This window comes from Planococcus chinensis (assembly GCF_042681545.1).
Classification (GTDB): domain Bacteria; phylum Bacillota; class Bacilli; order Bacillales_A; family Planococcaceae; genus Planococcus; species Planococcus chinensis.
In genome coordinates, this window is sequence record NZ_JBHUFW010000005.1 from 1 (window position 1) to 112,279 (window position 112,279).

The following is a 112,279-nucleotide window of genomic DNA, read 5'->3' on the forward strand; positions in this document are numbered from 1 at the left end:
GCGACCCTCGCAGAAATTTGTTTCGGCGTCGGAACGCCTCAACAATTTTTGTTGACGTTTTGCTGTTCAGTTTTCAAGGTTCAATTGCTCGCCGTTTTCACAGCAACTTTATTACTTTACCTCATATCGTTTTCGATGTCAACATTTTGTTTCAATGTTTATCTAGTCGCTTAGAGGACGCTTATAAATATACCAAGGCTGCAATAGAAAGTCAACACTTTGTGTGAATAAAATAAATTAATATTATAAGTGTCTGCTTTTTTATTATAACTGAATGTTCAAAAAAATCAACCCTAAATAATATTACATTTTTGAAAGCAAGTTTTTTCTTTACATGACATGCACTGGTTATTGATAATGCCCCCGCCTCCCGCTCCAGTTTCTTCTATATAAAATATTCTGTTGCTCCCACTTTAAAACTGCTATTTTTTATCCCAGGTTTTTCACAGTGAAGTAAGGAATCATTCGAAGCCTTTTTGTCCGAATCCCTCCGTTGAAAAAAACCTGATTTTCTTTCGGCACGTTTGCAATCCGTGCTCATCCTCCAACAATCTCTTTCAACTTTCCCACCGCCGTCCCTGAAATTAAAATTAAAAAAACTCCGCCAGTTTCCGGCGGAGTTTCTTCTCTTAAACTAGGAATATGAAATACAAAACGAAAATTACAAACAGACCGTACATGATCGGATGCACTTGCTTGCCTTTGCCGGCAGCAATCATGGTAATCGGATAGAAGATGAATCCGATCGCGATACCTGTTGCGATGCTGTACCCGAGCGGCATTGCAATCATGGTGAGAAATGCCGGTACCGCTATTTCGAATTTCGTCCAATCGATTTTGCCCAGAGCCGATACCATCAAGACACCAACAATGATTAAAGCTGGAGCCGTAACTGCACTCGTGATGACTTCGAGCAACGGATAAAACAAAATCGAAACCAGGAACAATACACCCGTGACCACTGACGCAAATCCGGAACGTGCTCCTGCTGCAACTCCTGATGTCGATTCAATGTAAGAAGTTGTAGTCGATGTTCCGAAGATTGCGCCTGCCACTGTAGCAACTGCATCGGCAAGCAATGCTTTGCCTGCACGCGGCAATTTGTTTTCTTTGATCAAGCCGGCTTGGTTTGCTACCGCAACCAGCGTTCCGGCTGTATCGAAAAAGTCGACGAACAGGAAAGTCAGGACGACAACCAAAAACTGAATTGTCATTAGTGAACCCGGATCGTTGAAGATCGGCTCTAGAGCGACGCCGAATGTCGGGGCCATGCTCGGCACACTTCCGATGATCGCGCTTGGAAGTTCAACGATGCTGAAAATCATCCCGACAACTGCGGCGATGAGCATACCGAAAAAGATGCCGCCCTTCACTCCGCGGACCATGAAAATCACGGTGATGACCAAACCGAAGATCGCAAGGAGCGTCGAGGGATTGGTCAAGTCGCCCAATCCGACCATTGTATCCGGATCTCCGATAATGATGCCCGCGTTCTGGAAGCCGATGAACGTGATGTACAAACCGATCCCTGCTCCAACTGCCATTTTCAAATCTGCAGGTATGGCATTGATGATCCGCTCACGCAGACCTGATAACGAAAGAATGATGAAAATGAGCCCGGAGAACAATACACCAGTCAAAGCCGTCTGCCAAGGGATGCCATATGTCAGGATGACTGTGTAAGCAAAGAATGCATTCAGTCCCATTCCGGGAGCTAGTGCAATCGGATACTTCGCGACAACCCCCATCATCAAACTTCCCACCGCTGCAGCCAGCGCTGTCGCCATGAACACCGCTCCATAATCCATCCGAAGTGCATCCGGCAGATCCGTAACTGAACTTAATGTCAACGTCAGAGGATTGACCACCAGGATATACGCCATAGCTAAAAATGTGGTTAAGCCACCGATAAATTCCTGCCGGTAACTTGTCCCCAGTTCTTCAAACTGAAAATACTTCTTCATTATTATTTCCTCCGCGTGTCGCCGCGATAATGCTGAAAAACAGAAAAACGCATACAGCCCCTTGCCGTATGCGTTCGATTTATCTCCATAAAAACCTATAAGGAGGCCCGCTTTTAACTTAAAGGGGCAAAATCGTAGTCGAGTCATTTACGGTAACTCGGTAGAAACTTTCGGGCCACATTCCCGACATTATACGACAACGTTATTTAATTTCTATAGTAGAATAACACAACTTATATCATAATACAACATAAAACACGAACATTATCCTTTTAAAATCAATTATAGTTCGTGAAAATTCAAAAAAACTGGAGCACCGTTTTCGGTGCTCCAGCTTTTCTTATTCCCACTCGATTGTTGCAGGCGGCTTGCTCGTAATGTCGTAAAGCACACGGTTGATGTGCGACACTTCATTTACAAGACGGACGCTGATTTTCTCCAGAACATCCCATGGGATTCGTGCCCAGTCTGAAGTCATGCCGTCAATTGAGGTTACTGCACGGATGCCGATTGCGTAATCGTACGTCCGGGCATCGCCCATGACACCAACGCTGCGGATATCCGGCAGGACCGTAAAGTACTGCCAGATGTCACGGTCAAGGCCGGCTTTGCTGATTTCATCGCGCAAAATCCAGTCGGATTCACGTACAATTTCCAGCTTTTCTTCCGTGACCGCACCCATTATGCGGATCCCTAAGCCTGGGCCAGGGAATGGCTGCCGCCAAACGATTTCATCCGGCATGCCGAGCTCGGTGCCCAGTACACGGACTTCATCTTTGAACAACGTATTCAAAGGCTCGATCAATTTGAACTGCATGTCTTCCGGAAGACCGCCGACGTTATGATGCGATTTGATGGTTTGTGCAGTTGTTGTTCCGCTTTCGATAATATCGGTATAAAGAGTTCCTTGTGCCAGGAAGTCCATGCCTTCCAATTGGGAGGCTTCATCATCAAAGACATAGATGAATTCATTGCCGATGATTTTCCGTTTTTGTTCCGGATCTGAAACGCCTTCCAATTTCTTCATGAACCGCTCGCGCGCATCAATTTTGATGACATTCATATTGAAGCCGTCAGCAAAAGTTTTCATGACACTTTCCGCTTCGCCTTTGCGCAGCAGGCCATGGTCAACGAACATGCATGTCAGCTGATCGCCGATCGCTTTGTGGATCAATACCGCTACCACTGATGAATCGACCCCGCCGCTTAGTGCACAAAGCACTTTTTTGTCGCCGACTTCTTCACGGATTTTCTGGATTTCCAGCTCGATGAAGTTCTCCATCGACCATTCATTTTCCATGCCGCAAACATCAAAGACAAATTGGCGCAGCAATTCATTGCCGTAAATCGAGTGGCGTACTTCCGGGTGGAACTGGACGCCGTAAAACCCGCGGGATTCGTCAGCCATTGAAGCGATCGGGCAGCCTGCGCTTGTTCCGACGACGTCAAAACCTGGCGGCACTGCTGTCACCAAATCTCCATGGCTCATCCAGACGATTTGTTCTTCCGGAAGGCCTTTGAAGATTTTGCTTTCTTTTACCAATTGGAGTTCCGCTTTGCCGTACTCTCGGTTTTTCGCCTTTTCCACATTGCCTTTCAAATGAAGCGCCATGAGCTGCATGCCGTAGCAGATCCCCAGAATTGGGAGGCCCATTTCAAATATCGCATCGTCTACTGAAAAAGCGTTCTCGTCATATACGGAATTCGGTCCGCCGGAGAAAATGATGCCGGTCGCATTCATGTCGCGGATTTCATCAGCAGTAATCGTATGCGGATGCAGTTCACTGTAAACACCGATTTCACGAATACGCCGTGTAATCAATTGGTTGTACTGGCTTCCAAAATCCAAAACCACAATTTTCTTTTGTTCTTTTAACATCGGACTTGCTGGCACACTCTTCACCTCTTCTATTCAATTGGAGCCTCAAAATAACAAAAGAACGCGAAAATGGACTCCTCGCGTTCTTCTGCTCTACATCAAAAAGGCGAATGCACATATCTGAAGGCATGCGTCATCCACCTTCATAGTCAAGTCATTTCCGGGGACTTGGTAGAGACATCTGGTCCATATTACCAGACATATATGAGGGCACCTGTACTTTTAATTTTCTCAATTGTACAAGGTAGCCCCGCCAAAATCAACCGGTTGTCTGTTTGATTAAATTTTCCCAACTTTCTTTCAGGTCATGCCAACGAATGGTTTCGGCTTTCCCTCCATATACAGAGCGTTCATAAGCCTGGGTCAGCTTGGTCATATCGTGCGAGCCGAAAAAGGAATCGATGTAAGCTGCATAGGACTTTAAGGTCTGCCCTTCCTTCCGCTTGATGCCGTAAAGATCCAGCTGCATCAACAAACGCAAATATGCTTTTTCGAACGTTGCCGCATTGTCGCCGCGGAAACGGTAGTACGGGATCAGCAATTTCGGAAGCCATTTCTGCCGCATTTTATACATAATGGCAATAAATAATCCCAAACCAGCAAGCCCCAAAAGGATTTTCCCAATGTTTTCTTCCAAGAAGAAGCCGATTCGGTTCATCTGGGTCGGTTCTTCATCTGCTGGATCAATCGTTGCCTCATCTTCTATTTCCGGAATGGGATTCGGCCGCTCCGGCGCTTCAACCGCTTCATCTTCCGGCTGGTCGGCTTCCACGTCGAAGTCGATCGACGCCGCCCCGGTAAAGCCGATCGTCGGTTCAAAAAGCATCCAGCCGACTCCCGGCATGTATGCTTCAACCCACGAATGGGCATTGTTATTGGTGATTTGATACGTTTCCGTTCCATCTTCCACCGCTATCAGTTCGCCTTCATTGAACCCTTTGACCCAACGTGCCGGAATATCGAGCGAACGGAGCAGCACCACCATTGAAGTGGAGTAATTATCGCAATAGCCTTTTTTCGTTTCAAATAAAAACTGGTCCACATAATCCTGGTCCTCTTCCGGCACCGGGATATCGACCTGGCTGTATTCGAACCCCGCGGTGCTGAAATAACTTTCAATTGCGCGCGCTTTGTCATAGATATTGGCAGAATCCGCTGTGATTTCGGCCGCCAAATCCCTCACCCGCTGCGGCAATTCCGCCGGAAGCTGCTTGTATCGATCGAATTCGGCCGGCAAGGCGGCCAGGTCTTCTTCTGATGTACTCCGCAAAGCAGTCAAACTGTACAACGGCTCACTATAGTCGATTTCATATGCTTCTGTTTCAATCGGCTGTCCTTGGGAAAAGGTTTCAATCCGCTGGTCCGCAGAATGGTATTCAAAATCGATTCCACCGCCCGCCAATACGGATTTCATGCCATATGGATAAAGCACAAAAGGGAATTCCTGCGCCATATCAATGCTCGCCTCGTCCTCTTCTGCTTCTTCTCCCGGCACGAAATCGGTCAGCAGAAGATCGCCGCTGCCGAAGACGCGGGATTCGCCGACATTCTCCGTCAGTTCCCATCCTTTTGTCGTATAGATATCCTTCGATTCCACTTTCCAATATTGCCCGTCTGCCACTTCGGCCCTGAATACCGGAGTATTGTCACCAATGAAAGAGCCACCGAGCTGAGAGTCGTCCACACCATAGCCGATCCTTCCGACCGTCCCTCCCGGCCCGCTTCCCGCTTGTTCGGAGAACGAAGTGATATATGGAACGGGATCGGGCCAGATCGGACCGGATTTCGGCAGATACAACGCCAGAGCAGTTGCCGCCGCAATCGCCAGGAACAGCGGAATGACGTATGCCGCAATCTTATTGCCCGGCAGTTCAATGCGATGCCGCTCCGCCCAGCGCGCAAGATGCAGGAGACCGGCAAGCAGCAGCCCGATGACCATGATCCGGACGATGGCGACATTCCCGGTGTAGGGGCTGAACGTATCCAGCACTGCGACAAAAACGACTGTCAGCAAATAAAACAGGAAGATGCTCAGCCGGTAGCTGACCCAGTAATGGATCAGGTAAACCGCCATCCACAATAGCGCAAAAAACAGCACGGTCCTGAAAATATCGGTGGTTTCCGCCCAATTCTGCGAAAAGACCGCTTGCATATCAAGCGAGAAATTGCTCCATAGGAAACGGATGGCTTCTCCGGTAAAAAAAGCGTCATCGGTATAGACATAAATGATGAACCAGACAATAAAGAGAATTTTGAAAGGCCCTGAAATCCACCAGGGGGTTTTCAGCAGCGCCATCAGCAGTGCAGCTGCAATGAAGAACAGGAACAATGGCTTATGGCCTGTGTTGGTCAAGACGATTACCGGCGTCAGCCATTCGGCGAGCAAGAAAAAGACCAGTACATACAGCACTGCCATAAATCCTTTATTTTTTCGGATGGATGTCATTTCCCGCTCACCTCCGTGAACACTGATGCATAATTTCCAGGGCTGATCCGCTTGACGATAAACCCTTTCGAACGTGCGAATTGAAAAGCCCTTTCGTCTTCTGGCGAGGGCTTTTCCCCTTTTTTCATTACGACCAGACACATGCAGGCGTTCAGGTTCCGGACGTTGCGCTGGATCGCCTTGACCATGTCCATGGTCAGATTGGCAGTCACATAGAGCATACTGGATGCCTGGATTTCATTCAAATCGCGGTGGATCGCTTCTTCTACAGGCCCCTTCAGATCCGGCTGCACTTTCGCAAGATGGTACATGATGCGCTGCAGGTGTTCTTCCGACTGGATGCTCGGGAAATAATTGCGGGTCTCGCCGATCGACATATAAGCGACGCTCGAATTGGCCCGAACAATTGACTGCAGGATCGAAGCGACCAGTTCGACCTGCATTTCGAATTTATGAGACGGGGCACGGTCATCAAGCAGGAACATATCCTGGGACTGGCGGTCCTCAAACTCTTTGGTCCGCATTGTCTGCGTGCGGGCAAACGATTTCCAGTGGATCCAGGAAACCCGGTCCCCCGGACGGTAATCCCGGACGCCGGTTGCCATCGTTGTATCTTTGACAAGTGTGAACGGTGCCGCAATCGATCCGTGGTCATATTTCGATTCAATCGGCCGGTAGGCGATTTCGAACGTATTCGGATACACCAGCACTTTTTGCTGAAGCGGGATCAGTTTAGCTTTGCGCACCCATCCAAAGAAATCAGCAATTTCGATATTGACGCCTTCGAGGATATGCTCGCCGCGCGGCATATCGGAAATTTGATAAGTCCAAGTATAGGATTTGCGGAAACCGGGGACGAGCATTTTCTGCCTTCCGCCTTCCGTCCTGCTGCGCAGCGCCGGCGAAGTCGTCTGCTCCGTCAGCACCGTATACAGCAGCGGGAACCGCCAATCCCTGTCAATCCGGACCGTCGCTGAAAAGTCGGCGCCTTTTCGGATCTGAGGGGTGTGGATTTCCCGGCTGAGGCGAATGTCCTTCAGCGGATAAAAGGCCAGAAGGAGCGAATACAGGACAAATGGCAATGCCATATAGAAAATGAACCAGCTGACAAAGCCCCCTTGGAACATGGCGTAAGTGAAGGTGAACAGCAAGATGAACAGCACAAAGAAAAGCCTGCCACCCAAGTTCACGATGGGCGCTGTTTTGATCATTGGCCAACTAGCCTCTGGACAGGGACGCGTGTCTTCGCCAGGATGCGTTCTGTGATTTCGTCCGTTGTAATGCCGTCATAACGGGCTTCGGAGCGCAGCATGACCCGGTGTCCGAACACGAACTTCGCCAAATACTGGACATCGTCCGGCGTCACATAATCGCGCCCTTTCAGCATGGCATAGGCTTGCGACGCTTTCATGAGGGCAATCGACCCGCGGGGGCTGACGCCCAGATAGACATACGGGTCGATCCTGGTCTGGCGCGCCAAATCGACGATATAGCTGCGGATCGTTTCATCCACCTTTATTGTTTTGGCTTCTTCCTGAAGCGCAAGAACTTCCTCCAGCGTGATGACCGATTGGAGATCTTCGATCGGCGTCGACAATTGGGCCCGGTTCAGCACTTCCATCTCTTCTTTCGGAGACGGGTAGCCCATTTTGACACGCAATAAAAACCGGTCAAGCTGGGCTTCCGGCAGCGGGTAGGTTCCTTCGTATTCAATTGGGTTCTGGGTAGCCATAACGAAAAAGGGCTTTGGAATGGGCATGGTAACGCCGTCGATAGTCACGGAAGCTTCTTCCATCGCTTCAAGAAGTGAGGATTGAGTCTTTGGGGACGTCCGGTTGATCTCGTCAGCAAGGATGATATTGCCCATGATCGGTCCAGGGCGGAAATGGAATTCCATGTCTTTTGGATTATAAATGGAAACGCCGATAACATCCGAAGGGAGGAGGTCAGGAGTGAATTGGATGCGCTTGAAATCGGCGCCGACCGATTTGGCCAACGCTCTCACAAGCATCGTCTTTCCGACGCCCGGAACGTCTTCGAGCAGGACATGGCCATGGGACAGCAGGGCGACAATGCTCAGTTCTGCGATATCCCTTTTGCCGATAATCACTTTTTCAATATTATCAATAACGGCGTTCAGCCTGTCTTTAGCATTCATCTATATTCCTCCAATAGTGTGAAAGTGAATTTTTCAAATTGTCTAAAACTTATTACAAGCATAACGAATTTAGCTGAAATTCTCAACTCTCCAAAACTTTAAGAGGGACTTTTTTCGCAAATAAAAAACAGAACCCTGTTACGGGCCCTGTTTTGTAAAACCTATTTCCAAAAATCGTCGTAGATCGTGATCGGCAGATGGCGCTTGTGCTGCGAACGGAGATAATAATTCTCCAGCTTTTCCTGGGCATCCGCCGGAATCTTTTTGCCTTCCAGGTAATCGTCGATCATATCGTACGTGATGCCCAGCGCCACTTCATCCGGAATGGCCGGACGGTCCTCTTCAAGGTCAGCAGTCGGGATCTTCATATAGAGATGCTCAGGGCTTCCGAGCTCCTTCAGCATCGCGCGGCCTTGGCGTTTGTTAAGCCGGAACAGCGGCGTCACATCAGCGGCGCCGTCGCCGTACTTCGTATAGAAGCCGGTAATCGCTTCTGCTGCATGGTCAGTGCCCAGCACCACCGCGTTTTTGGATGCAGCGATTGCATACTGCACTTTCATCCGCTCACGCGCTTTATCATTCCCTTTGATAAAGTCGGTCAAGTCGATTCCCGCCTCTTCCAGCGCATTGTCGCCAGCATCGACGGCTTCCTTGATATTGACCGTATATAATTTGGACGGATTGATAAAATCCAGTGCGTCTTGTGCATCATGCTCATCAAATTGCTTGCCATACGGAAGGCGTACTGCGTGGAAGGCATACTTCTCTCCGCCGGTTTCCTCGTTCAGTTCATCGACCGCCATCTGGGCCAAGCGGCCAGCCAGCGTCGAATCTTGACCGCCGGAAATCCCTAGTACATAGCCTTCAAGAAACGGATGTTTCGTCAAATATTCTTTCAGGAAATCAATCGTCTTGCGGATTTCTTCCTTCGGATCGATCACCGGCTGCACTTTCAATTCTTCGATAATCTGCTGCTGCAAGTTAGACATGGATTTTCCCCCTTATTTCTTTCCAGCCATCTGCTGAATGGCATCTTTCACTTCCTGGATATTCCGCATTTTATTGTCCCAGCACTTCTGGCTGAGGTCCACCGGATATTCTTCCGGATTCAGCGACCGCTTGTATTCGTCCCACAATAGGTCGAGCGTCCCTTTTGAATATGCCTGGATATCGGCGAGCGGCGGCATTTCATAAACCACTTCCCCGCTCCGGATGACCTGCTGGTGGATATTCACCGCATCGAAATTCGAAACGAACTTCGAGACGTACGTATGGACCGGGTGGAACATCTTCAAATGATCTTCCTGTGCCGGATCCTCATCGTACATGGTGATATAATCGCCTTCTGATTTTCCATTTTCCCTATCTATTATCCGATAAACTTTTTTCCGTCCCGGCGTCGTGACTTTTTCGGTATTGCCGGAAATTTTGATGGTGTCTTCCATCTCACCTTCGTCGTTTTCGATCGCCACTATTTTGTAGACTGCGCCAAGTGCCGGCTGGTCATACGCCGTGATCAGCTTGGTGCCGATTCCCCACGAATCCACGCGGGCACCCTGGGCTTTCAGGTTCAGGATGGTGTACTCGTCGAGGTCATTCGATACGACGATTTCCGTATCCGGGAACCCTGCTTCGTCCAGCATTTTTCGCGCTTCTTTTGATAAAAACGCGATATCGCCGCTGTCCAGCCGGATGCCTTGGAAATGGATGCTGTCGCCCAGTTCTTTGGCTACACGGATCGCTGTCGGTACGCCGGATTTCAGTGTGTCGTAGGTGTCAACGAGGAATACACAGTTTTTATGGCGCCGTGCATAAGCATGAAAAGCTTCATATTCATCCTTATACGCCTGGACCATGGAATGCGCATGAGTGCCGGCTACGGGAATGCCGAATTTCTTTCCGGCGCGCACGTTGCTTGTCGCCTCCAAGCCGCCGATATAGGCTGCCCGCGTCCCCCATACTGCCGCATCCATTTCCTGTGCGCGCCTTGTACCGAATTCCATCACGCGTTCGTCTTTGACGATCTGCTTGATCCGGCTCGCTTTGGTCGCAATCAGCGTCTGGTAATTGACAATGTTTAAGAGCGCCGTCTCAACCAGCTGCGCTTCCACCAGCGGCGCTTCGATGCGGATCAGCGGCTCGTTTTGGAAGACGAGCTCCCCTTCGACGACTGAATAGACATCTCCCGTGAACCGGACGCCTTTCAAATAATCAAGGAAGTCATCTTTATAGCCGACTTCTTCTTTCAAATAGGCAAGGTCGCTGTCGCTGAACCGAAAGTTCTTGAGGTAATCAAGCACACGTTCCAGCCCTGCAAAAACTGCGTATCCATTGCCAAACGGCAATTTTCTGAAAAACAGCTCGAACACCGCTTTGCGTTCGTGCATGCCGTCAGCCCAATAAGCTTCCGACATATTGATCTGGTATAGATCGGTATGTAATGCCAAACTGTCATCTGAGTAAGTCTTCACCATTCCTATCTCCTTCTTCCGCTATCTTTGATAAATTTAATTATACCCTAAGTGGGATATTTCAAAAACGAAATGTCCGCGAAGAAAAGAAAGGTTGACAGTCCGGAAAAAATATGCGATACTAATTTAGTTAACAAAAAGGTAACTGGTAAATTTTGATAATCTGGCATTCTACGAGAATGTTTTTGAATATACTTATTCACACTGGCGCGATTAGAGGATCGCAAGGACGTAAAAGAAGGTAGGGTTTACGTTGCTTAAGTTAGAAAGCCTCAGTGGAACTATGACCGCGGCACAGAAAGTTAATCCTTTCAATGGAAATGATTCCCCGATAAAACGGGTTGAAAAATTGAGTCAAAACTTTATAGATGTTACCTGAAAAAACAAAGGGCAGCCCTCACATCGAGGGCTGCCCTTTTCCAATTCTTCGTTATTGCTTCACTGGAGCATGTGCTTCCGTCTGCTCTCTGTTCAAATAATCGGTTACCGCCCCTTTTGAAGAGCAAGTGACGTTGTGCGCATACTTCCCGAGAACGCCTTTCTTATGGAGCGGCGGTGCCACCCATGCTCTGCGGCGCGCTTCAAGCTCTTCTTCTGGCACATCCATCGTGATTTCCTGCGTATCCGAATCGATCGTAACGATATCCCCTTCTTTTAGAAGAGCAATCGGTCCGCCGACTTGCGCTTCCGGTGCAATATGTCCGACAACCAACCCATGAGTTCCGCCGGAGAAACGGCCATCTGTCAGCAAAGCGACTTTCTCGTCCATGCCTTTGCCGACGAGAATGCCTGAAATCGACAGCATTTCCGGCATTCCCGGCCCGCCTTTCGGCCCCACGTAGCGGATCACCAACACATCGCCGTCATTGATCTGGTCTGCCATCACAGCAGCTGTCGCTTCCGGCTCGTTGTCGAAAACGCGTGCGGGCCCAGAATGGCGTTTCACTTTGACGCCGGACATTTTCGCAACAGCGCCACGCGGCGACAGATTCCCTTTCAAGACGATCAGCGGGCCGTCTTTCCGCTTCGGATTGTCGAACGGCATGATGACTTGCTGCCCTTCCAGAAGATCCGGCGCCTCTTTCAAGTTCTCCGCCAGGGTTTTCCCGGTGACCGTCATACAGTCGCCGTGCAGGTAGCCTGCTTCAAGCAGCATTTTCATCACGGCTTGGACGCCGCCAACACGGTGCAAGTCCTGCATCACGTATTTGCCGCTCGGCTTGAGGTCAGCAATGTGCGGCACCGCTTTTTGGAGGCGGTCAAAATCATCGATCGTCAAATCCACTTCTGCGGCATGGGCGATTGCCAATAGGTGCAGAATGGCATTGGTTGAGCCGCCGAGCGCCATCACTACCGTAATGGCATTTTCAAACGCTTCTTTGGTCATGATGTCTTTCGGGTAAATCCCTTGTTCCAGCAAATTGTATACGGCGGCACCGGCCGCTTCGCAGTCTGCCAGCTTGCCGCTCGTCTCTGCCGGATTGGAAGAACTGCCCGGCAAACTCATGCCCATCGCTTCTGCAGCCGATGCCATCGTGTTCGCCGTATACATGCCGCCGCAAGAACCGGCGCCCGGACAAGCCGCACACTCGATTTTCCGGAGCGCCCCGTCATCGATCGTACCGGCGTTATGCTGGCCAACACCTTCGAAAACCGACACGATGTCAATGTCCTGTCCGTTGTTTTTTCCTGGCGCAATCGTTCCGCCGTAGACGAAAACAGCAGGAACTTCCGAGTTCGCAATGGCAATCAAACAGCCCGGAATGTTTTTGTCGCAGCCGCCGATGGCAACCAAGCCATCCAGACTTTCCGCACCTACTACAGTTTCAATCGAATCGGCAATCACATCACGGCTTGAAAGCGAATATTTCATCCCTTCCGTCCCCATTGAAATGCCGTCTGAAACGGTAATGGTGTTAAAAATCATAGGCTTTCCGCCTGCTTCGGCTGCGCCTTTTTTCGCACTCACTGCCAAATCATGGATATGTATATTGCAAGGAGTGACTTCGCTCCAAGTACTTGCTATTCCAATCTGCGGTTTGGTGAAATCCTGGTCATCGAATCCTACTGCTCGCAGCATCGCCCGGTTCGGCGCTTTCATCGATCCGTCGAACACTTTACTATTGATTCGCAAGTCTTTTTTCATTTGGCATCTTTCCTTTCTTTTTTATCATTATAGAGAAATATTTACGCAATTCAATGAATTTCGAGTTTTATTTAAAATTATATTCAAATACTTCAAAAATCGTACACATGTAAGCCTTTTCATGCCATTAAATGGTTCAAGTGAAGTTTTTGTCGTATCTTTTTTAACATTGGAATATTTCTTCCTTTATTTCTTATTCCAATAAAACTTTTCCAAATGCATGGTGCAACGGGTTTGTAGAAAGCCAAAAAAAGACAGGCAAAGAAAATGCCCTTTTCTTCGCCGTCCTGAATCGCCATTTATCAGCATGGTTATTTTCAATCGTTAAGAAACGGATTTCGCCATTCCATCAGAAGCGCGAAATTCCGGGAGTCCTCATCTTCAAGGTAATCTGCTGCAAGGCCAACCGGTGTCCGGCCGCAACGGAGCAAAAATGAGATAACCGGGTCTTTCAGGTCGCCGGCCATTACGCGCTCCACGTATTCCTGCGGGCCCATATCAGCGGCAAGCGCCCCGTATCCCGGCATACGCGCACCGCCGAGCACCCGCAGTAGCCTGTCATGCACCACGCGCTCATAGACCGCCTCCATCAATAGTTTGCCGAGGTCGAGTTTGCGGAATGAAGGCTTGATGCAAATATCTGCAATGTACAGCGTTTTCGCTTCATCCCGGTGGTTGGTGAGGTAGCCGTCCCCTGTAATTTCACTCCAGGTATGCTGGGGGTGCTGCGGATCGAAATCGACGAGGAGGCTGGTCAGCGAGCCCGCTATCTCCCCTCCGATTTCAACGCAGAGCGCCCCTTCCGGATAGGCAGCGAGATGGCTTTCCAGCTGGTCTTCGCTCCACCATAGATCTTCCGGAAAAGGAGGCGGAAAACTTTCCCGCTGCACATCGATCAATGCACCGAAATCTCCCTTCTTATAATTGCGGATAACCGCTGATACAGGTTTTCCCGCCTTGAAAATGAACTGCTCTTTACGATACATCCTTTTCCCGCCTTTCCTGACATCGCCTTCTTCTTTTAATATAAACGAAAATCCCCCAGCCGAAACAGCTGGGGGAACGATTTGTGGATTAGGATCACAGCGGCGGCACGATGACCGGCACTGATGACAATGGTTTTGCTTCTTCCTGCTGAACAGCAGCCGCTTGCACTTCCGTTTCTGCCTGAAGCTGCATTGCTCCTGTAAGCGCAACTGCCAAGGCTGCAGCGATTGCCATCTTTTTGCTGAATATCATAATAATTCCCCTCCATTACGATTATGATAAGAGCGGTAGAAATTCGCTTTTTCCCACTCTTTTTGCTGCTGGTAGTATTCCACCAAATCCGCAGCGATTTTTTTGCTTTCTTTTATATAACCATTTTTTCTGAAAAATGGAAACATTTTCTCTTCAGAATAGGACATAAGGTCTGGTTGGGAAAAATTTCGCTTTTCGAAGTAGTTCACGTAGATTTCAAAATGTTCATCTTCCGGTTTCCGGATCAGCTTCCGCACTTCTTCGATCAAATGAGCGGGATCAATCCCCGCTTCGATAGCCGCTTCGATTTTGCTGAGCAGCACCGCTTTATAGAAATCCGTCTCTTTCGGGATGCTTTGGCGGATGTCCTGAAGCATTTCATACGCTTGTAAGGCTTCCCCTTTTTCCATAAGCAGTTCGACGTAATTATAAACTGTCTTATGATAAAGCTCGGTCTGCCCGGTCAGCTGGGCATTGCGTGTGAGAACGGTATAGATGCCGCTGGCCTGGACAAGCAGGTTTCGCCTCGTGTAATTCATGGCCAGGAGCAATTGCGCATGCAGGAGCCGGATGTAATTGTAATGGAGCTGATAGAACTGGACGGCCAGCTCCGCGTAATAGGCGGATACTTCAAAGCGGTCAAGGAGAATCAATAACCGGGCTTTCTGGTAATAATACTCCCCTTCGAATTTCTGGGGGATGCTCTGGATGCCCTGGTCGAGCAAATCCAGAAAACCGAGCGCTTTGCCGTTTTTATTGAGCATGCTGTAATAGATCGCCTGGAAGAACTGATACAGCCATTTTTCCGGCGCAGTGAAAGAGCCCTGCAGCCGCTCGAGCAGCTTTTTCTGCGCTTCTGCCTGCACCTGGTCCGCTTCAAGGACATAAAAGCGGAATTTATACAGTTCAAACTGGTTGACCAAGTCCGTGGACTGAAGGTAATCGTTTTCTTGTTCCAGCTGCTTGAACAGCCTCCGCGTGTTTTCCAGATCGTAATGGAGCAGGCAATCGATAAAATCGCTCAACTGGCGCTGCAGCCGGTTATGCTTGTCGATCTCCTTGGACCAGTGGACGCCCATCTTGGCAAGCAGCGCTTCAATGGTCGACTCGTGCGGCGTATATGTATTGGATTCGATTTTGCTCAAATGCGAAATCGAACAAATCCCGTCAGCTAATTGCAATTGCGTCATGTTGTTTTTGGTGCGGTAATATTTGATGACAGAACCGATGTTCATGAGCTCACCCTTTATGTCTGAATAATTAAATTTTACCATAAAAAAACAATCCCGGCGCATGGCCGGGATTGTTTTTTCCGCTCCTTAACGCAAGCGGGCAAATCCGAATCCTGAAGCATAATCGTCGCCGTATCCAGCGCCCGATCCTGAAAGGATATCGTAGTTGTAAGCACGGTTCTGCAAATCATTGCGGATCGTCGTGTGGCTGACCGTCGGGTTTGCTGCCCATACTTTTGCCGCAAGTCCTGCAATGTGCGGTGAAGCCATTGACGTACCGCTGATTGTCGAGTAGCCGCCAGTGTACCAAGTTGAGTAGATGGCCGCACCAGGTGCTGATACTTCTACATCACCTTTGTCGATATAGTAGTCGCCATCTGTATAGCTATAGCCGCGTGAAGAGAAATCCGCAACGCGGTATGTGCCGTTTTGGATGACGTTCTCAAGAGCTGCAACCGCTACTGCATTCTGCAATGCACCCGGGTAGCCGATCGAACCTTGGTAAGGGCCCGAGTTGCCTGCTGCCGCAATGATCAGAACACCTTTGCTGTAAGCGTAGTTGACAGCATTCGTGATCAAACTGCTTTCAGAAGAAGAACCGAGCGACATGTTGATGACCACTTTCGTGTTCAGCGCCGTTGCCTGATCGGCCACGTGGCGGATTGCGTTTGCGATGTCATCCGAGTAACCTGAACCATCATCACCCAATACTTTGTATGCCCACAAATCTGCAGCTGGAGCTACACCGTATACGCCTGAACCTGAACCGCCGTCAGCGAGTGCCGTTCCGGCAACGTGTGTCCCGTGCCCTTGGCGGTCAACGCATGAACCGTTGACGATGCTCGTTCCGACAGTGAAATCTTTACATTGTTCAACATTGTTCACTAGATCTGCGTGGGTTTTATTGACGCCTGTATCAAGCACGGCGATGTTGACGCCCGCTCCGCCTGAAGTCTTTGTCAATGCGCTGTCGTTATAGATGGCTTTGATGCCCCATGGCGTTGACTGCGAAGCTGCCATCGTTGTATACGCTGCTTCCGGTTTTGAAGAAGTAGAGTCAATCGAATACTCAGGAACTTTTTCAACCGTCAGGTTTTTATTTTTTTGAAGCGCTTCGAATTGCTGCGCATTCATATCAGTCGTAAAGCCTTCGCCTTCAAAATCCCAATGGACGCCGTAGCGATCTTTGGCATTCTTCAGTTCCTTCTGGTTCGCTGAATCAACCAATACACGGAATTTCTCGTTGCTGTTTTGTGCTGAGGAGTCCCCATTTGCGCTGACACCCATTGCCGGTACGAGCAATGTTGCCGTAAGCATGACTGATGTTACAAATTTCGCCGATCTTTTCATCGTTCAATCCCCTTTTCCATTAAAAGTGTTTGGCAGATAAGCAATCCCGGCGTCCCGGCATCCACTTTCAGGCGCTCCGCTTTGGAGAACCCGGCCTCACAACTAACGTTAGCAGAGAAGTCCCTTTTGCGTAATTGGGAAAATAACGGCTCCTTTAAGACAATAAATGCTAAGAAGTCAGGAATAACCACGACTTAATACCTAAATTACCTTTATTTTCTTTAGATCTGCTCATTTCGCTTAAAACGCATCAAAATTTCGCATGTCTTATCATAAAAACACTTGCATAAAGGAAGTATGCAACTTGGATTTATTCCGTTTCCCTAAAAATGAAGCATGCCCTTTCTCTATTGATGGAATTTTCGATTAAATTAACCATTCGGACCGGATTTTATATATACTTTAGGAAAGAGCGCTCAAGCAAGGAGGGATTCAATGGTAAGCGATTGGCTGAAAAGCGCACAACATGCCGTCATATTTACAGGTGCAGGCATGTCGACTGAAAGCGGGCTGCCGGATTTCCGCTCAGCGAACCAGGGTTTGTGGGGGAAAAGGAATCCAAGCGAAGTGGCAAGTGTGCAAGCGATGAATTCAAATGCCGAAGCGTTCACTGCGTTTTACCGGGAACGCATCACAAAAGCCGATGCCTTTTCTCCGCATGAGGGGCACCGGATTCTGGCAGACTGGGAAGCCAGCGGTTTGATCCGGTCGATCATCACGCAAAACGTCGACGGGTTCCATCAGCTGGCCGGAAGCCGCGCAGTCGCTGAACTCCATGGATCGCTCCGCAAGGTTTTTTGCCAGTCCTGCGGCGCTTCCTACAGCAGCAGCTTCTACAAGGAACAAGATTACCGCTGCCCTGCATGCGGAGGCCTGCTCCGCCCTGCCGTGGTGCTGTTCGGGGAAATGCTGCCGGAAGAACCGTTCGCTATGGCTTTCGAAGAAGCCAGCAAGTCTGACTTGTTCATCGTTCTCGGCTCTTCTCTCAGTGTCTCTCCTGCCAATCAATTCCCGCTCATTGCCAAGGAACATGGTGCACGATTGGTAATCGTCAACGAAGAAACAACTGACTTCGACCACCATGCCGACCTTGTGATCCATGGCCGGAAAATCGGCGCGGTGCTCGCAGAATGGAATGAAGGACTCGATTGATCATAAGAATGGAGGGTGGCCATGAAAACGCTACGTTATTCACTTATTGATGTCTTTACGGAGAAGCCGTTCGGCGGCAACCAATTGGCGGTCTTTCACGGGGAGGAGAAACTTTCTTCCTCCACGATGCAGCAGATCGCGCGGGAATTGAATTTATCCGAAACCGTCTTTGTCTGCCCGCCGGAAAATGCGAAGAACCATAAATGCTTGCGCATCTTTACGCCCAAAGTGGAATTGCCGCTTGCCGGACACCCCACAATCGGGGCAGCGTTCAGTTTAGCCGAACAAGGAATGATCCAGACCGCTGAAGGGACGAATGAGTGGATTTTGGAAGAAGGGTTCGGCGATATTCCGGTGACCGTCCATAAACATGGCGGGCAGATCGTGAAAGTGGAAATGACACAGCCTCTGCCGGAATTCAGGGCCAACTATCAGAAGACCGGTCTGGTCGCTGATTTGCTGTCGCTTACGCCGAAAGACCTCGACGTCCGTTACCCGTTCCAGACGGTTTCATCAGGCCTCCCCTTTTTGTTCATCCCTGTCCGTTCCTTGAATGCCATCCGCAACATCCAATTCCGCACAGACATCTGGGAACGGCATTTCAGCCGGGACCCCGATACCCAGCATATTTTCGCGTTCACGACTGAAACAGAAGAAAAGCGTTCAACCGTCCATAGCCGCATGTTCGCGCCAGCCATGGGCATTGCCGAAGACCCGGCAACCGGTGCAGCAAGCGGCCCGCTCGGCGCTTATTTGGTGGAGCACGGGGTCATCCCCCAAACAACGAACGGAACCTATCATATCCGCAACGAACAAGGATTCGAAATCAAGCGCCCCAGCTATATCGATGTCACCATCGCGAAATCCGGCAACCGGTTCTCGCTCGTGAAAATCGGCGGCACTTCGGTGACAATGGGGCAAGGCGAAATCTATTTGGCAGATTAGTTTAGTTAACAAAAAAAACAACCGCTGCAGCCTTCGCTGCAGCGGTTGTTTTAGGGTTATCTTCTCTGGATGGATTTCCACTGGTCTTCAAGCCATTGGTCAAAATCGTCGCCTTTATCGCCTTTGTACGTATCGTAGATGTCAACGCGCGTTTTTTGCAATTTCACTTTGAAATCTTCGTACGTATGGTCTTTCGGCAAGCTCTTTTTCAAGCGGACCAACACTTTCGAAGTGTCTTTGATCAAATCGAATTTTTTGCGTTTCGGCAATTCGACTTCTTCTCCGAGGCCCTGCAATTTTTCAAAAGCGGCTTCCTGCACCTGATAGACCGGGTCGTTGTTCATGCGGTGAAGCAGAACGTCGATAGTTTTCTGGTGTTTGTAATTGCCCAATTCCTCTACTGCCGCAAGGCGTTCTTTCCAGTTGGCTGTACGGTTGGCTGCTCGTTTCAATTCGTCGTAGTTCGACGGAAGTTCAGTGCTGTATTGTTGACTCAAAAATTTCAATCTCCTTTGATCATTTCCCTTTCCGGAAAATGTGCTGCTCCATTCCATTTCGGAAATAGCTTGTCCCCGTATTGTACCATCAAGTGAGCGAAAGGACAAAAAAGCTGGATTTCCTTTCTGATGCCCGAACATTAACAGCGCAAAAGAAAATGATTTTTCGGCGATTAATAAAAGATATGCCATTTTCAAAATTTTGGGTATAATGTAAATGGTTTTATAAAATACTTTTAACCAAAGGGGATTCCAATGAGAAAAACTGTATTGGCCGGGTCAATGTGTTTGATGGTGTTTACAGGCGCTTCAGGCGCATATGCCGAAACAACCGATAAAGATTGTGCGGATTTTTCATCCCGCCAGGAAATGATGCAATTTTGGTATTCGAACGGCTATAGTGCAATCAATGATCCCCACCGCTTGGATGGAGACGGCGACGGCTTGGCGTGTGAAGTATCCAAAAGCGAATATGATGCGTTTGTAGCCGCACAAGCCGGCGATGCGAATGGCGGCACAGCACCGGCAACAGAAGCTGCTGAAGGTGAAAAATTGCCGGCAACCGCTTCAAGAAACCCGTTGATTATGCTGATGGGCGCCGGAGCGGCAGCAGCCGGCTCGCTTCTATTATTCCGCCGGAAACGGCAAGAAGCGTAAAAGCGAATCCGGAGGCAGGCATGCCTTCAACTCTTGAGGTGATTTTTTATGAGGCGCTGGATCGGGTTGTTCCTGCTTGTTGCCGGCCTTTCGGCTGCTATTTACGGCTTTTTGGGTTGGCAGGATACAAGGAGCTCCGCTGAAGACCTGACGGCATCCGAACAGAAAGAAATTGAAGAAAAGGCTTTTGCGGCACATCCGGCTACTTCGCCCGCTCCTTCTGACAAGCCGCTCGAACCGCTCCTTACCACTTCGGCCCGGCATGCACTTGGCGAAGAAACCGCTTCGCTGATCATTCCGAAGCTTGAAAAGAAGTATTCGGTGTTTTGGGGTGCAGATGAAGAAACGCTGAAGCAGGGTGTCGGGATGTTCATCAGCTCCTTGACGACGGTCCCTGGCGGCAACGGCCACACGGTATTGAGCGGCCACCGCGATACCGTCTTTACAGGGCTGGGTGAGCTTGAAGAAAGCGATGTGCTGATGATTGAATACGATAGCGGGGTCTATGTGTATGAAATTACGGGTACCTGGATCACCCATGAAGACGACCGGTCGGTCATCGTCGCGAAAGACGAGTCCACGCTAACCTTGACGACCTGCTATCCGTTCGATTACATCGGATATGCCGCGGACCGGTATATCGTCCAGGCGAAACTTGTATCAGCTTCATCAGAATAAAAAAAGGGCAAAACTGCAGCTGCAGTTTTGCCCTTTAGCGTTTTTTACAAAGCTGCAACCGCCGCGATGAGACGGTCAACTTCTTCTTCGGTATTGTAAGGTGCCAATCCGGCGCGGATCCAGCCGCCGGTTTTATTGATATCGAGCCGGTCTGCCAGTGTGGAAGCGTAGAAATGGCCGGCCGCGATGAAGATGCTGTGCTCCTCTGCCATGATTTTGCAAACCTCGGCAGGGTCCTGCCCTTCGATCTGGAAGGCGATGGTCGGTGTTTTCGGCATGTCTGCCGCCGCTTCGAATAACGTCACTCCCTCAATTGCGCGCAATCCCTCGCGGAGGCGCTTGGCGAGCCGGTTTTCATAGGCTTCGATCGTCTCAAGCCCCGACAGGATGCGCTCCCTTCTCGTTTTGCCTTCGCCGAACGAGGCAAAAAAGTCGATGGCGGGTTCGATGCCGGCAATGCCTTCATGGTTCTGCGTGCCGGTTTCCAGTTTGTCCGGATAGTAGCTTGGTGCCGGAACCAGTTTATACGGCTCAAGGTCCTTGAAGATGCTTTCGCGGATCGCTGCAATCCCGATATGCGGGCCGAAGAATTTATAGGCTGAACAAAGCAGGATATCGATCCCCTGCTTTTCGCGGTCAAGCGGAACATGCGGCGCTGCATGCACAGCGTCCGCTGCGAAAATCGCGCCGACTTCCTTGGCGCGTTTGACAATCGGTTCGATGTCGACGATGGTGCCGACTGCATTCGAAGCCAATCCGACCGCCACAATCTTGGTCTTTTCGTTGATGACTTCATGGAGGTCGCTTAGGTCAAGAACCAACGAATCGGTATCGACCTTGATCCACCGGACGTTCAAGCCCCGGTCTTTCGCCATGAGAAGCCACGGATCGACGTTTGCCCGGTGATCCATCTCAGTCACGACAATTTCGTCGCCTTCGTTGAACTGTTTGCCGAGTGCATTGGCGATGGCAATCGTCAAGGTGGTCATATTCGCACCGAATGCCACTTCGTTCACTCCGACATTGAGAAAGTCGGCGACCGCTCCCTTCGCATTTGCGATAATCTCCTCTGTCTCCCAGCTGGTTGGGAACGATCCGTGCAGGTTCGCCCCGCCTCTTTCCATATAGCCTGCAATCGCCTGGATGGCGGTTTTGACGACCTGCGAGCCGCCTGGACCGTCAAAATAGGCGACGTTCTTGCCGTGATAGGTCCGCTGCAATGCCGGGAATTGCTCCCGGACCGCTTCGATTGGAAAAGCCGCTTCAGTTGTTTTCATGTACATAGCCCCTTTGCAATGACGTTCTCTTTAAATAAAACACGTTATCGGAGCCGGTGTCTAATAGAAAGCGGCTGATTTCTGAAAATTTATTTTTATTCCGGCAAATGCCGCTTACTATTAACCGCAGGCAAATAAGGGTATACATTTTATAGAATCTTGAAACCTGAAAGGAAGAACCACCATGCCTCATTTCAAATCCAGAGATATCACATTGTTCTATGAAGATGTCGGCGAAGGAACGCCGTTATTGCTTTTGCATGGATTGACAAGCAACCATGCCATGTTCTACCGGGAAATGGATTTCTTCAAAAAGAAATACCGCGTCCTTGCCCTGGATTCCCGGGGCCATGGACGGTCCGACAAGCCGGAATCATATACCCTCGACGACCATATCAAAGATGCAGTCGCCCTCATCAACCACCTGGAACTTGAAACGCTGTATGTCCTAGGCGTGTCAATGGGCAGCTATATTGCACAAGGCGTAGCAATCGCGCTTCCGGACCGGGTGAAAAAACTTGTCCTTGTCGCCACCAAGCCCAGCGGGGAACAATCGTCGATGGCGGAGCTCTTTGACCGCCACGAAGATGCTTTCCGCGGATTAAGCCTTGTCGGCAAGCTGGATAAGTCTTCCGAATTCATGTTCTACAACCAGGAAAAAGTCGATGAATGGCTGCGGAAAACCGCAGAGAAGAGCGATGGCCTTACAGGGCGCGAGCAGGTAGCTGCTTCTGCTGCTTTGAAAGATTTCGATTTCCGCAGCGAGCTCGGAAAAATCCGCGCGGAGACATTGGTAATCAGCGGCACGCACGACGGATTGAATCCTCCCGACAAAGGCAGGGAAACAGCCCTTCATATTCCGGATGCGACGTATATGGAATTCAAGCGATCCGGCCACGCCCCGAACGTCGAACAGGACAGGCTGTTCCTCGGCATCACCGATAATTTTCTTGATTGACGGAATGAAAAAAACGCTCTGCGCGATTCGCAGAGCGTTTTTTCGGGTTCTGTTATTGTGCCGTATAGCCGCCGTCAAGGACGACCGCCTGGCCGGTGACGCCTGACGCTTTGTCGCTTGCCAGGAACATGGTGTAATCCGAAATTTCCTGTACAGACAGCAGGCGCTTTTGCGGCACCAAGGGATAAATGACTTCTTCAAGCACTTTGTCCAAAGAAACGTTGCGCGTTTTCGCCAAATCGCCCATCTGATTTCGCACAAGCGGTGTATCGACATAGCCCGGGCACATGGCATTGACTGTGATGCCATGCTCCGCCCCTTCGAGCGCAGCGACTTTCGTCAAACCGATGACGCCATGCTTCGCGCTGTTATACGCCGCTTTGCCGGCGAAACCGACGAGGCCATTGATGGAAGCCATATTGATGATACGGCCTTTGCCCTGCTTCTTCATGATCGGAAACGCATGTTTTGTTGCCACAAAAGGCGCAACCAACATGATTTTCACAAGCAGTTCGAATTTTTCGGTCGGGAACTCTTCAATCGGAGAAACAAATTGCATGCCCGCGTTGTTGATCAGGACATCAAGCGAGCCGAACGTTTCCACCGCTTGATGGATCGCTCCTTCCAGCTCTGCTTCATTCGTTACGTCCACCTTAAGGCCGATCGCTTCGAACCCTTGGTCCTTAAGGGATTGGGCAGCTTTCACAACCGCTTCTTCATTGATATCCGTCAAAACGATTTTAGCCCCTTCTTTTGCGAAGTCGGCACTGATTTCATAACCGATGCCGCTCGCGGCGCCGGTGATGAATACTACTTTATTTTCAACCATTCGAATTCCCTCCACTAATTTTTAGATGCCTAACCCTAGTGAAAACAAGACGATTGCAATCGCTAAGCCAAGCAGCGGAACAATGACCGTTACCGCACCCACTGCCCCGTATGCAGCTTTATGTGTCTCACCGCAGATTCCCTGGATGGTCGTAACCACGTAGCCGTTATGCGGCAAGGAATCCAGCGCTCCCGAAGAAATTGCGACTGTCCGGTGAAGCGCTTCTGTATTGACGCCCAAATCGATGTAATGCGGCGCCAACAAAGGCAAAGCGATAACTTGGCCGCCGGATGCTGAACCGGTAATACCGGCGATGACGCTTACCGCGATGGCGCCGCCGATTAGCGGGCTTCCCGGAATGTTTGTCATCGCATCTACCGCTGTTTGGAATGCCGGTACTGCTTTCGCAACACCGCCAAAGCCGACAACGGCTGCTGTATTGCCAATTGCAATCAGTGCACCGATTGTGCCATCCGTCAATGCTTTCCCAAGATCTTGGAAATGTGTTCTGTTCAGAAAATACGTTGCAAGAACTCCGCCCAGCAAGGCAATAACCAATGCGGATGTTTTCAATGAATCATGGAAAATGAAAGAAACGACTAGAACCACCAGCAGTGGAATCAAGCCCATGATCGGATTCGGCAGATTGCGCTCTGGCACCACAGGATCTGTTTTGCGCGACTCGAAACGTTCGCCTTTGTTTACTGCTTTCGTGATCATGCGCTTCAGCCACCAGTAGCCGAATAGCGCCATGAAGATGGCGACAATGATACTGACTTCCCAGCCGGCATACGGGCTGGTGTTCAAATACTCGATCGGAATCCAGTTCTGGATTTCCGGAGAACCTGCTGAAGTCATCGTGAATGTAACAGATCCAAGCGCCAATGCCGCCGGGATGAAACGGCGCGGAAGATCCGCCTGTTTGAACAGGCTGAGCGCCATCGGATAAACCGAGAATGCTACGACGAACAAACTTACGCCGCCATACGTCAATACCGCACAGGCGATAACAACTGCAAGCACCGCCCGCTTGATGCCGAATTTTCCAACGAGCCAGCGGGAAACACTGTCTGCTGCTCCGCTGTCTTCCATTAATTTACCAAAAATTGCTCCAAGCAGGAACATTGGGAACCATGCTGTGATGAATCCGGAAAACCCGGTCATGTAATTCCCTAAAAAGTTCACTTCTCCTTCCGCAACCATCTGCGGGAACAATGGCAGGCTGCTGAACAGCGCCACCACTAGCGCACTCAACGGACCTGCAATCAGCAAGTTCGTCCCTCTCATCGTCAAGTAGATGAGCAGCGCCAAACCGCCAATCAAACCGATCATACTAAACATGTTATTTCCCCCTTTGAAATGTTTTACACGCTGCCGACAGAATCATGCCCCTTTTGCATCCATCCAGATACCGGCGTTCTTGTAAGCGCTTACGAGTCCGATATAAAAAAATTCATGAATTTGTCAAAATATTTAGACCCGCTCGGCTTTTAATAGTGTACCTTTCCTTTTCAGATAGGTAAAATGAATAAAAAGTATACATCATATAACTTTATGTTATAGAAAAGAGGCATAACATGGATATCCGGCAATTGAATTATTTCATAGAAGTGGCGAAGCACCAGAGCTTCACCAAAGCTTCGCAGGCGCTGCACGTCACCCAGCCGACACTCAGCAAGATGGTAAAAAACCTGGAAGATGAACTCGATGTTACGCTTTTCGACCGTTCGGCCCGGCAGATCGCTTTGACCGACGCCGGCGAAGTGGTGCTTGCCCAAGCCCAAAAAATCGTTAACAGCCTGGAAGATTTATCGGAATCGCTATATGACGTGATGCATCTGAAAAAAGGGAAAATCAAAGTCGGGCTCCCTCCTGTAATCAGTACGCTGTTCTTTCCGACCATCATCGCTGAATTCCAACGGTCCTATCCCGATGTCACCATCATGATTGACGAATACGGCGCAAAGAAAGTCGAGCAAAAAGTGCTCGAAGGCGCAGTCGACCTCGGCTTTGTCATGCTGCCGGTGGACGAAGAGAAATTCGATGTGGTCCCGTTTGTCGAACAGGATATCAAGCTGCTGGTGCACCAGTCGCATCCCCTTGCCCATCTGGACACAGTGGACCTCATTGATTTCAAAGACGATCCTTTTTTGCTGCTGAGCAAAGAATTCACCCTGAACAGCCGGACAATCCAATTCTGCCTTAGCGAAGGGTTCACGCCGAAAATTGCGTATGAAAGTTCCCAGTGGGACTTTATCGTCGGCATGGTGGAAAAGAACCTGGGCGTCACTTTAATGCCATCGCTGATTTGCGACCGGATGAAAGGCGGCCCGTTTAAAACAATCTCCCTCACCCGCACATTCCCTTGGCGGCTGGGCATCATCCTGGCTAAAAACCGCTACGTCCCTTATGTATCTCGTTCGTTCATTTCGCTAGTCAATGAACTGCCAAAAGTTTGACAGAAAAGAAATTAAAACAAGAATTATGAAATGTACCATGCATATGACATTGAAGAGCAAGTTGAGCATGATTTGAAAAAAGCGGACACCGCTTTAGCGCTTGCCAAGAATAAATAGTCATTGTTTTGAGAAGCCGAACCGCCCTTTCGCCCCGCAAAGGCAGTTCGGCTTCTTTTCGGCATAGCCGGCAAAATGATTAATATGTTGCCAAAGAGGGAAATTAATAATAGATACTAATCAGCGTTTAAAAATGGAGGGATAGCAGTGGACAAAAGAACAAAGCAGAATCTTTTGTATGCATGTGCTGCAGGCGCTTGCGCATTCGTTGTTGCAAGATTGTTCAAGAAAAAAGGGAAGCAATACTGGGTTTATCCGGATCATGACCTCCACAACAGCAAAACGGCCGACGTCCGGGAAAGCCCGAATGCGGCTGAGGACCACGCCGAAATCGGGCTGACGGAGCTAGACTCCGCTTACCGTTCTGAGTGGGTCTCGATGGGATATCCACAAACCTACCATGAATTGGATTATGACGGCGAAAAATGGAAAAAGTGATGAAAAAAGCAGGAAAGGCATAGTGCCTTCCCTGCTTTTATTTTTGGTTGAGGTCATGGTTTTGCCGTCATTTCAATGACTCCCGCAATATCGATGCCATTGAGGGCCTGCGTAGCCAATTGGTCCGCTTCAGCATTTTCCCGGCGCGGCACCAGCTCGTATTCGGGCTGGATACCCAGCTTCTCGAGCTTTTGGTCGATGCGGTCAGCCCACCGGGCGAGATCCGCTTCCATGGCGGGCCAATCGCCCCCCATCTGATTGATGACAACTTTGGAATCCCCAATGAACCGAATTGGCAAATGATGGACGCCGAGAAGTTCCAACTCTTGCAGGCTCAAGTAGAGCGCAGCATATTCCGCTTCGTTATTGGATGCCAATTCTGCAGACGGAGCATTGCGCCGCAGCCGATAGGACTTGCCGCTCTGTTCATAATAAATGACACAGCCAAGGCCGGAGTTGCTGGTCGCCGGGCTGAACCCGCCGTCGAAATAGACGGTGATATTGTGCGGCTCCGTTTCGATTCCTTTAAGGTAGCCTTTCATTTCCTTGACGGTCCATGTGCTGTCGAACCTGTCGACGAATACCAGTTTTTTTGTCCGGCCCGTCCGCTCCAGATCTTCTGCGAGCAGCACCGCTTTGGCTGCCGGCATTTCTTCCGAATGGAAAATCGCCTCAGTCCCTTTCGGAGTTTTGTATACCCATTCTATCCGGACGTTCATTGCCCTGCCCCCTTCTCAGCTGCCCTTTATTTATCAGTATATAGAAAAACGCTTCTGTATATAGCTCAAAAAGGAGTTGCCAATCGAACCTATAGTTCTTTTATTTCCTTTTCGGCATAATCTAAACGTTCTTTCACGGGACAGAAAAAGGCGGTATGCCGGCCCTGTAAAAGGAGCGGCATACCGCCGAAATCTGTTATTCTACAAGACTTGCATATACGACAAGCCGCTCTTCCCGGGTCCCCCTGGAAAAATCGTAGGTGCCGGAGCAAGTGATCAAAACAAGTTCCGGGGAGGAAGCATAGCCGAAGATGCCAGGAATGTCCGCCATTTCAAGCGGAACGGATTCCATTGTATGCACCCGGTACACCAGTTCCTTCCCTTCGCCTTTCACCCGGATCTCATCGCCGCTTTCCAGCTTGACGAGATCCCAGAAAACTGCCGGCCCATCGACTCCATCTACATGACCTGCGATGACCGCACGGCCGTTCTCACCTGGTTCGTATCCCGGCGAGAACCAGCTGACATCCGCTTCATTGTCCGGTACGGCCATTTCCCCGCTTTCGGTAACGCCAAGGGACTGGATGTCCGCTTTGACGCCGATCGCCGGTATTTCTATCAGCACCGGTTCGATGCCTTGCCTCTTCAATGAATTGATCGGGTTTTCCGTTATTTTTGCTGCTTCTACGCCAACAGGTTCTACGGTTGCAGGTTCCACAGTTTCAGAATCCACGATTAAAGGTTCATGCCTTTCAGCGGCAAAGCCGACGCTTTCGCTGCGGACGCTCACCTCATCCTCCACTTCCTGGCACCCTGCAAGAAAAACCAGCAGCAAGATGGCTAAAAATTTAGTTTTGAAATCTTCTTCTCCATACCAGACCGCCTGCTGCAAAGAGCATAACTGTTCCAGCGATCAAAATCCATGGAGTCTGTGAGCTTTCCGGTGTTCCAAGGCCGGTTGTCGGCATGCCGTCCGGTGAAGCTGCCGCTTCGTAGTCGACAAGCGCGAGCACTTCAAGTGCGTCTGCAGTGTTGACTGCAAATACACTATAAACCGTGCCTGCCGCCAATTCAGTTCCTTCTAGCGGCAATACTTGCGTGCCATCCGGCAAACGGATTTCCAGATCATACGTGCCTGCATCTAATTCCACATAATCAGTGATGCCCGGGAATTCTGCTCCGCTGAAGACGGCATCCCCACCGATCAATCCGACATCAACTGCTGGTGCGTCCGGAGACAAATGGCCGACGCGGATCTTGGCTTTGCCTTCAGCCACTTCCATGGAATCTTCAGCGACTACAAATTCCAAAGCGTCTACTGTATTGGCAGCTGCAACTGTATAAGCTTTTCCTGCTTCAACGGCCAAGTCTGCACGCAGGACGCCAGTGCCTTCCGCATATTCAGTTCCGGTAGCGAATACTTCAACGTCGTGTGTGCCAGCCGGCACTTCCAAGTAACCTGAGTCTGCTTTGAACGGGACATTTTCCAAAGTCAGTTCGCCATTGACGTATACATCTACCGCTGGTGCATCAGGTGAAGCATGGACGACCCGGACCTTTGCGGTGTGGGAGTCTGCTAAAACCCCGGCACCAAATGTCATGGCAAGCAGCAAAGCGAGTGAAAGCAAAGCGAAGATCTTCTTCATTTTTTCCTCTCCTTTTTCTGTGCTTTATTTTGTATAACTATTGTACAACTTATTTATAATACATCTACAAAGATTATGCAAGCATTATATTCTGAATTTTCGTATAAAATCTTTTTCAGTGTAATTGAGTACTTATTTGCTGTCAAAACTATATTTTCCAAAAAAAAAAGAAACAGCCCCGAAGGACTGTTTCAGCTTTCATTATGAAGTGACTGTTTCTCCAGAAGCCGCCGCTGCATCTTCCAGCTCTTGCTTCGCTTCTTTCCGTTCCAGTTCTGCAATTTCCTGGTCGCTCATATATTCAATCTTGATGCCCAGGAAAGCCATGGCGATCGAAATGAGCGGCACGGTGTAATTCAGAATGGCGTAAGGCGCGTATGCGAACGGATGCACTGCAAGCGTCGCCAGGATAAAGACCCCGCATGTGTTCCAAGGGACAAGCGGCGATGTGATCGTGCCGCCGTCTTCCAAGGCGCGCGATAGATTTTTCGAATGCAGCTTTTTGTCGCGATAGGCTTTTGCATACATCCGGCCCGGAAGCAGGATAGAAATATATTGCTCTGAAGCTGTTGCGTTGGTGAAAAATGCGGAAGCGACAGTCGCGGCAATCAGGCTGCCGGCAGAACGCGCCACTTTCAGGATTTGATTGACGATGGCCTGCAGCATGCCCACCTGCTCCATAATGCCGCCGAAGACCATGGCGACGATCGTCAAGGAAACGGTGAACATCATCGACGAAATGCCGCCGCGGTTGAACAAGTCGTCCACCATCGCATTGCCGGTCGTAATGGCGTAGCCGTCGTGCAATGTATTGACAGCGTCCCCGATATTGCCGCCCTGGATCAGGACGTGGCACACCCAGCCGAGAAACACGCCGATGGCCAAAGCCGGCATCGCCGGCACTTTCTTAGCGACCATGACGATAACCGCGAGCGGCACCAGCAAAAGCCAAGGCGAGATGACAAAATTGCTCTCAAGCGTGCTTAGGATGGCATTGATCTCTCCCGTGTCCACGGAAGCGCCGCCGAATTGGCGGCCCAGGAAAAAGTAAGCAACCAAAGCGATGGCAAGTCCGGGAATCGTTGTATAGACCATGTGCTTGATATGCTCGAACAAGTCGGTGCCGGTGATGCCTGCAGCCAGGTTTGTTGTATCCGACAGCGGAGACATCTTGTCTCCGAAATAAGAACCGGAGATGACGGCGCCGGCAACCATGGCAGCCGGAATGCCCATGCTGATTCCGATGCCCATGCCGGCTACGCCGATTGTCCCCATTGTCGACCAGGAGCTGCCGATGGCCAATGTCACGATAGCGCAGATAATGCAGATCGTTAACAGGAACAGCGACGGCGTAATGAGTTTCAGGCCGTAGAAAATCATCGTAGCGACAATTCCGCCGCCGAGCCAAGAACCGATAATCATGCCGACAAGGATGATGATCAGTATGGCAGGAAGCGCCAGACGGATGCCTTTATAAGCGCCTTCCTCGATATCTTCCCAGCGGTAGCCGAGGCGGGAACCGATAAACGCGGCAACCGCCGTCCCGATCAAAAGCGGGACGTGCGGGCTGCCTTCAAATTTAATGATGGTGACTGCCATTGCAGCAATCATGACCATCAAAGGAATAATGGCCAATAGAAAAGGCATATGTATGTCTTGGTGATTTTTCATGTTTCCTCTCCTTTTAATCGTTTATTGAAAACCCTTTCATCCATATTGCCACCTCCAGAAAAGTAAAGCAATCGCTAATTTTCTGCATCTTTTCCGGCGCTGGAATTTCTCGTTATCAGGAATTGTGGTACTTTAGTAAATATATAAGAGATGGTTGCTTCCTCTTGGATAATCTGGAATCTCCTTGTTTCTTAAGAACCGTCTCTTTGCACTGAAGAGGGCCTTCAATTTTTTTCGACCCGCAAAACTTGATCAGAGGAGGGGTGGCCATGCCACGGAATATTTTAGTGATCGGGGCCGGCATCGGCGGATTGACAGCAGCTGCTTTGCTCGCAAAAAGCGGCGAGCATGTTACGCTCCTTGAAGCATCTTCGGAACTCGGCGGATGCGCCGGGAAATTCAAGCGGCATAAATTCCTTTTCCCTGCCGGTGCCACACTCGGCATGGGACTTGAAAAAGGCGGCATCCACGAGCGTGTCTTCCGTTTCCTTGGCAAGCCGCTGCCGCTTGAACCGCTGGATAATGTAATGGAAATGATTCATCCGGATCATACTTTCGTTTTTCTGAAAGAACGCGAGAAGCACGTCGACAACATCGTCCGCCACTTCCCTGAAGCGGAAACAAACATCCGGTCCTTTTACCGGGAAATATACAGCACTGCATCAACGGTCCGGACATTGATGGGACCGCTTCCTGCCCTTCCGCCGGCTACAGCGAAAGAATGGGCCGCTTTGGCTGCTGCCATCCGGCCTGTCCATGCCAAGCTTTTGCCGCATTTCAACAAGACGCTTGGCGATTGTCTTGGTCGGCATGGACTCGGCGGGCTCAAGGCGTTCCGGCATATGCTGGATGGGCTGCTGATCGACAGCATGCAGACCGGCAGCGAAGAGGTTTCCTACCTTTTGGCTGCCGTGGCGCTCGACATTTACCATGAAGGCGCTTATTACGTGCCTGGCGGCTTGTACCGCTTTGCCGAAATAATGGGCGAAAGCCTGAAAGAAAATGGCGGCGCGCTGAAAAAGCGCCGGACAGTTGTCAAGCTGGCGCGCAGCGAAGGATCATGGATTGCCATCGACCACCGCGGCAATAGCTACGAAGCCGATGCAGTAATCTTCAACGCACCGATCCACCTGCTGCCCGGCATGCTGTCGAAGGATCTTGCCAACCTATTGAAAAAACCGCTTCTGCAGGGAGCTTCTACCGAAACGTGGACGACCCTCACCTTGTATATCGCGGTCGATTCCAGCAAATTATCCGCTCAGCTGCCGCCCTTCCGGCAAATCTCGACGGGAAGCGGCATGGCAGAAGGCGGCCACTTTTTCATGTCCGCTTCACGCCCCGGCGACTTGCTGCGGGCGCCTGCCGGCTTTCAGACAATAACCGTCTCAACGCACTCCAAAGCTCATCACTGGGATTCCGCCGAAAAGTATAAAGCGGCCAGGCGGGCATTAAGCGCGCGGATGCTCGACGCAATCGAACAGCATGTACCGGGTTTCCGTGATGCAATCGTCCATCTGGAGAAAGGGGCGCCAAAAGCGTGGGAGCGGTTCACCGGCCGGCCGAACGGTTATGTCGGCGGATTCCCCCAAACTTTGGATTCAGCGCTGTTCAATTCGATTTCGCACCGCTCCGGCATTTCCGGGCTCTATGTCTGTGGCGACCATATCTTCCCGGGCGGCGGCACGATCGGTGCCGCTGCGAGCGGCATCCACGCCGCAAGGTCTGCCGTTTCCAAGCGGCTGGTTTGATCGCCTTAGTCTTATCGTCCAATGCGGTTTATAATGCCCATTTCGGCTGAAAATAAAGCTTCTTTGGGAATTTCCTTTCGTCTCACTCCATTTTATAATTAAAAGGAATTTCATCACTTCAAAGGGGAAAAGACAATGACGCAGCCGCCAGTTCCACAAAAACCGATCTGGGCATGGTTTGTCCTGATTTTCGGCACCGTTTTCTTAACATTGACTGCTCCCGCCGGCATCGTTTTGCTGTTGGTCCCATTTTTCAAACCCGACGAAATCAGTTTCATGTCGAGTTTGTTGACTGCCTTCATGCTGATCTTGCCGGCAGCAGCTCTCTGGGCGGTGATCCGCTCATTTAAAACGATAAAAGCGTATCAGCTTCACCAAAGAGAACATGCACTTTTGCAGCCGAAAGAGGAGCCCTTGCACGGTGAAACTCCCGTTCCGGCAAAAACGAAAAAGCCGCTTTGGCCTTGGGTGGTGATAGCGCCCGGTGCGGCTCTCTTAATCAGTTCCGGACCAGGCGCCCTCATGTTCCCCATCATGCCTCTTTTTCTAGCAGGCATGTCCACCGACTCACCCGATACGCCGGGTTATGTGCCGGCATTGCTGTTTTTCGGCGGCTACGGTTTGATGATCGGCTACGGTTTGCTCGTTTGGCGGGCCATTCGGGCGCTTCGCACACCCTGATCCAAATGAAACAGCCCGGCGGAATCCAAAAAGATTCCTGCTGGGCTGTTTTTTGTTCTTTATTCCGCTTTTATGAATTGCGCAATCCCTTTTGCCAGCCCCTCTGCCAATGGCAGATCCGGATCGGAATAGACGGCCATATTCCCTTGCACGTCGGCCGGCGCCGGTTTCAGCACATGGTTCATCCCATCGATAATGAGCAGTTCCGCTTCGGGCTTTGCTGCATGGAGCGCCTCAGCATCCGCCACAGGAACCTGGATATCGTGCGTCCCAGCTACGATGAGTGCAGGTACATCCAAATCCCGGATTTCCTGCTGCGGATCAAGAGCCATCCAGGATGCCAAGTACGGCTGGACAGACGGCCGGAAGATGCTTTGCAGGGCAGGGCTGACCTCTTTCACCTCTTCTCCCTCCTTCAAAGCAGCAATAACGGTTTCTGATTCTTCCAGCAAATCAGCAGGCAACTGTGGTGTCAGCTGTTCCAAAAGAACTTCATCAATCGGCCTGCCGGCTCCTGCAATGGAGATAAAGCGGTCTGCGCCTCCTTTTTTTGCCGCAACGAGACCGATCAATGCCCCTTCACTGTGGCCAATGACCGCCGTTTCTGCAAATCGTCCGTCCGTTTCCAGGTATTCCCCCCAAACGGCAGCATCCGCGATAAAATCGCCGAAGCGCATGTCCGCCTCGTTCCTGCCAAGCGCTGTGTTCATGCCGATGCCGCGCTTATCATAGCGGATGCTGGCAATGCCTTCCGCTGCCAGCCCTTCCGCCAGCATTTTCAAGCTGTTATTGGTGCCGCCTGCCGGCGAATTTCCGTTATGGTCGGTGGGGCCGGAACCTGCAATGATCACAACCGCTGGAAATGGTCCTTCGCCTTCCGGCAATTCAAGCACCGCTTTCATCTTCCCGCCGGCCGCATCGGCCTCGACAATGTTTTCTTCATTCACTGGTTTTTCACTGATGCCTTTTTTCAGCTTGAACGGAAGTTCCTGTCCAGTCTGCGTGAATGTACCGGTTATTTCTTCGCCCTTGCGCTTGCCGTCAAACGAAATGATCTGCCCTTGAATTTCAACGTCAAATGAGATGTCCGGATCGATAAACTCGATCCGGGAAATCTGCAATTCGTTCACACCTTGCGACGGTATGCCGAAATAACTTGTCTCTTTGCCAAACTCCACCTGAATGGTTAGCGGCTGATTCGGCACCTCAATCGCCCCTTCCCAACTTCCTTCAAGAACTGCCATGCCATTTCCCTCTCTCTCCTCTACTTCTTTATCGCCTCCGCAGCCTGCAGTCATTCCGGCAAGCGCGAGCAGCGCAAGCATCCGCCAAACGTTTTTCACTTCCAGCCCTCCTTTTTTCTCATGGTAATTATTCTACGGAAGCGATGCTCCTGGGTTTCATCATCCAAGCTGTCCTGTTTGGTGGGCATTTCTTTTTGTATTACAATGAAACTAATCCAGAATCCTGAAAGGTTGTTTGCTCTAATGAAACCCTATAACAGTATTACAGACCTGATCGGCGATACGCCGGTCGTTAAATTGAACAGACTTGTGCCGGAAGGTGCTGCAGATGTCTATGTAAAACTCGAAATGTTCAATCCGACAAAAAGCGTCAAAGACCGGGCCGCCTACAATATGATCAAGACCGCTGAAGAACAGGGCATCCTTGAGCCGGGCGCAACAATCATTGAGCCGACGAGCGGCAATACCGGCATCGGTCTCGCCATGGTGGCTGCTGCAAAAGGTTACCGCGCCATTTTGGTCTTGCCGGACAACGCCACCAAAGAACGCATCAACTTACTGAAAGCTTATGGTGCAGAAGTGGAGCTGACACCGGCCGATGATAAAATGCCCGGTGCCATCAAAAGAGCGCTCCAATTGAAAGAAGGCATTGCCGGCAGCTTCATTCCGCAGCAATTCGAGAATGCGGCAAATCCCGATGCCCACCGGCACACAACAGCAACTGAAATTCTCGAGCAGATGGACGGCAAGCTAGATGCCTTCGTCGCTTCTGCCGGCACCGGCGGCACCATTACCGGAACGGGCGAATCGCTGAAAACCCATTTGCCCGATTTGCACATTGTCGTCGTTGAGCCGAAAGGATCGCCAGTCCTATCCGGCGGCAAACCCGGCAAACACAAACTGGTCGGCACTAGCCCCGGCTTTGTCCCGGATATCTTGAACACGGGCATCTATGATGAAATCATGCAAATCGAAGATGAAGATGCCATCGACTCCTTTAAGAAGATGGCGCGTGAAGAAGGGATCTTCGTCGGTCCATCAGCGGGCGCAACTGTTTTTGCTGCCATTGAAACTGCGAAGCGCCTAGGCGCCGGCAAAAAAGTGCTGTGCATTGCACCGGATACAGGTGAACGGTATTTGAGCATGAACTTGTTCAACGAATAAATCAACGCAAGAAAAGAGCCCGGAAGTTTTTTCCGCGCTCTTTTCTTTTGGCATCAAAACAAGCGGATCGCTTTGCTTTCCAGGTCCTGCAGCCATTGGCGCATCACCCGGCGCGCCCTTTTTTCCCGCGGCAGTACCTGATAGGCTCTTTCCAGCAGATGCAGCCGTTGTTCTTCAGGTGCGGCATCCTCCTGCCAGCAGTGTTCATCGAGGAAATAGCGGGTCAACCGGATCGCTTCGAGGCACCCCTCCAGGTTCGCCGGCAGAAGAAGGGCAATGTCGAGCATCAGGATTGCCGCGTCATCATCTTCTTCCATATCTTCTCTTTGCGGACCGTAGGTTAAACAGAATGCTTTCATTTCACTGTGAAGCGCCTGCAATTCTTCCAAAACCAAAGCAGCAGCATGGTCATGGTTCGGACTGATCAACATTCCCCTTCCCCCTTTATCGAATTCGGCATGTGTAACTCGGATAGGCATTTCGAACTTTGTCCATACAAAACCTAAGCTCTTTTGCCTAAGGTTAATAAATAAATTCGCTAAAATCTTTAAAACTCCTTTTATATTTATTACTCCTTTCGAATATTTATTATTTATTTTTCTCTTTTTAAAAATCGTTGGATAAACAGGCATAACGGAAAAAAAGACGCAAGGAAGCTCTCCTTCGCGCCTTTTCCACCTGCCTTCTATTTTGTCACAGGTTTTATTTCATGCTCCAATTCTTTTCCGGCCAGCAGCCTTTCGATATTCAGGACCGATAAATCGCTGATCCGCTCAACCGCGTCAAAAGTAGCACCTGCAATATGCGGAGTGGCAACCACGCTTTCCATTGTTGGCAGCCTGTTTACAGGAGGTTCGCTTTCAAAGACATCCAGCGCCGCTCCTTGGATTTTGCCTTGATCAAGTGCAGCCATCAAATCTTCTTCATTCACCAGCCCGCCCCTTGCAGTATTGATAAGAAAAGCGCTTGGTTTCATCATTCCGAGCGTCTCCTTATTGATCATATGCCGGTTTTCCGGCGTCAATGACGTTGCCACTATGATAAAATCGGCTTCTTTGAATAATTGCTCCTGTTCGACAAATTGTGCCTGAAGCTGTTGGGCAGCAGCATGATCTTTGTGATGGCCGAAAACCAGTGTCCGCATACTGAATCCTGTCGCCCGCTTCGCGAGTTCTTTGCCGATTGCACCAAAACCGATAATCCCTAAAGTCTTGTTTGACACTTCAACGCCCATTGCGGTCGTCCAACGGCCGGCTTTCAAGTCATTGTCTCTGGCAGGGATGTTCCTTGCAGCCGCCAGCATCAAGGCAAACGCATGATCCGCTACTGCAGGTGCATTGAGCCCAGGCGCGCTGGTGACGCGGATGCCTTTTTCATGGGCATAGGAAATGTCGATGTTATCGACTCCTGCGCCGTATTTGACGATGAGCTTCAAATTCGGAGCTGCATCCAGCACTTCCCGGTCGAGTTTCACGATATTGACTACGATAATATCGGCGTTTGCCACTTCCGCCTTTAGCTGCTCTTTTTCAATGCCTTGGTCTGTATGGAGGACGGACACTTTGCCGAACTCCTTCAATTTAGCAATCAGATGCGGGTCCGCTTCATAGAACGCTTCCTTCAGCATCAGTACGATATTCATAAAATCCCTCCACCCATTTGCCTTCTCCCTTTTAAGATACTACACTTTTTAGAATATTATCAAAAAAACCGAAAAGGCGTTTGCATTTTTGCAGAATAAAAACCTGCCTTTCAGAGAGAACCGGTTTTCGTCAGAATTAATATCGACTGCTGGCATCCCACTTATCCAATCGCTCTTAATTCATTCCAACAATTGCCATTCATTCTGATAATAGAGGGGGTTATGTAAAACAACTCCTGATGGCATCGCTCGGATACACGACAAAGTTCATTGAACACGTCTTCATTGATGTAATAGATTCTGCAGCAATTGGGCATTGCCCTTAATTTTGGAGAGGCATCTGCCCAAGCGACTTCCTGCAACTCCACCCATACACTTTGTGTTCCAGATAAACGTTCTATGGCTAAACGGCCAAACAGCGTAATATACTGATGCCCATTGTCCCAATGCCTATCTTTCACTCTTGTAAAACGGTAAAGGACTTCTTCACGCTCCCCTTCTTTTTCCAAGTCATTCCCCCCTTTCCGTTTTAATCCGATTAATATACAAAAAAAAGCCGAAAAGAATCAGCAGATTCTTTTCGGCTTTGTTGGCAGCACTAATGTCTTCAACATTTTACCGATGTATCAAATTGGCATAACCAATGTATCCAGTTCGTTCATTTTATCTTAATAGAGTTTGTCCAGAACGTAAAGGGAAGCTGACAAACTTGCTATACCACTTTAAGCCCTCACTCAACGGTCTACGAATTTTCTATGTTCCCCTTTTACCAGCTGGGCAAACTGCATTTGCGCCTCCGGCAATTTTAAGAGCAGGGAAATGTTTTCGTCATCCGACAGGTATTTCTCCACTTTTCCATTGTTCCATATGATATAGCCATACCGATAGTCCGCTTCCAGTTCGTTAAACCAATGTTCCCCTTGGAGTTTTCCGATTTGCCGTTCCAACTTCTTTTTGGGATCGTAAGAGTCTTCCAAAACACTGCTCAGCTTCTCCTCAAAAAATGATCCAAGGAGCCACATTGCCAGCCTTGAGAGAATGCCGAAAACAAACATCGCCGCCTGGTAAAGCAATCCGAAAATCGTCTCTGCCATCCCTTGCACCTCTTCTTTCTTGCTTGCAAATCCTGCTGTTTCTACTATATCCATAAGCTGGGAATAGTTTCAACTTCAGAAAGTCCGAGACTGCACGGCAAAGCGAAAAAAGCCATCGATGCTATGTACAGCCTCGATGGCTTTCTCCATATTGCGGATTTACTGAAGTTCGATCCGTTTAACTTTTTCCGTTTTCTCTTCATTCGCTTTCGGCACCTGCAGCATCAGCATGCCGTCCTTGAAAGAACCTGAAATACTGTTTTCATCAATATCCCCGACATAGAAACTGCGCTTGAACGATCCGTAAGAGCGCTCTTTGCGGATGTAATGGCCATCCTCTTCCTTCGTTTCCTTCTTTTCTTCGTGCTTGCCTTCCACTTCCAAATAGCCGTCCCGGTACTCGACTTTCACGTCTTCCTTCGAGAATCCGGGAACATCCATATCCAATTCATACCGGTCGCCCATGTCTTTGATGTCGACTTTCGGATAGTTGTTTTCTTTGAAAAAGCGGTCAAACAGATCCGTTTCAAAACCGCTTCCGAATAGGTTCGGGAAAAAATCATCACGACCGCTCGGCAACATTTTCTTCATTTTGAATACTCCTCCTCTTTGAATTTTGGCATTCACACCGGCAGGCAACAGGAACGGCAAGACAAAAAAGCGCTTGTAAGGTTCCGCCTCCTTCCATTGCAAGAACCTGAAAGCAAGTATGATAAAATAAACTGAATACTTGCTTAATTCAATAAAATTATAATCCTGGTCTCCTCTTTTGTCAATAAACCACTTTCTCTGTCATCTTTATGATTCTCTTGGCCATTCTTATCGCCTTCCGTCTGCATCGCTTTGCCAACGCAGATTTCCGGATTTTTTAAAAAAAACCGCCATCTACCCCCCTGGCATGCTTTATGTAAATTAAGAATAGGGTATACAAAATTACTCGCTACAGTGGGAACATACAAAAGGAGTGGTTCCATGTTCATCGCCAGCCTGCTCGTCATCATCGGTTTCATGTTCGTCCACATTTTCACCGATACGATTAAATACCTGCATGAAAAGCTGACCAATCGGTTGATGTCCCTGGTTTCGGGCGGTTCCATCGCTTATGTCTTCCTGCATCTTGTCCCTGAGTTGACCCATTACCAGGAAGTGGCGGAAAAAGAATTGCTGGCCACATGGCTTGAGAATATCGATTACGTTACGTACATCTCTGCATTGCTTGGCATCGCTGTGTTTTACGACATCAACCAGCTGAGCGAGAAATCTGAAAGGGAAAACAGGAGACGGGAAAATCTTACACGGCCTTCCAAGCCCATCTTCGTGCTGGAAATCAGTGCCTTTGCTATGTACAATGTGTTGATCGGCTACCTCCTGCAAGAATTGAGCGGCGACAATATCGGGGCTTATATCGTTTATTTCATCGTTTTTTCTTTCCATTTCATCGCCAACAACCGGATTCTCCACCTGACGCACGAAGATTTGTATACGCGGGCGGGCAGATGGATCTTGGCGATTTCGGTCCTGGTCGGCTGGATTTTATACGAGACCACCCATGCCAGCGAATTGACGCTTGCCTTCCTTTCTTCGTTCCTGACAGGCGGCGTTGTCCTCAATATCCTTAATGATGAATTGCCGGAAGAAAAAAAGAGCAGCTTCCCATTTTTCTTGATCGGCATGGCATTCATCGCCATCTTGCTGCAAATCATTACGCCATAGAAAAAAGGACCTCAAAGGTCCTTCAGACTGTAGACAAAGTCTAATTTAAATGAATAGAGATGCATAAGCTCGACCGGGCTGGCCACTTCGCTTTCCGTGGGCTCGGCTTCAGCCGCTTCCCTTGCTCCTGCGATTACTCGTCGCAAATTGAAAAAACATTCGCTACGCTCAGTCCAGGGTCTTCAGCTCGAGTCGCTCAGTCGCTTCGCTCCTTCACTGCTCCCACAGGAGTCTCGTGGCCAGCCCGGTCGGGAGCGTCATCTGTATCTGATAGAGGAGATAAGAATACTAACCCTGCTTTGGCCTGCTGAGAACAAGCCGCTGGCTTCAGTATCCGCAACGGAAGGCGGCGACTCCTGCGGGATAGCGAAGTGCCGAAATCCACTCGGACGCTAGTCCGAGTTAGTTCGGCGCGAGCCCGCGGAAAGCGTCCGCCTGAAGTGGAGGATCCTACACAGCTTCTATTAGTTTTATTCATCGAATTGAAAAATTATTCTTTTGTCTACAAGCTCAAGGACCTCAAAGGTCCTTTTTAAGTGGTTATTTTTCTAGAGCACCGGTAATTTTTCCGAGCATGTTTTCGACATCCGATATCCGCCCGTTGCCGTCTTTGAACAGGATATGCTTGCGCTCAAGTTTCGTCGGTGAATCGACGCCTGCTGCCGCAGCGATGTTGAAGAGGCCGGCGCGCAGCGACGTGACGTAATTGGTCGTCCGGTACATTTTCTCTTCCACTACTAGGCCGCTCTGCAGGTCCGGATCCGTTGTCGCTACTCCGGCCGGGCAAGTATTCGTATGGCAGACTTCAGCCATGATGCAGCCGACGCTGATCATGAAGCCGCGCGCAATCTGCACCAGGTCCGCGCCCATAGCAAGCGCAATCGCCGCTTTGTCCGGTGTGATGAGCTTCCCTGAAGCAATCAGCTTGACTTGGTCACGGACGCCGTATTCACGGAGCACTTCATCGACAATCGGGAGGGCCGTCATGATGGGAAGGCCGACCGAGTCGGCAAGTTCCTGATATGTAGCACCTGTTCCGCCTTCCCCACCATCGATGGAGATAAAATCCGGTCCGCTCATCGGGCCGCGTTCTTTCAAGATCTGGGCCATTTCACGCAATCCTTCGATATCGCCGACCACAATTTTCATGCCGACCGGCTTGCCGCCTACTTCGCGCAGCTCGTCAATGAAATCGAATAGTTTCGGAAACGTATCGTATTCCACAAAACGGTTCGGGCTGTTGACCGTCTTGCCGGGTTCGATCAGACGGATGCGTGCAATCTCTTCTGTCACTTTCTTTCCTTCCAAATGCCCGCCTCGGGTCTTCGCCCCTTGGGCAAGCTTCACTTCAAACGCTTTCACTTGATCAATCGCCGCTTTTTCCTTGAATGCGTCAATCGAAAACTCGCCAGCCGGCGTCCGCACGCCGAAGAGCCCCGGGCCGATCTGCATGATGATGTCGGCGCCGCCTTCGAGATGGTAATCCGACAATCCGCCTTCACCTGTGTTCATCCACGTGCCGCCTGCCAGCGCCAAGCCTTTCGACAAGGCGGAAATCGCATGGTCGCCAAGCGCTCCATAGCTCATGCCGGCTTGGCCGACAAGGCCTTTCAGGCGAAACGGCTGGCGCACACGCCCCTCGCCAAGGACCACAGCATCTTCATCACGGAGGTAGTACGGATCAATCTGCACTTCCTCGCGGTGCTCTTTGCGCGTCATCAGCCCTTCTTTGTCGATGACATATTTATACGTATTGACTTTCTTCGAGTTGTCGACGCGGAGTTCGGTATCCAGCCGCGGAAACAGGCTGTTGCGGATATAAAAGCCTTCTTCTTCAAAATCCCGGTTCGAGCCGAAGCCGATCAGGCGCTGATTGTATTTTGAAGCGCGCGTCACATCTTCGAACTGCATGCGCGAAAACGGCTTACCTTCATTGTCATCCGAAAACAGGTACTGCCGCAGTTCCGGCCCGACCGCTTCGGTCATGTACCGCACCCGGCCCAATAGCGGGAAATTCCGAAGAATCGCATGCTGTTTCTGGCGGTCATCCTTCTGGTACAGGTATGCTATATACGCCAGCGGCGCGGCAATCATGGAGCCTGTCAGTGCCGTCGGCAAGTATTTTGAAATTTTCCCCATAAATAAACCACCTCTTTAAAATTTGTCTTCCTTTTTTCTACTGCAGCGAACGGAATGCTTCCTTGATCGGTGTCTCCCCGGCTGCAATCCCGAACGATTGGTTGAATGCCTCCTGGCTCTCGAGGGCTTCCACCACCACAGCCGCAACGTCTTCATAGGGGATTTCGTCATCAATGCCGCTGTCGGCAGGCGAAATGGCAATGTTCCCTTTGCCCGGTTTGCTGACAGAGTTTGAAGGCCGAATCACGGTATAGATGAATCCGGATCGTTTCACCAGTTCTTCCGGCTGTTCTTTTCCGCCGGTTTCCTTCGATTCATCCGATTCATCCGGATGGACCGGACTCACGTAAATGAACCGTCGAATGTTTTCCTGTTGGGCAGCTTCCACAGACCGGATGACCGCTTGATGATCGACCAGTATGTTTTTGTTCTCTCCCGCAATCGGATTGGCTCCGGCAATATAAACGATGGCTTCGCACCCTTTCAATACGCCGGAAAATTCCTTTTCCTTCGTGACAACGACTTCTGAAGCGCCGAGCATCCGGAGCTCTTCTGCCCGGTTCTGCGTTTCTGCCATCGTAACGGACTCATGCCCGCGTTCAGCAAGCTGCCTCAATACATGCTCCCCGACGTCTCCGCCGCCCCCAAAAACAAATACTCTCATCCAACCCCTCCTCGGAATTTCTTCGTCATTCCTTGTTTCCCCTCTCCTAGGCGAATAAAACAACTTGGCGGAGGTCACTGCAATTGCGCCCGCCGGTAGCCGCCGTAATGCGCTTCCAGCCATTCGCCCAGGCTGAATAAAGCGGCTTCGTTGCCATTCTTGCTGATCAGTTGGACACCGACCGGCATGCCGTTCTCATCCTCGCCGATCGGGACCGTCAAAGCCGGCAGCCCCCAGACATTTGCATACGCTGTATAGGGCATGAAGACCTGATAGGTTTTCTTGATTGAAAAGATTTCACTGTACATCATCCCGTGCTTTGGAGCCCCGGTATGGTAGACAGGCATCACCAGGATATGCTGGTGCAAATAGCCATCGAGGATATGGTCGCCGTGCCGGATGGCTTTATGGATTTTCTTCAGCCTCCTTGGGGTCGGCTTGAACAAGCCGGCGCCGACAAGCGCCCAGGATAAATACTTATGGATATCCGCTTTGCCTGTCAGCCGCTCTTTGACATAAGCCTGCATCGGAAGTCCGGAAGGTCCGCCGAACGCTTCCTGCCGGGGCCCTTCCGCTCCGCCGATCGACATGATTTCCTGCCATATCTGTGCCGACTCCTCGAAATAAGGCGGCACCTCCCTCTCCGCATCAAACTCCTGCAGCAAATCCGCATAGATGGAGTCGAGCAGATGGGCAGTAGCCGGCGACAAAGGATACGCGGTCTTCGGCAGAACATTGAATGTGAATTTGCCGAGCTGTTTTTCCGGTGCCGGCTTTTTCGCCACAATATTGTAAAGGAGGCGGGCATCCCGCACCGATTTCACGATCGGCCCGATGCCGAGCATACGTGATTGAAGTTCATGTTCTACCTTTGGATAGCTGCCTTTTGCCGAAACTTGGCCGTTTCCTGATTTAAAGCCGACCACCCCATTGAAATGGCTCGGGAACCGGATGGAACCGCCAATGTCCGATCCAAGCCCAGCCGCAGCAGCCCCTGCTGCGATCATTGCTGCTTCTCCGCCACTCGATCCTCCTGCCGTACGGGTCAAGTCATACGGATTGTTTGTCCGGCCGTAGAGTTTATTGTCAGTCTCCTGGCAAAAGCACAATTCTGGGGTATTGGTTTTCCCGAGGACGATAGCCCCTTCCGCTTTCAACCGGCGCACTGCTTCCGCATCCCTATGCTGCACAAACCCTTTTCGCCTTAAGAGACCACCTGTCGTTTGCATCCCTGTGACATCGAACGCTTCTTTGATGGTAATCGGCACTCCCAGCAATCGGCCGGCCGCTTCGTTCTGCGCAATTTTTCGGTCCGCCTCTTCCGCCTCTTCCAATGCAGCCGCAAAGCGATTCTCCACCAAACCGTTCACCAAAGGATTGATCCGTTTAATATGGGCAATGTATTGCTCCACAGCTTCCCGTGAAGTCATTTTACGAGCCGCTATCAGCTCTGCGATTTGTGTCGCATCCATATCCAAAATGCTCGTTGCAGTCTGTCCATAAGTTACCAAAGTATTTCCCCCTTAAAATTATCTTTCTATTCAGATTATATAATACTTGAAAAGAAAGGGGGGGTTATTTCTCCATGCAAAAAACCGTGGTCGATGAAGTACATCGGACACGGTTCAATGGATAAAGTGAATCCTTGTGATACTCATTCGTTTATGGACGCACCGCCGTTGCGAAGAGAAGGATGCGCCTGTCAGCTTTTCGGAGGAAACCCGCAAAGCCTGCATTCATTTGATCAACCGGCGGACTTCCCGGTTGCGGTAGATCGGCGTCAGGAAATAAAGTTCCTGGTGCCGCTTTTTGGAAAGCAGAACCAATTCCTCAAAAACCGGCTTCGACACGGTGAATCTGCGCATAGCATCCGGCATCTTCTTCATTTTTTCCGGAGCCCCGCTCCAGTTCACTTCTTCAAGCTCAACCCATGCGGTTTTGGTTTCGGCATTGCAATCAACCGAAAGCCGCGCGAAAAGCGTGATGAATTTGCGCCCTTCTTCTTCATGGGTATCTTTCACCCGGGTGAAGTAATATTTCGCTTCTTCTGCACTTAAAGGATGATCCGATTGCACGAACTTCATCTCCTTCGCGTATCTCGCCTATTCTAAAGACCTCTTGCTTATACGTTTGTTTGCATGAAAAAGTTTCGGTTGAATTCGAATTTCAGCTTGTTTGACGGCGAGTGGGGATTCTCCCCGCTTGTCGCCTGTACTGTTCTTGTTCAATGACCATCCATCCGCGCAGCCGTTCTCAAACTATCGTTTTTTTCTCTTGAGGGCCCTCTTGGATCAAGTTTATATACCGGCTGCCTTCAGCCCCTGCCAAAATCCGGTTGCTTGTGAGACCTAGAAACTCCAACGCTTCCTGGCGGTTCGCTTCTGTGTCGCTGCTGAAGATGTGCTTGGAGATCCCAGCGATGCCGCTCCGTTTTGCCAAGCGGTCCAATTGATTTTTCATGAAAGTCGAATTGCACAATACGGCCACTTTTCTTAAGTACGGCAAAAGCCACAGCTGCAGGTCTTCCCAAACATCGTAGACTTCTGGGGTAAACACGAACGGCTGCCCATCGACAACCATCGCTTCGTTGTCGATCAATAATTTAATTTCTCCCCGTTTCAGTAGCAGCGCCAGGCTTTTGATATTCTGGGCAATCTTCTGCACATCGTTTTCATTGAGGGGCCCTGCAATCCTCCATGAAATCACCTGATCGATCAGGTTGATGTCATAGATGAACCGTTCCTCAAGCGGTTTCTTGAGCTCACGTTTGAAAAAAGCGGAACGCGGAGCAAAACTTTCGTGCTCAAACAAGTACGAAAGATCCACATCCAGCGCATTGGCCAGTTTTTCAATATTGAGGAGCGATAAATTCTTCTCGCCTCGTTCGATGGCGCCTACATAGGAGCGGTCCAATTCAGCCCGGATTGCCAGTGACTCCTGTGTAATGCCAGCCTTCAAGCGCAGCTCTTTCACGCGCTTTCCGAAATCGGTTAATACCACCATAGAAACACCCCTTCCCTGATTGTTCTAGTCTGTTTAAAAATGAAAAACGCCGTACAATCGGCTCCTCTCCACTCGGGTTTGCCAGTAACACCCGGCTTTTGGTGCTCCTGCTGAAACAGCAGGCCGCATCCGCAGCCGGGTTCCCTAGGAATAGGCTAACGGCTTTTTCTTCCCTGGATTCCGCCGGAACCCCTGCCGGATCCCCTTCAGTTTCCGCCAACCCTTATGCCCGAATGTCTCCTGTTCCGCCTTTTGGAACTTCCAGACAATGCGGGCATTGAATTCTACTTCTTCTTTTTGTGCCTTGGCGATCATTTCCAATTCTTTCATCATTTCAACTACCTCCGTCCGTCTCCTCTAAATTCGGCGCAATGCCTGAAGGAGTCCACCACCTCAACCATTATAGAAAGTGGCTTTACGAAACGCTACGGACGATAAATCTCTTTTATCGGATTTTATTAATAATTTATGATTTTCTTTCGATACACTAACGCTTTATTGGCCAAAAGGTCCACTCCTGGCCAATTCCCATTCATTCAATGATCATATATCGCTTTAGCCAGCAGCTTCTTTTTACGATGCCGATCAGGATTCCGCGTCGTTTTGCGGTGGCCATGAACCGATCAGGCTGCGGACGGTTACGACTTGCCCGGCATGATAGCTATTATGGTTGACGAGCACCATCAGCAAATCGGCGCGTGTCCGTCCGGATTTCCCGTATCCCGGCTCCGAAAGATCTTTGGCGGCCTCTTCTTCACCGGCCTTCAATCCTTGTAAAAAGCGCTCGACCCCGGATTCCCACATTTCGCGGGTTTGCGGCGCCGGATCGGCCGGCCATGATTCTTCAGGATGCACGGGATCTTTCACAGTTTTGTTTTTCAAGTAGACCAGCATAAAATCCTGCCAGTAATTCATATGGAAAAGCAGTTCCCAAACAGAATGGGGGCAATTGTCGGGTTTCTTGCCCGCTGCCTGCCAATCCAACCCCTCAAAAATGCTTGCGGTGTCTACATGCGCCGAAGCCCCATGCAATCCACGGTGGAAAAAAATTTCCGTCATTGTAATTCCTCCCGCCAGTCTGCAGCTTGGTATAAGCTGCGTTATCCTTTTTAAATTCCACATCGAATTCCATAATCCTTTTTCTGCCCAATGTTTAGCATTCTGCAGAACGGGTTGATATAGTATTGGAGACAATAAGAATTTAAGGAGTGTTTTCATGCAAAACTTAACAGGCAAAACCGCCATTATCACAGGCGCCGGCCGGGGCATCGGGCGCGCAGCCGCCATCGCTTTCGCCAAAGAAGGCATCAACGTCGGGCTCATTGGCAGAACCGGTGCGCATCTTGAAGAAGTTCTGAAGGAACTCGAGCAATACGGAGCCAAAGCTGCCATGGCCGCTGCAGATGTTTCCGACAGCGAGGCTGTAGCCGCGGCTGTCGAACATATCCGCTCGGAACTCGGTCCCATCGATATCCTGATCAACAATGCGGGCATCGGAAAATTCGGCAAGTTCCTTGAATTGTCGCCAGAAGAATTCCGCAGCATCATCGATGTCAACTTGATGGGCGTCTATAACGTGACACGGGCCGTCCTTCCTGAAATGATCGATCGCCAAAGCGGCGATATCATCAACATCTCTTCCACTTCCGGCCAAAAAGGAGCGCCGGTCACAAGTGCCTACAGCGCTTCGAAATTTGGTGTGCTTGGTTTGACCGAATCGCTGATGCTTGAAGTCCGCAAGCACAACATCCGGGTCAGCGCGTTGATGCCAAGCACTGTGGTCACCGACTTGGCGTACTCGGAGAATTTGATCCAAGGCGACCCGGAAAATGTCATGCATCCCGAAGACTTGGCAGAAGTCATGGTGGCACAATTGAAACTGCATCCGCGGATCCTGCTGAAATCCGCTGCACTTTGGTCGACCAATCCATAATATCGATGCAACCGCCCTTCATGTTCATGCATGAAGGGTTTTACTTGTTCCCGGCATTTCTTTAAACCGCACAATCAGGTATACTGAAATCAACAAAAGACTGAATTTTTAGATAAAAGGAGGAATTCCATTGAAGAAATATCTGCAAGCGGCTGCTGCAGTGGCCGCTGTAACAGTTCCGCTCCTCTATGTTTCGGATATGCGGCGCGCTTATAAGCGGCTTGAAGAATACGGCGTGGCGCGTTTCAAATCCGAATTTGGCCAGATGACCTACATTGAAGAAGGCGCCGGTGAAGCGATCCTCATCAGCCATGGCATATTCGGCGGCTACGACCAGGGCATCACTTCCCTCAAGGCCATTGTCGGCGAAAACTGCCGGAAAATCGTCCCTTCCCGTTTTGGTTATCCCGGCTCCAAGCTGCCGGCCCATCCGACGCCTCAAAATCAGGCCCGGGTGTTTGCGGAATTGCTCGACGAGCTGAAGATTGAAAAAACTTTCGTCTTGGCCACTTCTGCCGGCGGCGCAGCCGCGCTGTCATTTGCGCTTGCTTACCCCGAACGGACAAAAGGGCTGATTCTTGTGTCTTCCGGTGTTCCGTCCTGCAAAATGACACCGGAACAACTAAAGCCGGCCGGCCCCCCGATTCCGTTGTTGAGCGAATTTCCGATGTGGCTGACAACCAAATCAATGGGGCCGATTTTCGGCGTGCTGTTCGGTTCGGATGTCGACAAGGACTTTCTCAAGACAATGCTTCCGGTGAAGCCGCGCCGCAAAGGCATTGAGACGGACGCAAACATTACCAATCTCGACATGGACTTGAATTACGAAGAGTACCCCGTCGAGGAAATCAAAGCACCGATTCTTGTCATACACGCCAAGGACGATCCGATGGCATTGTTCGACAACACCGAAAAGTTCATTGCCCGGACCCATCCGGAAACGGTGCTTTTTGAAAGCGGCGGACACCTTTTATCCGGCCATGAAAAAGAAGGCAGCACCGCCGTACAGGAATTCATCCGCCGGCATGCATGAAGAAGAACAGTTCACAGCCAGTTTAGGAACTTCTGATTGTTTCCAATTCATGCACGTATATCTTTATTCCCCGTCCTTTTAAAACAAGCTAGTTATTTGCTCACGAAAACAGTACAATGTTTAAAAAGTTATTATCGCTCTTGGCTTGTTTAATAAATTTTTATTCTATAGGTTATTTGATCGGGGGATCAACCAAATTGAAATCACGTTGCAGAATGTTCATCACCGCTTTTCTGGCCGCCGGGTTGGCACTGGCCGGCTGTGCGCCGGAACCGGCCGCCGTCTTAGAAGCCAGCTCCCGTAATTTCGGCGCCCGCTTGGCACCGTCAAGCGAAGTTCCTACCGAATTCAGCCGCACCCGCAGCGCTTCAATTTCAGCAATCGGGGATGTGCTTATTCACGGCACTGTTTATCAGGACGCCAAAACCGCAGATGGCTATGATTTCAATCCGATGTTCAAAGGAGTCGCCCCGTTCCTCTCCCAGTCCGACATCACCATTGCAAATTCGGAAAGCCTCATCGGCGGCAGTGGAATCGGTGTGTCGACCTACCCTTCTTTCAATAGTCCTTTTGAGGTGGGCGACGCCATGAAAAATGCCGGCGTTGATATTGTGTCGATGGCCAATAACCACACACTCGACCGCGGCGAAACGGCCATCCGGAATGCACTCGGCCACTGGCGGTCGTTGGGCATTTTGACAACAGGCGCCTTTTTGTCCCAAAAGGACAAGGACCACGGTGTGTCCCTTTCCAAAAATGGCATCATGTTTTCTTTCTTGTCCTATACGTATGGCACAAATGGAGTAGAAACCCCTCGGGGAAAAGAATACCTCGTCCAACGGATCGACAAGGAAAGGATCAGACAGGACCTGGCGATAGCCCGTGCCGAATCTGATATCGTCGTGCTCAGCTTGCACTTCGGGGTCGAATATGAAACCATGCCGAATGCCGAACAGATCGAGCTCGCGCATTTTTCAGCAGAACACGGAGCCGACGTCATTCTTGGACACCATCCACACGTGCTCCAGCCCGCCCAGTGGATCCAGGCATCCGACGGGCGAAAAGTATTTGCCGTGTATTCACTGGGCAATTTTCTGTCCGGGCAAGACGTGCTCGAGCGGAAGATCGGCGGCATCGTCCACATCACAGCTATAAAGACAGAAAAGGCCGGATCTGAATCGGTCATGCTGGCAGACCCGGCTTTCACGCCGACATTTGTCGAAAACACCGATTTGAAGGATTTCCAAGTCAAACTATTGAAAACCGTCGATCCAAAGCTTAACGAAGCAACAAAACGGCATATAGCGAGATGGATGCCGGAAATGGAATTTCAAGAATAAACCCTTGCTTATAATCAAACAGCCCCTTCCTTGCCAGTATGCTGGCCAAGGAAGGGGCTGTTTGGTTCATCTAATTTGTTTTCACTTTTCTTTTTTCTCCAGAAACCGTTTCGGTTTTTCCAGAAGCCGGATCAGTTCATCAAGGAATTTGGCAGCCGGAGCGCCGTCAATGGCGCGGTGGTCCACCGTCAAGCTGAGCGGCACCCGGCGGCGGACACGCACTTTCCGGCCCTCCATCACCAAATAGTCTTCGATTTTGCCGATGCCGAGAATAGCCGTTTCCGGCGGATTGATGATTGGCGTGAAAAATTGCACAGAATAACCGCCAAGGCTTGTGACCGTAAAGGAACTGCCGGAACTTTCCTCTTTGGAGAGTTTTCCGTTGCGCGCTTTTTCAGCCAGTTCACTGAGTTTCTGATGAAGTTCGCTTGCAGTCCCTTCATTTGCCCGGGGCACGCTGGCAACGAGCAGCCCATTTTCGGTATCGATGGCGAATCCAAGGTCAACCGTCTTTTTCAACTTGATGCCGTTTTCTGAGATATGGGCATTCAATGCTGGATGGTTTTGGAGCGCATGTGCGACTGCTTTGCCAAATAAGGCAGTCCAGCCGGCGCCCTCTCCCAGCTTTTCTTTTTTCGCTTCCAATTTCGTGACATCCGCCCATGCCATCTCGGTCAGCTGTGCACTTTGCTGGAGGCTCTGCGTCATCCGGCGGGCAATCACTCCGCGTGTGCCGGTCAGCGGGATGATATTCTCGGAAGGTTCAACTCCTGCAGTTCCCTGTCCATTGCCGCCTTCCGCCTCAGCCATCCCACCCGGCGCTCCGGAATCCTCAGCCGCCGCAGCAGCTTCTACTGTTTCTGATGCTTCATCTTTTGCTGGTATTTCATCTTTTGTTGTTTTTTCATCTGTAGCTGATGTTTCATCTTTTGCAGGCGGTTTTTCTGCTGCTTTTGGCTCACCTGCTCCCGCATGGGCCCCGCGAATATCTTCTTCCGTAATTTTGCCGTTCCGTCCGGTGCCTGTGACGTTCTCCAAGCCGACGCCTAGCTCCCTCGCAAGCTTCCGCAAGCCGGGTGCTACCCGGGGCGTTTCTTGTACACTTTCTTGTGCCTTCTCTTCAGCCGGTTTTTCAATTTTTTCAACGATCTCCTGTTCTTCCGGCTTCTGGCCTTTTCGCTTCGCTGCAGGTTTCTTCCCTGTTTTTCCCTGCTCCGCTGCAGCTTCAACCAGTTTCTGCTCCTCCGGCTCCTTATCTTTCCCGTCTTCTCCGATCAGAACAAGGACTTCGCCCACTTTAGCGGATTCTCCGCGCTTCACTTTGATTTCTTTGATGACGCCATCCCTCTCTGATTCGATTTCCGTCACTTCTTTTTCCGTCTGCACTTCCAATAGCCGATCGCCTTTTTTCACGGAATCTCCTGCTGAAACAAACCAGATGACGACCAGGCTTTCATCAACGTCTTCCCTTATTTTCGGCAGCTTCATTTCAAACATCCAAACGCCTCCTGTACCCAGTTGTCATTCGTTCATCAGTTTTTTCACATGTTCATAGATCTTGTCCGCATTCGGCAGGACAAACTGCTCCATCGGGCGGCTGTAGGGAATCGGAACATCCGGATTCGCCAGCCGGCGGATCGGCGCTTCCAAATCGTAGAATACTTCTTCAGCGACAATCGCGGCCACTTCTGCCGTCATCCCGTATGATTTATAATCCTCATCCACCACAAATAGCCGGTGGGTCTTCTTGACCGATTGGATGATGGTTTCCTTATCGATGGGCGCCACCGAACGGAGGTCGATCACTTCTGCTTCAATGCCTTCTTTTGCAAGTTTCTCTGCAGCGGCAACTGCCTCATGCACCATCATCTGCAGTCCGACAATCGTCACATCCTTGCCTTCCCGCACCACTTTCGCTTTGTCGAGCGGCACAGTATAGGATTCTTCCGGTACATGGTCTACCGCTGCATCAAGCTGTTCCATCCAGCCCAGTCCCTGCAGCGATTTATGGAACATGAACAGCACCGGATTGTCATCGCGGATGGCGGAGACCATCATGCCTTTCAAGTCGTATGGATTGGAAGGCGCCACCACTTTCAAGCCGGGCATGTGGCCGAATGTCGCGTAAAGCGTTTGGGAATGCTGCGCTGCATCATTATAGCCCCCGCCGACAGCTGTCATCAGCACCATCGGCAATTTGACGTTCCCTCCGGACATGTACTGGATTTTGGCCATATGGTTGTAAATCTGGTCCATGCAGACACCGAAAAAGTCGACGAACATCAATTCGGCAACCGGGCGCATGCCTTCAGCTGCCGCTCCGATGGCTGCTCCGATAAACGCGGTTTCGGAAATCGGTGTATCCAAAACCCGGGAAGCACCGAATTTTTCGATCAGCCCTTGTGTAGAACCGAAAATGCCGCCGTATTTTCCAATATCTTCCCCCAGAACGAAAACGTTTGGATTGCGTTCCATTTCCTGGGATATGGCTTCCGCCATCGCTTTATTGCCTGTCAGCATCCGTTTTTTTGCTGTTTCCATCCTTTAATGGCCCCTTTCGTTTTTAAAATGAGAAGACATCATTCAGCGCATCTTCCGGTGCAGGGTATTCGCTGTCCCGCGCAAACTGGTAGGCTTCGTCCACTTCCTGCTTTACGCGCTTTTCAATTTTCTCGAGTTCCTTGTCCGTTGCGCCTTCCGATTCCACGAGGCTGTTCCGCAATTTCAGGATCGGGTCCTGCTCCCGAAGGCCCGGGACCTCCGCTTTGTCACGGTAAAGTTCGGGATCGCCCTGGAAATGCCCGAGGAACCGGTAGGTCTCGATTTCAATGATGGTCGGGCCTTGTCCGTTGCGGGCTCTCGCTACCGCTTCTTCCGATGCCTTGTACATCGCAATCGGATCATTGCCTTTTACATGGGCGCCTGCAATGCCGTATGCTGCAGCCCGCAGGTCATTCGTTTCCACAGCTGTCGCCGACTTTTTCGGCACGGAAATCCCGTACGAATTGTCTTCAACCACGACGATGAGCGGCAGATCCCAGACCGCCGCCAAATTCAGTGATTCGTGGAACGCCCCGGCATTCGCTGCTCCTTCGCCGATAAATGCGACAGCCACCCAGTCCTTCCCTTGCATCTTTGCCGCCAGTGCTGCACCGACTGCATGCGGAATTCCAGCGGCCACAATCCCGCCGCAGGAAAACTTCACTTCCGGGTCGAACAGGTGCATATGTCCGCCTTTCCCTTTGCCAAGCCCCGTTTTTTTCCCGAACATCTCAGCCGTCATCTTTTTCAAGTCGACGCCTTTCGCAATGGCGTGGTGATGCGGCCGGTGCGGGGCGGTCACGGTGTCGTCTTTGGTGAGATGGACGCAAATTCCGGCGGCTGCCGGTTCCTGCCCTGTCGACAAGTGCATCTCTCCCGGCACAGGACCGGCACCGATATTGAATACCGGAGTCTTCCCTTCCGTATAGACTTCTACCATCTGGTCTTCGAAATACCGGCTCTTCGCCATCATTTCATACATCCACTTCAGCTTTTCCACGGACACGGCAGGCTGTTTTTCTTCGAAAATAGTCAAAATCTCTTCCTCCTTGTCTGGTTTATTTCAGGATTCTCTGCTGCATGGGCCTCGCGCTTTTCTACTTCTAATGGTAGGTGTTTTCTGTTAATTGTCAATATTCAATTAAATATCATAGCTTTTTCTGAAATTCCGCGTTATCTTTTGAATAAAACCTTATATTCTGGTAAATTTATGATAAGATGATAGTAATCTGAATATTACGACCTTTTTCTATCAACTTTAAGGAGGGATTCATTTGCCAACCGACCGCGATTCCGTCAGCAGCCCTGAAAAGAAATCACGTTTTGCCGGACCGAAATTCCTCTTGGCTGCATGTTTGGCAGCAGCAGCAGTGTTCCATGCCCCTCCAGCGCTTGCCCACAATGACGGCGGCAGTTGGCCGGCGCATGACATGCGCACGATTGCGTGCGAAGGCGCATTTGTCAACGGCAAAGGCATTGTCAAAGCCTATACGCCGCGATACGCTACCGCTTGGAGCGGCCGCAGCACGGATACGGTTTTCTGGAATCCCATTTTATACCGGTACAACGGCAAGCAATACGTCCAATGGACCGGCGTCGGTTCATGGGACGCCTATGCCTACGTCACGCAATACGGCTTGAATCCCGATGCGAAACCCGGTTGGCGCAGCACGGCGACCGGCGCTCAGATTTCGTTCCTGAGCTTCAAGGATCTGCCGGCCGGTTCGTATAAAGTGCTGAATCAGCTCCATTGGGTCAGCACCGGAAAAACCCATAGCGAATGGGGCCCGAATGCCTGCACCATCAAATAAACCCAAAAAAGCCATCCTGCCGCAAAACGGGCAGGATGGCTTTTCCAATTAAAATTTGATGATGACGCGCGACGAATCGCCGGAAGCCAGTTTGTCGAAGCCTTCATTGATTTCATCGAGCGTAATAAAGTCGCTGATCAGTTTATCCACCGGGAGCCGGTCTTCCTGGAACAAATTCATATAGCGCGGAATGTCCCGGCTCGGCACACAACTGCCTAGGTACGAGCCTTTAAGCGTCCGCTCCTCAGCAGTCAGCGTGACATACGGAAACGAGAACTGTGCTTCCGGATGCGGCAGGCCGGTTGTCACGGTCGTCCCGCCGCGTTTGGTGATGCCGTAAGCCACTTCCATTGCCGGAGCAGCCCCGGCCGTCTCGAATGCGAAATCCAGGCCGCCTCCCGTCGCCTCCCGGATTTTCGCGACCACGTCCTGATCGCGCGAATCAAAGACGTCGGTCGCGCCGAGTTCTTTCGCCTGCTTCAATTTATGTTCATTGATGTCCACTGCAACGACGCGGCTCGCCCCTGCCGCCAGCGCGCCAAGAAGGGCGCTAAGCCCAATTCCGCCAAGGCCGACAATTGCTACTGTGCTCCCGAGCTTGACGCCGGCGGTATTGACGACCGCCCCAACACCCGTAATCACTGCACAGCCGAACAGCGCCGCTTTTTCAAACGGGATGTCCTTGCTGAATTTCACCACCGAGTTGCGCGAGACGACTACGTATTCCGAAAATGCGGATACGCCGACGTGGTGGTTCACGTCTTCGTCCCCGGCATGCAAGCGGCGTTCGCCGCCAAGCAAGGTTCCGGCTGTATTACTGACAGCCCCCGGCTCACAAAGGGCCGGCCGGCCTTCCCGGCAAGGGCCGCACTGGCCGCAGCTCGGCACGAAGACACACGCCACATAATCTCCGACTTCGAGGTCCAACACCCCTTCACCAATTTCCATGACGATGCCGGCCGCTTCATGGCCAAGCGCCATCGGCATCGGCCGCGGACGGCTTCCATTGATGACGGACAAGTCGGAATGGCAGAGGCTTGCTGCTTTGATCTGGACGAGCACCTCTCCCGGTCCAGGTGAATCCAATTCCAATGTTTCAATTTTAATCGGCTGGCTTTCTGCATAAGGCGTCACTGCGCCCATTTCCCGCAGTACGGCTGATTTCACTTTCATTCGGCACTCTCCTTTGTTTTTTCGTTCAATATAATTTGATCCCGATAAATTTGAGGTCGGTCATGCTCTCGATGGAATATTTGACGCCTTCCTTGCCGATGCCGCTGCTTTTTACGCCGCCGTATGGGATGTGGTCATAGCGCCGTACGGAAACTTCGTTGATCCAGACGCCTCCCGTATCAATGGCATCGGCCATGCGCATCGCCCGGTTGATGTCTGCGGTAAAGACGCCGGCATGGAGGCCGAAATCGGTATCATTGGCGTGGGCGACGACTTCCTCTTCTGTAGAGAACGGCATGACGCTGACGATCGGCGCGAATACTTCTACGCATACGACTTTCATTTCAGCAGTAGCGTCCGCCACGACTGTCGGTTGGAGCATCGAACCTTTCCGCTCGCCGCCTGTCAAGACGGTTGCGCCTTGCTGTTTCGCTTCCTGGATCCACGATTCTGCCCGTTCCGCTGCCTCTTCAGTGATCATCGGACCCATATCCGTCGATTCTTCCAATGGATCACCGGTTTTCAACGCGCTGACTTTCGCCACCAGTTTGTCGAGAAACGGCTGGTATACCGATTCATGCACGTAAATGCGTTGAGCGGAAACGCAAGCTTGGCCGGCATACGTGAAGCCGCCCAAGACGATAGAATTGGCTGCCAGTTCCAAATCCGCATCTTCAAATATGATATTGGGTGCGTTCGATCCGAGTTCAAGCGTCACTTTTTTCCTTTTTGCCATATCATGAATTTTCCAACCGACAGCGCCGCTTCCGGTAAACGTCACTTTTTTGACTTTCGGGTGGATGACGAGCGGTTCGACAAGCTCCTTGCCGGGGCCCATGACAATATTCAATGCGCCTTTCGGCAAGCCCGCCTCTTCGAATAATTGGTGAAGCAGTACCGGTGTGAATGGTGTTTTTTCTGCCGGCTTCAAGACGATTGTATTGCCGACAGCCAGCGCAGGGGCGACTTTATGGAGCACCAGATTCAACGGGAAATTGAACGGGGTAATCGCTGCGACCACCCCGAGCGGCACACGTTTCGCGATTCCGATTTGGTTCTCGCCGCCGATGGCGCTGTCGAGGGGAATGGTTTCCCCGTAGATGGCTTTCGCCCCTTCCGAAGCGAAGCGCAGCACCTGGACCGCCCGAAGCACTTCCCCTCTCGCTTCTTTGATCGGCTTGCCCGCTTCTAGTGCAAGCACCTGGGCAAATTCATCCGAACGCCCCTCGAGCAGGTCAGCTGTTTTCCGCAAAATCTCCGAACGTTTGTGCGCCGGCATTCCTTTCATCGTGTCTTCATATGCCCTGTGCGCACTTTCGACCGCGGCTTTCACATCTTCCGGCGTCGCGCAAGAAATCTTTCCGATCACTTCATTGTTATAAGGATTGAAGACCTCGAGATCTTTATGGCCGTCTTTTTCCAAGGGCGTTCCGTCGATGATTGAACTGAAATGATAATTCAATGTATTCAACATCTGCTGATCCTCCTATTGGGTTTCATGGTCTCTCCATGACGATGGATGCCCGTGTCACTTCCCGCGCTGCAGACTTGTCGAGTGCCAGCTTGATCTCATCAATCGAGAATTCCGCGTCCATCATGTCATCAAACGGATATTTCCCTTGGGTATCGGACAGAAACTTCAGCGCTTTATAAAGATACCAAGGGTTATAGCGGACAACCGGAATGATCTGGATCGATTTGCGCGTCAGGAGCCCTGGATCAAATTCGACCATTTTCCCTGGAGTGATGTTGCCGATTGTGACGTATTTTCCGCCGGGGCGGATAAGATGGATGCCTTCTGCAAAAGCTGCCGGCACGCCTGTCACTTCCATTGCCATATCGGCGCCGATGCCTCCGGTCAAATCCAGAACCGCCTGGGCGCGCTCTGCCGTCGACCCGTAGTCATTCATGTTCAGCACATGGTCCGCCCCGAACTGCTCTGCTTGCTTCAGCCGGCCCTCCACTCCGTCAATCGCGATGACCGTCGCGCCTTTTTCTTTGGCAACCGCAATTGCATTCAGCCCAAGGCCGCCGGCTCCCTGGATGACAATGGTCTGCCCGTAAGTGACCCCGCTTTTGTCCAGCCCGAAATAAACTTGGGACAATGCACAGTTCGCACTGGCAGCGGAGGCTTCCGACACATTATCCGGCACTTTGTAGAAATACTGGTCTGGGTGAATGTAATAATGCGAAGCGAAGGTTCCATGGAAATGAGGGCTTTCTTCCGGAGCTTGGTTCCAAAAATCGTACGCGTGTTCACAAAGATGGAAATGCCCTTCCCGGCAGGCGGCGCATTTTCGGCAGGTAATATAGTAAGCCGATACGATCCGATCTCCTTTTTTGATCGGTTCGCCTGCAAAATCGGTGTCCACCCCTTCGCCAAGCGAATGGACTTCCCCGATCATCTCGTGCCCGAGCACGCCCTTTTTCTTTGTCGGATGCTGCCCTCTCCAGATATGCAATTCCGATCCGCAAATATTGGACCGCAGCACTTTTAGCAGGACCGCTCCCGGCCCGGGCTTCGGCAAATCATATTCCCGGTAACTGAGTTTTTCAGGTTCATCCATGACAGCGACGCGGCCTTTCTCCATTGCTGGTTCGTTGGACATTGCTTCACGCTCCCTCGGTCTATTGTCAATTCTCCTCCATTATACTTAACCATATTTTTGAAAACAATATATTTTCTGATTTATCAGATATACATCGGTTTATTTCCACATAAAAACCGCTATGGCATCAGCTGACTCCATAGCGGCCTTTCTCTTATTCGTTTTCAAGTTGGCGGATCGCTTCTTCGAGCTTCGTTCGCTCTTCGCCGGCGATTTCCGGGAAGCTCGGATTGATTTTTCCGAGTACATCGGCCATCACTTCTGCTACGATATAGCGTGAATGCCATTCATTGTCTGCCGGCAATACATACCAAGGGGCATAATCCTGGGAAGTGTTGTTCAGCATGTCTTCAAAAATATCCTGGTAGCCGTCCCAATACTCGCGTTCCCGGACATCATTGAAGGAGAACTCCCAATTCTTCGCCGGGTCCTTCATCCGCTCGAGCAGGCGCCGTTTCTGTTCTTCTTTCGACATATTGAAAAAGAACTTGACGACAGGAAAGCCGTTTTCTACAAGATAGCGTTCGAAATCATTGATCTGCCGGTAGCGGGCTTTCCAGATATCTTCATCGATCAGCTCATCCGGGAGGGGCGTTTCGCCCAACAGGTCATGCACCCGCGGCGCAATCACTTCCTCATAATAGGAGCGGTTGAAAATGCCGATTTGGCCCCGCGCCGGCAGCCCTTCCCTGAAACGCCAAAGGTAGTCGTGCTTCAGGTCATTTTCAGACGGCTTTTTGAACTGCGATACTTTGATGCCCTGCGCAGTGAGATTCGAAAAAATATACGTGATCGCTTCGTCCTTGCCGGCAGCGTCCATCGCCTGCAGGACAACGACCACCCCTTTTTCCTCTTCGGCATGGAGCTTCAGGTGCAGCTCTTTCATTTTTTCAATGGTTTCCGGAATGCGCTTTTCTCGCAGCTCTTCATCGCTGAAGCGCTCTTCTTCGGAAGTCGGGTACTTGGACAATTCCACTTTCTCATCCGGTTTCACTCTGTATTTTTCAATATCCATCTTCATCCTCCTCGGATAGCTTTTGTCATATGTACAGCCTTCCTATTTAAATACCCGGGCGAGAAATAGCGAAACGAAAAATACCATTGAATCGGCCGATTCAATGGTTTTGCTGTCTTTAATTTGCCATATTCCGCGTCTCCAAAAAAGACGCCGTTTCTGTATCCGTCATATAATAGTTATGCAATGCCAACAATTTCTTTTTCAAATCGTCGGCCAACCGGCTGGCATCATAGGCACAGACTGAAAAGCCGTTCGTTTCCGAAACCAGCTTTTCCAAAGCGGTTTCATAAGCTGCAATTTCCTGTGCGATGTCCTGGTCGTCTCCCCATTCGATGTGCCCCCAAGTGCGCACGTGGCCATCCGTCCCTTGGAATCCACCGGTTATCTCGATGAAATGAGCCAAAATGGTTTCCGGATGGAAACTTCTGTTTTTCCAGTAGAAAGTGAAGTTGTCCACGTAATGGACTTGCTCCAATTGTTCAGCGGTCAGCCGTTCTTCAAGCTGCTGGCGCACCATCGGATAAATTCTCATGTTTTCGACAAACATCACTTGATCGCCTGCAAGAATTCCCTGTTCGACAAATGCCACTGCTTTTTCGATGTATTTATCCAATTGTCTCGAGCAATAAAAGATATGCATTCCTTCTTTTTGCTGCTGAATGGCTGTTTCCTGCCTAAGATCTCCAGTCAATGTAAATTCCTCCTAAGCGCTCGCTGTTCGGAGCCGGTTACAGCGCTTCTGCTTCAAATACTTGTCCTCTACTATATCTGTAAAGGAAGATAAAAGAAAATATTTGGCCATGCCGAAAAAAATGGCAGCGTTCCCTTTGGTCCATCGCCATGCCCTTGCATATGGGACAGGACAATGGCACAATAATTGAAAACCTCTCCTGTCCTCGCGAAACGATTGAGGAGGCAAGGTTTTCAGGAAAAGGATGGAGCTATATGCTCACTTGCCTGAAAGTGTTTCTTGAATACGGGGCCGCACGTGTAAAATGACAAACCGGGAGGGATTATAGATGAATGGCTCTAAGAGCAATTTGCCTGAAGGGCTCGGCAAGCCGGCAGAGCGGGCATTGATTGCAGCCGGATACATGCAGCTGCAAGATCTTACCCAAGCCAGCAAGAAAGACCTTTTGAAATTGCATGGCTTCGGCCCGAAAGCGCTCCGCATTTTGGATGCTGCATTAAAAGAGCAAGGGCTGTCCTTTAGCGCCGATCACCCAACTCCCCGAAAGGAGCAAGGATGATGGCACGCCGTCCACCTCCCGAAAAGAAAAACCAGCTTATATACACGCAGCAGCATTTGGCCAACGAGCGCACCTACTTGGCCTGGATCCGGACCGGCATCTCCATCGTCGGTGTCGGCTTTCTAGCGACCAGCCTGCATTTCACCATGGGCTCCACCCGCAACCAATTCGTCGATGTCTTTACAATCGCCTTGGGCATTTTCGCTTGCCTCTTCGGGCTCATCATCATTTTCACATCTACACAAAATTACAAGAAAAAACGGCAGCAAATCATCAACGAAACGTTCTATCCATCCAATATGCACATCACGCTTATTTCATCGATGCTTGCTGTCGTAATCGTCATGGTCATCATTTATTTCTTCATGATCATGTAGCAGAGGAGGACCTGCCATGGACCCGTTATATATTCTGGAAAATATGGATAAAGTGAAACCCGCATTCCAGCCGATTATCAGTGCTGTCAACCATTCCATCAGCGGCTATGAAGTGCTCGGCCGGTTTGATGAAGGCGGCGAACTGAAGAGCCTCGGGGAATTCTTCCACGACGTTGACGTCCCCGATGATTTCAAGGCGGAAGTGGACCGGCATCTTCTCGAGTCGGCGATTGCAACGATGATCGAAACCGGCGCACCCGGATCGCTCTTCATCAACCGCAACGCCAAACAGCTTATGGTGAACAACGGAGAAGATCTGCTCCATACATTGCATGCATTCAAGGAGAAGGGATTTCCGATGGAGCGGATCGTCCTGGAAATCACGGAGCATGATTTCGACGAAGACTTCGACGTCCTCAGCCACCTGCTCCGCTACTACAAAACGTATGGCATCCAAATTGCCGTCGACCACGTGGGTGCCAAAAGCTCCAATATCGACCGCATCCGCCAGCTGCAGCCGCACATCCTGAAAATCGACACCAGCATCACACGCAACAACCAAACTGACATCTACGAGGATGTCATCTATTCACTGGCGCTTCTCGCCCGGCGGATCGGCGCGAAGCTGGCCTATGAAAACATCGAAGACAAACATCAGCTTTACTTTGCTTGGAAACATGGCGGCCATTATTATCAGGGATTTTATTTGGCAAGACCGCAGGCCGCTCCCGTACCGTCTGATTCAGTCGCGGTCAACGTCCGGGAAAATGTCCAGGAATTTGTCCGCCGCGAAAAGGAGCTTGTTGAAGGCCGCTACACGTTCGCCCGGCTTTGCGAAGAAAAAGTGAAAAAGCTACAACCGACCTGGCAAGGGCCAGAACAGGCGGATGCATTCATCGCGACACTTACTGAGCCATTCGATGAAGAAAGTTTCCGGATGTACATATGCCGGAGCGACGGCGAACAAGTTTCCTCGAACTTCCGGAAGCGGGGGGAGCAATGGGAAATTGAACCGCTTGTCAAAGGCGCCAATTGGTCGTTCCGCCCGTATTTTCTGGAAAACATCATGCACATGAAGACATGGCACCGCGGCATGCTGTCCGATACTTATTCCGATATCGAAACAGGCGAAACCGTCCGCACGTTCAGCTACCCGTTGTCGGATGAATATTTTCTATACATCGACATCGGCTATTCCTTTATTTTCGAAAACGACTTTCTTTTCATGCAGTAAATCCTGAAATCTGGCACAGCATAAGCTCTGGCCCATCCAGTTATTAACTGCAATAATCGACATCCTCCAAAATAGACCAATTTTCCAAACCCATTTGGCTAACCGTTTAAACCACCAACCAACACCTAAGTTCACAGGTTTTCGAGCCTGCGAACTTAGGTGTTTTTTATTGCAATATAAACGGATGCAGCCTGCAAGTGATGCCCTTTTGCTCCGTACAAAAGTTTGAATTTTCACCTATCGGGTAACAGGGTGTATGGAGACTTTTTAAACGAGGAGGAATTAAGATGGAAAAAAATAATCGTGATGATGCGTTCCGAAAGGATCGGCAAGATACTCAACAATCCCAGACGTCGGATTCAGGTCCAGCCAGAGATGCGGGAAAAGAAGCACAACGGGAAGGCGTACTTCGAGAAAGAGGCACTTCTGACACACACAACACTAGTTCGAATGAGCCTTACCTTGCAGATGGTGACACCACCATCCGAAAAAAAGACCCGGGACGTTCAGCAGACTGGCGGGAATCAGAAGAGCCAAACCCGAGCAGAGAAACGGGCGGTTGGCAAAAAAGCAATGATTTTGATGACACCATCCGGGAACCAGAGGGAACCTTTACAACCGGGGAACGCGGAAACGTTATAAACAGCGCAACTTGGGATCCAGACAGCCACGCAAGTGAAGAAGGTGTGGAGCACGTCGATGTGAATGATTACGACCCAACCGGTTCCCCTTTAAACAAAACGAAGAACCAACAGAACAAGCTTGATGAAAATCGTATTCAAAAGGATAAGTAACTAGAGGAAAGTACGTGTTGGAGAAACGCCATTGTATCGGCGTCCGACCGAACAACGAAAGCCGAAGGATGAACCCATCCTTCGGCTTTTTTTATATGATAGTTTGTCAAATTGAGTGGAACCCTTTTTGTTAAATAGAAATTGGCCGCTAATTAAGGTTCTAATTAGCGGCCAATTTGGTTTTTTTAAGATTCAAAACTGAAAGGCTCAGGATCCATTCCCGGCCTGCTTTTCACTTTTATTCGTTCGGATAATTGCGTTTGATGTCGTTCAGCCGTTCGAGCTGCCATTGGCGTTCCGCTTCTACTGCCGCTTCGTCGAAACCTGAAGCGATGGCCGCCGCTTTTGCCGCATAGGTGGATGCATGGATGGCATGACCCGCCAAATGGGCAGTCGATACTGCTTGCCCGGCTGCCCTTGCAGCTGCTATAGCTGATTCATCCTGCGTTTCCCTTGCTGCTGCGTGCGTAGCGAAAGCCGATTTTCTGGCATCCCTGACCCCGATATCGCCTTTTAGCCAATTGCGTGCCGCATCGATCGCGTTTCGCGGCCGGTCATCGTTCGGATATTTTTCTTCGTACAAAGGCAACGTGCGCTCCGCACAGTCTGCTGCCCAGCGGACTGCCTGAAGATGGCCGATTGTTTCCAGCATTTCTTCGATGGTTGCTTTCGTTTCTGTGTCTGTGAAATTCTGCTCCGACATATCCATTCCACCTTCTATTTGTAGTTTCATTCAACTCTTTTAGGCTATCTTTTTGCTGCAGGCAGCCTTTTTGTAACGGCTCTGAATACCTTGGCCACGAATCCGCGGATCTCATGTACCGGGCGGACCTGGCTTCGGCTTTGCCACTGGATCCATTCGAGTGCGAGAATGCTGAGGATCAGCCAGATGGCGCCGGCAAAATAGCCTGCAAGCACATCGCTCGGAAAATGCGCTCCCAGATAGATGCGGCTGAGGCCGATCATTACAACGAGCACAGCCATAAGACTGATGGCCAAGCCTTTGACGAGTTCATTCACCCGGCTCCGCATGACCAGGTAGATGATAAATCCGTAAAAGATCAGGGAACCCATCGAATGACCGCTCGGGAAGCTGAACCCGATGGCGTCTATTTCCGGATTGATCGACGGACGCCCGCGTTCGTACAGGTTTTTAAGGAGGGTGGTCAAAAGCCCGCCGCCCCCTACTGCCAGGATAAAGAACAGGATGCCCCATTTATCTTTGTGCTGCGTCCATAAATACAGGATCGTGGCAATCGAGAATGCCGACAAAAACCAAACCGATCCCAATTCTGTAATGACAATCATGAGGATGTCGAGTCCATCACTGCCAATCGAATTGAAAAAACCGATGATCGTAGAATCGAAAGACCAGGCTTCCTGCTCCAGGGCTTCTTCTGCAATTTCGGTGAAGACTGCCAGAAACAGCATCGACAATCCGAGTCCGATGGCCAAAATAAGCACTGCAATGCCGACCTTTGTATTTTCTTTGATCATTGAATCGCCCCTTATCTAAATCTAAAACTGATTAATATATACCCCGCTGAACAGGAATTACTCTCCAAATCGTGCTTTGCTTTATGTAGATTTGCTTCTTTAATTCTGCCACAATCAATGGAAAGGGGTGAAATGATTTGGATCAGAAAATGAAAACCTTATTTGAAGATTCCCGGTCCACTGACAAAGAACGGCTGTATTCATCCTATCTAGCCATTTTGGCGGCTACCGAACAGCCAGTCAATTGGGCTTACGAAGTTTGGGACGGGCTGGTTGCCGACCTTGGCCATAAGGACAACCATCAACGTTCACGTGCTGCCCAATATTTGGCGAACTTGGCGAAAAGCGATCCCGATAAGCGGATGCTTGAAGATTTCCCGCGGATCTGGGCTGTGACGAAAGATGAGAAATTTGTCACGGCCCGCCATGCCCTCCAATCCATGTGGAAAATCGCACTCGCCGGACCGGAACAAAAAGCGCTGGTCACCCGTCACCTGAGCGGCCGGTTCCATGATTGCGAAGAGGAAAAAAACGGCACGTTGGTCCGCTCGGACATTCTGCAGAACTACCGGAATATCTACGACGTGCAGCAGGACAAAGAGCTTAGGCAAACCGCTTTGGAACTGATCGAGTCTGTCGAGGATCCGAAATACAAGAAAAAGTATAAAGCAATCTGGAAGTAAAATCAGTTTTTAGCCAGCGTTTTGCCGCCAATGTTCATTGCCATGACGCCGCTCCATGCAAAAGCGAGCGAAGCGATATAGAAAATGCTGGCGATGGTCAGGAAATCGGCCAGATAGCCGGTCGCGATGACGGCTAGCGCTGCGGCAGCCGATGTCCAAACATGGTAATTGCCGATCTGCTTGCCCGCTGTGTCTTTTGAGACGTAGCGGGCAAGAACTGTTTTTTCGGAGTTTTTCTGGACCGCACCAAGGACCCCCATGACAATCTGCAGAACGTAGACATGCCATATTTCAGCAGCCAGCGGAAAGAACAGCAGCGTCGCTGCCATGCCCCAGGAATACACCGCAAGCAGTGCCCTGTCGCCGAGCCGGTCGGCCGCTTTGCCGATCAGCGGATAGCAAAGCGCAGCCGTCAAGGCGAAGAGCCCGTATGCCCAGCCGAACTGGGCATAGCTATTGCCCACATTTTTGAGCAGCAGGATATAGAACGGGAAAATCATCGCCGAAGCCATGCCGACAGTCCCTTGATATGCGATAAAGCGCTTATGATTCATTGCCTGTACTCCTCATAAAACATATTCATAAAGCGGTGGTCCGGGTCAAACCGGTCCTTCAAGCGGAAGAATTCTTCTGTCCGCGGATAGGACTGGGCCATCTGCTCCTTGGTCGGATAGCCGTAATAAGGCAAATAATACGTGCCGCCATGATCCAGCGTGATCTCTACCATTTCCCGTACTACGCGTTCTGTATGCGCCATCCCTTCCGCGTCCGCCGTCTGGTTGATGAGGAGCACCAGCGCGAACATGTCCTCCCGTGCATAGGACAGCACGGCCCTGTCATTTTTGCCGACATAGCGGATGGTGACATTCAAAAGATTGAAATCCTTTTCCTGCTCGAGCATCACCTTCAGATCTTCGATATACGCGCTAAAGCCGGCAACCGGCACAAAGTATTCCTGGAGAATTTCGGTTTTGGTGTTGCTGTCGTATTCCATGAATTCGGAATCCGAGCGCATGGCATTGTTGCGGGTAATCAGCTTGCCCTCGACCGATTCGGCGTATGCCTTCTGCGTCTTCCAGAACGTTTCCTTTCCCCCATCGCTCAACCGGGCAAGCCCCAGGATCATCTTCGGCGCGGCAACCAGACGGTCTTCCTTCAGTTCTTGGTAATCGGCCATTACGGATTGGTCTTTGGCCGTGCGGTAATTGATGGCGTACATTTCTTCCAGAAAGGAATCGGGTGCGATCGAAATGCGTGCTAAATGCATTTTTACCGCTCTATCCTCCAGCACCCGATCTGTGAAATACGCACTGTATTCATCGTAATCAAACCGGCGGGACTCCATCTCGTACAGGGCATCATCCACCAATTCGAACGTCACATCCAAAATGATGCCGAACAATCCGTATCCTCCGACAACGGCATGGAAAAGTTCGGTGTTTTCGGTATGGCTCAATTGGAGGATTTCCCCTTCCGCATTCAAGAGGCGCAGCGATTCAACGGTGTCGATCATCCCGTTGTTCCGGATATCGAGGCCATGCGCCTGAACGCTGAGCGAACCGCCGATGGTAAAGATGTTTTGCGATTGGCTGACTCCGAGTGCGAGTCCGTATGGATTGATATATTCCTGAAGATCGTCCCACGTCGCGCCGCTTTGGGCTGTGATGGTCTTTTTCTGTTGGTCGAAATCGAGGATTTTATTGTACGGCTTCATGTCGAGCAAAATACCGCCGGGATACAAAGTATGCCCGCCCTGGCTATGCTGCATGCCGGCGATGGAAAGCACATCTCCATCCTTTTTGGCATCCAGGACCATCTCCTGCAGCTCCGATTCATCGGCTCCGGCTTTCACCGCTTTTATCTCGACGGGCAGGAGGCGGTCATGGGCTGCCGGGTCTGCGCTCTGCTGGGCTTGAAAATAGAAATAGGCAGACAAGCCGAAGAGGCACAGATAAATTCCTGCCGCTAGATATGGTTTCATGATAATCCCCCTGATTCCCTTACTGGACGCTTTCCTCCATTTTACACAAATTCCCTTTGCATGGTTATAGGCAAAAAAAATACGGCATCTTAAAGCGGCGCCGCCCTACTCTTGTTCATGCAGATAGTGTTCCAATTCGGTCAGGAAACTCCCTGCCAGTTCTTCCGTGATGCGCTGATTCACTTCCGCGAAGTCCGCTTCAAGCTTCCGGCTGATTTCTAGCGGCAGCTTGGCTGCCAGCTTTTTCGGAAGCGTATAGACTTCGTAGGTCAGAAACGCGGCTACAACCGGCAGCAATACATAGGCAGCCGGTACGCTGACAGCGACTGACCCGATACCGATGAGTAGGGCCAAAGCTTTGGCGACAGCTGTTTTTGCAATGGCAGCGAGGCCGATTTTCGCCAGTGCGCCCAATACGATGGGTTTGACAAACGAAACGATTCCTGAAGAAAAGATGGCCTTCCCCATATTCAGGATCACTGCTTTATAGGACGCTTTCCCTAAAATAGCGGCAACTTGCTTGAACGCACTCACCATCGTTTCCGATGTCAATTTCCCCAATACGGCTTTAGACGTCTTGCCTGCCTGTGTCTCCTGCTCCCGAAGCTCCATGATTTTCTGCAAATCCAGGTTGTCGAATAAAAGGCGGTGCGCCTCGTATTCGTCCTGGATTTCGCTGAGCCGTTTTTCAACACCGGCCAGCACTTCCTTCAAGCGCTTCTCATCCGAATAAAAAGCGATGAATTGTTCTTCCACCACTTTCGTAATCAGCGGCGTCAAATAACTGTCGATGGCAAAGCCGTCCACCGGTTTGTTGGCGATGAATGCCAGCAGTGATTTAGTGTATTCCCGGTTCGGCTTCGGCAGGAGCGTCCGCTGTATTTCCCCGTCCTTCCTCAATTTCAGCGTCAGCAGCTTCCGGTGATCCAACGCCGCCAGTTCTGCTTCCAGTGTTTTTTTTATGCTGCTGAACAGCAGTGGACTGTCCCGCAGATACAGTTCGCTGAAAGCTTCTGTATCCAGAAGATCTGCCAAAACCGCTTTTTCCATGCCCCCACCTCCGTCCGTCTATTCCCCTTTACCCACATTTGCGCTTCGCTAGCAGCAAACATTGAAAATCTGCCCTTTTGCCTCCAAAAATCCTGTAGAACCTTCCTGCGCCAATGGTCATTGGAAATATGTACAAATTAAGGAATCGATCCTTTGCATGTTTCTGCCTTTTTGAAAACAGGTAAATATATAGGAAACGCCTGAATTCCTTCTATTAAGAATTCTCCTGCGTTTAGTCCGGGGGTGCACTTATGAAATTTCTCGATTATTGGAGCTATCTGCTGTTGTCGCTTGCCAAGATTTTTCTATTCAGCGTCCTGACAGCGAGCGCATTCAATTTCAACTTCCTGCTCATCAATCTGGCCGCCATCCTGGTGATGACGAGCTGGGCGCTTTTGGTGAAAACACGCATCCGGAGATGGATCTTAATGGCTTCGCTGTTTCTTCATAGTACGCTCCTTATCTCAGACTTATGGTATTACCGATATTTTGAAGACCTGCTCTCCGTCGCCCTCCTCTCAGATATCGGGCAGATGGGAGATGTCGGAGGCGGCTTTTTAACCTTGATCCAAGCAAAGGACTTCCTGTTCTTTGCAGATCTGCTCTTGTTTGCAGGAGTCCTGCTTTATCTGCGGAAGCATCCTGTACCTGCGGATAAAAGCCGTTCTCGTTTTGCAGCGGCTGCCGGGTTCATTGTCGGCGTGGTCGGTTTCGCAGTGCCTTTGGCCTTGAGCTACGCAAACGGCGAGAAATGGATTGCGGATGACCCGATTTCAAACATGCGCGAGTATTACCAGCTCGGGTTTTGGGGCTACCACGGCGTTGATGCCGCCCGCGGAATCGGCGATGCACTCAACATCGGCGGCGAAGTGACGAAAGAAGAGACAGAAGCAATCCAAGAGCTGAACGGCGAGGTCATAGAAGCGGCAGCTCCAGGCACGAATGTCATCATCCTCCAGCTTGAATCGTTTCAGACTTCTGTGATCGGCCAGGAAATCAACGGCCAGGAGCTGACGCCGAACTTGAACCGCCTTCGCGAAGAAATGCTGTATTTCCCTAACTTTTTTCACCAGACCCATGAAGGCCGCACGTCCGATGCAGAATTTGTCGTGAATACTTCCCTGCATCCTGTGAAATCCGGTTCCGTCTATACACAATATGCGGACAATGAATTCGATGCCTTGCCGGAGCTCCTCAAAGAAGCCGGCTATGACACGGCAGCGATGCATGCCTTCGAGAAGGATTTCTGGAACCGCAACGATTTCTATAAAAAAATCGGCTTCAATCAATTTTTCAGCAAAGAAGATTTCCCGAAAAAAGAAGATATCGGCATGGCGTTGAACGACAAAGATTTTTTCACGACATCCGTCCAATTGATGGAAGAGCTGGATGAACCGTTCTATGCTTTCATGGTCGCGTTGACCAGCCACATTCCGTACGAAATTCCTGAAGAAGAAAAGCGGCTGGACTTGTCGGGCTATAATGATCCTTTGCTGCAGAACTACTACCACACCGTCCATTATGTCGATGCAGCAGTCGGGCTGATGATGGAGCAATTGAAAGAGAATGGCAAATGGGACGATTCGCTCGTGGTGTTTTATGGCGACCATGACAGCGGATTGACGGCCCCTCAAGATGAAATGGCACAAAAAGCAGGTGCCGATTCCCCGGTGGAATTGTTTGCTCTTGACCGCTCTGTACCGCTTTTCATCAAGCCCGCCAATTTGGAGGCAGGACGGACCGTTGAAGAAAACGGCGGCCAGATGGATATCGCACCGACCGTACTTGATCTGCTCGGCCTGACACCGCCTTACATGCTTGGCGAGTCGCTTCTTGACGGCGAACCGAACTTGACGGTTTTCCGGGACGGTTCCTACCGCTACGGGAGCCTGTACTATGCACCGGATTTGACCCGCCCGAGCGGCAGCGGCAAATGCTACTCCGTTGATGACGGCAGCGAAGTGCCGCTTGGCGATTGCCAAAACCGGATCGGCGAAGCTGCAGAACAATTGCGTTTGTCGGATACGATCATAGAAGACGATGCACTGGCTGAAATTCAAAGCCACTAGACAAACGGACTTCTGTCCATTGCGGCGGACGCTTTCCGCGGGCTCGCGCCCCGCTGGAAAAACCGATGCTCCTGCATCGCTACGCTGCTTCGTCGCAAACAAGTTGGCAGAAGTACCTTCGGCCAACTGGCTCGCCGCCTCTATTCCCATCAGCCATTGTAGAATAAAGAAAAGGCCAAGGGAGAAAAAGCAATGCTTTTTCTCCCTTGGCCTTTTTGTTTTGAGCTTTTTGGACAACCCCTTTTTCATCTGACGATAAACCAATATACGCATATAATCCCAAAGTCCGACAACATATGGCTGATGATCGCCGCAGTGATCGAACCGGTCTTCTCCCGGATCAGCGCCCAGAACAGGCCGGCGGCAAATACAGGAATAACAGCTACCAGACTGAAAGTCAGGGAGAAAATCGGGATGATGGTGATGAGGTGGTACAGCGTATAAAAGGCAGCGGTTGTCAGGATGGTGAGATTCGCCGACATCTTTGGACGGAGTTTTGTGAACATATAGCCTCGCCAATAAAACTCTTCAAGGATGGGATTGGCCAGCAACAGGACCAGGATCAGCAGAACCTCTCCCGAACCAGTAAAGCCCCAGTCGAGCAAAAGCCGGCGCAGGGCTTCCAGGTCGAGCAGGTAAATATGGAGCCAGCTCAATCCTCCGAAGATGAATACGAAAAACAGCAGCCCGCTTCCGATGCCGACCAGCAATGCCTTTTTCGTCAGTTTGAAGCGCTCTTTCGGCGGCAGCATATCAATCAGCGGCACACCAAGAAGCCAGCTGTAGAACAATAGAAACGTAATCGCCACGTTCTCGAACAGTTGGAGTCCGACAAAAATCATCAGCGCCGGCCCGATCAAACGGCTGAATGTCTTCATACGGCTTCCCCTGCCTCCTTTTCAGACATAGATGCCAAAAACTGGTGAACAGCTTCATTGAACTTTTCGAAGGACTGCGGAGGCACTTGGTGGGTGCCTTTTTCTATGAATACGACCTGGGTCTGCGGCGCAGCCCTTTCAAACGGGATCCGGTAATGGTGCATCGGTGTTTCGAGAGAACCGTAGACGAGCAGGATCGGCATCTTCAATTGGTACAATGTATGCGTCGAATTATAGATGAGGCCAGCCTCGCAATACTCCGCAGCACGCTGGCCGTCCGCTTTTTTGCCGTACGCATAAATTCGCTGTTCGTCTTCCGGAAAACGCTTGTTCAATTTCGCCTGCAGCTTTGCCGCCATCGGAATCTGGCCTAAACGCGCCATCCATCTTACGGAATTGATGAAGAATTTCGGTGTGAAATTGTTCAATTCGGAAAAGCCGCCCGACAAAATGAGTGCATGCGTCCGTTCCGGAAACAGCAGCGCAAATTCCTGCGCAACCAGGCCCCCTTGCGAATAGCCGCACAGCACCGCTTTTTCGATTTCCAGCCGGTCGAGTAGCTTTTTCAGGTCATTCGCCAGGAGGTCGATCGTTATCGGCAATTCGCCTTTCGAACTTTGCCCGTGCCCGCGGATGTCATAGAAAATCGTCTGATACTTAGCTGCAAGTGGCCTCTGGTGCATGAAAACATTGTGGCCCATGACGAACGGGTGGATAAAGACAATGGGCAGCCCCTCTCCTTCAATTTTATAAAACAATGAAACCGAATCATCAATCCTGGCATATGGCATCGCAAAACCTCTCCTAACCGAATATATTGCTTGTTCCTCTACGATACCCTGAGCGAGCTCCCGCTAAAACCATTCTCTTCACAAGCAGCATTAGTTTTCATTGTTAATTTTCAGGAATGCTGCACATGAACTGGAAGTAGGAAAATCCTACGAAAAACGGCCCCTTTTCAAGGGACCGCCGTTATTTATATACAGTTTCAGATTTTAAATTCATGGTTTATCGCCCCATCCCACTTCAATTCAATGCTATCCTTTTCTATTCCATACAAGGTTGAAAGGATTGTATCCATTTCGCCTGCGCGGATCAAATGGTAAAATTCTTTTTTCATCTTTGAGATATAAGCTGTTTTTGACAGGGAATCCTTTTCGTCATGAGGAGCCAAATCTTTTTCAAAACGGCTCATTATTGCTAAATCATTCTTATCGAAATGATAAGGACTGCCATCAGGTGCTCTTTTAATCTTGAAAGGTTTTTCCAGAATCACATCACCATTGTTTTTAAACGAAAAATGATTGTGCTTGATTGAAGAAATGTCCGTAACAAAAATCGTTTTCTTCATCGCTGACACCCTTTCCGATTCAGTAATATAGTTCTTATAAATAAGAATATGCCACTTCATCGAAAAGTCAATTCTATATTCTACATCTATTTAACAGCATTTCTTCTCCCGCATCTCGAGGCTTTTCGAACGGCAGCATTCTAGGAGCAGGGCTGCAAAATTTCTATCACTCCGAAAATCCCCCGGCTGAAGCCACAGATGGCTAAAAACGCGGGATACCAGTTCCTCACAGGCGTTGGGGTCAACGTGGCTGCGGCTCGCGAAATTCCACAACATCCGGTGATACCGGTCATACAAGACAGACAGCGCTTGTTTGTCGCGCTTCGCCACTCTCTCCATCAACAACTCATCTCTGCTCAAAACTGCCCCCCCCTTTTGTTTTCTAATTGCCTCAGTTTATGCCGGATAAACATAAATATCTCGAATTCAGAGTTTTATTTAAAATATATATAAAATAACTCTAAGAAAGATGAGTTTATATAATTAAAAGAGACGATTTACCTAGCGTAACTGCTCCTTTTTCGAATGAATAATATCCCTTAAGCTATTCTTAATTCCATCGATTTATAGTACAATGCGAGCAATAAAACCAATCTGGAGAGGAGCATGGTCATGAATTTTGATTTGAACGAAGCTGTGGAAATTCTGGAACGGACGCCCAGGACTTTGGAGGTTTTCTTATCAGGCCTGTCCGACGGCTGGCTGGAATGCAATGAGGGAACGGATACGTGGAATGCGAAGGAAGTGGTCGGCCATTTGATTGAAGCAGAGATTTCCGACTGGATGCCACGGCTGAACATTATTTTGCAGGAAGGTGAAAACCAGCCGTTCCCGCCTTTTGACCGCTTTGCGCATCTCCAGAAAAACTCGCATTTGTCGATCGACGAAAAGCTGATGGAATTCCAGATGCTCAGAAAGCAGAACATCCAAAGATTGCTGGAAGCCGTAGATCCCATTGAACAACTGGAACTGACCGGCCTCCATCCTGACTTTGGCACCGTCAAATTGAGAGAACTCCTTGCGACCTGGGTCGTCCATGACCTCACCCACATCTCCCAAATTGTCCGGATCATGGCCGAGCGCTATCGGGCAGACGTCGGCCCTTGGGCAGCCTACTTGGGCATCCTGAACCGGTCGCTTCCGAAATGAAGAAAACCCTTCCTCAAAAGGAAGGGTTCTTTTTTGTACAAACGGCACTATTTTCGTGTGGCCGCTTCGTGGATTTCAAGGAAATATTCCGCCAGCAGTTCCGCCAGCTTCCCGTCAAGTGCGTAGTAGGCGTTGTCCGCTTGTTCAACGGCTTCATAGAACGCTTCTTCGGATCCTTCCCCATTTTCAAGTGCTATGTACCTTTGCAGCAGCGTTGCGCCATACTCCCCTTCGATTGCCGCATAACCGGCAGCGCCGATTTTCTCTAATGCCGCAATGAGGCGAAGGCCGAAATCCGTTCCTTTCATATCTCCGGAAAACCAATTCAACAAGATTTCATGGCCGCCGCTTTCCATTTCGGAATAATAATGAAACGCGAGGTATGCATCATCCAGCACTTCTTCGCCAGACGGATACTCCAGATTGCTGAGAACGCCGATGACTTCATTCCATGCTTTGTCTTTATCAATGCTGTTTTTTTCCATACTACAAGATCCTCCTCCTTTTACTTTAGTATATCAATCTGTCCTTCCTTGTTTAGCAAATCGCAAACGGGGTAAAAAAACATTATCATAAACAAGGGTGGGATCAGTATGCGCATGGGTTGTATGGGAAGCATCATCATTTCCATCATTCTTTCTATTCTTCTGACGTTGATATTAAACATGATGTTCTAATAGAAAAAAGAGCTTTTCCTCATTTATGGAGGAGAGGCTCTTTTTCGATTGTGACAACGCGATTCGTCTCGGCCGCTTCCATGATGGCCAGGATGACTTTCAACGATTTGAGCGCATCTTCGCCTGTTACAATCGGTTCCTGGTCCAATCGGATGGAGTCGATAAAAGCATCGATGACGCCGCTGCTTGTCTGGTTGTCGTTTGTTTGGATCGCTTCGAGCTGGTAATTCACTTTTTCGCCGTTGTCCATGATGATCTGGAGCTGGTACTGGTCGTTATGGTAGATTTTCAGGATGCCTTTCTCGCAATACACTATGGTGCTATTGTCTTCTTCACCGTAATAGGTCCACGAAAAAGCGGCATTGCCGATGCAGCCCTTTTCGGTCATCAAGCTGCACACCAGGTTATCGCACACTTCGATCGGTTCGCCGTTTTCATCAAGCTTATGCAGGGCTCCTTGGAATGCGCTGACCTGGACGATTTCATCGCCGAGCAGGTAATGCAGCAAATCGATTTTGTGGATGCCCAAATCCCCTCCTACGCCGAATCCCGAACGTTCCTTTTTAAAGAACCAAGTTGAGTTGGTTTTATTGATGCCCCAAGCTTCCGGCCCCGAATGCCCGAATGCCGTACGGAACGTCAACACTTTCCCGAGTTCGCCGCTTGCGAGGATTTCCCGCGCTTTCTGATGAGCCCGCGTGAAGCGCTGGTTGTGGTCGACCATCAGCTTTTTCCCGGACTTTTTCTGCGCCTCGAGGATTTCCCGGGCGTATTCCACCGTCAGCGAAATCGGTTTTTCGCACAAGACGTGCTTTCCGCTCAAAAGCGCCTGGGTGGAAAATAGATGATGGTGCTCATTCGACGAACAATCGCTGATAGCGATGATGCCGGGATCGGAAAACAATTCCTCCACGCTTTGCGCCACGGTTCCGCCGAACATCGCCGCCATAGCTTCCGAACGGTCTAGATTGCGGTCATAAAAGACGATTTCGTCGACATGCGGATTCGCTTTGTATTCAGGTGCATGGCGCATTTTCGTAATGGAGCCGCAGCCGATAATGCCTACTTTGAAGCCCATCCAATCCCCTCCTATTCCCTTTTTTGAAATACGACAGCAATGATGATGATCAGCCCTTTAACAAAACCTTGCAAGTGAGGGGAGACGTTCATCAAGTTCATCATATTGTTCAAGATGCCCAGTATCAGGACCCCGAAAAGCGTACCGATGATTTTGCCGCGTCCGCCGGTCATCCGTGTGCCCCCGATGATGACAGCCGCAATCGCATCAAGCTCATATTGGGCCCCAGAACTTGAGGACGAGATGGAATTCAAGCGCGACGTTTCGATGACCGCGGCTACACCGACCAATGTGCCGATCAGCGTGTAAACCCAGATTTTCATCCGGTCTACCCGGATTGCCGACAGCATCGCCGCTTTTTCGTTCGAACCGAGCGCATAGACATACCGGCCGAACCGGGTTTTGTGCATCAGAATATACACGAGTACTGCCATCAAGAGAAAGATGATGACCGGATAATCAAATACCCATAAATCGCTGTTCGCAATCGCTGTGAATCCGTCCACTTCCCCTGATACACTGCCTCCTTCAGCAATATACAGCGCAATCGAACGGGCACCGGCCATCATCCCGAGCGTGGCGATGAACGACGCAATCCTTCCTTTCGCCACCATCAACCCGTTCAGGAATCCGGCAAATGAACCGACGAGCAAGGCAGTGAAGACCCCGACCAGGATGCTGCCGGATGCATTCAATGCCAGGACCGAAATGACGCCGGCGAGCGCCAGAACCGAACCGACCGATAAATCGATGCCGCCTGACAGCATGACCACGGTCATTCCGAGTGCGATAATGCCGATGATCGACACCTGCATCAGAATATTCAGCTGGTTGTTGATGTCGAGAAATCGCGGATTCATCAGCGATGATCCGATGAAAATGATGATAAAAGCAATGATGACGCTGTATTCAGCCCACAGCCAGGACAAGCGGCTTTTTGCCGTGGCAGGTTCCTGTGTATATTCCTTTACATCGATGTTAGCCAATGGCTATGCCCTCCCTTTTTGAGCCGGTTGCATAATGCATGATTTCCTCTTCGCTTGCCCCTTCTCCTGTGAACCGTGCTGTGATTTCCCCATGGTACATGACGTTGATCGTATGGCAGATGCGCAGCACTTCCGGCGCCTCCGAAGATAAGATGATGATCGCTTTCCCGAGCCTCGACAACGCGATGATCTGTTGGTAGATTTCCTGTTTGGCGCCGACATCGATGCCTTGCGTCGGGTTGTCGAAAATCAGGATATCGGTTTCCGCTTCCAGCCATTTGGCGATGATCACTTTCTGCTGGTTTCCGCCGCTCAGCTTATCAATCGTGATGCGCGGATTATGGACTTTGATATTGAGCGCCTTTTTGTAGACATCGAATTTTTCCCGTTCCTTTTTGTCCTGGATAAAGCCTGAGCGTTCAAAATTGCCCATCGAAGAGAGGCTCATGTTATGGATGACGCTCAAATCCTTGATGATGGCATTTTCCTTGCGGTCTTTGGGGACATAGCCGATTCCCGCTTGGAGCGCTTTCCGCGGATGATCTATTTTCACGACTTGGCCGTTGATTTTCACTTCGCCAGCGTATTTTTTCCGAAATCCGAATAAACTCTCGAAGAGCTCCGTCCTGCCGTCTCCTGCAAGTCCCGTAAATCCAACGATTTCGCCTTTGCGGACAGTGAAATCGATATCCTTGAAATGCCCCGTACTTGTCAGGCCGCTCACTTCCATTGCCGTCTCCCCGAAAGGATGCTCGTGCATAAAGCGTTCCTGTGAAATGGCTTTTCCCACCATCATTTTTGTGATGGTTTCCAAGTCTTCATTTTCCACCATTCCGGTCTTTACCAGCTGTCCGTCCCGTAAAACAGTGTAGCGGTCGCATACCGCCTGAATCTCTTTCAGCTTGTGTGAAATGTAAATGATTGAGACACCGGTCTTCTTCAAGTTCTTCATCAATTCGAACAGCCGGTTCACTTCATGTTCCGCAAGCGATGTCGTCGGCTCATCCATGATGATTAAACGGGATTTGTGGAGCAGCGCTTTCGAAATTTCGATCAATTGCTTGTAGGAGGTCGCGAGATTGCGGACATATTCCTTCGGATTGATGTTGACGCCGAGTTCCGCCAAGATCTCGTGCGTTTGCCGGCACATTTCTTCTACAGCAAGGAAACCGAATTTATTGCGGAGTTCTGAACCGAGAAACATATTTTCATAGACTTTCAAATCGGAAACCATATTCAGTTCCTGGTGGATGAAACTGATGCCGTGTTCTTGCGAAACGCGCGGGTCCGCCATTTTGGCTTCTTCGCCATTGATGAGGATGGTTCCGTTATCCGGCTGATGGACGCCTCCCAAGATATTCATGAGAGTCGATTTGCCGGCCCCGTTCTCGCCGAGCAGGGCATGGATTTCCCCTTCTTCCACTTCCAGCGTCACACTCTTCAAAACCGGTACGCCGTTGAACGACTTTTCGATGTTTTTCATGGCCACAAAAGGTTGTGGAGTCATGGCTTATCCTCCTTTAAATCGGAAAAGAGGAAATGCAATGAAAGCACTGCATTTCCCGGCTTTGCTCAGAATTTGGATTCCGGATCATAGTATTCTTCCACATTTTCCTTTGTGACTTGCGTCGCTTCCTTCACGACCATTTCTTCAGCCGGCTCTTCCCCTTTTGCCAGGTCTGCAGCAATCTTCACTGCATCTTCCACCATAGTCGGCGAGTAGAGGAACGTCGCTTTCATGAGCCCGTCGTTCTGAATGTCTTCAAATACTTCCTTCGCTCCGCCGGCCCCAGTGACAAACTGGATATCCGTGCGGCCTGCTTCTTTGATGGCTTGCAGTACGCCTAGCGCCATCCCATCATCCTGTGTGAAGACGGCATCGATTTCAGGGTTGGCCTGCAGGATGTTCTGCATGACTTCCAACGATTTCTCAGTGGAGAAATCCCCACTTTGCGATGCGATGATTTCCATGCCTGCTTCACCATCGACCGCTTCTTTAAAGCCTGAGCCGCGCTGTTCTGTCACCGAACTCGGAGGACCGGTAATTTCAACGATTTTCCCTTTGCCGCCCAATTGCTCCACGAAATATTTGCCGGCGTTGACGCCGATCCCTTCGTTGTCCCCTTTGACAACGACTGTCGCTGCATCGTTTTCAAGTTCGCGGTCAACAATGACCAGCGGGATTCCCGCATCTTTTATTTTTTGCCCGACCGGCGTCAGTGCTGCAGATTCGATCGGCAGCATGACGATGACATCTACGTCCTGCGCGATCAAGTCATCCACGTCATTTGCCTGTTTGTTCGGATCGGCTGCATTTGTCATGACATAATCGATGCCTTCACTTTCCTTCAATGCTTTCGCTTGTTTCTCTGCGCTGTCGATCAAGGCGCCCATCCAGCCATGTGTCGCTGAAGGAAGCGATATCCCGATGGTCAGTTTGTCATCCGTTTCGCCTTCCGCTCCTGAACCCGAATCGCCGCTTTCTGTGCTGCCGCATGCCGCTAATCCAAAAATCGTGACGAAAGACAGTAGTAAGATCAATAATCTCTTCACCTGATTCACCCCTTTGTTTTTTTGAAAAGCTCCCCTAAATGTAAACGATTACATTCACAGCTAAGGCCAGCGCTCTGCCATCAACCTTTTTAATAACAGAGCGCAGGGCTTAGCCTGACGTCGATTCCCGGATGACCAGTTCATGCTCCAGAACCACACTGTCAACATGCCGCCCTTGGATTTTGTCGATCAGCATCGTTGCGGCAATTGTGCCCATTTTATACATCGGCTGTGCAACAGTTGTCAGCGTCGGGTTGGTCATATTGGAAAAATCGATTTTGTCGAATCCTACAACTGCCACGTCCTCGGGCACGCGAAGGCCGGCTGCATTGATTTCCTTCAGGGCACCGATGGCCAATAGATCCGATACCGCAAATACAGCGGACGGCCGTTCCTTCAGCTGAAGGATTTTCTTCATCGCCTGCTGCCCTTGTTCGAAGCCCAACTCCTTCGTATAGAAGATATACTCTTTGTTCAGCGGAATGCCGTGTTCTTCGAGCGCGCGCTGATAGCCCATCCGCCGTTCGCGCGCATACAGGAATTTTTCGTCGGAATTCATCAAGGCGATCCGGCGGTGCCCCATCTGGATCAAGTGCTTGACGGCCCGGTAGGAAGCTTCTTCACTGTCGATAGTGACATACGGGATATCGACGCCGCCACCGTATTCGCTGCACTGGATAATGGCATATTTCTCAGAGAGGGTCTTCAGCGTTTCGACATTCACCGCCGGGTCCATCGATATGATGCCGTCCGCCATTTTTTTCCGCACCAAATCGAAATAGATGTCTTCTTTCTCCGGGCTTGAATCGGTCTCGCACAGCAGGATGTTGTAGTTTTGGCTCAGCGCCATGTTCTCGATCCCCTTGATGATTTCGAAATAGAACGGGTTGGAGATCGTCGGAATCAGAATCAGCACGATGCGGCTTTCGGAATTCCGCAGGTTCCGACCAAGCATGCTCGGTTCGTAGTTTAGATGCTGGATCGCCTCCTCCACTTTCAACTTGGTTTTCACAGCGACTTTATCTTGCCCGTTCAGTACACGGGAGACCGTCGCGACTGACACGCCAGCGTATTTTGCAACTTGTTGGATATTTGCCATGGAATTTTCCTTCTTTCTGAGATTCCATTTCCTAGAAATGAAATCGATTACATTTTTATATTAATTCGTTCAGAATTATCTGTCAATAAAAATTTTAATTCAATAAAATAGTTGATTTCATTGAATAATTTATATATGTTAGAAATGTAACGGTTTACATGACAGTATATTCTGACATTTAATTTAGGGGGGATTTTATTGAAACTGGGCGTTTTTACGGTATTGTTTTCCGATAGAAGTTTCGAAGATATGCTAGATTACGTGGCTTCCAAAGGCATTGAAGCCATCGAGCTCGGAACGGGCGGCTACCCTGGCGATGCCCATTGCAAATTGGATGAATTGCTCCAAGATGAAGGGAAACGGGAAAAGCTCCTGCAGCAAGCCAGCGAAGCCGGGGTGATCATCAGCGCGCTCAGCTGCCATGCCAACCCCCTCCACCCGCAAAGACCAATCGCTGCGGCAGCTGACGAATTGCTCGTCAAGACGATGCAATTGGCTTCAAAGCTAGGCGTCCCAGTGGTCAATACCTTCTCCGGCTGCCCGGGCGACCATGAAGACGCCAAATACCCGAATTGGCCCGTGGCTGCCTGGCCGAATGATTTTCAGGAAATCCTGAAATGGCAATGGGAAGAAAAACTGATCCCTTACTGGAAAGAAAAGAACAGCTTGGCCGAATCGCTCAATGTAAAAATCGGCCTGGAGCTGCACGGTGGATTTTCCGTCCATACACCTGCTACGATGCTGCGGCTTCGGAACGCCTGTGGCGCCGCTATCGGCGCCAATCTGGATCCGAGCCATATGTGGTGGCAAGGCATCGACCCGGTGGAAGCTATCAAGATTCTGGGCAATGAAGGGGCTATCCACCATTTTCATGCAAAAGATACCATCATCGACCAGCAGAACACCAACCGCAATGGCTTGACGGACATGACGGATTATTCACAGATGCGCGACCGCTCCTGGTATTTCCGGACGGTCGGCTTCGGGCATAGCCAAAAGACTTGGGCTGACATCATCAGTACGCTTCGGCTCTACGATTATGACTATGTCGTCAGCATCGAGCACGAAGATGGCTTGATGTCAGTCAATGAAGGCTTCACGAAAGCGGTCGAAAACCTGAAGCCGGTTCTCGTGAAAGAATCACTGACCGAGATGTGGTGGACCTGAAAACTGCCCTTCCCTGGCAGCCGGAAAACCGAGGTATTTTTATTGTCGATAGTTATCGAAATATGCAATTATGAAAAGAGGCGATTTAATATTACAAGGCTTAATGGATAAGGGGTATCACGATATGGAGCATACAATCAGAACATTAAAGATGGAAGACCTGCCTTACCTTGAAGCGATGCAAACCGGGATTGAAGATGATTACGTGAAACGGATTTTCGAGCGGTTGGTGACGACTGAGAACAACCGGCTGTTCGGGCTGTTTCTCGGCGAACAGCTCGCAAGTGTCTGCGGGTATACGATTTTTGCCGGAAGCTACGCCATGATTGGCCGGATCCGCAGTGACATCCGCTACCGCGGCAAAGATTTGGCGACCAAGCTGACCGCACATGTCCTAAAGGCGGCATTCGAATTGCCGAATATCCAATGGGTTGGCGCAAACACCCAGGAAGAAAACGCCCCTGCCCGGCGCGTTCTTGAAAAACTCGGTTTGTACGAACACCCGCCGCTTTACGGGGCCATTACAAATGATCTGTCACCGTTTATCGGGGATGCCCCGATGTGGGCGGAACTTCTGGATGCAGACCAGAAGAAAGAATGGCTCGGGCGCCTGTACATCGAACCGGGCGTTGTTTTCCCGTACGAATGCTATTACTTGTTCCCCGCATCTGAAGCCTTGTTTTCAGACAAAAATTTCACCGAATGGCAATTTTTCGAGAACCCTGCAAAAGACCGGGTGCTGATCTTGAAGAAAGATTTTAAGAAGCACTATTATTTGCATGCGGTTTACCCGTGGAATGACCTATGCAGCCAACCAGGGCTGTGGGAGACCATCTCCGACGGTTACGCGCAGTATGCCGAGCAGGCGCCGGAAGAAACGTTTGTCTGGATGGACCTCAGCAAAGAGCAGGCAGCTGCACTTCCGGAGGGCCATGCCTTTGAATTGCCATCTGCCTGGGTGCTATACGGGGTGCCACGAAGTTCCTTTAACACGATGAAAACCGATTCTCTGTCTGCCGCTGGCAAACACAATTGAAAACAAAGAAATGGAACCTGCTTAGCCGATATTGTTCGGCAAGCGGGTGCTTTTTTATGAAAAGCTTGCGCCGCCAACAGCCGGCTTTGTTATTTTGCCTATCAGTTAAAGATTTTAAAAAAACGACAGAAGATATTTGTTGAATCGTGTTTAACTTTTTAGGAAGAAAGGTATAGTAAGATGTTAACCAAAAAAACTGTAAAAGGGGAAAGAAACCATGGCAGAAGCCGTACAGAATTCTCTTGAGCTAAAAGCATTTTTCGAAAAGAACCACAAAGCATTTGAAGAGCAATTACTATCCGAAGCAGTCAATGTACGGGATAAGATTGACGAGATCCTGGCAATCGGCAATATCAACTTGGTTAAAAACGCGCATGATCTGACTGTCTTTATCATTGATGGGCAGGAAGAGGAATTGAAGTCTTTCGCTAAACAGGAAGGCATCGCTTGGGCGACGTATTCCCTGGAATTATCCTTCAAGCTGGAATGGGTCCAGGCTATCCGGCGTACGCTCTGGATTTTCATCCAAAAATTCGAGGAGGTGCATACCACCTATTCATCCGTGGACTTTTTCCAACTCGAACAGCAATTGAATTCACGCGTCGACACCTTCCTGAACGCATTTTTCATCAATTATTCTACATACAAAGACTCGCTGATCAAAGCCCACCGGCAGCTGGTCGAGAACTTGTCTGTGCCGATCATTCCGATTACGCCATCGGTCAGCATCCTTCCGCTGATCGGTTCAGTGGATTCATTCCGCACGAAAATCCTTGAAGAAAAGGTTCTGACGGAAATCGGCATCTCCCGAATCCAAACACTGATTATGGACATGTCGGGCATTGCGGATATGGAGCCGGAAGTTATCTTCGACCTCATGAAAATTTTGGATGGCACGAAAATGATGGGCTGCAAGACAGTCATTACCGGTCTGCGGCCGGATGTCGTAAGAAAGATGATCCATATGGACTTATCATTCGATCAGAAAACCGAAACGCTTGGCACCCTGCAGCAAGCGCTGAAAGAATACATCGCATTGTAAAATTGAAAAGCCGTATCCGGTGCACGCCGGATACGGCTTTTTGCTACATGTAATTCCCGCCGGAAATCTTCACCGATTCCCCAACGATGTTCCGGGCTGCATCCGTCATCAGGAAGGCGATTGTATTGGCGACTTCTTCTGCGGTCGACAACCTGCCGGAAGGGATGCTTTGTTCTGCTTCCTCCAGCCCTTCTTCAAACGAAATGCCTCTCCGTTCCGCCTTTCTGCGGATGCTCGACAGCGCCATTTCCGTATCGACATAGCCCGGCGAAACCGAATTGACGCGGATGCCGTATTCGATCGCTTCCAAAGCCATCGATTGCGTCCAGCCGACCACTGCGAACTTGCTGGCGGAATAGGCTGTATTGCCGTGCGTACCGCGAAGCCCCGACAGCGAAGCAAGATTGACGATGTCGCCTTCTTTCCGCTCCATCATCTTAAGATACACCGCTTGCGTCAGGAGAAACGTCGACTTGAAATTCACATTCATCAGCCTTTCGATGAACCGCTCGTCCAATTCCTCGACCGTCTTGCCGCCCGCTACGCCTGCTGAATTGACCAGCCCATTGATGAATCCATGGGCTTCCTCCGCTTTGCCTATCAATTCATTGCGGTCCAGCCCGTCGGTCAAATCCGCTGTCTTCGCAAAGACATTCCCTGGATCCGTAATTTCAGCAAGTTCCTTCTGCAAGCTTTCAAGTTTATCTTCCTTTCTGCCTGTAACGGTGATCTTCGCCCCCATCCGTGCCATCACTTTTGCCGTCTCATATCCGATCCCGCCGGTTGCGCCGGTAATGAGCACGTGTTTATGGCTTAATGCATCAGTCGAAAAGATTGTCATCTGAACGCCTCCCCCTTTTGCTTGTCCCTCCTCTTTTCCCGGGGTTGCCTTTTAAAAAACCCTTGCTGATCCATTCTATGAGAACTAAATTCGGTTTCTCATGCGCATACTGCTTCAAGACAAAGAGGCTGATAAAGAATATAATAGAAGCTGTCTGTTTTGTATTTTTTATTGGAGGAGATTTTTTGAACGCAAAAGCTTTTTCACTGGCCTTATTCTCGATCCTGATCTGGGGATCTTCGTTTGCAGCAATCCGTGTAGGCTTACAGGGCGGCTATGATGCCGGTCAAAACGTGCTGGTCCGTTTCCTTATCGCATCACTGCTGTTCATCATATACGCATTGTGGCCCGGGACGAAATTCCGGCTGCCCTATAAAAGCGACATCATCCTCATTCTCGTGCTTGGCTGGATCGGCATCAGCGTCTACCATATTTTTGTGACATTCGGCATGGAGAACATCTCGGCCGGCACTGCCGGCATGCTTGTCGGTTCCGGACCGATTTTCACCGCGCTGGTCGCTCGCTTCATCTTGAAAGAACGCCTCACGGGAGTTGGCTGGATTGGGCTGGCAATCGGTTTTGCCGGTATAACAGTCATCGCTTTCGGCTCGGCGGGCGCATCCCTTACCCTTAATACCGGAGCGCTGCTTGTCATCGTCGCTGCATTCGCTTCCGCTTTGTTCTTTGTATTCCAGAAACCGCTGTTGGGCCGCTACTCGGCGATTGAGCTGACCGCTTACTTCACCTGGGCCGGTACCCTGCCGTTCCTGATCTTTTCGCCAGGGCTCGTCGATACGCTTCAACACGCGACCCCGGAAGCTCATTTTGCGATGTTATACGTCGGCATCTTCCCGGCAGCGATCGCTTACGTCACTTGGTCCACGGCGCTGTCGATAGAAAATGCCAGTGCCGTTTCAAGTCTGATCTACCTGGAGCCTGCAGTGGCCATCCTTGTGGCCTGGATGTGGCTCCATGAACTGCCGACCGGCATGTCGCTTGCCGGCGGTGCCATTGCCATCAGCGGGGTATTGACCGTCAGCCTGCTTGGCCGACAGCGCCGCAAAAGCGGACGGAGCATTGTAGAATCCTCAGCTTGATATTCAAAAAAGGCCTAGTTCTTTTTCAAGAACCAGGCCTCTCAGACTGTAAACAAAGTCTAATTTGAATGAATAAAGATGCATAAGCCCGACCGGGCTGGCCACTTCGCTTTCCGTGGGCTCGGCTTTAGCCGCTTTCCTTGCTTCGCTGCTCCCACAGGAGTCTCGTGGCCAGCACTGTCGGGAGCGTCACCTGTATCAAAAAGATGAGATTGGAGCGCTGATCCTGCTTCGGGCTGCTAGGTACAAGCCGCTGGCTTCAGGATCCGGAACGGAAGGCGGCGAGCAAGTTGGCCGAAGGCAGTTCGGCCGACTTGTTTGCGACGAAGCAGCGAAGCGATGCAGGAGCACCGGTTTTACCTGCGGGATAGCGAAGTGCCGAACTAACTCGGACGCTAGTCAATGCTTGACCGAAGCTTGCGAGGACAAGTATTTGCGACGAGCTTGCGCAGGAGCACAAGTCCTTTGTTAGTTCGGCGCGAGCCCGCGGAAAGCGTCCGCCTGAAGTGGAGAATCCGAGATAGCTCATCCTAAATATATCTTCATTCTTTAAGATAAATAAATATTATTTTGTCTACAAACTCAGAGGCCTGGTTCTTTTTCAGAACCAGGCCTCTTCTCATTACCTGAAAATCCGGCTCAACAGCCGCTGCACTACTCTGTTCGCCATGCGGCGCCCGATCCGTTTACCAATTGTTCCGTTCCGGACTGCCCGCACATCTCCAAAAAACCGGTCGCTTTTATACAGGATCCGTTGCAGTTTTCTTAATGCCATACCTAGCCTCCGTCCGTAAGTTTTCAAAAGGAAAAAAGGTTTCTGCATCCTTTTTACCCGCTATCCCTTCAATACGAACCTGCTGGCCGAAAGTTTCAACACAAACTAAGCGGGATAGAAAAATTCAATCCGCTTCCCTTCTGCATCAAGCCCGTTGATCTCTTCCGTCATCATGGCTGAATTGCCAAGGAATCCCGAATTTGTCTTCCAGCATTCCGTAGCCGGAACTCCAGAACGTTTCCCGCATCTCCATCTGAATTTTCCCGTCCTTTCCGAGGCGGTTGAACTGCTCGGTCATTTTGTCCAGATCATCCGACACTACAGTGACGTTGATATTCTTGCCAAATGGAACGGTCGAGCCCGGCATGGCGTCTGAAAACATGACGGCACTGCCATGGATGTCGAGGCTGGTATGCATGACCAGGTTTTTTGCTTCTTCCGGGAGTTCCCAGCCTGGTTCAGGAGGCATATCTCCGAAGTGAGAAACCTCAGGCATCCCTGTTCCGAAAATGTTTGCATAATACTCCACAGCTTCCTGGCAGTTGCCATTGAAAATCATATACACATTTACTGTCACTTGAAAAACCCCTTTCAAATTTTATGTATACCTTTCACTAATAATGCGAACACATATTCCCTTTAGGTTTTATTATACGCGCTACTGTTATAAAGTAAAGTATATTAACGGAATTTTATAATTATTATTTACGTGTATTTTCATCTCATAAATTCTTATGTTATCGCCGGTTTTCCGGTCGCACAAAAAAACGCCGCCCCTTTTCGGGACGGCGTTTTCTATGTATTAGGGCATGACTGCCAAGCTCAGGACATACCCGACGTAACAGACGATTTCACGGATGAAGAACGGCATTTTCTCAGTGAATGTCTGATAAACGGAGCTAGTGGTCGGCGACGAATGCACTTGTTCCATCCCCATTTCGTGCGCCATCAACAGCGCCCGTTTCATATGCAGAGGATCGCTTACAACAAGGAAGCTTTCCAAGCCGTTCTTCGCTGCAAGCTCGCTGGCGTATTGAAAATTCTCTTCTGTGACCAGCGATTTCAGTTCGACCAGGATGTCTTCAGCCGGCACGTCCAGCCCGAGTGCATAGTTTCTCGAAACTTCCGCTTCGGCCAAATCGGCGCCGTCGGTTTTCCCGCCGGTGAAGATGATTTTGTCGACAAAGCCGTTTTCATACAGCCACACCGAATGGTTGATGCGCTCACGCAGCACAGGTGAAGGCTGATCACCGATGACTTTCGTTCCAAGCACAATCGCCGCATCGGTCTTTACCAGCTCCGATTCTGCGGCGTAGGTCCAAATTCCATAAGCAGCAAATGCAGTAAAAGCGATGAGTGCTGCAAGCAGCATTCTCATTAATTTCCGCGCAAGGGTTTTAGGCAATATTTTTTCGTCCTTTGAATGAAGATTAACATGTATCCGCGAGGCGGATTTTTCCTTTTTCATTATCATCCCAAACCGGCAGAAAGGAAAGAAGAAAATGAAAAATACATCAAATGCTCACAAAACAGCAAGAATGATTGCTCCCTCCCTCTTCTTTCCCCTCGATGCAGGAGTTCTTTCCTTTCTAGCGAATTCTTTGTAATTAAGGCGGATGCCCCGTGGCAGCCGCTATTCCATTGGATCCATCACCAACAATCAGCTAGGAGGATGATCATTCATGGCAAGACTTGAAGGCAAAGTGGCAATCATTACAGGTGCAGGAAGCGGACAAGGTGCAGAGGAAGCTCGTTTGTTTGCGAAGGAAGGTGCAAAAGTCGTGGCAACCGATATCCAGGAAGAAAAGGTGAAGGCAGTCGCTGATGAAATCAATGCCCAATACGAAGGTGCCGCGATTGCGATGAAGCACGATGTGACGGATGAAAGGGTCTGGCAAACGGTGATTGAAGAAGCTGTCGCGAAGTTCGGCAAAGTCGATATCCTCATCAACAATGCCGGCATCGGCGGTGCGGAAGGGTTCGGAAAGATCGATGACGTCGACTTGGCGGGCTGGGAGCGCTTCATGACCGTAAACGCAACGAGCAATTTCCTCGGCATCAAAAGCGTGGTGCCGGAAATGCGGAAAAACGGAAAAGGGTCGATTGTCAATATTTCCTCGATGGCCGGCATTGTCGGTGGTGCCGCGGGCGTCCATTACACTGCTTCTAAAGGCGCAACGCGGCTCTTGACCAAAGGGGCTGCTGTCGAACTCGGGTCTGACAATATCCGTGTCAATTCCGTCCATCCCGGATTCATCAATACACCGATGACTTCGGTTGTCCTGGACAATCCCGAAATGAAAGCGACCGCGTTGAAAGATATTCCGCTCGGCATTGTCGGAGAACCCGAAGACGTCGCTTATCTTGTCCTCTTCCTCGCTTCGGATGAGGCCCGCTTTATTACGGGATCGGAATACATCATCGACGGCGGCCAGACAGCAAGGTGAATAAAGAATAGACATTCGCTGGATAATCTTGTAACATTTACAAGCCGCCTATGAAGGCGGCTTTTTTGATTGCAAGGAGGATGGATCATGGAACAATGGGATTTATACGATAAAAACCGGAAAGCGCTTGGAAAATTGCATACCCGCGGCGTCGAACTTGAAGCCGGTGAATACCATACGGTTGTCGAGATTTTCACAGTCAATGCAGATGGACGGCTGCTTCTGACACAACGGGATCCGCTGAAAACCTATCCTTTGTTATGGGAAGGCACCGGCGGTTCGGTCACGGCAGGTGAAACCAGCTTGGAAGGGGCACAGCGTGAACTCCAAGAAGAAACCGGTCTGTTTGCGCCTGCAGAAGCGCTCGCCAAAATCGGCGGAATGCGCCACGAGACGTGTTTCAGGGATAATTACATATGGCGGAGCCCGCACTTGATCGACATCGCTGACCTGAATTTGCAGCTGGGTGAAGTTTGCAGTGCGAGATGGACCGGCCCTGATGAGCTCAAAAATATGAACCGGCTAGGTCTGATCGTGCCGAGTGTCTGGGAGCGCATCCTTCTGTACCGGAAAGAAATCGAAGAATTGATGGGGTGCCGGAATGTATTTTGAAGAATCGCTGGGGGTGGAGACATTCAGCGCATCTGCCCACCCCCGCTTCACAAGGCAGGCGGTGCGGGCCATCATATGCCAGGAAGAACATATTCTCATGGTCCGTTCGGAACGCGGTGATTATAAGCTGCCCGGCGGTGGCATCGAAGGCAATGATAGCCATGAACAAGCGCTGCGGCGTGAAGTGGCGGAAGAAACCGGTTTTCCCGATTGTTCGGTGGGGCAAAAAATTGGCACCATTACGGAACAGTACCCTGACGCCTTTGTACCGGATGCCTATTTTGAAATGGTTTCCCATTATTATTTATGCAAACTAGGCGCCGCCAGCCAGGGCCCCCCTTCGCCTCAGCCCACAGGAACTTGAGCAGCGCTTCGAACCTGTCTGGATTCGCCCCGTAGAAGCGATCGAATACAATAGGGAGACCTTGCGCTGCCATGGAGCGAATCGATGGATCCGCCGGGAGAACTTCGTGCTTGCCCGTCTCCAGGAAACAGCAAAAAATTGACCGGCGCTTCCCCGTCCTTCGCAGGAAGCACCGGTCCATCGCTTTAATCGCTTTCAGAGATGTCTTTTAAATTCTGCAGCGTCTGTTCCAATGAATTTTCCATCAGCTTTTTGATGTACAGCCGATTCGCCACCCGTGCCAGGAGGATGCCGGGCAATTCATAATTCATTTCAAACGTGATGTCGACACCTTCCCCCTTTGGAATATACAGCCACGTCTGTTCTGCCTTGATCCCTCCGGTAATGGAAGCTCTCCAAATATATCCATCACCCCGATGGGCATTTTCCTCCACGAGAACGTGAATCGGCCATTCTTTTCCAAGCATCGTGAATTCCAGATCCATGCTCGTCCCTTTCTTGCCGGTGCCGACCATGTTCTTGGCTTCGGACAAACCTGCATACCATTGGTACCAATACCGCGGATCGGTTGTGAATTGGTAAACTTCCTCCGTTCGCCGGTCGATATAAACGTTCTTCTTCAACGTCCACACCTTGTCCCCCTCCTTTCTTTGCCTGCTCCACTTCCTTCATTTCGCTTTGTTCTTGAAGACAAAATATACGATGAGAATAATAAGGACGAGTGCAGCTGCCATCAAAACAGGTGAAAACGGGATTATGCCTTCCATGAAATCACTCCTTTTTGTCAATCATAACGTAAGTCCAAGATCTAATAAACTGATTTTTCTGATATCTATTAAATTTTGTGATAGAATCGGTGACATAGAGAAGATTCCTCTCAATACCCCTTCTGTCCACTTTCATTTATTTTCAAGATGACAGCCTAGGAAGACTGGCGATCAGAAAAAAAGCCAAGCTGAACTCCGCTGCCGTTTTTGGCCTTGCCAATGCATGTTTGTGAAAGGGGCATTCAGCCATGAAAACCTTGATGAAGATTTTGATTGCCGCTGCGGTCCTGTTTCTGCTCGTTGCCATTGTGATTCTTTTTGCCATCTACAATTCCGCTTCAGCTCCCCAGGAAGTGCTGGAGGAAAAAACATTTGGCGCAGAAATTGAAGAGATGGATATTCGGGTGGAGAACGCCCGGGTGGATCTTCTGCCTAGCAATGACAGCACTACCCGCGTTGTGCTCACGGGCAATAGTGATGAATTCACCTTGAAAACCGGAATTACGGGCAGCCGGTTGACTATTGAAGTTGAGGACCGGTCCCGCTTGTTCGTATTCGGATTCCACCGTTCTTATTCGCTGCAAATCTATGTTCCCGAAAACGGGCTCGCATCCATCGCCGTCAACAGCAATAATGGCACTATCCAGGCGGAAGAGATCCGGGTCGCCGAACTCTCGCTTGAAGCGGACAACGGACGCATTGGGCTGAAGGCCATCGATAGCGAAAATATTCTGATCGAAACCGCCAATGGTGCAGTGGACCTGACAGAAATCACTGCTGATATTAACGTCCGCTCTTCAAACGGGCGCATCGTCTTCACGGATGTGGCGGGTGAATTGCAGGCCAAGGCGAACAACGGGCGCATTGAATTGAGTGCCGAAACGCTCGATTCCCCTATCGATTTTGAAACAAACAACGGGCGTATTGAAATCCATACCGAAACCGAACCGGCCAACGCCCGCATCCAGGCCCGTGCTGAAAATGGAAGCATTGATGTGTACGGGCGCGACCTGGGCCAGGTCAGTTTCGGCAGTGGTGATGTGCTGATCAAGCTTGATACAGAAAACGGCCGCATTGTTGTGGACTGAAAGGAGTGGGAGTTATTGCAGTTTGACCTCAAAAAAATGGTTTTGCCAAAAGGCAGTGAGTTTTTCTATATCGAAACCGGAGACCCGCTCGGCATCCCACTCATTTTGCTGCACGGCTTGGGGGATTCTTGCCGGACGTTCGAAGCGCTGTTCCCCCATTTTCCCAGCCGGATCCGCGCCATCGCTTTTACGCTGCGCGGGCACGACGGCATCGACTTGCCGGATGCGACTTACAGGGTCCGTGATTTCGAAGCGGATCTGCTGGCTTTCATGAATGGCATGGCTCTCCAGAAAGCTTTCATCCTGGGAGCATCGAGCGGCGGTTTTATTGCGCGGAATTTTGCTGCCCGTCATCCGAAACGCGTGCATGGGCTTGTTCTGCTCGGGGCCCCTTCCACACTGGACGATAAACCCGATGTCGTCAAAACCCAGGAGTCCACTTTGGCCCTCCTGAAAGATCCCATCAGCATGGATTTCATCAAAAGTTTCACAGATGGCCTACTCGTAAAGCCAGTGCCTTCGGGCTTTCTGGAACAGATGTACAGCGAATCGCAGAAGGTGCCGGCACGTGTTTGGAAAAAAACCAGCGAAGCTCTGCTGAAAGAAGAGTTTCCAGGCATCCTTGCGCAGACCAAAGCTCCTGCACTGGTCATCTGCGGCGGCAAGGACACCATCGCTTCGCGCACCGATCAGGAAAAGCTGGCGCGCGCCATCCCAAACTCCCGCCTCACTGTTTTCCCGCAGCTCGGCCACCTGCTGTATTGGGAAGATCCCAAAAACGTCGCCAAGGAAATTTCGTCATTTATTGAACAGGTCTGGTCGGGGCCGGAAGGAGCGAAATTCGAATACGAATAAAACCGCCAGCCAGCCGCTATTTTATTCCAAGCGGTTGGCTTTTCGGTGATCTAACTTCCCCTTCGCTGCGTTTATAGGCTATAACCAACTTTCCAGAAAAAAATTCACTGTTCCGCCTTAAAGCGGTTTTTTCTTTGCTTCACTTGAGGGTCTTCGATGTATTTTCTGACAATTCGGCTATATGATGAAAGTAAAATAAGAAGCTGCGTTCATCGGGCTTCCCTTCCAAAGGATGGTTGCGATGAAATCAAAGGTATATTTGCTGCTGTTGGCAGCGTTCGTTCTAGCTTTAGCTGGCTGCTCATCTGCGCCAAGCGCAAATAACGGGGACGCTGCTCCCGAGTTCGAGCTGGTGGACTTGAATGGCAAAAGCCATCAGCTGTCGGAATATGAAGGCCAGAAAGTCTATATCAAATTCTGGGCTTCCTGGTGCTCCATCTGCCTTGCCGGCATGGAGGAATTGAACACATTGGCCGGCGAAGAAAATGATTTCGCCGTCCTGTCCATCGTTTCACCGGGTTCGAATGCTGAGAAGAACAGCGAATCGTTCAAGAAATGGTTCAGCGGCGTCGAAAACACCGAAAATGTCGAAGTCCTGCTGGATGAAGGCGGTCCTGTCTTTGACGACTACGGCGTACTGGCATATCCGACTTCGGTCTATATCGGCTCGGACGGCGTGCTTGTGAAAAGCGCACCCGGCCATTTCAGCAACGAACAAATACGTGAAACATTCGAGACGATCCAATAACGAAAGGCGGAGTTCTTCATGACCACTAAACGCTTTGCAGCCTTTTTCACCTTGCTGTTTTTGCTCCTGGTGCTGGCCGGCTGCTCGAATCCGCTGACCGGTGCACCGCCTTCCGGAACTGCCAGCGATTCCGGATCGCGCTTTCCCGACAATCCGAACGAGGGCGTCACGTTCGACACTGAAAACCTCGAAGACATCTGGCTTGCGGGCGGCTGCTTCTGGGGCGTCGAAGCTTATATGGCGCGGGTATACGGCGTCTATGACGTCACTTCCGGCTACGCCAATGGCAACACCGAAAACCCGTCGTATGAAGATGTCACCCGCAGAGATTCCGGGCATGCGGAGACGGTCCATGTACAGTACGATCCGGACCTCGTCAGCCTTGAAAAGCTGCTGTCGCATTATTTCATGATCATCGACCCGACGCTTCTGAACCAGCAGGGCAATGACCGCGGCGAGCAGTACCGCACCGGTGTCTATTATGAAAACGAAGCGGACCGCGCCGTCATCGAAGAAGTCATGGCCGGCGAAGCCCCGAAATACAACGACCCGATCGTCACTGAAGTCGAGCCGTTGGAGCATTATTATTTAGCTGAGGAATACCACCAGGATTACCTGGAGAAAAATCCCGACGGCTATTGCCATGTTGAATTTGATACGCTTGAAGATCAGGACGTTCCGGCATTGATCGATCCAGCGAAGTATCCGAAACCGAGCGATGCAGAACTGAAAGCGAAATTGACCGAAGCCCAGTACAACGTCACCCAGAAAAACGATACCGAAACCGCCTATTCCAATGAATACTGGGATAACTACGAGCCGGGCATTTACGTAGATGTCGCCACCGGCGAACCGCTTTTCTCCTCACGCGATAAATACGATTCGAAATGCGGCTGGCCAAGTTTTACGAAGCCGATCGAACCCGATGTTGTAACCGAACATAAAGACACGAGCTACAATATGGTCCGCATCGAAGTCCGCAGCCGCTCCGGCGACAGCCACCTCGGCCACGTCTTCAACGACGGCCCGAAAGACAGAGGCGGCCTCCGCTATTGCATCAACAGTGCGTCGATTCTCTTTATCCCGCAGGAAGAAATGGAAGAGAAAGGCTACGGATATTTGGAAGGCATGCTTTAAAAAAACAGGAAAGCTCCTTAGGTTGGGAGCTTTCCTGTTTTTATTTGTGAAGGGTTAAGACAAAATCCCTTTTCTGATCAATTGGGCGACTGCATGAGTGCGGTTTGTCGCGTCCAGCTTCTTGATTGCCAGCTTCACATATTGCTTGACGGTCATTTCACTGATCTCCAAAGCATCGGCAATTTCTTTCGTCGTATCCCCCATTGAAATACACCTCATCACTTTGAGTTCACGTTTGCTGAGCAATTGCGAATTGCTGCTGTGCAAGGAAGATTGCAGCATGGTCCCCGTCTCCTCCCCGAAGCGGGTCATCTCGTCTAACAGCTCGTCAGTGAATGCTGCTCCCTCCTTGACATTCATATTGTAAATGAAACCCATTACGGCATTGCCGCTAAACAGCGGAACAATCAGAAATGAGGTCACTTTCGAATCGATGACGTAATTGCTGCTCGTTTTTTCAAAGAGTTCGCGCCCTTCGTAAGGGAAATGACACCCTCCCCTAAAAAGCCGATCGGCGAATAGCGGCAAAGGTAAACGTCCAATACAGGAAAGACCTCTGAAAAAGCTTCAAGGGTTTCTACAATGACCTTTTCATGCGAAGGGTTTTTCTTGATGGCTTCCAGCCTTTCATAAATGGTGGATGTCTGCATGCGGTTTCTACATCCTTTCAAGGTAGTCGGAGCTTACTTATTAGGGAATATGCCAAATTATAAGAATATTATAACATTAGATCATGTTAGCGCTGACTTATGGTTTATTAAATGGCAATTTATCCGCATCTTTTTTCTTATAAAATATTTAGGGGGAGATCCAATGAAAGCTCTGGTCATTGAAGATGTTCAAAAAGCAGTCGTCCAAGAAGTGCCCGCACCTACTATCGAAAAAGACGGGATTATTATCAAAACCATGGCAAACGGTGTCTGCAGAAGCGATTGGCACGTCTGGGTCGTAGATCACGGCATTGTCCAGCCGATCCTCGGGCATGAGTTTTGCGTAATTGTCGAAGAAGTTGGAAGCGATATCAAGAATTTCAAACGCGGAGACCGCGTCATCGTCCCGTTTTCCGGAAGCGACGGAACATGTCCGCACTGCATAGCCGGGAACACCCAGCTTTGTGATTCGTTCATCGTCCCCGGTACTGCTTATCAAGGCGGTTACGGCGAATACGTAGCTGTGCCAAAAGGCGATCGAAACGTCATCCATTTGCCGGATAACCTCAGTTTTTCGGATGCTGCGGCTCTTGGATGCCGGTTTATGACGGCTTATCACGGCATCGTCGACCGTGTCCATGTGCTTCCAGGTGAAAAAGTTGTGGTTTACGGCTGCGGAGGCATCGGCTTATCAGCGATCCACATTGCTTCTTCCATGGGCGCTTATGTCATTGGCGTCGATATCAACGATTCCAATTTGGCGCTGGCGAAAAAACTTGGCGCGGATTATGTGATCAATAGCAGAAATACGGATCCGGTTGAAGCTGTCCAGGAACTTACCAAAGGCGGTGCGGATGTGTCGGTGGATGCGCTTGGCATAACGGAAACTTGTGTCCCAGCAATCAATAGCTTGAAAAAAGGCGGCCGCCATTTGCAGATCGGTGTGACTTCCAAGAAAGAAGCCGGTTTCATCTCCATTCCGGTTGACCACATGGTTCTTACGGAGAAATCATTTGTCGCCACTCTGGGCATTCCCGCTTCCCGATTCACGCCGCTTTTGGAGCAAGTAGCAATCGGCAAACTGCAGCCGGGCAAAATGGTGACAAGAGAAATCGGGCTTTCCGAAGTGGAAGGCATTTTCGAAGACATGTCTAATTTTGCAACGACAGGCACCTTTGTGGTGACAGACTTTCATGCTTGATTGCCAGGAGTGCAGATGCACTCCTTTTTTTATGCCCCTAAAAGGAATACCTGGATTTCCATCTCCTGATATCTGGACTTCTAAGTCCCTAAAATGCAGTTCTTCGCACTTGGCCCTCCCTAAATTGACCCTTATCTCTAAAAAACTTTCCAAACTTTTTTCTTTTTTTCACTATCCCCCTATATGAAATTCAAAAGGCAAATCTAACATTAGCGCTGGCTTTTATTTTTCCATCATACTGAAATAAATTTTTTTATTTAAATATTCAAAAAACTATAGTAATTATTTGATATTTGTTATAGAATGACCTCATGAAATATCATATTTATACTTTTCCGGAGAAGTTCAGCAATATGATGTTTTTGTATTTAAACAACGGTCTAAGGAGGTCATATTCCCTCAAAATGCATATTGATGAAAGTTTAAGACTCTACGCCCCTTCAGCCTAGAGGACAAACCCAAATCTATTTATGAAATGGAGAGAGAGAATATGAAAAAGTACATCACGATCTTAATGGCGCTTTTCTTAATTTTCGGGGTTTCATCAACCGCATTGGCGAGCGGAGATTATGACCGTGATAGAGACGGCGGTTATCATCACGACAACGACTATGACAAAAAACGCCATCACGACGATGATGACAATGATTATGACAGAAAACGCCATCACGACGATGACGACAATGATTACGACAGAAAACGCCATCACGATGATGACAAAGACTACGACAGAAACCGCCACCATGATGACAAAAAACACAAGAAAGACAAAAAACGCCACTACAAAGACGGCTATTTCAAACATGGCAAGTACTATCACAAAGATGGCTACTTCTATGAAAAGCATGGCAAGCATTTCCACAAACTAGGCAAATACGTTTACAAGCATGGCAAATTCCATTACTATTTCTTCAAGAAACACGATCGGGACCGCGAGTACAAACGCCACCACCATTGAGGTGAATGAACAGGAAAGAACCAAGCCCCTTTTAACAGGTGCTTGGTTCTTTTTTCATTCTACAAGTTCCCTAAATCAGTATTTCAAAAAATCCGGATCCATGAATGCCGGCTTCGGATATTTGTAGAACCCTTCGCCTGTTTCCCGGCCAAGCTTTCCTTGGTCGATGTATTCGGTCTGCAGGAGCGCTGCGAGTTTTTTGAAATCTTCATTGCCGGTTGCGGCTGCCTTTGCTTGCACGATATTATGTGCGGTCCGGATGCCGACAACATCCAGAATCGCGAACGGGCCAAGCGGTGCGCCTGTTGCAATCATCCAAGTCTTATCGACTGTCTGCACGTCCGCCACTTCTTTGACCAAGAGCAATTCTGCAGCTTCGAGGAACGGCACGAGCAACGAGTTCAGTATATAGCCCGGCTGCTCTTTGTGGAGCGGCAAGGCAACCATGCCGATTGCTTTCGCGAATTCAATCAAATCGTTGAACACCTTTTCATCCGTCCCGGGATGCTTCATGATTTCCGCTGTGTTATTGATCCAGATGGTGTTGGCGAAATGGATTGCCAGGAATTTTTCCGGGCGGCCCGTCGCTTCTGCAAACTGGCTCGGCAAGAGCGTCGATGAATTGGTCGCAAATACCGTATGCGCCGGAGCGATTTTTCCCAGTTTCTGATAGAATTCCGTCTTGATTGCTACTACTTCGGGAATCGCTTCGATGACCAGGTCCGCTTTTGAAACGGCTTGCGCTAAGTCAGTTTGGAAAGCCATACGGCTGTAAGCTGCATCCACTTCCGCGTCAGACGCTCCAAGATCGGCTTTGTAATTCTCCTTCAGTTTTATGATCCGGCCTTTCGCTTTTTCCAGCGCTTCATCGTTGAGGTCATAGACCGTAACTTCAAATCCTTTGAACGCAGTTTGAAAAGCGATTTGGCTGCCGAGCACTCCGCTCCCGGCAACGGTGATATTTTTATAATCCATATATGCATGTCTCCTTTGAACAGAATAGTACTGCTTTTCCCTCGTTAAACTTTTTAAAACGCGCGAAGAAATCGGTAAAGCATGAGGGAGTGTTCCTCTTTAACAAGCAGGTAGAAGTAAAGGAAAATTGAATAGAGAAAGTTTTTTTAATTTTCTGATTATTATAGTATTTTTTTGATATTTGTGTTAAAATAACTGCGTACATATATGCCTGAAGTGGAAAAAGGCATACAAAGACCCCATTTTATTTCTATGGAGGTGGTTTTGCTCGAACGCATTCTATGGAAGAAGATTTATTTCTCTATGCGGTATTTGCCTGGAGACTAAACGAATTCTATTAAGAGATGGAGAGAACAGCCATGAAGAAGCTTCTTATGGCTATAACAGTTATTGCCCTTGCACTCGGATTTTCCTCTCCTGCCTTTGCAGCTGACAACCAAGCGACGGATTTCAAAAGCACCTATCAAGCAGACCATGACAATATGAAAGACGGCAGCGGCAAAGATGAAGACGGCATCCATGAACGCCATGCCCTTCACGCTTACTGCTACACAATCGGCGGAAAAGTGGTCCACCGCCATCACCATCCTTACCATGAATACGACCGCGACGGAGACGGCCACCTTGATTTCCAGGAAAATTACGATGGCGATGACGCCCATAACGATCACAGAGACCACCACAAGCGCCATAACAGACATTATTGAAGTTAAAGGATCGTCTTCCTACAGGAAGATGGTCTTTTCTCTCGCTCCTGGCCAGCCCCTATTCTTTAACGTGTTTGAATCATCTCCCCCTATGCCAAGAAAAGGCCCCCTCTTCGGCGTGTCCACCGGAGAGCGGGCCTTTTTCCAAGCCGCCTTCTTATATTGATTTTATCCCTCGTAAGCCTTTTGCAATTCCGAAAGCTCCAATTTCTTCATCTGCAGCAACGCGCGCATCACCCGGTCCGCTTTAGTGCTATCCTCATCCATCAGCATTTCATTCAGCTGGACGGGCACCACTTGCCAGGACACGCCGAACTTGTCCTTCAGCCATCCGCAGACCTGCGCGCTTTCGTCACCGCCTGCCGTCAGCTTGTCCCAGTAATAATCCACTTCTTCCTGGGATGTACAGTTGATGATAAAGGAAACGGCTTCATTGAACGTGAATGCGTCTCCGCCATTCATGGCCGTAAATTCCTGGCCGGCAATCTGGAACTCGATCGTCAGCACCGTCCCTTCCGGCATGCCATGGATTTCAAACCCTTCTTTGGAGTACCGCGTCATCCTGCCGATTTTCACGTCTTGAAAAATGGAAGCGTAATACTGCACTGCTTCTTCCGCTTGGGTGTTGAACCAAAGATTCGGTGTGATTTTCTGGATTTTAGGTTCCATGACGGTCCCTTCCTTTTTTATAAGAAGCGGCTATGTATTTTCCTCCTCATTCTACACCTCATGGCCCATGAAATCATGCCTGGAAAACTTCAAAAATATATTTAATTAAATATTCAAAATATATAGTATTTTTTTGCTAAATATTATATAATGACGTCAGATATATCAAATTATTATTCATATCAGCCGTAAGAAAGGAGGCCGTGCCTCTCGGTATAGCAGATGGATAATCCAGTTTCTTCTACGCAGATGCCAAGAGAAAAAAAGGCAATTTCCAACGCGAATAAATCCTATAAAAAGAGGGAGAAATTGAAAATGAAAAAGTATCTTATTCTTCTGCTTGCGGCTTTCCTAGTATTCGGGTTCTCATCCGCTACTTTAGCAAGCAGCGATAACCATAACAACGATTCAACGCATGAAAAAGTGACCTATCATAAAGGCGTTACGACAATCGTCACCACCACAAAAACCGTGAAGCATGACAAGATTGTCAAAACGGATAAAAAAGTCGATTACTACACTGAGAAGAAACACAACAAGTCCACATTCAATAAAACCGAAGTGACAAAAACAAAAGAACATCATCCACAGCACGACTGGTATCGCTTCTTGGAAACCGCTACCACTTACAAAATCACAAAACATGAATCATGGGACGAAGTGAAGAAAGTTACGACCTTCACGAAAAAGGTAACACCTGTGAAGATTACTAAGAAAACAGTACGCACTGTCAAATACCACGGCAAACCAGGGCATCTGGGCAAAAAAATCAGTGACGAAACTAAAGTCTATGTCGACAAGAAATTCGGCAAAACAGAAGTGAAAGTCACAAAAGAAACCGAGTTCTTCAAAAAGAACTACAAAACGTACTATGACAAAGAAGTCATCGACGTTAAGAAAACTTACGGCAAATGGATCAAAGACGAAGATTGGAAAGATGACAACGGCAAAGACAAAGATAACGGAAAAGACAAGGATACTGGAAAAGGCAAAGATAAAGGAAAAGGCAAGGGCAAAGATAAAAGCTGACTCTCCGGCATAGAGTGCCACGGTGAAAGCGGACGGCTAGACGAAGAATTGCGGAGAACCGATCCTGTATATAGGGCTTGGTTCTCTTTTTTTTAAGTCTTGCGGATATTATTGGAACCAACAAAAGCCGCAACCTCTTCAATAAGGGGCTGCGGCTTTCGTTTATTCCGATACGATTTTTTCTTCTAGAAAACGCTTTATGCCTTGGCTGTCCTCCAGGTTTCGTTTCGGGATGATGAATGCGCTGACGGCACTGACATACAAATAGAAATTCGTTTCGTCTTCCCCCATCCCTTCAATGCCATGCCAGAAAACTTTGCTCTCGCCTGCCGGGCCCGTTTCATGGATGCCTTCTTCGTTAAAGAATAAAGTATGTTCTCCGAAAGCGCCATCGTTTTTGCCTTCCTTGATCATTTTGCGGACGCCATTTCGGACGAGCCTTAAATAGTAGGCTGGGTAAACCATTACCCAAAAGATGCTGATTACGACGAAGGTGATAAAAAGGCCAACAAGCGAGACGTTTATAAGGTCCGCAAAGATGAATGGTACCATCAGAAAGAGGATAGGCCCTAGAAATCGTTGGATTGTCATTGATTTTTTCGCCGTTTTGGAATTTTTTATATGGTAGACGTTGAAATCGAGATAGGCTTCTTCGTCAAGTGAGTAGGTGATTTTCAATGGTTCGCACATCTCCTTATGTAAATATAAAACTTCTCTAATCATAACCAGTGAAAGAGCTTTAGAATACAATGATTTTCCGTTATTTTTATTAATAAACCGCATTCAACTTTTATGGCGCTTCTGCATTCAAAGCCTCCTCTTCCATCCGATTTTATTCGATAACCTGGTTTTTGCCGCTGCATGTTATAATGCTTTCTGAATCCAATGCAGGAAATTTCAGAATCGGGAGTTGATCGTGTGGAACAACAAGACCTGGCCGGAAAAACGGCCATTATCACAGGCGCCAATAGTGGCATCGGGCTGGAAGCGGCAAAAGTGCTGGCAGGGCGCGGCGCGCGGATTATCATGGCGGTGCGCAGCCAGGAAAAAGGCGAAGGGGCGCGAAGTGAGATTCTCCGGCTTCATTCACGGTCGCTCGTTGAAGTGATGCAACTGGATGTGGCAGACCTTGAAAGTGTCCGGTTCTTTTCGGAACACTTCCGGAGCCGTTTTGATTCGCTTGATTTGCTGATCAACAATGCCGGTGTCATGATGCCGCCTTACACGAAAACGAAAGATGGGTTCGAGCTGCAGTTCGGCGGCAACCACCTCGGCCATTTCGCGCTGGCGGGCCTTCTTCTCCCGCTGCTCGAGGGAACGCCGGGATCGCGCATCGTCACCATCGGCAGCCTGGCTCATAACCGCGGGGCCATCGACTTCGGCAATCTTGATGGCTCGAAAGGCTATAAAGCGAAGAAGTTCTACAATCAAAGCAAGCTCGCCAATATGCTGTTTGCGATGGAGCTCGACAAGCGTCTGAAAGCGAACGGCTATCAGACGATCAGCGTCGCCTGCCACCCCGGCGTTTCTGCGACGAACATCTTCAAGTTCGGCAAGCGGGACGCACCGGCATTTTTGAAAAGCTATGCCAACCGCTTCCTGCAGCCGCCGGAAATGGGCGCGCTCGCGACTGTCTATGCGGCGACCATGCCGCACCTGACCGGCGGTGAATATATCGGCCCGGACGGCAAAGGCAACCGCAAAGGATTCCCTGCGCTCGAGCTGCCACACCCTTCAGCGCTTGACCGGGCAGCGGCGGAAAAGCTGTGGTCCGTGTCGGAAAAACTGACCGGCATCGTGTTCCCTTTCGACAAATAAAAGAAGCGGGAGAAGAAAGCAGGGCTTTTCTTCTCCCGCTTTTTTGGGTTTCAATATTGTCGAATTTTGTTGAACGAGCTTAACTGGCCGCTGAACGAGCGCAATTTTTTTTGAGCGAGCGTAACGCCTTCGCGAAAGAGCGTAAGCGGCCCACGAACGAGCGTAAATTTCTCTAAGCGAGCATAAACGACGAATGCCAAAAGAAAGTGCGCTTTTCGCGGCGCGAAAAGCATGAAACCAAGGGTTTGGGTTCTGGATTTGGTGTCGAATTTTGTTGAACGCAAATAACCGGCCCGCGAACGCAAATAAAACTTTTTAAGCGCAAATAAATCTTCTTGAAAGCAAATAAAATTTTTCAAACGCAAATAAAATTGCCTGAAAGCAAATATCGCGAAGGCCTATTCTTTAAGGCGCGTTTCTGCGCAAAAAAAATTACGTTTACACTCCGAATTCGGCCAGTCTTCTGCCGCATCCATCTTCTGCCAAGGATGCCCTGGCCTGACTTCTCACCACGCTTTACGAGTCATTTCCGAGCATCTTTAACCCCTTTGGCGCATGCCGTTCGATCAGCGAACTCCTCCATTTATTTGTAAGGGCTTTCATTTTAAAATTAAAATATTTCCAAAAAAATCGCTTGAAAATTCTGTTGACGCCTCCTCTAAACGGTGGTAATCTTACCGTTATAGCTGAATAGTGATTCGTTCTTATCATGAGAGGTGGAGGGATTGGCCCTGCGAAACCTCGGCAGCGGACTCGGAAACGAGTACTGTGCCAAATCCAACAAGCAGAAGCTTGAGAGATAAGAAGAGCAGGACATTTTTGTATTTCAAATGCCAACCTCTTCTTATGGAAGAGGTTTTTTGTTTGCCCAAAACTCATGAGAAGCTGCAATTCTGTAAAGCTAAAACCTAGTAAACTGATATGAAAGGATGGTTAAAAAATGAAAATTAAACACAGCACTTTATTCGTTTTATTGATTGCAGCAATCGGTTTTTTGCTGGCAGCTTGCGGCAGTGAGGAATCGAGCAGTTCGGCTGTCGCTTCTGAAGACAAAGCCCAAAATTCTTGGGAGCGGATCGAGGAAGCCGGCAAAATCGTTGTCGGAACCGAAGGGCTTTATTACCCGATTACATACCATGACGAAACGACAAAAGAACTGACAGGGTATGACGTGGAAGTCGCCCGCGCGTTAGGCGAGAAACTGGGCGTCGAAGTCGAGTTCAAGGAAATGGAGTTTGATGGCTTGCTTCCGGCTCTGCGGAATGGGCAGATCGACATTGCGGCCAATGATTTTGCCGTTACCGATGAACGCAAAGAAAAATTTGATTTCACCGTGCCGATCAAGCATTCTTACGGCTCTGCGATTGTCCGGGAAAGCGATAACTCCGGCATAGAATCTGTGGAAGATTTGAAAGGCAAGAAAGTTGGCGGTTCGGCGACCAGCAATTACGCGAAGTACGCACGCGAGCAAGGCGCGGAAGTGATCGTCTATACCGGTTCTGACACGGTCCTCCCCGAAATCGTCAACGGCCGCGTGGACGCGACGCTGAACGATTACCTCGTATTGAAGCGATCGCTCGAACAATACGACAAGCCCGGCCTGAAACTTGCGGAAGACGTGAAGTTCTCATTCAGCAGCAGCGCGATCGTCCTGCCGAAAGACAGCCCGGAACTGAAGGAAAAAATTGATGCTGCACTGGAAGAACTGCTCGCTGATGGAACGCTCAAGGACTTGTCCATCAAATTCCTCGGCGACGATGTTACCCAACCCCTGGAAAAAGAATAAACCCTTCGGGAGCCTCCGGGTTCCCTATCCATACATAATTACGTAAAGGAGTCTTCAGATGGCCGACTTTAAATGGGAGTATCTTTTTAATATCGAAATTGCGCTGGACTCCCTCCCCTACATTTTATTGGGAGCGCGGGACACCGTACTAATTGCATTGATCAGCATGTTTTTCGCACTGGTCTTCGGCTTGTTCGTCGCCCTTGCCCGCATGAATAAATTCAAATTGCTTTCATTCACCGCCCGCTTGTTCATCTCGTTCATGCGCGGCACCCCGCTGCTGGTGATTTTATTCATCCTATACTTCGGGCTGCCGATGGTCGGCATCGAGATGAAGCCGCTGACCGCCGCCATCATCGGCATCAGTGTCCATTTCTCCGCCTACACGGCGGAAATCATCCGCTCTGCCATCTCGTCGGTCGCCAAAGGCCAATGGGAAGCAGCCGAAACCTTGCGCTTGAGCTACTGGCAGACGATGCGCCGGATCATCCTGCCGCAAGCGACGCGCATTGCGCTGCCGCCGCTGTCGAGCGTCTTCATGGACATCATCAAAGGGACGTCGCTGGCAATGGTCATCACGGTGTCGGAACTGTTCTACCGCGCCAAAGTCATCGTCGGTCAGACCTATGAAAGCTTGACGCTGTATATTTTGGTCGCCCTGATCTACTGGGGGCTGTGCACAGTCGTCACCTTGCTGCAAGACTACCTGGAGAAAAAGGCGAACCGCTATGTCACAACCTGATTGGAGGGAAAATGCATGATCAAAGTGGAAAACTTGAGCAAGAAGTTCAATGACAACGAAGTGCTGAAATCGATTTCGCTCCAGATCCAAAGAGGCGAAGTCGTCAGTATCATCGGCCCTTCCGGCTCCGGGAAAACGACGCTGCTGCGGTGCTTGAACCTGCTCGAAACCCCTTCTGCGGGTTCGCTGCAAATCAACCAGGTACATGTCGCGTTCACCGGGAAAGCGCCGAGCAAAAAACAGAAAACCGACATCCGGCAGTATTCCGGCATGGTCTTCCAGCATTTCCACCTGTTCCCGCATAAGACAGTCATTGAGAACATCATCGAAGCACCGCTCATCGCACAGAAACGGGACAAACGGGAAGTCATTGCGGAAGCCGAAGCGCTGCTGGCAAAAGTCGGACTGCTCGCCCATAAGGACCAGTATCCCGAGCAATTGTCAGGCGGCCAGAAACAGCGCGCCGCCATCGCGCGGATTCTCGCGCTGAAGCCGGACCTCCTGCTGTTCGACGAACCGACCTCCGCGCTCGATCCGGAACTTGTCGGCGAAGTGCTGACGGTCATCCAGGAACTCGCGCGGGAAGGCCAGACGATGGTCATCGTCACCCACGAAATGGACTTTGCCCGCGACGTGTCGGACCGCGTCATCTTTATCGACGGCGGCCATATCGTCGAACAAGGAAAACCAGAAGACATCTTCACCCGACCGACCGAAGTACGCACGCAGCAATTCCTGCAAAAAGTGCTCCGCCGCGGTGCATGAACGACTAGGACTGTCCAAAAAGGCTGCTGTCCATTGCGGCGGACGCTTTCCGCGGGCTTGCGCCGAACTAACTCGGACTGGCGTCCGAGTGGATTTCGGCACTTCGCTGTCCCGCTGGAGTCGCCGCCTCCATTCCCATCAGCTGTCAAAGAATAAGGAAAAGGCCAGAGGAGAAAAGCGTTGCTTTTTCTCCTCTGGCCTTTTCGTTTTAGGCTTTTTAGACCTTTTTTATCGCTTATGTATGCCTTAGCTTTTAAATTCGTGTTTCCACGGTCCGTCGATCATGGCTTCTGTTATCCGGACAAGGGACCAACTCAGTACAGGAATCCCGATGATATATTTATAAGCCCTTACGGTGGCCGGATCTTTTAGGAAGCCAGAATCAGCCAGTAAACTAATGGCCTGAACAAGCGTAAGGGCCATAAAAAACAGAATTCCTACAATTAATATTGCATTCGACAGAAATTTTAACGGCTCGATATCTTTTGTAAGGAACGCATACAAAACAAAACTCATAAAATAAGAAACGGCAATCCACTCTGCCTGCATAACAGCTGACAACAAAAAAGCGGCTGCTGCCCATATCACTATATGGGTCTCGGCGTCTTGTTCTTCCGGGCGCCTCCCTCTTCTGCGCGACCGGCTTCTTTTGATTTTTTTAAATCTGGGGATTCTTGTCCGTGCGGAGCTCTTCTTCTTTTTTGAATCTCCCAACATGCCACCATCATATCCGCCGCTTCCCCACTCTTCACTCATTCTCTATTCCTCCGTTTATTCGATTGAAGCATGTTCTGTACCCGTTCCGAACTGCTGATGCGGGTTCTAATCTTCTGCTTCAATTATACCATGAGCAAAAATGCCGAAGAATCCAAAAAGCCTTCCCGTTTGTCCCCCACGCTCCCTAATGATAGGTTTAAAGGAACCTTATACAGAAATTAGGAGCTGATATTATGGAACCCAATTCATTATCCGGAAAGACCGCTATCATCACGGGGGCGAACAGCGGCATCGGGCTTGAGACCGCCATGGTGTTTGCAGCACGCGGCCCGCGGGTCATCCTCGCGGTGCGGAATACCGAAAAAGGACAAGCTGCACGCGACGCTATCCTGAATGTAAACCGCCAAGCGGATGTGGAAGTCATGCCGCTCGATTTGTCCGATCTTGAAAGCGTCCGGTTTTTCGCGGAAAGCTTCCGCAGCCGGCACAATTCGCTCGACCTGCTGATCAACAATGCGGGCGTGATGACGCCGCCTTACTCCAAGACGAAAGACGGCTTCGAGCTGCAATTCGGCAGCAACCACCTGGGCCATTTTGCTTTGACCGGCCATCTGCTGCCGCTCCTGGCATCGACCAAAGATGCGCGCATTATCACCGTCAGCAGCCTTGCCCACCGCGGCGCCAGCATCTTCTTTGACAACCTCGATGGTTCGAACGGCTACAAGGCAATGAAGTTCTACGGCCAAAGCAAGCTCGCCAACTTGATGTTCGCGCGCGAACTCGACAAGAACCTGAAAGCGCACAGCCTTTCCGCCATCAGCATAGCATGCCACCTGGGCATTTCCGCGACGAATTTATTCAAAATCGGCAACCGGGACGCCACTGGCATTTTCAAAGGCCTCATGAACCGGTTTTTCCAGCCGGCGCATATGGGCGCATTGCCGACCATCTATGCAGCAACCGATCCTTCCCTGAAAGGCGGCGAATACATCGGCCCCGACGGCAAAGGACGCCGCAAAGGATTCCCGGCGATTGACACGCCGCACCGTTCCGCAGAAGATGAAGCGGCGGCACGGCGTCTATGGGACGTTTCAGAAGACCTGACAGGGGTAAGGTTTAAATGGTGAAACATTTTGATGAAACTGTCTTTTATTGATAAACTAATCAATGAAAGGCTTTCGTTTAGAGCAAATTTCTAAAAAAATTTATCTAAGGAGCTGGGATCATGAATCAACAACAATTCGATCGGGTGAAGAACGGGAAAGGCTTTATCGCCGCACTAGACCAAAGCGGCGGCAGTACGCCAAAAGCACTGAAGCTGTATGGCGTCAACGAAGACCAATATTCCAATGAAGACGAAATGTATGACCTGATCCATGAAATGCGCACACGCGTCATGACCGCCCCATCGTTCACGTCGGATTCAATCATCGGAGCGATCCTATTCGAACAGACGATGGACCGTGAAGTCGAAGGCAAATACACGCCGGATTATCTATGGGAAGAAAAAGGCGTCGTGCCGTTTCTGAAAGTCGATAAAGGCTTGGCCGATGAAGAAGACGGCGTGCAGCTGATGAAGCCGATTCCGGACCTGGATGACCTGTTGAAACGTGCCAATGAACGAAATATCTTCGGCACGAAGATGCGCTCGGTCATCAAAGAACCAAACCCTGGCGGCATCCGCAAAGTCGTCGAGCAGCAATTCGAGGTCGCGAAGCAGATTCTCGCAGCCGGACTTGTGCCGATCATCGAACCGGAAGTCGATATCCACAGCAAAGACAAGGAAAAATCCGAGGAATTGCTGAAACAGGAAATCCTCAACTTGCTTGATTCGCTCAGCGAAGACGAGAATGTCATGCTGAAGCTGACGATTCCGACCGTCGACAATTTCTACAAGGAATTGATCGACCACCCGCGCGTCATCCGCGTCGTTGCCCTTTCTGGCGGCTATACGCGAAATGAGGCGAATGAAAAACTGAAAGCCAATAACGGCCTGATTGCGAGCTTCTCGCGCGGATTGTCCGAAGGCGTCAACGCCAGCCAGTCCGATGAAGAATTCAATGCAATGCTCGCAGATTCGATCCAGACGATTTATGAATCTTCGATTACATGAGAAAAGTGAAGGAGCGTCTTGCAGCCTAAGAGGCTGCAAGGCGTTTTTTGTTGAGTTAGATTCATATATATCGAAAAAAGGCATCATCTTCTACTCCGCTCCGGCTGCTTGGGGCATAGTTCCCGCAAGAAGCTGGATAAGCTCTGTTCAATGTTAATATTTCACCAAAACACCTAACCCGTTGTAACTTTTACCCATTCCGAACGGTCTTATTGAAAACCCCTTAAAGGAGGGAATCTTATGCATAAATTTTTAAGCCTCGGCGTATGGCTGCTTTTGGCGCTGTTTTTGGCGGCATGCGGAACGACGGAAAGCGCCAATGAAGAACCGGATCCGGTAAACGGCTCTTCCGGCGGCATTGCGGCCGGGGAAATCGTGGCAACGATCGAGCAATTGGATGATGATTCATACCGCTACACTTTGAAGAACCAGACCGAAGAAGCGGTGACATTCGATTTCACGAGCGGGCAGCGCTATGATTTCGCGCTTTATAATGAAAACGATGAACAGGTTTTCCTGTTTTCATCCGTCAGCACCTATACCCAGGCGCTGGGCGAAGAAACAATCAAGCAAGCGGAAGAGCTGAGCTATGAATTCGACGTTCCCCAGCTGGATCTGGCAGCCGGAACCTATAAAATCGAAGCTTGGCTGACGCCGAAGCAAGGGCCGGCTTATCCGGTGGAAACCGAGTATACAATCGAATAACAAAAAAGTCCGTTCCGCATTTCTCATAAGAGAAGCGGAACGGACTTTTTTGTTTTTACGCGACTTGGCCTTTTTGCTGCGTCTTTGACAGCACACCATCCAAAGCGAACATTTTGCTGCCGTTCACTGCCAGGAAAATGGCGATTGCCAAAAATGCGATATCCAATTCATATCCTGCACCCGTACCGTTCCCAAGGAACCCAGCTGGAAGCTTCGCAGTGAAAATTGCACCCAGCATCAAGATGCCAAGAAGAATGGAAACAGCGCGTGTGCCCAGTCCGACAATCAGGGAAATGCCCCCTGCCACTTCTATTACAGCCACAGCATAAGCGATAACGCCCGGGATTCCAATGCTGTCGAACCAACCGGCTGTATTGGCGATGCCTCCCTGAAACTTGGCGATGCCGTGCAAGAGGAAGCTAATCCCCAATACCAAACGCAATACTAGTTTGCTTGCTTCTAATTTATTCATCATTTTAATTTCCTCCTAAAGTTTTTTTGTTTGGTTCATGCAACTGTGCCAAAAGCCAGTTCGTGAAATCCTGGTAGTTCTCGAGCGACACCGTGTGCGGAGACGGATAGCTTTTGAACGTTACATCCGCTCCCGCTGATTCGAAATAATACTTGCTTTCTTTGCTCCAGCTATACGGAAGTACTTGGTCCTGCTGCCCATGTGAAATGAACAATGCAGTATTCGCCATTGGCTTGCCGCGGAAATCCTCTTTTACAAAATCAGGGATATAGCCGCTTAAGGCGACAACTCCCTTTATACTTTCCGAATGCGCTAACGCAGCGGACATCGATAAAATGGCCCCTTGACTGAAGCCCATCAAGTAAATCCCGGATGAATCGAGCGGATACTCGTTTGTGGCCCAATCGATAAAATCCTGGAGCTTTTCTCTGGCTTCGCCGAACACATCTTGATGCGGTTTTCCGAAGCGTTCAATCGTGAAAAAGGCGAAACCTGGCCTTTGCTCCAACTGACCGCGAATACTGAAAATGAAAAAATGCTCTTCCAACCCTTCCACTAGGCCAAGCATGTCCTTTTCATTGCTGCCCATGCCGTGGAGGACAAACAAAGCAGGATATTTTCGGGAAGAATCGATTTCACTTGGTCGGCGCATCTCAAAAACCAAGGGTAAACTCATACAAACCATCCTTTCTGGATCAACTCGAAGATTTCTTTAGAAATCTTTTATTCTTATTAAGAAACAAGAATGCCAAAAAATAAAGCCTGGCGGCTGTTTCTTAATAAGAATATTTATTTCTTAAAAGATAACAAGTCAACAGTAGTATGTCAAGCGTTTGTTTGTTAAAATAGAAATAAGTTTTCTATATGGAATATTTCGAGGTGAAAATATGGATATCGGTTCTAAAATCCGGGCGATACGCAACCGGAAAAAAATAACGATTGCAAAGATGTGTGAAGAAACAGGTTTGTCCAAAGGGTTTGTCAGCAATATTGAAAACAACAACACCTCTCCCTCCATTAATACGCTGCAGACGATATCGAATTATCTGGAAGTGCCGCTCCCCTATTTACTGCTCGAAAAGCAGCAGCATATGCGGGTGGTGAAAAAAGAGGATCGCGCCAATTCCACTTTCAACAATCTGAAAGTGGAACATCTTTCTTCACGGGCTGGGCTCCGGATGATGCTTGTGGAAATTCCACCCGGCGCTTCGACCGGCGAAAGCAACGCACATGAAGGCGAAGAAAGCCACCTGGTGATCGAAGGCAGATTGCTGGCAGAACAAGGGGAGGATTCGATTATTGCAGAACAAGGGGATTCGTTCAGCTGGAATGCCAGCGTCCCACATTTCGTCAAAAACATCGGAGATAAAACCGCGGTCGTCCTGATCGCGGTTGCTGCAGATACCGAACTCAAGGATATTTTTTAAATGAAAAAGCATTGCCAGATTCTCTTTTGAAGATGGCAACGCTTTTTGTGTTTTTAAGGAACACTTTTAGGGAATTGCTTTATAAAGACCTATTTCATTTATTGGAGGAATTTCATTGAACACGACTGTAGAAGCTCTTTTGACGAAAGAAGATTTCCAGAACCGGACGGATTTGCCAAAATGGTTGTTAAAGGAATACCAGACATTCCACAATACCGTGACCGACAAAACATTCCCCTGCTATTTCGGGATGAGCGGGGAATTGAAAGGCGAACTCCGGTATGCCTACGTGACTCAGGAAGACTGGTCGAATTTGCCGAAAGCCGTATCGAGCTTCCTTGAACTGTTCAACGATCCGAAGCATAAACGCCACGGGCTGTTTGTTTTCGTTGAACCGTTTGAAACTGAAGGCACACTGGATGAATACCGCAAGCAGTTCTGGGACTTGCTTCAGTACATGCACGATGTGGACAACACCGAGTGGCCGAAAGAAGCGCCGCGCGACCCAGACCATTATTTATGGGATTTCACATTCAACGGGGAACCGATTTTCGTATTTGGGAATACGCCCGCCTACAAGCAGCGGAAAACGCGCGACCTTGGCAACGCCATGGTGCTCGGCTTCCAGCCGCGCCGTATCTTCGAAGGATTGAAAGGCACCGAACGGGGCGGCGTCATGTCACGCGAGAAAGTCCGTGCCCGCGTGGAGGCTTGGGACCACCTCCCGACGCATCCGGATATCAGCCATTTCGGCGACCCGACGCATAACGAATGGAAGCAGTTCTTCATCGGCGACGACAGCGAACCGATCCAAGGCAAATGCCCGTTCACCCATAAGGAAATGAAAGCATGACGCAGAAAAGGAGCGGTCCCATCAAAGGGCCGCTCCTTTTTCATGTTTTTTATTCGCAGAATCTTTTTGCTCTCAGATGTTCCTTCCGGCCACTTCCCCGAGCAGTTCGACGCCCTTGACGATTTCTTCGTCGGTTGCGTAGCTAAAGGACAAGCGGAGGAATTCGTTGTTTTCTGGACTTTGGAAAAAGTAATTCCCCGGTACGTAGGACACGCCTGCATCAAGTGCCTGCGGCAGCATTTCCATGGTGTCAACGCCAGGAATCCTGACCCACACGAAATAGCCGCCTTCCGGCGTGTACCACGTGACCGCCGGCGGCAGGAATTTCTCCAGGGCGGCGATCATCACTTCACATTTCCGCTTGTAGGCGGCCGACAGCTTTTCCACATGCGCATCAAAATCGATGTCCTCAAGGAACGTCGTCATTGTCGCCTGGCCGAACGGATGGTGAAGGTCTTTTTTAAACCAGTTCATCGTCGTGATGATCTCTTCCGGCCCGGCGGCCCAGCCGATGCGCATGCCTGGCGCCACC

Annotated in this window: 117 protein-coding genes and 3 riboswitches (1 of these 120 cut by a window edge); of the genes, 47 read left to right on the top strand and 70 right to left on the bottom strand. The window is 49.9% G+C overall.

The features are described from left to right. Positions 1-227 (top strand): hypothetical protein (locus ACFSDB_RS07620; RefSeq protein ID WP_377339641.1); only part of this gene is annotated, 227 nt, incomplete at its 5' end. Between the two features lie 402 nt (positions 228-629). Here the strand turns inward: ACFSDB_RS07620 and ACFSDB_RS07625 are convergent. The 12 genes from ACFSDB_RS07625 to ACFSDB_RS07680 all read right to left on the bottom strand — a co-directional run bounded on the left by ACFSDB_RS07625 (position 630) and on the right by ACFSDB_RS07680 (position 16,885). Continuing rightward, positions 630-1,964, bottom strand: a complete 1,335-nt coding sequence (locus ACFSDB_RS07625; RefSeq protein WP_204891712.1) for an NCS2 family permease — start codon at positions 1,962-1,964, stop codon at positions 630-632. A gap of 115 nt (positions 1,965-2,079) precedes the next feature. Next, a riboswitch (purine riboswitch) is annotated at positions 2,080-2,181 on the bottom strand. Between the two features lie 123 nt (positions 2,182-2,304). After that, positions 2,305-3,843, bottom strand: a complete 1,539-nt coding sequence (gene guaA, locus ACFSDB_RS07630) for a glutamine-hydrolyzing GMP synthase (RefSeq protein ID WP_204892128.1) — start codon at positions 3,841-3,843, stop codon at positions 2,305-2,307. Between the two features lie 126 nt (positions 3,844-3,969). Then, positions 3,970-4,071: riboswitch (purine riboswitch) on the bottom strand. A gap of 31 nt (positions 4,072-4,102) precedes the next feature. Further along, positions 4,103-6,289: a DUF4129 domain-containing transglutaminase family protein gene (locus tag ACFSDB_RS07635; RefSeq protein ID WP_204891713.1), complete on the bottom strand. Its 2,187-nt coding sequence runs from the start codon at positions 6,287-6,289 to the stop codon at positions 4,103-4,105. Continuing rightward, a complete protein-coding gene (locus ACFSDB_RS07640; protein ID WP_204891714.1) occupies positions 6,286-7,500 on the bottom strand; it encodes a DUF58 domain-containing protein in 1,215 nt (404 codons plus the stop codon). Before ACFSDB_RS07640 ends, ACFSDB_RS07635 begins: the two co-directional genes overlap by 4 nt. Continuing rightward, a complete protein-coding gene (locus ACFSDB_RS07645; RefSeq protein WP_204891715.1) occupies positions 7,497-8,447 on the bottom strand; it encodes an AAA family ATPase in 951 nt (316 codons plus the stop codon). Before ACFSDB_RS07645 ends, ACFSDB_RS07640 begins: the two co-directional genes overlap by 4 nt. Before the next feature lie 161 nt (positions 8,448-8,608). After that, positions 8,609-9,436, bottom strand: coding sequence for an ammonia-dependent NAD(+) synthetase (nadE, locus tag ACFSDB_RS07650; RefSeq protein ID WP_204891716.1), 828 nt, complete (start codon positions 9,434-9,436; stop codon positions 8,609-8,611). A gap of 12 nt (positions 9,437-9,448) precedes the next feature. Next, positions 9,449-10,921, bottom strand: coding sequence for a nicotinate phosphoribosyltransferase (locus ACFSDB_RS07655; protein WP_204891717.1), 1,473 nt, complete (start codon positions 10,919-10,921; stop codon positions 9,449-9,451). 427 nt (positions 10,922-11,348) lie between these two features. Further along, positions 11,349-13,064: a dihydroxy-acid dehydratase gene (ilvD, locus tag ACFSDB_RS07660; RefSeq protein ID WP_204891718.1), complete on the bottom strand. Its 1,716-nt coding sequence runs from the start codon at positions 13,062-13,064 to the stop codon at positions 11,349-11,351. Positions 13,065-13,381: 317 nt separating this feature from the next. Beyond that, positions 13,382-14,050, bottom strand: a complete 669-nt coding sequence (locus ACFSDB_RS07665; RefSeq protein ID WP_204891719.1) for a GNAT family N-acetyltransferase — start codon at positions 14,048-14,050, stop codon at positions 13,382-13,384. Between the two features lie 94 nt (positions 14,051-14,144). Next, positions 14,145-14,303 carry a hypothetical protein gene (locus ACFSDB_RS07670; RefSeq protein ID WP_204891720.1) on the bottom strand — a complete coding sequence of 53 codons (159 nt, stop codon included), beginning with the start codon at positions 14,301-14,303 and terminating at the stop codon, positions 14,145-14,147. Further along, the gene (locus tag ACFSDB_RS07675; protein ID WP_377339649.1) at positions 14,300-15,538 is read right to left on the bottom strand and encodes a helix-turn-helix domain-containing protein; all 1,239 of its coding nucleotides are present in this window, start codon (positions 15,536-15,538) and stop codon (positions 14,300-14,302) included. Before ACFSDB_RS07675 ends, ACFSDB_RS07670 begins: the two co-directional genes overlap by 4 nt. 84 nt (positions 15,539-15,622) lie before the next feature. Beyond that, positions 15,623-16,885: a S8 family peptidase gene (locus tag ACFSDB_RS07680; RefSeq protein WP_204891722.1), complete on the bottom strand. Its 1,263-nt coding sequence runs from the start codon at positions 16,883-16,885 to the stop codon at positions 15,623-15,625. Between the two features lie 435 nt (positions 16,886-17,320). Between ACFSDB_RS07680 and ACFSDB_RS07685 the strand changes: the two genes are divergently transcribed. After that, on the top strand, positions 17,321-18,037 hold the full coding sequence (locus tag ACFSDB_RS07685; RefSeq protein ID WP_204891723.1) for an NAD-dependent deacylase: 717 nt from the start codon (positions 17,321-17,323) through the stop codon (positions 18,035-18,037). 21 nt (positions 18,038-18,058) lie between these two features. Next, positions 18,059-18,982, top strand: coding sequence for a PhzF family phenazine biosynthesis protein (locus tag ACFSDB_RS07690; protein WP_204891724.1), 924 nt, complete (start codon positions 18,059-18,061; stop codon positions 18,980-18,982). 56 nt (positions 18,983-19,038) lie between these two features. Here ACFSDB_RS07690 and ACFSDB_RS07695 read toward each other — a convergent pair whose 3' ends face one another. Further along, entirely contained in the window at positions 19,039-19,479 is a 441-nt protein-coding gene (locus tag ACFSDB_RS07695; RefSeq protein ID WP_377339653.1) for a HEAT repeat domain-containing protein, read from the bottom strand. Positions 19,480-19,734: 255 nt separating this feature from the next. On the opposite strand from ACFSDB_RS07695, the gene ACFSDB_RS07700 reads away from it, so the two are divergent. Together ACFSDB_RS07700 and ACFSDB_RS07705 are read left to right on the top strand one after the other, a co-directional pair. Beyond that, the gene (locus ACFSDB_RS07700; protein WP_204891726.1) at positions 19,735-20,136 is read left to right on the top strand and encodes an excalibur calcium-binding domain-containing protein; all 402 of its coding nucleotides are present in this window, start codon (positions 19,735-19,737) and stop codon (positions 20,134-20,136) included. Between the two features lie 48 nt (positions 20,137-20,184). Continuing rightward, positions 20,185-20,814: a class D sortase gene (locus ACFSDB_RS07705; protein WP_204891727.1), complete on the top strand. Its 630-nt coding sequence runs from the start codon at positions 20,185-20,187 to the stop codon at positions 20,812-20,814. A 44-nt stretch (positions 20,815-20,858) separates the two neighbouring features. Here ACFSDB_RS07705 and ACFSDB_RS07710 read toward each other — a convergent pair whose 3' ends face one another. Beyond that, on the bottom strand, positions 20,859-22,091 hold the full coding sequence (locus ACFSDB_RS07710; protein ID WP_204891728.1) for a cysteine desulfurase-like protein: 1,233 nt from the start codon (positions 22,089-22,091) through the stop codon (positions 20,859-20,861). Between the two features lie 184 nt (positions 22,092-22,275). Here ACFSDB_RS07710 and ACFSDB_RS07715 point away from each other — a divergent pair, with 184 nt between their 5' ends. Next, complete coding sequence (locus ACFSDB_RS07715) at positions 22,276-23,049, top strand: alpha/beta fold hydrolase (RefSeq protein WP_204891729.1); 774 nt, start codon at positions 22,276-22,278, stop codon at positions 23,047-23,049. A 52-nt stretch (positions 23,050-23,101) separates the two neighbouring features. Here the strand turns inward: ACFSDB_RS07715 and ACFSDB_RS07720 are convergent, their stop codons facing one another. Further along, a complete protein-coding gene (locus ACFSDB_RS07720; RefSeq protein ID WP_204891730.1) occupies positions 23,102-23,878 on the bottom strand; it encodes a 3-hydroxybutyrate dehydrogenase in 777 nt (258 codons plus the stop codon). Positions 23,879-23,899: 21 nt separating this feature from the next. Continuing rightward, complete coding sequence (locus tag ACFSDB_RS07725) at positions 23,900-25,219, bottom strand: GntP family permease (protein WP_204891731.1); 1,320 nt, start codon at positions 25,217-25,219, stop codon at positions 23,900-23,902. A 236-nt stretch (positions 25,220-25,455) separates the two neighbouring features. Between ACFSDB_RS07725 and ACFSDB_RS07730 the strand changes: the two genes are divergently transcribed. Both ACFSDB_RS07730 and ACFSDB_RS07735 read left to right on the top strand, forming a co-directional pair. After that, entirely contained in the window at positions 25,456-26,337 is an 882-nt protein-coding gene (locus ACFSDB_RS07730; protein WP_204891732.1) for a LysR family transcriptional regulator, read from the top strand. A gap of 264 nt (positions 26,338-26,601) precedes the next feature. Further along, positions 26,602-26,892 (top strand): hypothetical protein, encoded by a 291-nt coding sequence (locus ACFSDB_RS07735; protein WP_204891733.1) that lies wholly within the window; start codon positions 26,602-26,604, stop codon positions 26,890-26,892. Positions 26,893-26,945: 53 nt separating this feature from the next. Here ACFSDB_RS07735 and ACFSDB_RS07740 read toward each other — a convergent pair whose 3' ends face one another. From ACFSDB_RS07740 to nhaC, 4 genes are all read right to left on the bottom strand, one after another. Continuing rightward, a complete protein-coding gene (locus ACFSDB_RS07740; RefSeq protein WP_204891734.1) occupies positions 26,946-27,611 on the bottom strand; it encodes a ribonuclease H family protein in 666 nt (221 codons plus the stop codon). A 196-nt stretch (positions 27,612-27,807) separates the two neighbouring features. Then, on the bottom strand, positions 27,808-28,413 hold the full coding sequence (locus ACFSDB_RS07745; protein ID WP_377339660.1) for a class F sortase: 606 nt from the start codon (positions 28,411-28,413) through the stop codon (positions 27,808-27,810). A 46-nt stretch (positions 28,414-28,459) separates the two neighbouring features. Beyond that, the gene (locus tag ACFSDB_RS07750; RefSeq protein ID WP_204891735.1) at positions 28,460-29,257 is read right to left on the bottom strand and encodes a DUF4397 domain-containing protein; all 798 of its coding nucleotides are present in this window, start codon (positions 29,255-29,257) and stop codon (positions 28,460-28,462) included. A gap of 201 nt (positions 29,258-29,458) precedes the next feature. After that, on the bottom strand, positions 29,459-30,928 hold the full coding sequence (gene nhaC / locus ACFSDB_RS07755) for a Na+/H+ antiporter NhaC (protein WP_204891736.1): 1,470 nt from the start codon (positions 30,926-30,928) through the stop codon (positions 29,459-29,461). Positions 30,929-31,197: 269 nt separating this feature from the next. Between nhaC and ACFSDB_RS07760 the strand changes: the two genes are divergently transcribed. Continuing rightward, positions 31,198-32,676 (top strand): phytoene desaturase family protein, encoded by a 1,479-nt coding sequence (locus ACFSDB_RS07760; protein ID WP_204891737.1) that lies wholly within the window; start codon positions 31,198-31,200, stop codon positions 32,674-32,676. A 135-nt stretch (positions 32,677-32,811) separates the two neighbouring features. Continuing rightward, on the top strand, positions 32,812-33,357 hold the full coding sequence (locus tag ACFSDB_RS07765; protein ID WP_204891738.1) for a hypothetical protein: 546 nt from the start codon (positions 32,812-32,814) through the stop codon (positions 33,355-33,357). 59 nt (positions 33,358-33,416) lie between these two features. On the opposite strand, the gene ACFSDB_RS07770 is transcribed toward ACFSDB_RS07765, so the two are convergent. After that, positions 33,417-34,700 carry an alpha/beta hydrolase gene (locus ACFSDB_RS07770; RefSeq protein ID WP_377339665.1) on the bottom strand — a complete coding sequence of 428 codons (1,284 nt, stop codon included), beginning with the start codon at positions 34,698-34,700 and terminating at the stop codon, positions 33,417-33,419. A gap of 144 nt (positions 34,701-34,844) precedes the next feature. Between ACFSDB_RS07770 and cysK the strand changes: the two genes are divergently transcribed. Next, entirely contained in the window at positions 34,845-35,765 is a 921-nt protein-coding gene (cysK, locus tag ACFSDB_RS07775; protein WP_204891739.1) for a cysteine synthase A, read from the top strand. Positions 35,766-35,818: 53 nt separating this feature from the next. On the opposite strand, the gene ACFSDB_RS07780 is transcribed toward cysK, so the two are convergent. The 5 genes from ACFSDB_RS07780 to ACFSDB_RS07800 form a co-directional block, all read right to left on the bottom strand. Beyond that, positions 35,819-36,196 carry a hypothetical protein gene (locus tag ACFSDB_RS07780; RefSeq protein ID WP_204891740.1) on the bottom strand — a complete coding sequence of 126 codons (378 nt, stop codon included), beginning with the start codon at positions 36,194-36,196 and terminating at the stop codon, positions 35,819-35,821. Between the two features lie 254 nt (positions 36,197-36,450). Further along, on the bottom strand, positions 36,451-37,407 hold the full coding sequence (locus ACFSDB_RS07785) for a phosphoglycerate dehydrogenase (protein WP_204891741.1): 957 nt from the start codon (positions 37,405-37,407) through the stop codon (positions 36,451-36,453). A gap of 161 nt (positions 37,408-37,568) precedes the next feature. Next, positions 37,569-37,916, bottom strand: a complete 348-nt coding sequence (locus ACFSDB_RS07790; protein ID WP_204891742.1) for a hypothetical protein — start codon at positions 37,914-37,916, stop codon at positions 37,569-37,571. Positions 37,917-38,141: 225 nt separating this feature from the next. Beyond that, on the bottom strand, positions 38,142-38,501 hold the full coding sequence (locus ACFSDB_RS07795) for a hypothetical protein (RefSeq protein WP_204891743.1): 360 nt from the start codon (positions 38,499-38,501) through the stop codon (positions 38,142-38,144). A 159-nt stretch (positions 38,502-38,660) separates the two neighbouring features. Then, positions 38,661-39,092, bottom strand: a complete 432-nt coding sequence (locus tag ACFSDB_RS07800) for an Hsp20/alpha crystallin family protein (RefSeq protein WP_204891744.1) — start codon at positions 39,090-39,092, stop codon at positions 38,661-38,663. A gap of 381 nt (positions 39,093-39,473) precedes the next feature. On the opposite strand from ACFSDB_RS07800, the gene ACFSDB_RS07805 reads away from it, so the two are divergent. Continuing rightward, entirely contained in the window at positions 39,474-40,214 is a 741-nt protein-coding gene (locus ACFSDB_RS07805; RefSeq protein WP_204891745.1) for a hypothetical protein, read from the top strand. Between the two features lie 540 nt (positions 40,215-40,754). On the opposite strand, the gene ACFSDB_RS07810 is transcribed toward ACFSDB_RS07805, so the two are convergent. The 7 genes from ACFSDB_RS07810 to ACFSDB_RS07840 form a co-directional block, all read right to left on the bottom strand. Next, complete coding sequence (locus tag ACFSDB_RS07810; RefSeq protein WP_204891746.1) at positions 40,755-42,353, bottom strand: FMN-binding glutamate synthase family protein; 1,599 nt, start codon at positions 42,351-42,353, stop codon at positions 40,755-40,757. 37 nt (positions 42,354-42,390) lie between these two features. Next, a complete protein-coding gene (locus tag ACFSDB_RS07815) occupies positions 42,391-43,017 on the bottom strand; it encodes an NAD(P)H-binding protein (protein ID WP_204891747.1) in 627 nt (208 codons plus the stop codon). Between the two features lie 74 nt (positions 43,018-43,091). Further along, positions 43,092-44,528 carry an amidase gene (locus tag ACFSDB_RS07820; RefSeq protein ID WP_377339672.1) on the bottom strand — a complete coding sequence of 479 codons (1,437 nt, stop codon included), beginning with the start codon at positions 44,526-44,528 and terminating at the stop codon, positions 43,092-43,094. 225 nt (positions 44,529-44,753) lie between these two features. Then, positions 44,754-45,092, bottom strand: a complete 339-nt coding sequence (locus tag ACFSDB_RS07825; protein WP_204891748.1) for a hypothetical protein — start codon at positions 45,090-45,092, stop codon at positions 44,754-44,756. Positions 45,093-45,270: 178 nt separating this feature from the next. Further along, a complete protein-coding gene (locus ACFSDB_RS07830) occupies positions 45,271-46,020 on the bottom strand; it encodes a helix-turn-helix domain-containing protein (protein WP_204891749.1) in 750 nt (249 codons plus the stop codon). A 144-nt stretch (positions 46,021-46,164) separates the two neighbouring features. Further along, on the bottom strand, positions 46,165-46,353 hold the full coding sequence (locus ACFSDB_RS07835; RefSeq protein WP_204891750.1) for a hypothetical protein: 189 nt from the start codon (positions 46,351-46,353) through the stop codon (positions 46,165-46,167). A gap of 252 nt (positions 46,354-46,605) precedes the next feature. Beyond that, positions 46,606-47,079 carry a DinB family protein gene (locus ACFSDB_RS07840; RefSeq protein ID WP_204891751.1) on the bottom strand — a complete coding sequence of 158 codons (474 nt, stop codon included), beginning with the start codon at positions 47,077-47,079 and terminating at the stop codon, positions 46,606-46,608. Positions 47,080-47,236: 157 nt separating this feature from the next. Here ACFSDB_RS07840 and ACFSDB_RS07845 point away from each other — a divergent pair, with 157 nt between their 5' ends. The 3 genes from ACFSDB_RS07845 to ACFSDB_RS07855 all read left to right on the top strand — a co-directional run bounded on the left by ACFSDB_RS07845 (position 47,237) and on the right by ACFSDB_RS07855 (position 50,326). Beyond that, positions 47,237-47,953, top strand: a complete 717-nt coding sequence (locus ACFSDB_RS07845; protein ID WP_204891752.1) for a 3-ketoacyl-ACP reductase — start codon at positions 47,237-47,239, stop codon at positions 47,951-47,953. 130 nt (positions 47,954-48,083) lie between these two features. Next, positions 48,084-48,986 carry an alpha/beta fold hydrolase gene (locus tag ACFSDB_RS07850; protein WP_204891753.1) on the top strand — a complete coding sequence of 301 codons (903 nt, stop codon included), beginning with the start codon at positions 48,084-48,086 and terminating at the stop codon, positions 48,984-48,986. A gap of 197 nt (positions 48,987-49,183) precedes the next feature. Beyond that, positions 49,184-50,326, top strand: coding sequence for a CapA family protein (locus ACFSDB_RS07855; protein WP_377339678.1), 1,143 nt, complete (start codon positions 49,184-49,186; stop codon positions 50,324-50,326). A gap of 81 nt (positions 50,327-50,407) precedes the next feature. Here the strand turns inward: ACFSDB_RS07855 and ACFSDB_RS07860 are convergent, their stop codons facing one another. From ACFSDB_RS07860 to ACFSDB_RS07870, 3 genes are read right to left on the bottom strand one after another with little or no spacing between them, the layout of a single operon-like run. Then, the gene (locus tag ACFSDB_RS07860) at positions 50,408-51,823 is read right to left on the bottom strand and encodes a dihydrolipoamide acetyltransferase family protein (RefSeq protein ID WP_204891754.1); all 1,416 of its coding nucleotides are present in this window, start codon (positions 51,821-51,823) and stop codon (positions 50,408-50,410) included. 24 nt (positions 51,824-51,847) lie between these two features. Further along, entirely contained in the window at positions 51,848-52,867 is a 1,020-nt protein-coding gene (locus ACFSDB_RS07865) for an alpha-ketoacid dehydrogenase subunit beta (protein ID WP_204891755.1), read from the bottom strand. Positions 52,868-52,889: 22 nt separating this feature from the next. Further along, positions 52,890-53,849 (bottom strand): thiamine pyrophosphate-dependent dehydrogenase E1 component subunit alpha, encoded by a 960-nt coding sequence (locus ACFSDB_RS07870; RefSeq protein WP_204892133.1) that lies wholly within the window; start codon positions 53,847-53,849, stop codon positions 52,890-52,892. 292 nt (positions 53,850-54,141) lie between these two features. On the opposite strand from ACFSDB_RS07870, the gene ACFSDB_RS07875 reads away from it, so the two are divergent. Beyond that, on the top strand, positions 54,142-54,678 hold the full coding sequence (locus ACFSDB_RS07875) for a hypothetical protein (protein WP_204891756.1): 537 nt from the start codon (positions 54,142-54,144) through the stop codon (positions 54,676-54,678). A gap of 48 nt (positions 54,679-54,726) precedes the next feature. On the opposite strand, the gene ACFSDB_RS07880 is transcribed toward ACFSDB_RS07875, so the two are convergent. From ACFSDB_RS07880 to ACFSDB_RS07900, 5 genes are all read right to left on the bottom strand, one after another. Further along, positions 54,727-55,851: a zinc-dependent alcohol dehydrogenase family protein gene (locus tag ACFSDB_RS07880; protein ID WP_204891757.1), complete on the bottom strand. Its 1,125-nt coding sequence runs from the start codon at positions 55,849-55,851 to the stop codon at positions 54,727-54,729. Between the two features lie 25 nt (positions 55,852-55,876). After that, entirely contained in the window at positions 55,877-57,325 is a 1,449-nt protein-coding gene (locus ACFSDB_RS07885) for an aldehyde dehydrogenase family protein (RefSeq protein WP_204891758.1), read from the bottom strand. A 22-nt stretch (positions 57,326-57,347) separates the two neighbouring features. Next, a complete protein-coding gene (locus ACFSDB_RS07890; RefSeq protein WP_204891759.1) occupies positions 57,348-58,460 on the bottom strand; it encodes a zinc-binding dehydrogenase in 1,113 nt (370 codons plus the stop codon). A 154-nt stretch (positions 58,461-58,614) separates the two neighbouring features. Next, complete coding sequence (locus tag ACFSDB_RS07895) at positions 58,615-59,475, bottom strand: PPK2 family polyphosphate kinase (RefSeq protein ID WP_204891760.1); 861 nt, start codon at positions 59,473-59,475, stop codon at positions 58,615-58,617. Positions 59,476-59,593: 118 nt separating this feature from the next. Further along, on the bottom strand, positions 59,594-60,169 hold the full coding sequence (locus tag ACFSDB_RS07900) for an MEDS domain-containing protein (RefSeq protein ID WP_204891761.1): 576 nt from the start codon (positions 60,167-60,169) through the stop codon (positions 59,594-59,596). A 328-nt stretch (positions 60,170-60,497) separates the two neighbouring features. Here ACFSDB_RS07900 and ACFSDB_RS07905 point away from each other — a divergent pair, with 328 nt between their 5' ends. The 4 genes from ACFSDB_RS07905 (at position 60,498) to ACFSDB_RS07920 (ending at position 63,133) form a co-directional block, all read left to right on the top strand. Then, entirely contained in the window at positions 60,498-60,728 is a 231-nt protein-coding gene (locus ACFSDB_RS07905) for a helix-hairpin-helix domain-containing protein (protein ID WP_204891762.1), read from the top strand. After that, positions 60,728-61,105 carry a YidH family protein gene (locus ACFSDB_RS07910; protein ID WP_204891763.1) on the top strand — a complete coding sequence of 126 codons (378 nt, stop codon included), beginning with the start codon at positions 60,728-60,730 and terminating at the stop codon, positions 61,103-61,105. The genes ACFSDB_RS07905 and ACFSDB_RS07910 overlap by 1 nt, the downstream gene beginning before the upstream one ends. Before the next feature lie 16 nt (positions 61,106-61,121). After that, complete coding sequence (locus ACFSDB_RS07915) at positions 61,122-62,339, top strand: EAL domain-containing protein (RefSeq protein ID WP_204891764.1); 1,218 nt, start codon at positions 61,122-61,124, stop codon at positions 62,337-62,339. 287 nt (positions 62,340-62,626) lie between these two features. Next, complete coding sequence (locus ACFSDB_RS07920) at positions 62,627-63,133, top strand: hypothetical protein (RefSeq protein ID WP_204891765.1); 507 nt, start codon at positions 62,627-62,629, stop codon at positions 63,131-63,133. A 238-nt stretch (positions 63,134-63,371) separates the two neighbouring features. Here ACFSDB_RS07920 and ACFSDB_RS07925 read toward each other — a convergent pair whose 3' ends face one another. Next, the gene (locus ACFSDB_RS07925; protein ID WP_204891766.1) at positions 63,372-63,836 is read right to left on the bottom strand and encodes a putative immunity protein; all 465 of its coding nucleotides are present in this window, start codon (positions 63,834-63,836) and stop codon (positions 63,372-63,374) included. A gap of 44 nt (positions 63,837-63,880) precedes the next feature. Then, entirely contained in the window at positions 63,881-64,630 is a 750-nt protein-coding gene (locus tag ACFSDB_RS07930) for a phosphatase PAP2 family protein (RefSeq protein WP_204891767.1), read from the bottom strand. Between the two features lie 137 nt (positions 64,631-64,767). Here ACFSDB_RS07930 and ACFSDB_RS07935 point away from each other — a divergent pair, with 137 nt between their 5' ends. Next, positions 64,768-65,313, top strand: a complete 546-nt coding sequence (locus ACFSDB_RS07935; protein WP_204891768.1) for a hypothetical protein — start codon at positions 64,768-64,770, stop codon at positions 65,311-65,313. A 2-nt stretch (positions 65,314-65,315) separates the two neighbouring features. On the opposite strand, the gene ACFSDB_RS07940 is transcribed toward ACFSDB_RS07935, so the two are convergent. The 3 genes from ACFSDB_RS07940 to ACFSDB_RS07950 all read right to left on the bottom strand — a co-directional run bounded on the left by ACFSDB_RS07940 (position 65,316) and on the right by ACFSDB_RS07950 (position 68,344). Continuing rightward, on the bottom strand, positions 65,316-65,867 hold the full coding sequence (locus tag ACFSDB_RS07940) for an MFS transporter (RefSeq protein ID WP_204891769.1): 552 nt from the start codon (positions 65,865-65,867) through the stop codon (positions 65,316-65,318). Then, the gene (locus tag ACFSDB_RS07945) at positions 65,864-67,294 is read right to left on the bottom strand and encodes an FAD-binding oxidoreductase (RefSeq protein ID WP_204891770.1); all 1,431 of its coding nucleotides are present in this window, start codon (positions 67,292-67,294) and stop codon (positions 65,864-65,866) included. Before ACFSDB_RS07945 ends, ACFSDB_RS07940 begins: the two co-directional genes overlap by 4 nt. Positions 67,295-67,399: 105 nt before the next feature. Continuing rightward, positions 67,400-68,344: a hypothetical protein gene (locus tag ACFSDB_RS07950; RefSeq protein ID WP_204891771.1), complete on the bottom strand. Its 945-nt coding sequence runs from the start codon at positions 68,342-68,344 to the stop codon at positions 67,400-67,402. A 251-nt stretch (positions 68,345-68,595) separates the two neighbouring features. On the opposite strand from ACFSDB_RS07950, the gene ACFSDB_RS07955 reads away from it, so the two are divergent. Next, the gene (locus tag ACFSDB_RS07955) at positions 68,596-70,413 is read left to right on the top strand and encodes an LTA synthase family protein (RefSeq protein ID WP_204891772.1); all 1,818 of its coding nucleotides are present in this window, start codon (positions 68,596-68,598) and stop codon (positions 70,411-70,413) included. Positions 70,414-70,658: 245 nt separating this feature from the next. On the opposite strand, the gene ACFSDB_RS07960 is transcribed toward ACFSDB_RS07955, so the two are convergent. From ACFSDB_RS07960 to ACFSDB_RS07975, 4 genes are all read right to left on the bottom strand, one after another. Continuing rightward, a complete protein-coding gene (locus ACFSDB_RS07960) occupies positions 70,659-71,291 on the bottom strand; it encodes a CPBP family intramembrane glutamic endopeptidase (RefSeq protein WP_204891773.1) in 633 nt (210 codons plus the stop codon). Continuing rightward, the gene (locus ACFSDB_RS07965) at positions 71,288-72,082 is read right to left on the bottom strand and encodes an alpha/beta fold hydrolase (protein ID WP_204891774.1); all 795 of its coding nucleotides are present in this window, start codon (positions 72,080-72,082) and stop codon (positions 71,288-71,290) included. The genes ACFSDB_RS07960 and ACFSDB_RS07965 overlap by 4 nt, the downstream gene beginning before the upstream one ends. 197 nt (positions 72,083-72,279) lie before the next feature. Continuing rightward, entirely contained in the window at positions 72,280-72,642 is a 363-nt protein-coding gene (locus tag ACFSDB_RS07970) for a hypothetical protein (RefSeq protein WP_204891775.1), read from the bottom strand. A 90-nt stretch (positions 72,643-72,732) separates the two neighbouring features. Then, positions 72,733-72,981, bottom strand: coding sequence for an RNA polymerase sigma factor (locus tag ACFSDB_RS07975; RefSeq protein WP_377339934.1), 249 nt, complete (start codon positions 72,979-72,981; stop codon positions 72,733-72,735). A 273-nt stretch (positions 72,982-73,254) separates the two neighbouring features. On the opposite strand from ACFSDB_RS07975, the gene ACFSDB_RS07980 reads away from it, so the two are divergent. Beyond that, positions 73,255-73,791, top strand: a complete 537-nt coding sequence (locus tag ACFSDB_RS07980) for a DinB family protein (protein ID WP_204891777.1) — start codon at positions 73,255-73,257, stop codon at positions 73,789-73,791. Positions 73,792-73,838: 47 nt separating this feature from the next. On the opposite strand, the gene ACFSDB_RS07985 is transcribed toward ACFSDB_RS07980, so the two are convergent. The 6 genes from ACFSDB_RS07985 to ACFSDB_RS08010 all read right to left on the bottom strand — a co-directional run bounded on the left by ACFSDB_RS07985 (position 73,839) and on the right by ACFSDB_RS08010 (position 80,184). Continuing rightward, positions 73,839-74,276 (bottom strand): DMP19 family protein, encoded by a 438-nt coding sequence (locus ACFSDB_RS07985; protein ID WP_204891778.1) that lies wholly within the window; start codon positions 74,274-74,276, stop codon positions 73,839-73,841. Between the two features lie 211 nt (positions 74,277-74,487). Next, positions 74,488-75,546 (bottom strand): Gfo/Idh/MocA family protein, encoded by a 1,059-nt coding sequence (locus tag ACFSDB_RS07990; protein WP_204891779.1) that lies wholly within the window; start codon positions 75,544-75,546, stop codon positions 74,488-74,490. A gap of 11 nt (positions 75,547-75,557) precedes the next feature. Then, positions 75,558-76,532 carry an ABC transporter permease gene (locus tag ACFSDB_RS07995; protein ID WP_204891780.1) on the bottom strand — a complete coding sequence of 325 codons (975 nt, stop codon included), beginning with the start codon at positions 76,530-76,532 and terminating at the stop codon, positions 75,558-75,560. Then, entirely contained in the window at positions 76,525-78,039 is a 1,515-nt protein-coding gene (locus ACFSDB_RS08000; RefSeq protein WP_204891781.1) for a sugar ABC transporter ATP-binding protein, read from the bottom strand. Before ACFSDB_RS08000 ends, ACFSDB_RS07995 begins: the two co-directional genes overlap by 8 nt. A gap of 65 nt (positions 78,040-78,104) precedes the next feature. Continuing rightward, a complete protein-coding gene (locus ACFSDB_RS08005) occupies positions 78,105-79,085 on the bottom strand; it encodes a substrate-binding domain-containing protein (protein WP_204891782.1) in 981 nt (326 codons plus the stop codon). 109 nt (positions 79,086-79,194) lie between these two features. Then, a complete protein-coding gene (locus ACFSDB_RS08010) occupies positions 79,195-80,184 on the bottom strand; it encodes a LacI family DNA-binding transcriptional regulator (RefSeq protein ID WP_204891783.1) in 990 nt (329 codons plus the stop codon). Positions 80,185-80,382: 198 nt separating this feature from the next. Here ACFSDB_RS08010 and ACFSDB_RS08015 point away from each other — a divergent pair, with 198 nt between their 5' ends. The 3 genes from ACFSDB_RS08015 to ACFSDB_RS08025 all read left to right on the top strand — a co-directional run bounded on the left by ACFSDB_RS08015 (position 80,383) and on the right by ACFSDB_RS08025 (position 83,429). Next, positions 80,383-81,351 carry a sugar phosphate isomerase/epimerase family protein gene (locus ACFSDB_RS08015; RefSeq protein WP_204891784.1) on the top strand — a complete coding sequence of 323 codons (969 nt, stop codon included), beginning with the start codon at positions 80,383-80,385 and terminating at the stop codon, positions 81,349-81,351. A 124-nt stretch (positions 81,352-81,475) separates the two neighbouring features. Further along, the gene (locus ACFSDB_RS08020; protein ID WP_204891785.1) at positions 81,476-82,387 is read left to right on the top strand and encodes a GNAT family N-acetyltransferase; all 912 of its coding nucleotides are present in this window, start codon (positions 81,476-81,478) and stop codon (positions 82,385-82,387) included. A 217-nt stretch (positions 82,388-82,604) separates the two neighbouring features. Further along, positions 82,605-83,429 (top strand): STAS domain-containing protein, encoded by an 825-nt coding sequence (locus ACFSDB_RS08025; RefSeq protein ID WP_204891786.1) that lies wholly within the window; start codon positions 82,605-82,607, stop codon positions 83,427-83,429. Positions 83,430-83,472: 43 nt separating this feature from the next. On the opposite strand, the gene ACFSDB_RS08030 is transcribed toward ACFSDB_RS08025, so the two are convergent. Beyond that, the gene (locus ACFSDB_RS08030) at positions 83,473-84,270 is read right to left on the bottom strand and encodes an SDR family NAD(P)-dependent oxidoreductase (protein ID WP_204891787.1); all 798 of its coding nucleotides are present in this window, start codon (positions 84,268-84,270) and stop codon (positions 83,473-83,475) included. 185 nt (positions 84,271-84,455) lie between these two features. Between ACFSDB_RS08030 and ACFSDB_RS08035 the strand changes: the two genes are divergently transcribed. After that, positions 84,456-85,367: a DMT family transporter gene (locus tag ACFSDB_RS08035; RefSeq protein ID WP_204891788.1), complete on the top strand. Its 912-nt coding sequence runs from the start codon at positions 84,456-84,458 to the stop codon at positions 85,365-85,367. Positions 85,368-85,989: 622 nt separating this feature from the next. Here ACFSDB_RS08035 and ACFSDB_RS08040 read toward each other — a convergent pair. The 3 genes from ACFSDB_RS08040 to ACFSDB_RS08050 form a co-directional block, all read right to left on the bottom strand. After that, entirely contained in the window at positions 85,990-86,142 is a 153-nt protein-coding gene (locus ACFSDB_RS08040) for a hypothetical protein (RefSeq protein ID WP_377339697.1), read from the bottom strand. A 145-nt stretch (positions 86,143-86,287) separates the two neighbouring features. Beyond that, positions 86,288-86,719, bottom strand: a complete 432-nt coding sequence (locus ACFSDB_RS08045; RefSeq protein ID WP_204891790.1) for a VOC family protein — start codon at positions 86,717-86,719, stop codon at positions 86,288-86,290. A gap of 225 nt (positions 86,720-86,944) precedes the next feature. Next, positions 86,945-87,547 carry a YdcF family protein gene (locus tag ACFSDB_RS08050; RefSeq protein ID WP_377339699.1) on the bottom strand — a complete coding sequence of 201 codons (603 nt, stop codon included), beginning with the start codon at positions 87,545-87,547 and terminating at the stop codon, positions 86,945-86,947. Positions 87,548-87,824: 277 nt separating this feature from the next. On the opposite strand from ACFSDB_RS08050, the gene ACFSDB_RS08055 reads away from it, so the two are divergent. The 3 genes from ACFSDB_RS08055 (at position 87,825) to ACFSDB_RS08065 (ending at position 89,565) form a co-directional block, all read left to right on the top strand. Next, positions 87,825-88,589, top strand: coding sequence for an SDR family NAD(P)-dependent oxidoreductase (locus ACFSDB_RS08055; RefSeq protein WP_204891791.1), 765 nt, complete (start codon positions 87,825-87,827; stop codon positions 88,587-88,589). Between the two features lie 87 nt (positions 88,590-88,676). Further along, complete coding sequence (locus ACFSDB_RS08060) at positions 88,677-89,201, top strand: NUDIX hydrolase (protein ID WP_204891792.1); 525 nt, start codon at positions 88,677-88,679, stop codon at positions 89,199-89,201. After that, positions 89,191-89,565 (top strand): NUDIX hydrolase, encoded by a 375-nt coding sequence (locus ACFSDB_RS08065; protein ID WP_204891793.1) that lies wholly within the window; start codon positions 89,191-89,193, stop codon positions 89,563-89,565. The genes ACFSDB_RS08060 and ACFSDB_RS08065 overlap by 11 nt, the downstream gene beginning before the upstream one ends. A 185-nt stretch (positions 89,566-89,750) precedes the next feature. On the opposite strand, the gene ACFSDB_RS08070 is transcribed toward ACFSDB_RS08065, so the two are convergent. Then, entirely contained in the window at positions 89,751-90,197 is a 447-nt protein-coding gene (locus ACFSDB_RS08070) for an SRPBCC family protein (RefSeq protein WP_204891794.1), read from the bottom strand. A 383-nt stretch (positions 90,198-90,580) separates the two neighbouring features. Here ACFSDB_RS08070 and ACFSDB_RS08075 point away from each other — a divergent pair, with 383 nt between their 5' ends. From ACFSDB_RS08075 to msrB, 4 genes are all read left to right on the top strand, one after another. Beyond that, positions 90,581-91,420, top strand: coding sequence for a DUF4097 family beta strand repeat-containing protein (locus tag ACFSDB_RS08075; RefSeq protein WP_204891795.1), 840 nt, complete (start codon positions 90,581-90,583; stop codon positions 91,418-91,420). A 15-nt stretch (positions 91,421-91,435) separates the two neighbouring features. Next, positions 91,436-92,275: an alpha/beta fold hydrolase gene (locus tag ACFSDB_RS08080; protein WP_204891796.1), complete on the top strand. Its 840-nt coding sequence runs from the start codon at positions 91,436-91,438 to the stop codon at positions 92,273-92,275. 241 nt (positions 92,276-92,516) lie between these two features. Beyond that, the gene (locus tag ACFSDB_RS08085; protein WP_204891797.1) at positions 92,517-93,023 is read left to right on the top strand and encodes a TlpA family protein disulfide reductase; all 507 of its coding nucleotides are present in this window, start codon (positions 92,517-92,519) and stop codon (positions 93,021-93,023) included. Positions 93,024-93,041: 18 nt separating this feature from the next. Beyond that, positions 93,042-94,160, top strand: coding sequence for a peptide-methionine (R)-S-oxide reductase MsrB (gene msrB, locus ACFSDB_RS08090; protein ID WP_204891798.1), 1,119 nt, complete (start codon positions 93,042-93,044; stop codon positions 94,158-94,160). Positions 94,161-94,214: 54 nt separating this feature from the next. Here msrB and ACFSDB_RS08095 read toward each other — a convergent pair whose 3' ends face one another. Further along, complete coding sequence (locus ACFSDB_RS08095; RefSeq protein WP_204891799.1) at positions 94,215-94,538, bottom strand: response regulator transcription factor; 324 nt, start codon at positions 94,536-94,538, stop codon at positions 94,215-94,217. A gap of 41 nt (positions 94,539-94,579) precedes the next feature. Next, on the bottom strand, positions 94,580-94,810 hold the full coding sequence (locus tag ACFSDB_RS08100; protein WP_204891800.1) for a hypothetical protein: 231 nt from the start codon (positions 94,808-94,810) through the stop codon (positions 94,580-94,582). Between the two features lie 163 nt (positions 94,811-94,973). Here ACFSDB_RS08100 and ACFSDB_RS08105 point away from each other — a divergent pair, with 163 nt between their 5' ends. Both ACFSDB_RS08105 and ACFSDB_RS08110 read left to right on the top strand, forming a co-directional pair. Further along, positions 94,974-96,011: a zinc-binding dehydrogenase gene (locus tag ACFSDB_RS08105; protein ID WP_204891801.1), complete on the top strand. Its 1,038-nt coding sequence runs from the start codon at positions 94,974-94,976 to the stop codon at positions 96,009-96,011. A 490-nt stretch (positions 96,012-96,501) separates the two neighbouring features. Further along, a complete protein-coding gene (locus ACFSDB_RS08110; RefSeq protein WP_204891802.1) occupies positions 96,502-96,969 on the top strand; it encodes a hypothetical protein in 468 nt (155 codons plus the stop codon). A gap of 75 nt (positions 96,970-97,044) precedes the next feature. Here the strand turns inward: ACFSDB_RS08110 and ACFSDB_RS08115 are convergent, their stop codons facing one another. Continuing rightward, entirely contained in the window at positions 97,045-97,944 is a 900-nt protein-coding gene (locus ACFSDB_RS08115) for a 3-hydroxyacyl-CoA dehydrogenase (RefSeq protein WP_204891803.1), read from the bottom strand. Between the two features lie 374 nt (positions 97,945-98,318). On the opposite strand from ACFSDB_RS08115, the gene ACFSDB_RS08120 reads away from it, so the two are divergent. Then, a complete protein-coding gene (locus tag ACFSDB_RS08120) occupies positions 98,319-98,651 on the top strand; it encodes a hypothetical protein (RefSeq protein ID WP_204891804.1) in 333 nt (110 codons plus the stop codon). Between the two features lie 168 nt (positions 98,652-98,819). Here ACFSDB_RS08120 and ACFSDB_RS08125 read toward each other — a convergent pair whose 3' ends face one another. Next, entirely contained in the window at positions 98,820-99,320 is a 501-nt protein-coding gene (locus tag ACFSDB_RS08125; protein ID WP_204891805.1) for a VOC family protein, read from the bottom strand. Between the two features lie 315 nt (positions 99,321-99,635). On the opposite strand from ACFSDB_RS08125, the gene ACFSDB_RS08130 reads away from it, so the two are divergent. Next, a complete protein-coding gene (locus tag ACFSDB_RS08130; RefSeq protein WP_204891806.1) occupies positions 99,636-100,349 on the top strand; it encodes a hypothetical protein in 714 nt (237 codons plus the stop codon). A gap of 162 nt (positions 100,350-100,511) precedes the next feature. Here the strand turns inward: ACFSDB_RS08130 and ACFSDB_RS08135 are convergent, their stop codons facing one another. Beyond that, positions 100,512-101,027 (bottom strand): YcxB family protein, encoded by a 516-nt coding sequence (locus ACFSDB_RS08135; protein ID WP_204891807.1) that lies wholly within the window; start codon positions 101,025-101,027, stop codon positions 100,512-100,514. Between the two features lie 207 nt (positions 101,028-101,234). Between ACFSDB_RS08135 and ACFSDB_RS08140 the strand changes: the two genes are divergently transcribed. The 4 genes from ACFSDB_RS08140 to ACFSDB_RS08155 all read left to right on the top strand — a co-directional run bounded on the left by ACFSDB_RS08140 (position 101,235) and on the right by ACFSDB_RS08155 (position 105,460). After that, on the top strand, positions 101,235-102,167 hold the full coding sequence (locus ACFSDB_RS08140; protein ID WP_204891808.1) for an oxidoreductase: 933 nt from the start codon (positions 101,235-101,237) through the stop codon (positions 102,165-102,167). Between the two features lie 701 nt (positions 102,168-102,868). After that, positions 102,869-102,973, top strand: a riboswitch (SAM riboswitch). 134 nt (positions 102,974-103,107) lie between these two features. Beyond that, on the top strand, positions 103,108-103,953 hold the full coding sequence (locus tag ACFSDB_RS08145) for a transporter substrate-binding domain-containing protein (protein WP_204891809.1): 846 nt from the start codon (positions 103,108-103,110) through the stop codon (positions 103,951-103,953). Positions 103,954-104,011: 58 nt separating this feature from the next. After that, positions 104,012-104,695, top strand: coding sequence for an amino acid ABC transporter permease (locus ACFSDB_RS08150; RefSeq protein ID WP_204891810.1), 684 nt, complete (start codon positions 104,012-104,014; stop codon positions 104,693-104,695). 15 nt (positions 104,696-104,710) lie between these two features. Beyond that, positions 104,711-105,460: an amino acid ABC transporter ATP-binding protein gene (locus ACFSDB_RS08155; protein WP_204891811.1), complete on the top strand. Its 750-nt coding sequence runs from the start codon at positions 104,711-104,713 to the stop codon at positions 105,458-105,460. A gap of 246 nt (positions 105,461-105,706) precedes the next feature. Here ACFSDB_RS08155 and ACFSDB_RS08160 read toward each other — a convergent pair whose 3' ends face one another. Next, positions 105,707-106,216: a hypothetical protein gene (locus ACFSDB_RS08160; protein WP_204891812.1), complete on the bottom strand. Its 510-nt coding sequence runs from the start codon at positions 106,214-106,216 to the stop codon at positions 105,707-105,709. 194 nt (positions 106,217-106,410) lie between these two features. Here ACFSDB_RS08160 and ACFSDB_RS08165 point away from each other — a divergent pair, with 194 nt between their 5' ends. The 3 genes from ACFSDB_RS08165 (at position 106,411) to ACFSDB_RS08175 (ending at position 108,995) form a co-directional block, all read left to right on the top strand. Further along, positions 106,411-107,304 carry an oxidoreductase gene (locus ACFSDB_RS08165; protein ID WP_204891813.1) on the top strand — a complete coding sequence of 298 codons (894 nt, stop codon included), beginning with the start codon at positions 106,411-106,413 and terminating at the stop codon, positions 107,302-107,304. A 98-nt stretch (positions 107,305-107,402) separates the two neighbouring features. Beyond that, on the top strand, positions 107,403-108,290 hold the full coding sequence (locus ACFSDB_RS08170; RefSeq protein ID WP_204891814.1) for a fructose bisphosphate aldolase: 888 nt from the start codon (positions 107,403-107,405) through the stop codon (positions 108,288-108,290). 240 nt (positions 108,291-108,530) lie between these two features. Next, complete coding sequence (locus ACFSDB_RS08175; protein ID WP_204891815.1) at positions 108,531-108,995, top strand: BsuPI-related putative proteinase inhibitor; 465 nt, start codon at positions 108,531-108,533, stop codon at positions 108,993-108,995. Positions 108,996-109,050: 55 nt separating this feature from the next. Here ACFSDB_RS08175 and ACFSDB_RS08180 read toward each other — a convergent pair whose 3' ends face one another. Then, on the bottom strand, positions 109,051-109,470 hold the full coding sequence (locus ACFSDB_RS08180) for a DoxX family protein (protein ID WP_204891816.1): 420 nt from the start codon (positions 109,468-109,470) through the stop codon (positions 109,051-109,053). Between the two features lies 1 nt (position 109,471). Next, positions 109,472-110,143 (bottom strand): alpha/beta hydrolase, encoded by a 672-nt coding sequence (locus ACFSDB_RS08185; RefSeq protein ID WP_204891817.1) that lies wholly within the window; start codon positions 110,141-110,143, stop codon positions 109,472-109,474. A 211-nt stretch (positions 110,144-110,354) separates the two neighbouring features. On the opposite strand from ACFSDB_RS08185, the gene ACFSDB_RS08190 reads away from it, so the two are divergent. Next, entirely contained in the window at positions 110,355-110,894 is a 540-nt protein-coding gene (locus ACFSDB_RS08190; protein WP_204891818.1) for a helix-turn-helix domain-containing protein, read from the top strand. A 115-nt stretch (positions 110,895-111,009) separates the two neighbouring features. Then, a complete protein-coding gene (locus tag ACFSDB_RS08195; protein ID WP_204891819.1) occupies positions 111,010-111,747 on the top strand; it encodes a YqcI/YcgG family protein in 738 nt (245 codons plus the stop codon). A gap of 72 nt (positions 111,748-111,819) precedes the next feature. Here the strand turns inward: ACFSDB_RS08195 and ACFSDB_RS08200 are convergent, their stop codons facing one another. After that, on the bottom strand, positions 111,820-112,279 hold the 3' end of the coding sequence (locus ACFSDB_RS08200; RefSeq protein ID WP_377339717.1) for an aminotransferase-like domain-containing protein. It continues 728 nt past the right edge of the window; the window shows 460 of its 1,188 coding nt (coding positions 729-1,188); the start codon falls outside the window, past its right edge; the stop codon is at positions 111,820-111,822.

What these genes read in the sequence shown, in the direction of transcription:
- ACFSDB_RS07625 (WP_204891712.1), bottom strand. Translation starts at nt 1,964, where the DNA reads ATGAAGAAGTATTTTCAGTTTGAAGAACTGGGGACAAGTTACCGGCAG.
- guaA (WP_204892128.1), bottom strand. Translation starts at nt 3,843, where the DNA reads ATGTTAAAAGAACAAAAGAAAATTGTGGTTTTGGATTTTGGAAGCCAG.
- ACFSDB_RS07635 (WP_204891713.1), bottom strand. Translation starts at nt 6,289, where the DNA reads ATGACATCCATCCGAAAAAATAAAGGATTTATGGCAGTGCTGTATGTA.
- ACFSDB_RS07640 (WP_204891714.1), bottom strand. Translation starts at nt 7,500, where the DNA reads ATGATCAAAACAGCGCCCATCGTGAACTTGGGTGGCAGGCTTTTCTTT.
- ACFSDB_RS07645 (WP_204891715.1), bottom strand. Translation starts at nt 8,447, where the DNA reads ATGAATGCTAAAGACAGGCTGAACGCCGTTATTGATAATATTGAAAAA.
- nadE (WP_204891716.1), bottom strand. Translation starts at nt 9,436, where the DNA reads ATGTCTAACTTGCAGCAGCAGATTATCGAAGAATTGAAAGTGCAGCCG.
- ACFSDB_RS07655 (WP_204891717.1), bottom strand. Translation starts at nt 10,921, where the DNA reads ATGGTGAAGACTTACTCAGATGACAGTTTGGCATTACATACCGATCTA.
- ilvD (WP_204891718.1), bottom strand. Translation starts at nt 13,064, where the DNA reads ATGAAAAAAGACTTGCGAATCAATAGTAAAGTGTTCGACGGATCGATG.
- ACFSDB_RS07665 (WP_204891719.1), bottom strand. Translation starts at nt 14,050, where the DNA reads ATGTATCGTAAAGAGCAGTTCATTTTCAAGGCGGGAAAACCTGTATCA.
- ACFSDB_RS07670 (WP_204891720.1), bottom strand. Translation starts at nt 14,303, where the DNA reads ATGATATTCAGCAAAAAGATGGCAATCGCTGCAGCCTTGGCAGTTGCG.
- ACFSDB_RS07675 (WP_377339649.1), bottom strand. Translation starts at nt 15,538, where the DNA reads ATGAACATCGGTTCTGTCATCAAATATTACCGCACCAAAAACAACATG.
- ACFSDB_RS07680 (WP_204891722.1), bottom strand. Translation starts at nt 16,885, where the DNA reads ATGAAAAGATCGGCGAAATTTGTAACATCAGTCATGCTTACGGCAACA.
- ACFSDB_RS07685 (WP_204891723.1), top strand. Translation starts at nt 17,321, where the DNA reads ATGGTAAGCGATTGGCTGAAAAGCGCACAACATGCCGTCATATTTACA.
- ACFSDB_RS07690 (WP_204891724.1), top strand. Translation starts at nt 18,059, where the DNA reads ATGAAAACGCTACGTTATTCACTTATTGATGTCTTTACGGAGAAGCCG.
- ACFSDB_RS07700 (WP_204891726.1), top strand. Translation starts at nt 19,735, where the DNA reads ATGAGAAAAACTGTATTGGCCGGGTCAATGTGTTTGATGGTGTTTACA.
- ACFSDB_RS07705 (WP_204891727.1), top strand. Translation starts at nt 20,185, where the DNA reads ATGAGGCGCTGGATCGGGTTGTTCCTGCTTGTTGCCGGCCTTTCGGCT.
- ACFSDB_RS07710 (WP_204891728.1), bottom strand. Translation starts at nt 22,091, where the DNA reads ATGAAAACAACTGAAGCGGCTTTTCCAATCGAAGCGGTCCGGGAGCAA.
- ACFSDB_RS07715 (WP_204891729.1), top strand. Translation starts at nt 22,276, where the DNA reads ATGCCTCATTTCAAATCCAGAGATATCACATTGTTCTATGAAGATGTC.
- ACFSDB_RS07720 (WP_204891730.1), bottom strand. Translation starts at nt 23,878, where the DNA reads ATGGTTGAAAATAAAGTAGTATTCATCACCGGCGCCGCGAGCGGCATC.
- ACFSDB_RS07725 (WP_204891731.1), bottom strand. Translation starts at nt 25,219, where the DNA reads ATGTTTAGTATGATCGGTTTGATTGGCGGTTTGGCGCTGCTCATCTAC.
- ACFSDB_RS07730 (WP_204891732.1), top strand. Translation starts at nt 25,456, where the DNA reads ATGGATATCCGGCAATTGAATTATTTCATAGAAGTGGCGAAGCACCAG.
- ACFSDB_RS07740 (WP_204891734.1), bottom strand. Translation starts at nt 27,611, where the DNA reads ATGAACGTCCGGATAGAATGGGTATACAAAACTCCGAAAGGGACTGAG.
- ACFSDB_RS07750 (WP_204891735.1), bottom strand. Translation starts at nt 29,257, where the DNA reads ATGAAGAAGATCTTCGCTTTGCTTTCACTCGCTTTGCTGCTTGCCATG.
- nhaC (WP_204891736.1), bottom strand. Translation starts at nt 30,928, where the DNA reads ATGAAAAATCACCAAGACATACATATGCCTTTTCTATTGGCCATTATT.
- ACFSDB_RS07760 (WP_204891737.1), top strand. Translation starts at nt 31,198, where the DNA reads ATGCCACGGAATATTTTAGTGATCGGGGCCGGCATCGGCGGATTGACA.
- ACFSDB_RS07765 (WP_204891738.1), top strand. Translation starts at nt 32,812, where the DNA reads ATGACGCAGCCGCCAGTTCCACAAAAACCGATCTGGGCATGGTTTGTC.
- cysK (WP_204891739.1), top strand. Translation starts at nt 34,845, where the DNA reads ATGAAACCCTATAACAGTATTACAGACCTGATCGGCGATACGCCGGTC.
- ACFSDB_RS07780 (WP_204891740.1), bottom strand. Translation starts at nt 36,196, where the DNA reads ATGTTGATCAGTCCGAACCATGACCATGCTGCTGCTTTGGTTTTGGAA.
- ACFSDB_RS07785 (WP_204891741.1), bottom strand. Translation starts at nt 37,407, where the DNA reads ATGAATATCGTACTGATGCTGAAGGAAGCGTTCTATGAAGCGGACCCG.
- ACFSDB_RS07795 (WP_204891743.1), bottom strand. Translation starts at nt 38,501, where the DNA reads ATGGCAGAGACGATTTTCGGATTGCTTTACCAGGCGGCGATGTTTGTT.
- ACFSDB_RS07800 (WP_204891744.1), bottom strand. Translation starts at nt 39,092, where the DNA reads ATGAAGAAAATGTTGCCGAGCGGTCGTGATGATTTTTTCCCGAACCTA.
- ACFSDB_RS07805 (WP_204891745.1), top strand. Translation starts at nt 39,474, where the DNA reads ATGTTCATCGCCAGCCTGCTCGTCATCATCGGTTTCATGTTCGTCCAC.
- ACFSDB_RS07810 (WP_204891746.1), bottom strand. Translation starts at nt 42,353, where the DNA reads ATGGGGAAAATTTCAAAATACTTGCCGACGGCACTGACAGGCTCCATG.
- ACFSDB_RS07815 (WP_204891747.1), bottom strand. Translation starts at nt 43,017, where the DNA reads ATGAGAGTATTTGTTTTTGGGGGCGGCGGAGACGTCGGGGAGCATGTA.
- ACFSDB_RS07830 (WP_204891749.1), bottom strand. Translation starts at nt 46,020, where the DNA reads ATGGTGGTATTAACCGATTTCGGAAAGCGCGTGAAAGAGCTGCGCTTG.
- ACFSDB_RS07835 (WP_204891750.1), bottom strand. Translation starts at nt 46,353, where the DNA reads ATGATGAAAGAATTGGAAATGATCGCCAAGGCACAAAAAGAAGAAGTA.
- ACFSDB_RS07840 (WP_204891751.1), bottom strand. Translation starts at nt 47,079, where the DNA reads ATGACGGAAATTTTTTTCCACCGTGGATTGCATGGGGCTTCGGCGCAT.
- ACFSDB_RS07845 (WP_204891752.1), top strand. Translation starts at nt 47,237, where the DNA reads ATGCAAAACTTAACAGGCAAAACCGCCATTATCACAGGCGCCGGCCGG.
- ACFSDB_RS07860 (WP_204891754.1), bottom strand. Translation starts at nt 51,823, where the DNA reads ATGTTTGAAATGAAGCTGCCGAAAATAAGGGAAGACGTTGATGAAAGC.
- ACFSDB_RS07865 (WP_204891755.1), bottom strand. Translation starts at nt 52,867, where the DNA reads ATGGAAACAGCAAAAAAACGGATGCTGACAGGCAATAAAGCGATGGCG.
- ACFSDB_RS07870 (WP_204892133.1), bottom strand. Translation starts at nt 53,849, where the DNA reads ATGTATGAAATGATGGCGAAGAGCCGGTATTTCGAAGACCAGATGGTA.
- ACFSDB_RS07880 (WP_204891757.1), bottom strand. Translation starts at nt 55,851, where the DNA reads ATGAAAGTGAAATCAGCCGTACTGCGGGAAATGGGCGCAGTGACGCCT.
- ACFSDB_RS07885 (WP_204891758.1), bottom strand. Translation starts at nt 57,325, where the DNA reads ATGTTGAATACATTGAATTATCATTTCAGTTCAATCATCGACGGAACG.
- ACFSDB_RS07890 (WP_204891759.1), bottom strand. Translation starts at nt 58,460, where the DNA reads ATGTCCAACGAACCAGCAATGGAGAAAGGCCGCGTCGCTGTCATGGAT.
- ACFSDB_RS07895 (WP_204891760.1), bottom strand. Translation starts at nt 59,475, where the DNA reads ATGGATATTGAAAAATACAGAGTGAAACCGGATGAGAAAGTGGAATTG.
- ACFSDB_RS07905 (WP_204891762.1), top strand. Translation starts at nt 60,498, where the DNA reads ATGAATGGCTCTAAGAGCAATTTGCCTGAAGGGCTCGGCAAGCCGGCA.
- ACFSDB_RS07910 (WP_204891763.1), top strand. Translation starts at nt 60,728, where the DNA reads ATGGCACGCCGTCCACCTCCCGAAAAGAAAAACCAGCTTATATACACG.
- ACFSDB_RS07915 (WP_204891764.1), top strand. Translation starts at nt 61,122, where the DNA reads ATGGACCCGTTATATATTCTGGAAAATATGGATAAAGTGAAACCCGCA.
- ACFSDB_RS07920 (WP_204891765.1), top strand. Translation starts at nt 62,627, where the DNA reads ATGGAAAAAAATAATCGTGATGATGCGTTCCGAAAGGATCGGCAAGAT.
- ACFSDB_RS07925 (WP_204891766.1), bottom strand. Translation starts at nt 63,836, where the DNA reads ATGTCGGAGCAGAATTTCACAGACACAGAAACGAAAGCAACCATCGAA.
- ACFSDB_RS07930 (WP_204891767.1), bottom strand. Translation starts at nt 64,630, where the DNA reads ATGATCAAAGAAAATACAAAGGTCGGCATTGCAGTGCTTATTTTGGCC.
- ACFSDB_RS07940 (WP_204891769.1), bottom strand. Translation starts at nt 65,867, where the DNA reads ATGAATCATAAGCGCTTTATCGCATATCAAGGGACTGTCGGCATGGCT.
- ACFSDB_RS07945 (WP_204891770.1), bottom strand. Translation starts at nt 67,294, where the DNA reads ATGAAACCATATCTAGCGGCAGGAATTTATCTGTGCCTCTTCGGCTTG.
- ACFSDB_RS07950 (WP_204891771.1), bottom strand. Translation starts at nt 68,344, where the DNA reads ATGGAAAAAGCGGTTTTGGCAGATCTTCTGGATACAGAAGCTTTCAGC.
- ACFSDB_RS07955 (WP_204891772.1), top strand. Translation starts at nt 68,596, where the DNA reads ATGAAATTTCTCGATTATTGGAGCTATCTGCTGTTGTCGCTTGCCAAG.
- ACFSDB_RS07960 (WP_204891773.1), bottom strand. Translation starts at nt 71,291, where the DNA reads ATGAAGACATTCAGCCGTTTGATCGGGCCGGCGCTGATGATTTTTGTC.
- ACFSDB_RS07965 (WP_204891774.1), bottom strand. Translation starts at nt 72,082, where the DNA reads ATGCCATATGCCAGGATTGATGATTCGGTTTCATTGTTTTATAAAATT.
- ACFSDB_RS07970 (WP_204891775.1), bottom strand. Translation starts at nt 72,642, where the DNA reads ATGAAGAAAACGATTTTTGTTACGGACATTTCTTCAATCAAGCACAAT.
- ACFSDB_RS07975 (WP_377339934.1), bottom strand. Translation starts at nt 72,981, where the DNA reads ATGGAGAGAGTGGCGAAGCGCGACAAACAAGCGCTGTCTGTCTTGTAT.
- ACFSDB_RS07980 (WP_204891777.1), top strand. Translation starts at nt 73,255, where the DNA reads ATGAATTTTGATTTGAACGAAGCTGTGGAAATTCTGGAACGGACGCCC.
- ACFSDB_RS07985 (WP_204891778.1), bottom strand. Translation starts at nt 74,276, where the DNA reads ATGGAAAAAAACAGCATTGATAAAGACAAAGCATGGAATGAAGTCATC.
- ACFSDB_RS07990 (WP_204891779.1), bottom strand. Translation starts at nt 75,546, where the DNA reads ATGGGCTTCAAAGTAGGCATTATCGGCTGCGGCTCCATTACGAAAATG.
- ACFSDB_RS08000 (WP_204891781.1), bottom strand. Translation starts at nt 78,039, where the DNA reads ATGACTCCACAACCTTTTGTGGCCATGAAAAACATCGAAAAGTCGTTC.
- ACFSDB_RS08010 (WP_204891783.1), bottom strand. Translation starts at nt 80,184, where the DNA reads ATGGCAAATATCCAACAAGTTGCAAAATACGCTGGCGTGTCAGTCGCG.
- ACFSDB_RS08020 (WP_204891785.1), top strand. Translation starts at nt 81,476, where the DNA reads ATGGAGCATACAATCAGAACATTAAAGATGGAAGACCTGCCTTACCTT.
- ACFSDB_RS08025 (WP_204891786.1), top strand. Translation starts at nt 82,605, where the DNA reads ATGGCAGAAGCCGTACAGAATTCTCTTGAGCTAAAAGCATTTTTCGAA.
- ACFSDB_RS08030 (WP_204891787.1), bottom strand. Translation starts at nt 84,270, where the DNA reads ATGACAATCTTTTCGACTGATGCATTAAGCCATAAACACGTGCTCATT.
- ACFSDB_RS08040 (WP_377339697.1), bottom strand. Translation starts at nt 86,142, where the DNA reads ATGGCATTAAGAAAACTGCAACGGATCCTGTATAAAAGCGACCGGTTT.
- ACFSDB_RS08055 (WP_204891791.1), top strand. Translation starts at nt 87,825, where the DNA reads ATGGCAAGACTTGAAGGCAAAGTGGCAATCATTACAGGTGCAGGAAGC.
- ACFSDB_RS08060 (WP_204891792.1), top strand. Translation starts at nt 88,677, where the DNA reads ATGGAACAATGGGATTTATACGATAAAAACCGGAAAGCGCTTGGAAAA.
- ACFSDB_RS08065 (WP_204891793.1), top strand. Translation starts at nt 89,191, where the DNA reads ATGTATTTTGAAGAATCGCTGGGGGTGGAGACATTCAGCGCATCTGCC.
- ACFSDB_RS08075 (WP_204891795.1), top strand. Translation starts at nt 90,581, where the DNA reads ATGAAAACCTTGATGAAGATTTTGATTGCCGCTGCGGTCCTGTTTCTG.
- ACFSDB_RS08085 (WP_204891797.1), top strand. Translation starts at nt 92,517, where the DNA reads ATGAAATCAAAGGTATATTTGCTGCTGTTGGCAGCGTTCGTTCTAGCT.
- msrB (WP_204891798.1), top strand. Translation starts at nt 93,042, where the DNA reads ATGACCACTAAACGCTTTGCAGCCTTTTTCACCTTGCTGTTTTTGCTC.
- ACFSDB_RS08095 (WP_204891799.1), bottom strand. Translation starts at nt 94,538, where the DNA reads ATGGGTTTCATTTACAATATGAATGTCAAGGAGGGAGCAGCATTCACT.
- ACFSDB_RS08100 (WP_204891800.1), bottom strand. Translation starts at nt 94,810, where the DNA reads ATGCAGACATCCACCATTTATGAAAGGCTGGAAGCCATCAAGAAAAAC.
- ACFSDB_RS08105 (WP_204891801.1), top strand. Translation starts at nt 94,974, where the DNA reads ATGAAAGCTCTGGTCATTGAAGATGTTCAAAAAGCAGTCGTCCAAGAA.
- ACFSDB_RS08110 (WP_204891802.1), top strand. Translation starts at nt 96,502, where the DNA reads ATGAAAAAGTACATCACGATCTTAATGGCGCTTTTCTTAATTTTCGGG.
- ACFSDB_RS08115 (WP_204891803.1), bottom strand. Translation starts at nt 97,944, where the DNA reads ATGGATTATAAAAATATCACCGTTGCCGGGAGCGGAGTGCTCGGCAGC.
- ACFSDB_RS08120 (WP_204891804.1), top strand. Translation starts at nt 98,319, where the DNA reads ATGGCTATAACAGTTATTGCCCTTGCACTCGGATTTTCCTCTCCTGCC.
- ACFSDB_RS08125 (WP_204891805.1), bottom strand. Translation starts at nt 99,320, where the DNA reads ATGGAACCTAAAATCCAGAAAATCACACCGAATCTTTGGTTCAACACC.
- ACFSDB_RS08130 (WP_204891806.1), top strand. Translation starts at nt 99,636, where the DNA reads ATGAAAAAGTATCTTATTCTTCTGCTTGCGGCTTTCCTAGTATTCGGG.
- ACFSDB_RS08140 (WP_204891808.1), top strand. Translation starts at nt 101,235, where the DNA reads ATGCAGGAAATTTCAGAATCGGGAGTTGATCGTGTGGAACAACAAGAC.
- ACFSDB_RS08145 (WP_204891809.1), top strand. Translation starts at nt 103,108, where the DNA reads ATGAAAATTAAACACAGCACTTTATTCGTTTTATTGATTGCAGCAATC.
- ACFSDB_RS08150 (WP_204891810.1), top strand. Translation starts at nt 104,012, where the DNA reads ATGGCCGACTTTAAATGGGAGTATCTTTTTAATATCGAAATTGCGCTG.
- ACFSDB_RS08155 (WP_204891811.1), top strand. Translation starts at nt 104,711, where the DNA reads ATGATCAAAGTGGAAAACTTGAGCAAGAAGTTCAATGACAACGAAGTG.
- ACFSDB_RS08160 (WP_204891812.1), bottom strand. Translation starts at nt 106,216, where the DNA reads ATGAGTGAAGAGTGGGGAAGCGGCGGATATGATGGTGGCATGTTGGGA.
- ACFSDB_RS08165 (WP_204891813.1), top strand. Translation starts at nt 106,411, where the DNA reads ATGGAACCCAATTCATTATCCGGAAAGACCGCTATCATCACGGGGGCG.
- ACFSDB_RS08170 (WP_204891814.1), top strand. Translation starts at nt 107,403, where the DNA reads ATGAATCAACAACAATTCGATCGGGTGAAGAACGGGAAAGGCTTTATC.
- ACFSDB_RS08175 (WP_204891815.1), top strand. Translation starts at nt 108,531, where the DNA reads ATGCATAAATTTTTAAGCCTCGGCGTATGGCTGCTTTTGGCGCTGTTT.
- ACFSDB_RS08180 (WP_204891816.1), bottom strand. Translation starts at nt 109,470, where the DNA reads ATGATGAATAAATTAGAAGCAAGCAAACTAGTATTGCGTTTGGTATTG.
- ACFSDB_RS08185 (WP_204891817.1), bottom strand. Translation starts at nt 110,143, where the DNA reads ATGAGTTTACCCTTGGTTTTTGAGATGCGCCGACCAAGTGAAATCGAT.
- ACFSDB_RS08190 (WP_204891818.1), top strand. Translation starts at nt 110,355, where the DNA reads ATGGATATCGGTTCTAAAATCCGGGCGATACGCAACCGGAAAAAAATA.